General features: G+C 65.7%; 88 protein-coding genes, 1 other RNA gene and 2 pseudogenes. 49 read left to right on the top strand and 42 right to left on the bottom strand.

Annotated features, from left to right (window positions below; genetic code table 11):
* The 8 genes from ACZYVJ_RS25705 to ACZYVJ_RS25670 form a co-directional block, all read left to right on the top strand.
* The coding region (locus ACZYVJ_RS25705; protein WP_463834044.1) for a LuxR C-terminal-related transcriptional regulator at positions 1-2292 on the top strand (2292 nt) is incomplete at its 5' end.
* A 740-nt stretch (positions 2293-3032) separates the two neighbouring features.
* Positions 3033-4133 (top strand): alpha/beta fold hydrolase, encoded by a 1101-nt coding sequence (locus ACZYVJ_RS25700; protein WP_463834043.1) that lies wholly within the window; start codon positions 3033-3035, stop codon positions 4131-4133.
* 1007 nt (positions 4134-5140) lie between these two features.
* Positions 5141-7411: a LuxR C-terminal-related transcriptional regulator gene (locus ACZYVJ_RS25695; RefSeq protein ID WP_463834064.1), complete on the top strand. Its 2271-nt coding sequence runs from the start codon at positions 5141-5143 to the stop codon at positions 7409-7411.
* A 203-nt stretch (positions 7412-7614) separates the two neighbouring features.
* On the top strand, positions 7615-8037 hold the full coding sequence (locus tag ACZYVJ_RS25690; RefSeq protein ID WP_463834041.1) for a tryptophanase: 423 nt from the start codon (positions 7615-7617) through the stop codon (positions 8035-8037).
* A 35-nt stretch (positions 8038-8072) separates the two neighbouring features.
* The gene (locus ACZYVJ_RS25685; RefSeq protein WP_463834040.1) at positions 8073-9311 is read left to right on the top strand and encodes a thiolase family protein; all 1239 of its coding nucleotides are present in this window, start codon (positions 8073-8075) and stop codon (positions 9309-9311) included.
* A 48-nt stretch (positions 9312-9359) separates the two neighbouring features.
* The gene (mtr, locus tag ACZYVJ_RS25680; RefSeq protein WP_463834039.1) at positions 9360-10772 is read left to right on the top strand and encodes a mycothione reductase; all 1413 of its coding nucleotides are present in this window, start codon (positions 9360-9362) and stop codon (positions 10770-10772) included.
* Between the two features lie 484 nt (positions 10773-11256).
* Positions 11257-11775: a YkgB family protein gene (locus ACZYVJ_RS25675; protein WP_463834038.1), complete on the top strand. Its 519-nt coding sequence runs from the start codon at positions 11257-11259 to the stop codon at positions 11773-11775.
* A 16-nt stretch (positions 11776-11791) separates the two neighbouring features.
* Positions 11792-12766: an NAD(P)/FAD-dependent oxidoreductase gene (locus ACZYVJ_RS25670; protein WP_463834037.1), complete on the top strand. Its 975-nt coding sequence runs from the start codon at positions 11792-11794 to the stop codon at positions 12764-12766.
* An 80-nt stretch (positions 12767-12846) separates the two neighbouring features.
* On the opposite strand, the gene ACZYVJ_RS25665 is transcribed toward ACZYVJ_RS25670, so the two are convergent.
* The 10 genes from ACZYVJ_RS25665 to ACZYVJ_RS25620 all read right to left on the bottom strand — a co-directional run bounded on the left by ACZYVJ_RS25665 (position 12847) and on the right by ACZYVJ_RS25620 (position 20339).
* Entirely contained in the window at positions 12847-13338 is a 492-nt protein-coding gene (locus tag ACZYVJ_RS25665) for a DUF421 domain-containing protein (RefSeq protein ID WP_463834036.1), read from the bottom strand.
* Between the two features lie 204 nt (positions 13339-13542).
* Positions 13543-13971: a Rid family hydrolase gene (locus ACZYVJ_RS25660; protein ID WP_463834035.1), complete on the bottom strand. Its 429-nt coding sequence runs from the start codon at positions 13969-13971 to the stop codon at positions 13543-13545.
* A gap of 108 nt (positions 13972-14079) precedes the next feature.
* Positions 14080-14730 carry an RraA family protein gene (locus ACZYVJ_RS25655; protein WP_463834034.1) on the bottom strand — a complete coding sequence of 217 codons (651 nt, stop codon included), beginning with the start codon at positions 14728-14730 and terminating at the stop codon, positions 14080-14082.
* Positions 14730-15005, bottom strand: coding sequence for a DUF6510 family protein (locus ACZYVJ_RS25650; protein WP_463834033.1), 276 nt, complete (start codon positions 15003-15005; stop codon positions 14730-14732). Before ACZYVJ_RS25650 ends, ACZYVJ_RS25655 begins: the two co-directional genes overlap by 1 nt.
* Positions 15006-15020: 15 nt before the next feature.
* Positions 15021-15746 carry a ferredoxin reductase gene (locus ACZYVJ_RS25645; protein WP_463834032.1) on the bottom strand — a complete coding sequence of 242 codons (726 nt, stop codon included), beginning with the start codon at positions 15744-15746 and terminating at the stop codon, positions 15021-15023.
* 19 nt (positions 15747-15765) lie between these two features.
* Positions 15766-16365, bottom strand: a complete 600-nt coding sequence (locus tag ACZYVJ_RS25640) for a sulfite oxidase-like oxidoreductase (RefSeq protein ID WP_463834031.1) — start codon at positions 16363-16365, stop codon at positions 15766-15768.
* Positions 16362-17729, bottom strand: a complete 1368-nt coding sequence (locus ACZYVJ_RS25635) for an NAD(P)/FAD-dependent oxidoreductase (protein WP_463834029.1) — start codon at positions 17727-17729, stop codon at positions 16362-16364. Before ACZYVJ_RS25635 ends, ACZYVJ_RS25640 begins: the two co-directional genes overlap by 4 nt.
* Positions 17730-17953: 224 nt before the next feature.
* Positions 17954-18466 carry a DM13 domain-containing protein gene (locus ACZYVJ_RS25630; RefSeq protein ID WP_463834028.1) on the bottom strand — a complete coding sequence of 171 codons (513 nt, stop codon included), beginning with the start codon at positions 18464-18466 and terminating at the stop codon, positions 17954-17956.
* Between the two features lie 50 nt (positions 18467-18516).
* Positions 18517-19932: an NAD(P)H-quinone dehydrogenase gene (locus ACZYVJ_RS25625; RefSeq protein ID WP_463834027.1), complete on the bottom strand. Its 1416-nt coding sequence runs from the start codon at positions 19930-19932 to the stop codon at positions 18517-18519.
* 17 nt (positions 19933-19949) lie between these two features.
* A complete protein-coding gene (locus tag ACZYVJ_RS25620) occupies positions 19950-20339 on the bottom strand; it encodes a four-helix bundle copper-binding protein (protein WP_463834062.1) in 390 nt (129 codons plus the stop codon).
* Positions 20340-20852: 513 nt separating this feature from the next.
* On the opposite strand from ACZYVJ_RS25620, the gene ACZYVJ_RS25615 reads away from it, so the two are divergent.
* Together ACZYVJ_RS25615 and ACZYVJ_RS25610 are read left to right on the top strand one after the other, a co-directional pair.
* Complete coding sequence (locus tag ACZYVJ_RS25615; RefSeq protein ID WP_463834026.1) at positions 20853-21509, top strand: sigma-70 family RNA polymerase sigma factor; 657 nt, start codon at positions 20853-20855, stop codon at positions 21507-21509.
* The gene (locus ACZYVJ_RS25610; protein WP_463834025.1) at positions 21509-21745 is read left to right on the top strand and encodes a hypothetical protein; all 237 of its coding nucleotides are present in this window, start codon (positions 21509-21511) and stop codon (positions 21743-21745) included. Before ACZYVJ_RS25615 ends, ACZYVJ_RS25610 begins: the two co-directional genes overlap by 1 nt.
* 57 nt (positions 21746-21802) lie before the next feature.
* On the opposite strand, the gene ctaD is transcribed toward ACZYVJ_RS25610, so the two are convergent.
* The 19 genes from ctaD to prfB all read right to left on the bottom strand — a co-directional run bounded on the left by ctaD (position 21803) and on the right by prfB (position 37904).
* Entirely contained in the window at positions 21803-23509 is a 1707-nt protein-coding gene (gene ctaD, locus ACZYVJ_RS25605; protein ID WP_463834024.1) for an aa3-type cytochrome oxidase subunit I, read from the bottom strand.
* Positions 23510-23556: 47 nt separating this feature from the next.
* Entirely contained in the window at positions 23557-24645 is a 1089-nt protein-coding gene (gene tal / locus ACZYVJ_RS25600) for a transaldolase (RefSeq protein WP_463834022.1), read from the bottom strand.
* Positions 24646-24801: 156 nt separating this feature from the next.
* Complete coding sequence (msrA, locus tag ACZYVJ_RS25595) at positions 24802-25359, bottom strand: peptide-methionine (S)-S-oxide reductase MsrA (RefSeq protein WP_463834021.1); 558 nt, start codon at positions 25357-25359, stop codon at positions 24802-24804.
* Positions 25359-25844: a peptide-methionine (R)-S-oxide reductase MsrB gene (gene msrB, locus ACZYVJ_RS25590; RefSeq protein WP_463834020.1), complete on the bottom strand. Its 486-nt coding sequence runs from the start codon at positions 25842-25844 to the stop codon at positions 25359-25361. The genes msrA and msrB overlap by 1 nt, the downstream gene beginning before the upstream one ends.
* A gap of 75 nt (positions 25845-25919) precedes the next feature.
* On the bottom strand, positions 25920-26690 hold the full coding sequence (locus ACZYVJ_RS25585; protein ID WP_463834018.1) for an SDR family NAD(P)-dependent oxidoreductase: 771 nt from the start codon (positions 26688-26690) through the stop codon (positions 25920-25922).
* 346 nt (positions 26691-27036) lie between these two features.
* Positions 27037-27636, bottom strand: a complete 600-nt coding sequence (locus ACZYVJ_RS25580; protein ID WP_463834016.1) for a GNAT family N-acetyltransferase — start codon at positions 27634-27636, stop codon at positions 27037-27039.
* A gap of 206 nt (positions 27637-27842) precedes the next feature.
* Positions 27843-28580 carry a 3-oxoacyl-ACP reductase family protein gene (locus tag ACZYVJ_RS25575; RefSeq protein ID WP_463834015.1) on the bottom strand — a complete coding sequence of 246 codons (738 nt, stop codon included), beginning with the start codon at positions 28578-28580 and terminating at the stop codon, positions 27843-27845.
* Between the two features lie 39 nt (positions 28581-28619).
* Positions 28620-29483, bottom strand: coding sequence for an NmrA/HSCARG family protein (locus tag ACZYVJ_RS25570; RefSeq protein WP_463834014.1), 864 nt, complete (start codon positions 29481-29483; stop codon positions 28620-28622).
* Positions 29484-29696: 213 nt separating this feature from the next.
* Positions 29697-30125, bottom strand: a complete 429-nt coding sequence (locus tag ACZYVJ_RS25565; protein ID WP_463834060.1) for a nitroreductase family deazaflavin-dependent oxidoreductase — start codon at positions 30123-30125, stop codon at positions 29697-29699.
* Positions 30126-30338: 213 nt separating this feature from the next.
* Positions 30339-30638 (bottom strand): hypothetical protein, encoded by a 300-nt coding sequence (locus ACZYVJ_RS25560; RefSeq protein ID WP_463834013.1) that lies wholly within the window; start codon positions 30636-30638, stop codon positions 30339-30341.
* Between the two features lie 385 nt (positions 30639-31023).
* Positions 31024-31391, bottom strand: a transfer-messenger RNA (tmRNA) gene (gene ssrA / locus ACZYVJ_RS25555).
* A gap of 89 nt (positions 31392-31480) precedes the next feature.
* Complete coding sequence (locus ACZYVJ_RS25550; RefSeq protein WP_463834012.1) at positions 31481-32326, bottom strand: maleylpyruvate isomerase family mycothiol-dependent enzyme; 846 nt, start codon at positions 32324-32326, stop codon at positions 31481-31483.
* A 17-nt stretch (positions 32327-32343) separates the two neighbouring features.
* Entirely contained in the window at positions 32344-33090 is a 747-nt protein-coding gene (locus ACZYVJ_RS25545) for an EamA family transporter (RefSeq protein ID WP_463834059.1), read from the bottom strand.
* Between the two features lie 92 nt (positions 33091-33182).
* The gene (smpB, locus tag ACZYVJ_RS25540) at positions 33183-33692 is read right to left on the bottom strand and encodes an SsrA-binding protein SmpB (RefSeq protein ID WP_463834011.1); all 510 of its coding nucleotides are present in this window, start codon (positions 33690-33692) and stop codon (positions 33183-33185) included.
* 2 nt (positions 33693-33694) lie between these two features.
* Positions 33695-34588, bottom strand: coding sequence for a permease-like cell division protein FtsX (ftsX, locus tag ACZYVJ_RS25535; RefSeq protein WP_463834010.1), 894 nt, complete (start codon positions 34586-34588; stop codon positions 33695-33697).
* Positions 34589-35278, bottom strand: a complete 690-nt coding sequence (gene ftsE, locus ACZYVJ_RS25530) for a cell division ATP-binding protein FtsE (protein WP_463834057.1) — start codon at positions 35276-35278, stop codon at positions 34589-34591.
* 43 nt (positions 35279-35321) lie between these two features.
* Entirely contained in the window at positions 35322-35816 is a 495-nt protein-coding gene (locus tag ACZYVJ_RS25525; protein ID WP_463834009.1) for a hypothetical protein, read from the bottom strand.
* Positions 35813-36796, bottom strand: coding sequence for a mechanosensitive ion channel family protein (locus tag ACZYVJ_RS25520; RefSeq protein WP_463834008.1), 984 nt, complete (start codon positions 36794-36796; stop codon positions 35813-35815). The genes ACZYVJ_RS25525 and ACZYVJ_RS25520 overlap by 4 nt, the downstream gene beginning before the upstream one ends.
* Complete coding sequence (gene prfB / locus ACZYVJ_RS25515; protein WP_463834007.1) at positions 36786-37904, bottom strand: peptide chain release factor 2; 1119 nt, start codon at positions 37902-37904, stop codon at positions 36786-36788. The genes ACZYVJ_RS25520 and prfB overlap by 11 nt, the downstream gene beginning before the upstream one ends.
* Before the next feature lie 161 nt (positions 37905-38065).
* Between prfB and ACZYVJ_RS25510 the strand changes: the two genes are divergently transcribed.
* Together ACZYVJ_RS25510 and ACZYVJ_RS25505 are read left to right on the top strand one after the other, a co-directional pair.
* Positions 38066-39427: an FAD-dependent oxidoreductase gene (locus tag ACZYVJ_RS25510; RefSeq protein WP_463834006.1), complete on the top strand. Its 1362-nt coding sequence runs from the start codon at positions 38066-38068 to the stop codon at positions 39425-39427.
* A gap of 62 nt (positions 39428-39489) precedes the next feature.
* Positions 39490-39921, top strand: a complete 432-nt coding sequence (locus ACZYVJ_RS25505; RefSeq protein ID WP_463834005.1) for a pyridoxamine 5'-phosphate oxidase family protein — start codon at positions 39490-39492, stop codon at positions 39919-39921.
* On the opposite strand, the gene ACZYVJ_RS25500 is transcribed toward ACZYVJ_RS25505, so the two are convergent.
* Together ACZYVJ_RS25500 and ACZYVJ_RS25495 are read right to left on the bottom strand one after the other, a co-directional pair.
* Positions 39863-40336, bottom strand: coding sequence for a group III truncated hemoglobin (locus ACZYVJ_RS25500; protein ID WP_463834004.1), 474 nt, complete (start codon positions 40334-40336; stop codon positions 39863-39865). The genes ACZYVJ_RS25505 and ACZYVJ_RS25500 overlap by 59 nt on opposite strands.
* A gap of 175 nt (positions 40337-40511) precedes the next feature.
* Positions 40512-41309, bottom strand: a complete 798-nt coding sequence (locus ACZYVJ_RS25495; RefSeq protein ID WP_463834003.1) for a universal stress protein — start codon at positions 41307-41309, stop codon at positions 40512-40514.
* A gap of 277 nt (positions 41310-41586) precedes the next feature.
* Between ACZYVJ_RS25495 and ACZYVJ_RS25490 the strand changes: the two are divergent.
* The 3 genes and pseudogenes from ACZYVJ_RS25490 to ACZYVJ_RS25480 form a co-directional block, all read left to right on the top strand.
* Positions 41587-41750 (top strand): annotated as a pseudogene (locus ACZYVJ_RS25490) (slipin family protein); the annotation flags it as partial.
* A 485-nt stretch (positions 41751-42235) separates the two neighbouring features.
* Entirely contained in the window at positions 42236-43402 is a 1167-nt protein-coding gene (locus tag ACZYVJ_RS25485) for a PPE family protein (RefSeq protein ID WP_463834002.1), read from the top strand.
* 92 nt (positions 43403-43494) lie between these two features.
* Positions 43495-44601: a PPE family protein gene (locus ACZYVJ_RS25480; protein ID WP_463834001.1), complete on the top strand. Its 1107-nt coding sequence runs from the start codon at positions 43495-43497 to the stop codon at positions 44599-44601.
* A gap of 8 nt (positions 44602-44609) precedes the next feature.
* On the opposite strand, the gene ACZYVJ_RS25475 is transcribed toward ACZYVJ_RS25480, so the two are convergent.
* Entirely contained in the window at positions 44610-44978 is a 369-nt protein-coding gene (locus ACZYVJ_RS25475) for a hypothetical protein (RefSeq protein ID WP_463834000.1), read from the bottom strand.
* Positions 44979-45011: 33 nt separating this feature from the next.
* Here ACZYVJ_RS25475 and hisN point away from each other — a divergent pair, with 33 nt between their 5' ends.
* The 3 genes from hisN (at position 45012) to ACZYVJ_RS25460 (ending at position 48530) form a co-directional block, all read left to right on the top strand.
* Positions 45012-45803 (top strand): histidinol-phosphatase, encoded by a 792-nt coding sequence (hisN, locus tag ACZYVJ_RS25470; RefSeq protein ID WP_463833998.1) that lies wholly within the window; start codon positions 45012-45014, stop codon positions 45801-45803.
* 86 nt (positions 45804-45889) lie between these two features.
* Entirely contained in the window at positions 45890-47293 is a 1404-nt protein-coding gene (locus ACZYVJ_RS25465; protein WP_463833997.1) for an acyl-CoA dehydrogenase family protein, read from the top strand.
* Positions 47294-47324: 31 nt separating this feature from the next.
* Positions 47325-48530 (top strand): acyl-CoA dehydrogenase family protein, encoded by a 1206-nt coding sequence (locus ACZYVJ_RS25460; RefSeq protein WP_463833996.1) that lies wholly within the window; start codon positions 47325-47327, stop codon positions 48528-48530.
* Here the strand turns inward: ACZYVJ_RS25460 and ACZYVJ_RS25455 are convergent.
* A complete protein-coding gene (locus tag ACZYVJ_RS25455; protein WP_463833995.1) occupies positions 48523-49380 on the bottom strand; it encodes an oxidoreductase in 858 nt (285 codons plus the stop codon). The genes ACZYVJ_RS25460 and ACZYVJ_RS25455 overlap by 8 nt on opposite strands.
* A 22-nt stretch (positions 49381-49402) precedes the next feature.
* Here ACZYVJ_RS25455 and ACZYVJ_RS25450 point away from each other — a divergent pair, with 22 nt between their 5' ends.
* From ACZYVJ_RS25450 to nuoN, 28 genes are all read left to right on the top strand, one after another.
* Positions 49403-50401 carry an acrylyl-CoA reductase family protein gene (locus ACZYVJ_RS25450; RefSeq protein WP_463833994.1) on the top strand — a complete coding sequence of 333 codons (999 nt, stop codon included), beginning with the start codon at positions 49403-49405 and terminating at the stop codon, positions 50399-50401.
* 22 nt (positions 50402-50423) lie between these two features.
* Positions 50424-51395 carry an NADPH:quinone oxidoreductase family protein gene (locus ACZYVJ_RS25445; protein WP_463833993.1) on the top strand — a complete coding sequence of 324 codons (972 nt, stop codon included), beginning with the start codon at positions 50424-50426 and terminating at the stop codon, positions 51393-51395.
* Positions 51396-51712: 317 nt separating this feature from the next.
* Positions 51713-52801 carry a homogentisate 1,2-dioxygenase gene (locus ACZYVJ_RS25440; RefSeq protein WP_463833991.1) on the top strand — a complete coding sequence of 363 codons (1089 nt, stop codon included), beginning with the start codon at positions 51713-51715 and terminating at the stop codon, positions 52799-52801.
* Positions 52801-53976 carry an alpha/beta hydrolase family protein gene (locus tag ACZYVJ_RS25435; RefSeq protein ID WP_463833990.1) on the top strand — a complete coding sequence of 392 codons (1176 nt, stop codon included), beginning with the start codon at positions 52801-52803 and terminating at the stop codon, positions 53974-53976. The genes ACZYVJ_RS25440 and ACZYVJ_RS25435 overlap by 1 nt, the downstream gene beginning before the upstream one ends.
* On the top strand, positions 53973-55178 hold the full coding sequence (locus ACZYVJ_RS25430) for a CaiB/BaiF CoA transferase family protein (RefSeq protein WP_463833988.1): 1206 nt from the start codon (positions 53973-53975) through the stop codon (positions 55176-55178). The genes ACZYVJ_RS25435 and ACZYVJ_RS25430 overlap by 4 nt, the downstream gene beginning before the upstream one ends.
* A 49-nt stretch (positions 55179-55227) precedes the next feature.
* Positions 55228-56121: a hydroxymethylglutaryl-CoA lyase gene (locus ACZYVJ_RS25425; protein WP_463833987.1), complete on the top strand. Its 894-nt coding sequence runs from the start codon at positions 55228-55230 to the stop codon at positions 56119-56121.
* Entirely contained in the window at positions 56121-56789 is a 669-nt protein-coding gene (locus ACZYVJ_RS25420) for a TetR/AcrR family transcriptional regulator (RefSeq protein ID WP_463833985.1), read from the top strand. Before ACZYVJ_RS25425 ends, ACZYVJ_RS25420 begins: the two co-directional genes overlap by 1 nt.
* Positions 56790-56797: 8 nt before the next feature.
* Positions 56798-58036, top strand: coding sequence for an acyl-CoA dehydrogenase family protein (locus ACZYVJ_RS25415; RefSeq protein ID WP_463833983.1), 1239 nt, complete (start codon positions 56798-56800; stop codon positions 58034-58036).
* Entirely contained in the window at positions 58036-59082 is a 1047-nt protein-coding gene (locus tag ACZYVJ_RS25410) for a phosphotransferase family protein (RefSeq protein WP_463833982.1), read from the top strand. Before ACZYVJ_RS25415 ends, ACZYVJ_RS25410 begins: the two co-directional genes overlap by 1 nt.
* The gene (locus ACZYVJ_RS25405; protein WP_463833980.1) at positions 59079-59417 is read left to right on the top strand and encodes a DUF6285 domain-containing protein; all 339 of its coding nucleotides are present in this window, start codon (positions 59079-59081) and stop codon (positions 59415-59417) included. Before ACZYVJ_RS25410 ends, ACZYVJ_RS25405 begins: the two co-directional genes overlap by 4 nt.
* Before the next feature lie 26 nt (positions 59418-59443).
* The gene (locus ACZYVJ_RS25400; protein ID WP_463833979.1) at positions 59444-59845 is read left to right on the top strand and encodes a nuclear transport factor 2 family protein; all 402 of its coding nucleotides are present in this window, start codon (positions 59444-59446) and stop codon (positions 59843-59845) included.
* Positions 59846-59878: 33 nt separating this feature from the next.
* The gene (locus tag ACZYVJ_RS25395; protein ID WP_463833978.1) at positions 59879-60415 is read left to right on the top strand and encodes a YceI family protein; all 537 of its coding nucleotides are present in this window, start codon (positions 59879-59881) and stop codon (positions 60413-60415) included.
* Between the two features lie 54 nt (positions 60416-60469).
* The gene (locus tag ACZYVJ_RS25390) at positions 60470-60883 is read left to right on the top strand and encodes an Rv3143 family two-component system response regulator (protein WP_463833977.1); all 414 of its coding nucleotides are present in this window, start codon (positions 60470-60472) and stop codon (positions 60881-60883) included.
* Between the two features lie 39 nt (positions 60884-60922).
* Positions 60923-61084: a hypothetical protein gene (locus ACZYVJ_RS25385; RefSeq protein ID WP_463833976.1), complete on the top strand. Its 162-nt coding sequence runs from the start codon at positions 60923-60925 to the stop codon at positions 61082-61084.
* A 239-nt stretch (positions 61085-61323) separates the two neighbouring features.
* A complete protein-coding gene (locus tag ACZYVJ_RS25380; protein WP_007772880.1) occupies positions 61324-61701 on the top strand; it encodes an NADH-quinone oxidoreductase subunit A in 378 nt (125 codons plus the stop codon).
* Between the two features lie 8 nt (positions 61702-61709).
* Positions 61710-62264, top strand: a complete 555-nt coding sequence (locus ACZYVJ_RS25375) for a NuoB/complex I 20 kDa subunit family protein (protein WP_463833975.1) — start codon at positions 61710-61712, stop codon at positions 62262-62264.
* Entirely contained in the window at positions 62261-62968 is a 708-nt protein-coding gene (locus tag ACZYVJ_RS25370) for an NADH-quinone oxidoreductase subunit C (protein ID WP_463833974.1), read from the top strand. The genes ACZYVJ_RS25375 and ACZYVJ_RS25370 overlap by 4 nt, the downstream gene beginning before the upstream one ends.
* Positions 62968-64293 (top strand): NADH dehydrogenase (quinone) subunit D, encoded by a 1326-nt coding sequence (nuoD, locus tag ACZYVJ_RS25365; RefSeq protein WP_463833972.1) that lies wholly within the window; start codon positions 62968-62970, stop codon positions 64291-64293. The genes ACZYVJ_RS25370 and nuoD overlap by 1 nt, the downstream gene beginning before the upstream one ends.
* Complete coding sequence (gene nuoE, locus ACZYVJ_RS25360; protein WP_463833971.1) at positions 64290-65045, top strand: NADH-quinone oxidoreductase subunit NuoE; 756 nt, start codon at positions 64290-64292, stop codon at positions 65043-65045. The genes nuoD and nuoE overlap by 4 nt, the downstream gene beginning before the upstream one ends.
* Positions 65045-66385, top strand: a complete 1341-nt coding sequence (gene nuoF / locus ACZYVJ_RS25355; protein ID WP_463833969.1) for an NADH-quinone oxidoreductase subunit NuoF — start codon at positions 65045-65047, stop codon at positions 66383-66385. The genes nuoE and nuoF overlap by 1 nt, the downstream gene beginning before the upstream one ends.
* A 7-nt stretch (positions 66386-66392) precedes the next feature.
* Positions 66393-68807 carry an NADH-quinone oxidoreductase subunit G gene (locus ACZYVJ_RS25350; protein WP_463833967.1) on the top strand — a complete coding sequence of 805 codons (2415 nt, stop codon included), beginning with the start codon at positions 66393-66395 and terminating at the stop codon, positions 68805-68807.
* A 5-nt stretch (positions 68808-68812) separates the two neighbouring features.
* Positions 68813-70084, top strand: a complete 1272-nt coding sequence (nuoH, locus tag ACZYVJ_RS25345) for an NADH-quinone oxidoreductase subunit NuoH (protein WP_463834056.1) — start codon at positions 68813-68815, stop codon at positions 70082-70084.
* Complete coding sequence (gene nuoI, locus ACZYVJ_RS25340; RefSeq protein ID WP_463833966.1) at positions 70077-70622, top strand: NADH-quinone oxidoreductase subunit NuoI; 546 nt, start codon at positions 70077-70079, stop codon at positions 70620-70622. The genes nuoH and nuoI overlap by 8 nt, the downstream gene beginning before the upstream one ends.
* A 26-nt stretch (positions 70623-70648) precedes the next feature.
* Positions 70649-71443, top strand: a complete 795-nt coding sequence (locus tag ACZYVJ_RS25335; protein ID WP_463834055.1) for an NADH-quinone oxidoreductase subunit J — start codon at positions 70649-70651, stop codon at positions 71441-71443.
* Complete coding sequence (gene nuoK, locus ACZYVJ_RS25330) at positions 71440-71739, top strand: NADH-quinone oxidoreductase subunit NuoK (RefSeq protein WP_007772892.1); 300 nt, start codon at positions 71440-71442, stop codon at positions 71737-71739. Before ACZYVJ_RS25335 ends, nuoK begins: the two co-directional genes overlap by 4 nt.
* A 10-nt stretch (positions 71740-71749) precedes the next feature.
* A complete protein-coding gene (gene nuoL / locus ACZYVJ_RS25325) occupies positions 71750-73636 on the top strand; it encodes an NADH-quinone oxidoreductase subunit L (RefSeq protein ID WP_463833965.1) in 1887 nt (628 codons plus the stop codon).
* A 33-nt stretch (positions 73637-73669) separates the two neighbouring features.
* Positions 73670-75253: an NADH-quinone oxidoreductase subunit M gene (locus tag ACZYVJ_RS25320; protein WP_463833964.1), complete on the top strand. Its 1584-nt coding sequence runs from the start codon at positions 73670-73672 to the stop codon at positions 75251-75253.
* Positions 75250-76839 (top strand): NADH-quinone oxidoreductase subunit NuoN, encoded by a 1590-nt coding sequence (gene nuoN, locus ACZYVJ_RS25315; RefSeq protein WP_463833963.1) that lies wholly within the window; start codon positions 75250-75252, stop codon positions 76837-76839. Before ACZYVJ_RS25320 ends, nuoN begins: the two co-directional genes overlap by 4 nt.
* A 22-nt stretch (positions 76840-76861) precedes the next feature.
* Here nuoN and ACZYVJ_RS25310 read toward each other — a convergent pair whose 3' ends face one another.
* The 5 genes from ACZYVJ_RS25310 to ACZYVJ_RS25290 form a co-directional block, all read right to left on the bottom strand.
* Complete coding sequence (locus ACZYVJ_RS25310; protein WP_463833962.1) at positions 76862-77326, bottom strand: hypothetical protein; 465 nt, start codon at positions 77324-77326, stop codon at positions 76862-76864.
* Complete coding sequence (locus ACZYVJ_RS25305) at positions 77319-78494, bottom strand: DUF58 domain-containing protein (RefSeq protein ID WP_463834054.1); 1176 nt, start codon at positions 78492-78494, stop codon at positions 77319-77321. The genes ACZYVJ_RS25310 and ACZYVJ_RS25305 overlap by 8 nt, the downstream gene beginning before the upstream one ends.
* Positions 78495-78582: 88 nt before the next feature.
* Positions 78583-79560: an AAA family ATPase gene (locus tag ACZYVJ_RS25300; RefSeq protein ID WP_463833961.1), complete on the bottom strand. Its 978-nt coding sequence runs from the start codon at positions 79558-79560 to the stop codon at positions 78583-78585.
* A gap of 19 nt (positions 79561-79579) precedes the next feature.
* Positions 79580-80062 (bottom strand): hypothetical protein, encoded by a 483-nt coding sequence (locus tag ACZYVJ_RS25295; RefSeq protein ID WP_463833960.1) that lies wholly within the window; start codon positions 80060-80062, stop codon positions 79580-79582.
* Positions 80059-81003, bottom strand: coding sequence for a DUF4129 domain-containing protein (locus ACZYVJ_RS25290; protein ID WP_463833959.1), 945 nt, complete (start codon positions 81001-81003; stop codon positions 80059-80061). The genes ACZYVJ_RS25295 and ACZYVJ_RS25290 overlap by 4 nt, the downstream gene beginning before the upstream one ends.
* A 186-nt stretch (positions 81004-81189) precedes the next feature.
* On the opposite strand from ACZYVJ_RS25290, the pseudogene ACZYVJ_RS25285 reads away from it, so the two are divergent.
* Positions 81190-81546, top strand: a pseudogene (locus ACZYVJ_RS25285) (HNH endonuclease signature motif containing protein); the annotation flags it as partial.
* Here ACZYVJ_RS25285 and ACZYVJ_RS25280 read toward each other — a convergent pair.
* Together ACZYVJ_RS25280 and ACZYVJ_RS25275 are read right to left on the bottom strand one after the other, a co-directional pair.
* A complete protein-coding gene (locus tag ACZYVJ_RS25280) occupies positions 81543-82448 on the bottom strand; it encodes an SDR family NAD(P)-dependent oxidoreductase (protein ID WP_463833958.1) in 906 nt (301 codons plus the stop codon). The pseudogene ACZYVJ_RS25285 and the gene ACZYVJ_RS25280 overlap by 4 nt on opposite strands.
* Complete coding sequence (locus ACZYVJ_RS25275) at positions 82445-83047, bottom strand: TetR/AcrR family transcriptional regulator (protein WP_007772914.1); 603 nt, start codon at positions 83045-83047, stop codon at positions 82445-82447. Before ACZYVJ_RS25275 ends, ACZYVJ_RS25280 begins: the two co-directional genes overlap by 4 nt.
* A 46-nt stretch (positions 83048-83093) precedes the next feature.
* On the opposite strand from ACZYVJ_RS25275, the gene ACZYVJ_RS25270 reads away from it, so the two are divergent.
* Together ACZYVJ_RS25270 and ACZYVJ_RS25265 are read left to right on the top strand one after the other, a co-directional pair.
* Positions 83094-84230: a phosphotransferase family protein gene (locus tag ACZYVJ_RS25270; RefSeq protein ID WP_463833957.1), complete on the top strand. Its 1137-nt coding sequence runs from the start codon at positions 83094-83096 to the stop codon at positions 84228-84230.
* Entirely contained in the window at positions 84230-85345 is a 1116-nt protein-coding gene (locus ACZYVJ_RS25265; RefSeq protein ID WP_463833956.1) for an Rv3169 family protein, read from the top strand. The genes ACZYVJ_RS25270 and ACZYVJ_RS25265 overlap by 1 nt, the downstream gene beginning before the upstream one ends.
* Position 85346: 1 nt before the next feature.
* Here ACZYVJ_RS25265 and ACZYVJ_RS25260 read toward each other — a convergent pair whose 3' ends face one another.
* The gene (locus ACZYVJ_RS25260) at positions 85347-86714 is read right to left on the bottom strand and encodes an LLM class flavin-dependent oxidoreductase (RefSeq protein WP_463833954.1); all 1368 of its coding nucleotides are present in this window, start codon (positions 86712-86714) and stop codon (positions 85347-85349) included.
* Positions 86711-87949, bottom strand: coding sequence for an MFS transporter (locus ACZYVJ_RS25255; protein ID WP_463834052.1), 1239 nt, complete (start codon positions 87947-87949; stop codon positions 86711-86713). The genes ACZYVJ_RS25260 and ACZYVJ_RS25255 overlap by 4 nt, the downstream gene beginning before the upstream one ends.
* Between the last annotated feature and the right edge of the window lie 46 nt (positions 87950-87995).

The following is an 87995-nucleotide window of genomic DNA, read 5'->3' as shown; positions in this document are numbered from 1 at the left end:
GCCCGCACCGGGGCCGGCGGGCCGGCGGTACAGGAAACGTTGTCGGTTCTGCAGCGCGCGAATGCCACATTTTTGCGGTTGGGGGCCATGACACCGGATGCGGTCGCCGCTATGGTCCAAGACGCCGTGCGGGCGAAAGCCGATGTGTCGCTGCTGAATCTGGCTGCCAAAGCGCACGGTAACCCGTTTTTGGTCAGTGAGCTTCTCGGGGGACTGGACGAGGAGGACCGACTGAACGTCAGCGGCGGGCGGGCGGTGGCCACCGGACACGGACTGCCGCGACGTCTGGGCGTCGGTATGCAGCAGCGGCTTGACCTGCTCTCCGATACTGCTTCGGAGGTGGTGCGGGTGGCGGCGGTGCTGCCGGATCGGTTTTCGGCGGAGCTGTTGGCCGCGATGCTGGACCGGCCGCCGACGTCATTGCTGTCGGCGCTCGAGGAGGCGGTGCGCGGGGATCTTTTCGTCGACGACGGTGAGCGGTTGAGGTTTCGGCATGACTTGCTGCGCGAGGCGACCCGCCAGTCGTTGCCGCAGTCGCTGCGGCGCGCGATGGAGCGCCAGTCGGCGTCGGTCATGCTGGGGATGGGCGCGGCGCCGGCCGAGGTGGCCACCCAGCTGGCACGCAGCGCCGAACCGGGAGACCGGGAGGCGATCGATGCGCTGCGCCGAGCCGCACAATCGGTTGGCCGCGGCGATGCGAGCGCGGCCGCTGATTTGAGCAAGCGGGCGCTGGAGCTGTTGCCCGCCAACGACGCCGAGCGCGGATCCCTGGTCGGGGAAACGGTGGGGTGGCTCAACCGGGCCAGTCGTTATCGCGAGGCCAAAGGATTGGCCGACTTGGCGCTCGCGGAGGCGGCGTCGCCCGAGGTAGAGGCCGAGATCCGTCTTCGGCTCCCGGTGCACACCAAGCACACTGACCAGCAGCGGGTGGCGGAGAATCGGCGGGCGCTCAAGTTGAGCGGCATCAGCGACGTCACTCGGGCACGGCATCTGGCGTGGCTGGCGTACAACCTGGTGTTCGACGAAGGTGGGCAACGACGCGCGGCTGCCAACGAGGCTGCCGCGGCCGCGGCGGCCACCGGCGATCTCGAGGCCAAGATCATGGCCGACGTCACCATCGCTCTGCTCGATGCTGGTGAGGGCTACACGGCCCGCGCACTAGACCGCTTCGAAGGGCTCAGCCCACTTGCTCACACGAATGAAACAGCGTTAGCGCATGCCTATGCCGGAATGTACGACGCAAACCTGCTGGCGGTGGTCGGCCGGTTGGACGACGCGACGGCCCGGGTCGCCAGCGGCATCGAGCAAGCCCGCCGGGAAGGCAACGCGATGGCCCTCGCGATGTGGGCCGTCTTCAGCGGGCTTGTCCACCTCGCTGCCGGCCGGCTGGCGGCCGCTCGCGATGCGACGGAGTCCCTTCCGCCCCCGCAGCCGACGGGGGCGACCGAGCATGACGTACTTCGCACGGTGATTCTCGCCGAGGTGGCGGCGCACACCGATGACCGGAGCTTGCTGCAGCAGATGGTCAATGATGCGCGCGATGCCCACTCCGCTGGCTCCGCCGGCATACGTCGAGGGTCGGCGTATGTGCTCGCGCGGGCGGCGTGGCTGCGTGACGACGTTCATGACGCGATGCGCTGGCTCGGCGACGTGATCCTACTGGCGACACCATTTTTCCCGCATGCATTGGTTCGGCTGATCTTGGGTGCACGCGTGGCCTCGGCGGCCGGTGATGCCGGCTTGCGCGCGCGGGTCTTGCAGGCCGCCGAGGTGCTCGAGCGTGAGCGGCCTGCGGTGCCGCTGTTGGCGACGGTGGCCGGGTATGCCCGCGCGATCCTCGAACACGATGCTCAGGCGTTGGTGGCTGTTGCGGAGTCGCTTCGCGCGTCGCCGCGGCCGCTTCTTTACGCAAGCGCTGCCGAGGACGCCGGCGCCGAGCTGAGTCGAGCACAACGCAACGCTGAGGCGCTCGAGCAACTCAATGCGGCGTTCGACACCTACGTCGAGTGCGGGGCGACCGCCGACGCCCGCCGGGTAGGCCGCGCGCTGCGCGGGTTGGGCGTGGAACGGCGCATTTCCACTCACCCGCGGGCAAGAACCGGCTGGGACAGCCTCACCGACTCCGAACTCAAGGTCATCAACCTGATCGCCGAAGGCGCGACCAACCGTTCCGTCGCGCAGCAACTGCGCCTCTCCCCCCACACGGTGAAGACCCACGTACGCAATGCGTTTGCCAAACTTGGCATTACTTCCCGCGCCCAGTTGGCAAAGCTGACGCGCGGCTCCGATTGACTGACGCGTCAAATACGACGCCGCCTAATACTTCATCCATCCGGGCCTAAACATCAACCCTCGGGTGATGGTTTTGTGCCGTCCGCGCGACGACCGTAGTAGTCGGCAACCAATCACGTTCTCACCCAAAGCGACCGCCCAGCTAGGCCACACGTCGCGCCGGTGAGCACACAAAGGGAAAGAGCGAAAAATGTTGAATGCGGCGCTTGGAATGCTGGCCATGGTGCCAGTGGCGTTCGGTGTCGCTGGGTACACGATGGTGTCCCGATGACCACCGGTCACGCAGGCTCGTTCGCCGAAACAGCAAGCCGCACTAACGATACCGTCGCGAAGGTACGACGAGCGAGCAATGGCGAGCTTGCAACCATTATCCAGCGATTGCGTGCCACACGGGTGCAAAAACGCTGTGAGCGCAGGGAATTCAGAGTGTGGCTACAGATAACCGCGAACCCACTTTGGTAGGGAGCGCGCTCAGCTCGGTCGTTCCTCGCATCGGCCTAGTACTAGATCCATCCGGCGCTAAACATCAATCCTCGGGCGATGGCTTTGCACTACCCGCACGACGACCGTTGTAGTCGACAACCAATTACCTTCTCACCCAAAGCGACGGCCCAACTAAGCCACACACCGTGCCGGTGAGCACACAAGGAAAAGAGCGAAAAAATGTTGAACGCGGCGCTTGGAATGCTGGCCATGGTGCCAGTGGCGTTTGGTATCGCTGGGCACACGATGGTGTCCCGATGACCGCCGGTCACGCAAGCTCGCTCGCCGAAACAACAAGCAAAACTGTACATCTCGATATCTGCTGTGCTACCGAAGCGGTGCCGCCACAGGCGCCGCCAACGCGACGCAACCGTCGGCGGACGCCGGGCACACGCCGATCGCTAGCCTGCGATCGCGTAGTTACCACGAGCGATGGCGTCCCGCTGTCCGTCCGTGACTGGGGATCTCACGCCGCAGGCCACACAGTGGTACTGCTTCACGGCTTTTGCTTGAACAAAGAGTCCTGGAACATCCAGATCACGCAGTTGATCCGTCGCTGGGGCAACAACATCCGGATCATCAGTTACGACCACCGCGGTCACGGCGACTCCGGCAATGCTGCCATGCACACGTACCGGATCGACCGACTCGCCGACGACCTCGCCGAATTGCTGGTCGCGCTTGACGTTACGGGCCCGCTGACCCTGGCAGGCCACTCGATGGGCGGCATGGCGGCCTTGGCCTATCTTCGCCGGCCGGCCAGCAAGCGTCCCGTTGAGCCGGCGAGCCTTGTTCTTGTCGCGACCGCCGCGGGAAATGTTGGCTCGCACGGCCTCGGCCGGCTGCTGAGCACGCCCGCGACAGGCATGCTCTACCACCTCGTACACCGCTTGCCTCGCGCAGGTACCGACGAGGTAGTTCAATTCCTTGCCCGGCCGGTGTGCGCGGCGCTGACCAGACATGGCGGCTATGGTGAAGCCGCCCCGAGTTCGTTGGTCGCTTTGTCCGCGGCCGCCGTCAACACCACCCCGTCGACGACCAAAGTCGGCTTCCTGCGTGGTCTTAAAGAGTACAACTGCTCTCAGACACTGAGCTCTATCACGGCGAAGACAACCATCATCAGTGGAGGGGCGGACAAGCTCATGCCGATGTGTCACACCCACGAGCTGGCCGACGGTATCCCAGGGGCGACGCTCATTCACCGGCCCGCCGCAGGGCACACGCTTTTGCATGAAATCCCTGATGTGGTCACCGAAGCCATCAGCTCCGACATCTCCGTCGGCAGCTCGGTTCTCCCGCCTGCGGGACGGGTAAGTCGGTTGGCACAGCCCGATCCGGTTGAGGAGCGGGTGTCATGAGCCGGTTAGGCAGAGCCTCCGCAATACTCGCAGTCCGGCCACCACAGTCGAGCGAGCTATCGCCCCGTCGAAGCCGAGCGTCGTCGGCTGACTGACCGTTCGGCGGGCTGAGGCTGCGGTCAGCGCGTCTCAGCTCGCCGAATACCAGGCAAGGACACGATGACGACCCGGCCGCGGCCCGCCGATCTGATCCGCGCCCTTGATGTTCTCGAACGAGAATCCTTGGCCGGCAATGACTCTGATCATGTCACTTGCCGCGATCTTGTTGACGACGTTGGCCGTCTCCCCTCAATGGGGGAAGCGCAGCTGCCCATGCGCTGCTCGGATTGACCAGTCAGTCAAATTACCAAGGCCACTAGGTATACACCGCTCCGGGCCTAAAGATCACCCGCTGGGCGATGGTGGCGACGGTGCAGCGCTGCCAATGTAGTCATTGAGCTCTTGGATCGCCGCGACCGCCACCGCAAACCAGGACCGGCGCCAGAGCCCGCAGAGGAACTGAGAAAACCATGATGAACGCAGTGTTGGGAATGCTGATGATGATGCCGGTGGTGTTCGGGGTCGGTGGATACGTGTTGGTGAACCGACGACCCTGAGCCGCAAGACGACGCGACCGCGGCCGTATCACTGTGAGATGTTCAGTCGCCTCATGTTGAGACGCTCACCATCCACCAGCCGCGGTGTCATGAGTTGCAGGAGTCATTGCTTCGATGAAAGAGAGAGGAAATGCGGTGAGCGGGCACAGCGTGAGCACGGCTCACGAGAAAATCCTCGCGCCCTTGGCGGGACGTGGGTCCGCGGGCCCAAACGGGCACCGACATCCTGCGGCTGAGATAATCGACGTGGACGGATCTGATTCAATAGGGTCACTGTTGACGGGCAAAACGAGCCCGCCCGACCCTGTAGAGAACAACTGGGATGCCAAGACGCCAACGCCCGCCCAGGGGGCGTCAACGCCGAGTGTTCCCGCGCGACTGCGGGGTTCAACCGATTCGCGCAACTCGGCCATGACCGGCTCAGCTGGACGGGGCGACAGCGGCGGCGGAGAAGCCGCTGCGCGATCGGTTCTGCTCGGCACCAAGCTGCACGTCCCGGCCATCGCGGCCCAACTCGTTCACCGGGGCGCCTTGCTCGACGCACTATCGGCGGGGCGGCGCTGCAAGCTGACCCTACTGAGTGCGCCCGCGGGCTGGGGCAAGACGACAGTACTGGCGCAGTGGGCGCTGGGTGCGGGTGAGGACCAGAGGTTCGGCTGGCTGTCGCTTGATCCGTCGGACAACGACCCGGTGTGGTTTTGGATGTACGTGATCGCTGCGCTGCAAAGGATCAGGCCTGGGGTGGGAGTTCGCGCGGTCGAACTCCTGGCGATGGGCACCGACCCAGTGCAGGTCGTACTGCCTACCCTGCTAAATGATCTCGACACGATCGCCAGCCCAATGGTGCTCATTCTCGATGACTACCACCTGGTGGTAAGCCGAGCGGTCCATGAGCAGCTGGCATTCTTCATCAGCCGCATTCCGGCGAATCTTCACTTGGTGTTGTCCACCCGATCGGATCCAATGTTGCCGTTGGCTCGGCTGAGAGCCAGCGGCGAGCTTGCCGAGATGCGAACCGACGATTTACGTTTCCGGGCTATTGAGGCGGACCATCTGCTAAACGGCGTCCTCGGACTGAACTTGGCCCGAGAAGATATTCAACTGCTGCAGAGACGCACCGAAGGGTGGGCTGCCGGCCTCTACCTTGCCGCGCTCTCGCTTGCCGGGCGTACTGATGCCCCGGCGTTCATCAGAACCTTCGCAGGCGACAACCGTCACATCGTCGACTACTTGATGGCCGAGGTCCTCGACGGTCAGCCACCGGAACTGCGCAGCTTTTTGCTACGTACCTCTGTCTTGGGGCGACTCAGCGGTCCGCTGTGCGACGCAGTGCTGCAAACGTCAGGTTCGGCCTCGGTCCTGGAGCAGATCGAGCGCGAAAACTTGTTTGTGGTGCCGATGGACATGTCACGTCACTGGTACCGCTATCACCAGCTGTTCGGAGAGTTGCTGCGCACCGAGCTGCGTCGCAGCGAGCCGGATCTCGTCGCCGAGCTGCACCGACGAGCCGCGTCCTGGTTCGAGGCCGAGGGCCTCATCGATGACGCGGTGCGTCACCTGATTGCTGGCGGCGACATCGCGCGCAGCGCTGATCTGATCGCCGCAGACTGGGTCGACGAGTTCAACGGGGGCGGCCTGTCGACCGTCTCCGGCTCGCTTGACCTGCTTCCCGAGGAGACCGTTGTCCAGGACGCGCGACTGAGCGTGGCCCGCGCCTGGATCGCGCTAAGCCTTGGTCAACTCGATGAGGCCGCCGAGTGGATCGAGGCAGTCGAGACTCGATCCGCGGCCGCAGACGATGGCGCCATCAGCGCTCAAGTCGTCGTGTTGCGTGCGGTTCACTCGTTCAAGACGGGTGACGTCGCCGCGGCGCTTCAGACGGCTCGGCGGGCGATCACCCTCGATCTCAGCGAAGCGCCGCTGGGCCGATCCATCGCGTACTGCATCTATGGCTCCGCGCTGTACTTTTCGGGTAACACCGACGAGGCGCAAGCCGCCTTCCGACAGGCCGTGGAGCTGGCCGAGAAGGTGGGCGATCGTCGCGCCCGCATCTACGCGCTGGGCCATCTGGCACTGATTTCGGCCGAAGATGGCCGGCTCGCAGACGCCGAAAGTCAGGTTCGCCAGGCTTCCGGCAGCTCCCGGGGCCTGGCGGATGCGGAACACCTCGTGGATGTGATGGTGTCGCTTGCCACGGCCGAAGTCCTCGCCATGCGCGGCGACGCGGCGGCAGCGTCGGCCGCTGCAGACATGGCCGTCATGTCGGCCCGACAAGGCGGAGCGATCCTCGAGGTGGCCAAGGCGCTGTTGGTCAGAGCCGAGATCCTCGAGAATCTCGGCGACCACCAGACCGCGAAGGCCATCCTCGAAGAGGCCGGCACGCTGGTGCGCGGTTGTGCGGACGCTGGCATCGTCTCGACGCTGCTCGCTTCGGCCGAGCGAAGCTCGGGCGTCGCGGTGACTTCGCGCAACGAGGCCTGCATTGTCGGTGAGGAGTTGACCCCCAAGGAGCTTGAGGTTCTCCGCCTGCTCGCCACCCGGCTGTCGCGACGTGAGATCGGTGCGCGGCTATACGTCTCGCTCAACACCGTGAAGTCCCACCAGCGTGCCGTGTACCGCAAGCTCGGCGTTGAGCACCGCAGCGCGGCGGTCAGCCGAGCGCGAGAACTCGGCCTGTTGTAATTCGCCTGCCTGGACCTTGCCGCCCCGGCGCCCCACCAGGTGTGGTCGGTCACGCGCTCGTCGCGCCAGAGAACGCCTCGCGTTAATCACCCGGGCGAACCGGCGGTCGGGGTGATGACGATTCACCCCATGCCGGAACAACCTCATAGAAGAGCGGAGCAATGGCCCAGCCGCCGCCAGGAAGACCGGGAAGGGACCGGGACATGCTTGCAGGCTTCGAGACCAAGAAGGTCACCGAAACGAAACGTGCCATGGCGCGATTGGCTTCGTCGGCGTCGTCGTTGACACTGAACTTCGCGAGTCGTGGAGCGCCGGCGCAATCGCCCTCCACGATTGACCCGTCGATCATCTCCGACGAGGACATGGCGTGGTTACTGGTCGACGCGGTGGAGTCGTGCCTGACCGGCTACGAGCGCACCACTGTCTTCGTCGAATTAGGCTGCGGAGAAAGCAATCTCGCGATCACGCGCATCCTCATCGCCCTCATCTCGACCCGGACGGCGTTACCGGCGGCGATACTCTCAAAGCTGACCGGATGGCTGAATGGCTACGCCGGTAGCCCAGAGGAACCGCAACTGCGCATGATGCTTGACGTCATTCGCCTGCAGCAGTTCGAGGCGGTTTAGGTTGCGCCGGCCGGAGGCCTTCGAAAGGGGTTGCAATGACTGAGGCTTATGTTTTGGGGGGCGTACGAACCCCGTTCACCCGTTACGGCGGCACACTGTCGGGTATTCGGACCGATGACTTGCTGGGTATGACGATGAAGGGCGCCTGCGACCGGCTGGGTGTGCCGCTCGAGGCCGTGGAAGACATCGTGGCGGGTTGCGTGAACCCTGCTCATGAGGGCATGGGCGACGTCGCTCGGTGGGCAGCGTTGGCTGCTGGATTTCCCGATACCGCGGCCGGGTCCACCGTGAACAGATTCTGCGGATCATCACTGAGCGCGGCGGTGACCATCAGCCACGCGATCAAGGCCGGCGACCTAGGCCTGGGTATCGCCTGTGGAGTCGAGTCGATGTCTCGATCGGGCTGGGCGCTGATGAAGGGAGACGCCGCATTCAGTCCCCGAGGCCCGGTTCTCATGCTCGACACGATGTGGAGCGGCGCCGGAGGACCGCCCAACCCGGTTTTGCTGGCCCGCAACGCTTACATCAGCATGATCGAGACCGCGCAAAATGTCGCCGACCGCTACTCACTGAACCGCGAGGAGATCGACGCCTTCGCGCTGCGATCCCAGCAACATGCCAAGGCTGCCCGCGACCGAGGTCGGCTAGCCAAAGAGATTATGCCCGTGACGATCCCGGCGACGAAAAAGACACCTGCACGGCTGGCGGAACGCGATGAGTTCATCCGCGATGACACCACCGCCGAGGCGCTGGCGGCTTTACCGGCCCAGCCCGGCACGACGCAGATGACGGCGGCCAACTCCTCGCCTTTAAGTGATGGTGCCAGTGCCGTAGTCATCGCTTCCGGGGAGCGAGCCAGCGAACTCGGGGTCGAGCCGTTAGCCCGAGTGGTATCGAGCGCGGTCTATGGCATCGACCCTCTCATCATGGGCGTGGCCCCTGCATGGGCGATCCCGGCTGCGATCCGCCGGGCGGGACTTACCCCCGAGCAGATCGACGTATGGGAGGTGCACGAGGCGTTCAGCGCCCAGGCGCTAGGCGTGTTGCGGGAATTGCCAAACCAACTGGACGGTTTCGTAGTGCCCGACGAAAAGCTGACGCCCAATGGTGGTGCGGTCGCGCTCGGACATCCCTTCGGGGCTACGGGAACTCGCTATTTGTTGACGCTGGCGACGGAACTGGCTGAAAGAGGCGCCCGTTACGGGGTGATCGGGATCTGTATCGGCTCGGGGCAGGCAGTAGCAGTGGTATTGGAAAACGTTGGCGCAGAATAGCAAACGTATGCGTGTACGTGGCCCAACCACGCTACTGGGGTCTTGACCATGGACCATTTCGACATCGCCATCATCGGCACCGGTTCTGGCAACACCATCCTCGACGAGCGCTATGCCGACAGACGCATCGCGATCTGCGAGCAGGGTGTGTTCGGCGGCACCTGCATCAACGTCGGCTGCATCCCGACAAAGATGTTCACCTATACCGCCGAAATAGCGCAATCCGCCAGAGAATCACTACGATTCGGTGTCGATGCGCATGTCGATGGCGTCCGCTGGAACGACATCGTCTCGCGAGTATTCAGCCGCATCGACCCACTGGTGATGAGCGGCGAGAAATACCGGCGTTCCTCGCCCCACGTGGAGATGTTCATGAGCCACACCAGGTTCGCCCCGACCATGGAGAACGGGCGCTACAAGCTGCGCACCGATGACGGAGACGAATTCACCGCCGACCAGGTTGTCATCGCTGCAGGCGCCCGTGCCACCGTGCCAGACGCGATTGCCAGGAGCAGGGTGCAGTATCACACCAGCAACACCATCATGCGTATCGAGAAGCCGCCCGAACACCTTGTGATCGTTGGTGGCGGTTTCATCGCAACCGAGTTCGCCCATATATTCTCGGAATTGGGGTCTCAAGTCACGCTGGTCATCCGTGGCGGCACGCTGCTCAGTCAATGCGATGACACCGTGTGTGAACGCTTCACCGATATCGCCGGCAAGAAGTGGAACATCCGGAGCCACCGTAACGTGGTCGGCGGGATCCAAGACAACTCCGGGATCACCCTTCATCTTGACGATGGTTCACGACTTCACGCTGACACCTTGCTGGTATCGACCGGGCGGATCCCCAACGGTGACTTGCTCAACGCCGAATTAGCTGGGGTCGAGGTTGCCGAAGGGCTGGTGCGGGTGGACGAATACCAACGCACTACCGCACGTGGCATATACGCGTTGGGTGATGTGAGTTCGCCATACCAGCTGAAGCACGTCGCCAACCATGAGGCCCGCGTGGTGAAGCACAACCTGCTGGCCAATTGGGACGACACCGATACGCTGATGCGGGCCAATCACCGCTATGTGCCGTCGGCGGTGTTCACCGATCCGCAGATCGCCATGGTCGGCCTAACTGAAAACGAGGCTCGCGCACAAGGTTACAAGGTCAAGTCGAAGGTGCAAGATTACGCAGACGTCGCCTATGGATGGGCGCTGGAAGACACGACTGGCTTCGCCAAAATCATCGTCGACGATCACACCGGGCTGATCCTCGGCGCCCATATCATGGGCCACCAGGCCTCACTACTGATCCAACCCCTGATCCAAGGGATGCGCTTCGGCCTGACCGCCCAAGATATGGCACGCAGTCAATACTGGATCCACCCGGCTCTATCTGAGCTCGTCGAGAACGCGCTGCTGGCGCTGTGCGGCGAGCCGCCTTGGCCGCCGGCCCACCGACACTGACATCGGTCCGTCGGTCGTCCTCACCCCGGGTGAATCGGTCTCGAGGGTGATGACATATCACCCGGTTCGGCAACACGCTCATAGTCGATAAAGCATTGCGACCCTTTCCGCGCAGGCGCCCGTCCTCGGGCAAGCTGCTGTGTCTCGCCGATCGGGTCGCAGCACACGGTGGTCAACCACAACCATGTCCAAAGACCAAGAAGGGGCACTAGCCGGTGAACCCGGGAACAGCACTGCTACTTTCCGATAGAAAGTCCCAGCGCCGTCATCTCACCAGTCGGGTCGCCGTTCACGCCGACGCCTCAACCTATATCCCCAGTCACACAGGCCATGTCGGCGCTGGGGTCGCTCGCAACGTGATGGTCGTCGAGCACTTCGGGCCGGCCTTGGCGAACTGGGACGAATTCCCCGCTTCGGGGTGCCTGTTAACACTTGCTGACCTTGACGTATGGCCGAGTAAACACCATGAAGGGAGACGGATCTGATGGCTGTGGGCGAGACCACTGAGGGCAGTCGGCGGACAAGTGGCGTGTTACGACTGGTCGGAGCCGCGCCGCTCATCGCGCGCTATGGCTTGGTCGTTGTCCTATCCTGGTTCGGGGCAATGAAATTCACCTACTACGAATCCCACGGTGTTTCACCGTTCGTGGCCCACAGCCCGTTTTTGAGCTGGGTTTACCACATCATGTCGATCAGCGCGTTCGGCCGAGTGCTGGGGACGGCCGAGTTAGTGACCGCTGCGTTGCTGGCCTTGAGGCCGTGGTATCCGAAGGCTTCGGTGATCGGCGGTGTGTTGGCGACTGTGTTCCTCCTTGGCACGCTGAGTTTTATGGTCAGCACACCTGGGATTGGTGAACCTACCGCAGGTGGCTTCCCCGTCCTGTCGGCCAATGGCGAATTCCTCATGAAGGACATCGCGTTGGTGGGCTTGGCCCTGTGGCTTTTGGCCGACTCCATCAGCGCCACTCAACAGCGCCAGGCGTCGACCGCCTCGAGGCCCTAGTGGTGCCGCCCGGCTGATGGCCGACGCAGCCCGGATTCATGACGTCATCGTCGTCGGATCAGGCCCAGCCGGATACACCGCGGCGATCTACACGGCTCGGGCCGGGCTGGACACCCTTGTCATCGAAGGCCATCAGCCCGGCGGTGCCCTCGTGGTCGCCGGGCAGGTAGATAACTTCCCCGGGGTCGGCCCGCTCGTCTCCGGTCCTACGCTGGCTGACGCGATGCGACGACAAGCACAGCGCTTCGGCGCCGAGTTACACCCCGGCTACGTAGACACATTCGAACTCGGTGACGAGCCCAAGACGGTCAGCACGAGCGATGCCCAGCACCACAGCCGTGCCCTGATTCTTGCCATGGGCTCTGCCCCCCGGTCACTCAACGTGCCCGGCGAACGCGGGCTCCTCGGCCACGGCGTAAGCACCAGCGCGAAACGCGACGGCGCACAGTTCACCCGACGTGACGTCGCCGTCATCGGCGGCGGAGACGGCGCCGTTGAAGAGGCGCTTCACCTTGCGCCGCTGGCCCGCCACGTCACCCTCATCCACCATCGCCCCCGACTACGGGCATCAGCCATCGCCGTTGCTCGCCTGCGGGAGCATCGCAACGTCGCAATCCTGACATCCACCGAAGTGCTAGCCGTACATGGCAACCAACAAGTCACCGGCGTGCGCATACGCGACACACGCCACGGCGGCCATTCCACCATCGCGGTCGCGGGCGCCTTCGTCGCTGTCGGCCAGACACCGTGCTCAGATCTCTTGAACGGCCTCGTCGACCTCGATGCCAGAGGCCACATTCTGACCAAAGGCGACACCACCCGTACCTCCGTGGCGGGCGTATTCGCCGCCGGCGACCTAATCGACCGCCGCTACCGCCAAGCAATCACCGCCGCGGCCAGCGGCTGCGCGGCCGCACTCGACGCCCAACGCTGGCTGAGCCAACTGCACTGTCCCCTATCAGATTCCATTGCCAGGCAATCAGCGCAGTAAGTGGAATGCGGGCTGCCGACCGGACTTCGACAATCCCGAACATCGGGTAGCTGTCGACCCGAACTCGAAAACCATGCCAATCACCCGCTCCCATCCATTAACAGAATCGAGATCGCGCCTTTGGCTTCGAAGACCGCAAGGTGAATACGATCGGAGCTTTCGTGTCCGTGCTGTCGTAGCACCGCATCGAGATCGCCCATGGTTAGCCCGCATCGACGCAGGTTGCGTCGGTCGACGTGTCCGTTGCGGATCAGCACCTTCAGAGGTGGATCGATGAAACGCCGAATCCCCGGAATGAAGCGCAATCTCGCTAGCACGGCGTGGGTGACGAGAAGGCAAATGAGCGCCGCGGTTGCGTCGAGCCACGAGGTATCGCTGGCGGTAGCAGCTCGACCTACGATGGCTCCGGCGGCGACGGCGGCGATCCAGTCGAACGGCGCGAATTCGGCGAGGGTTCGGCGCTCCATGAAGCGAAACAGAATCGCAGCCGTGAGGAACAGCGCCGAGGTTTTGATGGCGGCATCGATGGCACCGGTCGGGTGACCGACCAGGACATGAAGTATTCGGTCCACGGGTGCCTCCGTTTCGGGGGGGAGTCATCGACTCCAGTTGCGCCTGGCCTCTCGATCGCGGCATGTCTAGACGCCGATGACCATTGTCAATCAACCCAATTCACCGAAGAAGTGCGCGGCGGCGCAGCCTCGTCGAGGCTTATGTCGCGGCAACCCGAGGCGTCGGGACCCAGGGGGCGACGCCTCGCGACCTGGGACCGACGTCTACTTGCTGCCGGACTCGACGATGGCGACGACCTCGATCTCGACGCGCTGGCCGGGCAGTGCGAGCGCCTCGACACCCAGCGCGGTCCACAGCGGCAGGCTTTCGCCGAACCGCTTGCGGAACTGGTCCACCATCGCCGACATGTGTTCATTACCAATGGAATCATCGGCCGTGGGGACGTGGTAGGAGTGTATGTTCACGACATCGCGCCAGCCGGCGCCTGCCTCAGCGAGGGTCTTTTCGACGTTGTCGCATGCCTTGACGATCTCGTCCTCCAGGGATGTGGCCGACAAGGTAAAGTCCGCGTCCCAGCCGCCTTGGCCTGAGATCTCGACGCGATCGCCGATGCGTAGGGCTTGCCTGTAGTAGTTGCGGGTACGGGCGATCTCGCCGTATCCGGGGGTGTCGAAGAATTCGGTCTTGGTCATGCGGGTATTTCCTTTCATCATTGCTTGTCGCAGCCATGTTGCGATTGATGTGCTCCGAGAAGAGCGGTCGTCGAGGGCGCAAAGCTGGGTGCGCTAGGGGCCGGCCCGTCAGTTCTCATTGCCTCCTGGTGTGGTTGGGGTCTCGCCTCTGATGGTGGCAATGGCCGCCGCGTCCTCCGCCACGACTTCGTTGGCGGCGCGTAGTACGGCGCGCACGTCGCCGGCGGGTATAACCGCGGCGCCGGAAGTGTCGGCGAAGACGTAGTCGCCGGGACGGACCGCCACCCCGGCGACCACGACTGGACGGTTCGCCTCGTACGGGGTGACGACGTCGCCGCCCCACCGCGTTGTTTCGCCGCGGCAATAGATGGCGAGATCGTAGAGTTCGAGCTCGGCGAAGTCACGCAGCCGCCCGTCTGCGAGAATGCCGGCGAGCCGATGGTTTCGGACACGCGACAGCTTTGCCCCACCGCCCAATGACGCATCGGTGTAGCCGTTGCTGGCCAGGACCAGCACGCGCCCGTCGGCGCCGCCTTCGATCGCGTCGTAGAACAACCTCTTGAAGTTGTAGCGCTCGGGCGGGAGAGCGGCCCGGCACGCTGGGAAGTACGAGATGGTCACGGCAGGGCCGAAGAGCGGGCGACCGGGTGTCGGGCTCACCAAGTCGAGGAGATGACACCGGTGTTGGTGGCGGCGCCCCATGGCGTCCACGATGTCGGCGGTGCGCACGCGACCGGCGAGGGCGTCGAGGGGCTCCATCAGGAGGCCGGCATCGGGACACGCCAGGAAAGCGCCCCGCCAAAGTCGAGCCACACGTCGGTGGGCGTTTGCACCAGACGGGCCAACACGTCTCCGCAGCCCGGGCACCGCACCACGATGCCGGGCCCGCGGTGATAGACGTGACTCTCGGCGAAGGCCCCGACACGACCACATCCGGCGCAGGTCAGTATCGCGGTGGTGACATCGAATCCGAGCACGTCCCCGAAGGCGCCCCCGACGGCGTTGCCGTCGACGTGCGTTGGTTGGGTCATCATTCCTCGCTTCTGGTGTTATTGGCTCGGTCCGAACCGCTCGGTCCGGATGGCTGCTGGCGGATAACCCTGCTCGACCAGCGTGGTGGCCACCGATTCCACAAATCCCGTTGGGCCGCATACATAAACGCGCGCGGCGGCGGGCATCCGCTTCGTCGGCGCGAGGTCAGCGGCGCGGATCCGGCCGGGCGGCCGGGCGGTCTGCGGCGCGACCTTGCGGGTGTAGACCAGCGCGACCTGCAGCCAGTCACATTCGCGCTCCAGCAGGTCCAGCTCTTGGGCGTAGTACACGTCCGCGGGACTGCGCACCGAGTAGACAAGCCGAAAGTGGGCAGTGCCGGCCGTGGCCCGTTGACGCAGCATCGCCATCAACGGCACGATTCCCGATCCCCCGCCGACCAGCAGAACCCGAGCCGCATTGGCGGGCTGCCACACGAACCAGCCGCCGATGGGTCCGCGCAGTTCGATCTGGTCTCCGGCAACAAGTCCGGTGAGGTAGGGCGAGACTTCTCCGTCGGGAATCTGCTGCACGGTGAGTTCGATGCGCTCACCGTCGGCTGGTCTGCTCAGTGAGTAGCTGCGTTGTGCGCTGTACCCGTCCTCAGCGGTCAGTTTGAGGTCGATGTGCTGGCCGGCCCGGTGACCGCCCCAGCCCGGCACGTTCAGGACGATCGTTTGCGCAGACTCGGTCTCCGGTTCAGAGTGCACCACACTCGCGACCCGCCAGCGCAACAACGCCTTCACATCGACCCCATGCCCGTCGTCAATCCCCGGCGTAACGTTGTTCTCGCCACGGGTCCCCGTAGGTGTGGTAGCCCAACCGCTCCCAGAACCCCGGTGCGTCGCTGTCGCGCAGCTCGATGGATCTCACCCACTTGGCGGACTTCCAGAAATACAGGTGCGGCACCAGCAGCCGAGCCGGCCCGCCGTGTATCGGGCTAAGCGGTGTGCCCTGGTAGCCGTGGGCGATCCACGCCTTCCCGCCGCGAAGGTCGCGCAGCGGAAGGTTGGTGGTGTAGCCGCCGTAGGACCCGATCAGTGCGAATTCAGCGGCAGTCTCGGCCGATTCCAGAAGTGTGTCTAGAGAAACACCTTCCCACTCGGTATCCAGCTTCGACCACGTTGTGACGCAGTGGATGTCCACGGTGAGCCGTTCGCTGGGCAAGAGCTTGAACTCGGCCCAGGTCCACGAGTGTTCGGCGCCGCGCTCGTCGCGAATGGTGAATCGCCAGTCATCAAGGTCGATCCGCGGAGTCGGTCCTGCTTGCAGGACAGGGAAGTCCGCGGTCAGATGTTGCCCGGGCGGCAGCTCACGGACCGACTCGCCGCGGGGTCGGTGAAAGCCTTTGTTGACGATACTCATTCTGCGCCTGCCGCCTTCGGTAGCGGACCGACTTCGCTGGCGCTGAATTGGGCGTCGGTACCGCAAACGAATCCCATTGACAACACGGTGCGGGGGAAGAAGACGTCGGTGAGAAATGCGAGTGCGACCGCCCAGCGGTTAACGAGGCGGGGAAGCGCATAGAGGTGATAGGCGCGGGCGACGAACTTGGCGGGATAGCCCGATAGGTGCACGCCTAGCGGGTTGGCGACGGCGTAGCGCGGGCCCAAGTCGACGACCATGCCCTTGTCGCTGTGACGGTAGTCCTTCCGCTCGCCGTAGCCGAGACTTGCGGCGACGTTGCGGGCCAACGCCTTACCCTGTCGGGTCGCGTGCTGGGCGGTGGGCGGGGCAATCATGCCCGGTCGGGTGAGGTCCGGGACGGCGGCGGCATCGCCCGCGGCAAAAACGTCCGGGTGACCTGGTACCTGCAAATCGGCTTGCACCTTCAGGCGGCCCCGCTCGGTTTCCAATCCCAGCGTGGCGATCAGCGGTGACGGGGCCACGCCAGCCACCCACGCTACCGTGTAGGTGTCGATCCGCGAATCATCAGTGAGCACAACATGATCGGCGTGCACCTCCTTCAGGGTCGTGCCCAAGCGCACATCGATTCCGCGAGAGCGCAGCACACGCATCGCCGCATCGCCGAGCTTCTGCCCCAACTCGGGCATGACGCGATCGGCCAAGTCCAGCAGCACAAACCGCACCGAAGCCCGATCGAAGCCCATCTGCTTCGCCGCCGCGTCGGCGAGCGCGCGCAGTTGCGCCGTCAATTCGGAGCCGGAATACGACGCACCGACAACGACTATCGTGCGCCGCGCGGCCGCGCGCGCCTCATTTTCGTCGACGTGCGCCGATTCCAACTGCTCGATCACATGATCGCGCAGATACAGCGCCTCGGCCGTCGACTTCAGCCCGTGCGCGTGGGTGGCCAAACCGGGCGTATCGAACAGCCGGGTCACCGAGCCTGGTGTCAAGACCAGCCGATCCCACGAGAGCGTCCCTCGGGCGCCCTCCATATCGGTGAACGAGAGCATCCGCCGATCGACGTCAACGCTGTCGACCCAGCCGCGCACCGCCCGCACGCCCTTGAGCGTTCCGGCCAGCGGAACACAGACAAAGCGCGGGTCGACCAACCCGCCGGCGACATCAGCCAGCAGCGGCGAGTACTGCATGTAATCGACGGGCGAGACAATCGTCACCCTCACATCCGAGGCGCGCGCCCTGTCCAACCGTCGGGCCAGTCGGCGCGCGCACTCGAAAGCGGCGAACCCGCTGCCGACGATCACAACCGAGGTGGCCGATTCCGCCGTCCGCGGTTGACGGTGAAGTGGGACCGCGGTCATAACGCTTCTCCTGTTTGGTATTCGGGTAGCCACACGGTTTCGAGGATTGATCGCACGAGGTGGTGGTGCCCCTGGTGGCGACGGCGCCCTGCACTGCTGCGTGCTAGCGACGGCTGTAGAGATCAGCCATCATGGTGCGAGTTGCGACGGTCGACGCTGTCCAGGTTTGTCGATAGTGAGCATCGCCCGACCCCGCACCATCTGTCATCACCCCTCAGCACCATTCACCCGGGTGATAAAGCTGCGCTGCGACCGCTGCATTGGATCACGGGGTGCAGTTGGGCCGCGCCGAAGGACACGCTGAAGCGCTCGCACCACAGGATTACGCTGCTGAGCGTGTCGGTGTCGGCGTCGTTGGGTACGGCGTAACCGGCATTACCCCGGTTGGCCCGTAGGCGGCCTAGGTCGATGTAGGTGCTGCGTGCAAACTTTCGCCACGGGAACCTGACACGGTCGACCGGTGTATCGCTGAGCCATACGCGCAGTCGTGGTCCCAATGTGGTATGCAGATTTTCCAGCCGAAGAATCTGTGCCCCGTCGCCTAGCGTTATGAGGCGCGCAACTCCGCTGGCTCGGTGGATGTGACCGGTAAATTCTCCGCAGCAGATGGTCCGCGCTCCAGACGGCAGCTTTTCATCGGCGGTGGTTCTGATCAACAACTTCCACGGCTGCAGCCACCACAGGGCAACAGGCAGTCCGATGATGGCGATCGCTCGTCGAGCGATGCGATGCGACATCGACCACCACCGGAGCCACTGAGCCCTCGTCGGCGTAGGTGGTTTGTGCATCAGTTCAGATCGTCGCGAGCTATGAGCCGGCGGGCCGCCTCGGTGACCGAACCGGACAGCGACGGATAGATCGCAAGCGTCTGCGCCAAATCGTCAACGGTGAGCCTGTTTTGAACAGCTATCGCGATCGGCAATATCAATTCCGAAGCGATCGGCGCGACCACCACGCCACCGATTACCACGCCGCTGTCCTGCCGGCAGAATAGTTTGACGAAACCGTGAGTCAGCTCCGACATTTTAGCCCGCGCATTGGTTTTCAACGGCAGCATGATGACGCGGGCCTGAACCGAGCCGTTGTCGATTGCGCTCTGCCCGACGCCGACCGCCGCAACCTCGGGGTGGGTGAACACTGTGGCCGCGACGGTGTGCAACTGGAGTGGACTGACGGCTTCACCCAAAGCGTGATACATCGCGACCCGGCCCTGCATCGCAGCAACCGAGGCTAACGGCAACACACCGGTGCAGTCCCCCGCGGCGTAAATGCCCGTTACCGATGTGCGTGAAACACGATCGACGGCGATGTAATCGCCGCGCACCAGGTCGATGCCCATGCGCTGTAGACCCAGCCCGCCGGTGTTAGGCACTGAACCAACCGTCATCAATGCGTGGCTGCCCTCGACGGTGCGGCCGTCGGTCATTGTCACCAGCACCCCGTCGGCGGTGCGCCGGACCGATTGTGCCCGCGCATTTTTGACCAGTTTGACCCCGCGTTCGGCGAAGGACTCCTCCAGCACCCGCGCAGCGTCGGCGTCCTCGTACGGCAACACCCGATCGCGGCTAGCCACCACCGTTACCGCCACACCCAGTTCGGTGTAGGCGTTAGCGAATTCGGCACCAGTCACACCGCTTCCGACCACAACGAGGTGCTCGGGCAGCGAGTTCAGTTCATAGAGCTGGCGCCAGGTCAGGATGCGCTCGCCGTCGGGGCGCGCCGACGGCAAGATCCGGGGGCTGGCCCCAGTGGCGATCAACACCACGTCGGCCTCGCGCATCGTGGTGCTGCCGTCGCGTGCCGTCACCTTGACACAGTGACGCGCCAGACCCGGAGTCGTATCAACCAATTCGCCCCGGCCCGCCATGAGCTCTACGCCTGCGTGGAGCAGCTGTTCGGTGATATCGGCCGACTGCTCGCTAGCCAGCATCTTGACCCGCTGGTGGATTTCCGGAAGACAGATCTTGGTGTCGTCGATGTCGATGTCGAAACCCAGACGGGTTGCCCTTCGCAGTTCGGTACGCAGCCCCGTGGAGGCGATAAACGTCTTCGATGGAACGCAGTCGCACAGCACGGCCGCGCCGCCGACCCCGTCGGAGTCGACGACGGTGACCCGGGCTACGGCGGGAGCGCGTGCAGCTGCAACCAATGCCGCCTCATAACCGGCCGGACCGCCGCCGAGGATCACGATTCGGGTCGTCACGGAACTGCTTGCTTGCCTCAGCCGAGCGCCTCGACAAGGTCACGGCAGGCCCGTTCGCAGCGACGGCAGACGTCGGCGCACACCCGGCAATGCGCGTGTTTCGGCGCATGTTTGTCGCACTCGTCTGCGCTTGTCTTACAGGCGGTGGCGCACGTTTGGAGCACCGTCCTAGTCAAGTTGGCGTCGTAGTCCGTGTGCCGGGACAAGACGCGGCCGGTCGTCGCGCAGACATCCGAGCAGTCAAGGCATGTGCGTATACATTTGGTTAAGTGATAGACGTCGTCTTCACTCAGGCAGGCGTCTGCACATGCTGTGCAGGCTTGGTCGCATTCGATACAGGCGTCGATACATGCGACCAGCTTGGCTCTATCGATCCGACCTAGATCTCGTGGATAGGTCTCCAACATTTCCTTGGCGGCGCTCACTGCAGTAGTCCTCGTTCAGGGCGATGGCTGTCTCTTCTGTCCTAGCATTCTCTCCACGCAAGGTAACGCTCGGGTCCGTGAATCTGTGCTTCTTGCACAACAGAACACGGCTGCGCGGGTGTAGACATTAAGAGCATCGCGCAAAAGGGGATGGACTGTCGTCGCCCACCCGCATCATTCACCCGGGTGATAGTTGAACACGAGCAGTGGTGCGCGGGCGACTGCCACAGCCCGAGCGGCCAACTTGAAGCACTGGTGGCGTCCGCCATCACCCGGATGAATTGCCTCGGCGGGTGATGACCACTCACCCCGCGGCGGTGGATGCTGGCCGAAGAATGGCAAGCGGAGGTTCTGTGAAGCAAGCAAATACCTCACCTATGGTATCGCTGCGTCAGGTGGCGACCCCCCTGGAAGGAATGCACGTGAACGGGCAATCACTACTTTTCACGATGACAGGAACATAGCGTGGGTCGCGTGCGCGGGGAATGTACAAAGGTGCCAGACAACCTGTTGAGCGCTCAATTTGAAAGCGGCGTCATCCCGCTCCTTGAGCCTCTCTATCGGCAAGCTCTTCGGATGACCTCCAATCGAACGGATGCGGAGGATCTGGTGCAAGAAACCTTGCTCAACGCTTATGCCGGTCTCCGGGCATTCGAACCAGGAACGAATCTCAATGCATGGCTGCGGCGGATCATGACCAACACCTACATCAACACCTATCGGAGGCAAAAGCGCCGTCCCACGCAACATCCGACTGGTGAGATCACTGATCGACAGCTGGTCGCCGGTGCCCCACGCGAGCCCGGGGGCCTGCGGTCGGCTGAAGATCAGGCGCTCGAAATGCTGCCAAATCCCAACCTCAAGGCGGCGATGATGGGCCTGCCTGAGCAGTTTCGCATGGCCGTCTATTTTGCCGAGATCGCGGGATACTCCTACAAGGAGATCGCCGCCATGACGGGCACCCAGCAAGGAACCGTCAGTTCGAGGATCAACCGCGGACGAAAACAGTTGCGCGATTTACTATTCGACCCGTCGGATAACCATGCCGCCCCCAGTCCGAGTCGCCAATCGTGCAACGCACCGACCTACGTCGGGGAAGGTGCGGGCGCGAGGCATCGAGTTCATCCGGCCCGGTCGGTAGGTCAGGCCTGATGAACGACGCGAGCGTCCAGCGCACGCATTCGGTTTCGCCGCCGTCACCCTGGAATGTCAGCCTGACGCTACCGGCGCCAGAACATCTGGCGTTCTATGCCGGCATCGGTGCAATGGCCGTACTAGGGATGATGGAATGGCCCGTCGTCGCAGCGTTGGTGGTGGGTCACACGCTCGTCAAAGCGCAGCACAACAAACTTCTTCAATCACTTGGCGAGGCATTGGAAGAAGCCTAGCGGCAACGGATTACGGCTGGTACTGTGCTGGCGACCACTCCAGTTGCGGCTTGGCAGTTATCGCGTGTTCGCTCGTGCCAGCGTGACGTGGGCTTCGCTGCGCATCCGTTCAATCATGTGCGGATAGTGCAGTTCGAAGGCCGGCCGCTCAGAACGGATGCGTGGCAATTCGGTGAAGTTGTGCCGTGGCGGTGGGCTGCTGGTGGCCCACTCTAGAGAGTTGCCATGGCCCCACGGATCGTCGACGGTAACTGGTTCGCCGTAGCGCCAGCTTTTGAACACATTCCAGACGAATGGCACCATCGATGCTCCCAGGATGAACGCCCCGGCCGTGGAGACAACGTTAAGTGTGGTGAAGCCGTCGGTGGGGAGGTAGTCGGCGTAGCGTCGTGGCATCCCCTGATTGCCTAGCCAGTGTTGCACCAGAAACGTGGTGTGGAAACCGATTAGCGTCAACCAGAAATGCAATTTGCCCCACCGTTCATCGAGCAGGCGGCCGGTCATCTTGGGGAACCAGAAGTACACGCCGGCGTAGGTTGCGAAAACGATGGTGCCAAACAGCACGTAGTGGAAGTGGGCGACCACGAAATAGGTGTCGGTGACATGGAAGTCGATCGGTGGACTGGCCAGCATTACACCCGACAATCCGCCGATGAGGAAGGTAACTAAAAAGCCCACCGCGAACAGCATCGGGGTTTCAAAAGTCAGTTGGCCCTTCCACATGGTGCCGATCCAGTTGACGAATTTGATTCCCGTGGGGACAGCGATCAGGTAGGTAGCGAAGGAAAAGAACGGCAGCAGTACGGCGCCGGTGGCAAACAAATGATGCGCCCACACCGCGATCGAGAGCGCCCCGATGCTGATCGTGGCGTAGACCATGGTGGAGTAGCCGAACAGCGGCTTGCGGGAGAACACGGGGATGACTTCCGTGATGATGCCGAAGAACGGCAGGGCGATGATGTAGACCTCGGGGTGGCCGAAGAACCAGAACAGGTGTTGCCACAGCAGGGCTCCGCCGTTGGCGGCGTCAAACACGTGCGCTTCGAGGCGGCGGTCGGCGGCCAGCCCGAACAACGCGGCCGTCAACAACGGAAACGCAACTAGCACCATGATGCTGGTTACCAGGATGTTCCAGCTGAAAACTGGCATCCGAAACATGGTCATGCCGGGTGCCCGCAGGCACACCACGGTCGTGATCATGTTGACCCCACCCAAGATGGTGCCCAATCCGCCCACGATCAGACCCAGGATCCACAAGTCGCCTCCTGGGCCCGGGGAGTGGACAGCGTCGGACAGTGGCGTGTACGCGGTCCACCCGAAAGCGGCCGGCCCACCGGGCGCGATGAAGCCTCCCAGTGCGATCATCGCACCGAATATAAAGAGCCAGAACGATAACGCGTTGAGGCGCGGGAAGGCTACGTCGGGGGCGCCGATCTGCAGGGGCACCACTAGATTGGCGAACCCGAATACCACCGGGGTCGCGTAAAACAACAGCATGACCGTGCCGTGCATGGTGAAGAGCTGGTTGTATTGCTCGTTGGACAAGAACTGAAGCCCGGGCGCGGCCAGCTCGGTGCGCATCAGTAGCGCCATCAGCCCACCGATAAAGAAGAACGTAAAGCACGCGACCACATACATGATTCCGATCAGTTTGTGATCGGTCGTGGTGATGAGCCGGTAGATCAGGCTACCCGTGGGGCCTATGCGCTCCGGGAATGGCCGACGGGCTGGCAGCTCTTCTAATTCGGGCACCGAGGTGGACAATTAAATCAGTCTCCTGAATAGGTGAATGATGCAGCGCCGCAGGGTATTTAGCGTCGAACGGACTGTAGCCAGGACGCCGCGAACTTTCCCACCCCGTCATGTTCGAGCACGGCGAATACGTTGGGTAGATCGATACCGATCGCGCTCAGCCGGTCCAACACTTCCTCGGCCTGTGCCGCCTTGCCAGTGATGGTGTCACCCTTGATGACGCCGTGGTCGGCCACCGCCTCCAATGTCGCCGCAGGTATGGTGCTGACAGTGTTCGGCGCAACGAGTTCGGTGACGTACATCGTGTCGGGATACGCGGCGTTCTTCACTCCGGTGGAGGCCCACAGCGGGCGCTGCACGCGAGCGCCCGCGGCGCGCAGTGCCATGTAGCGTGGCTCGGCTTCAAAGACCTGCTGGTAGGCCGCGTAGGCCAACCGCGCGTTGGCGACGCCCGCCTGCCCCCGCAGTGCGAGTGCCTCGGCAGTGCCGATTTGCTCGAGCCGCCTGTCGACCTCGGTGTCCACCCTGGAAACGAAAAGCGATGCCACCGAGTGGATCTGGGATAAATCGGCTCCTGCGCATTGGGCGGCTTCCATGCCGGCCAGATAGGCGTCCATCACGGCCCGATGCCGTTGCGCGGAAAAAATCAGCGTCACGTTGACCGAGATACCTTTAGCCAGTGCTGCTGTGATTGCAGGCAGCCCCGCGTCCGTGGCCGGAATCTTGATAAACACGTTGGGCCGGTCGACGGTTTTGGCCAACTGGATGGCCTCCATAAGTGTTCGATCCGTGTTGTCCGCATCCAGCGGATTCACTTCGACGGATACTCTTCCGTCGACACCATCGGAGGCCTCCCACTGCGGGCGCAGCACATCGCACGCCGCACGGACGTCATCAGTGATCACCGTGCGGATCGCCGCGTCGATCGCGATGCCACGCGCAGTCAACTCGGCGATCTGCTCGCGGTAGAGGCGGCTGTGGGTCAGTGCTCGCTCAAATGTCGACGGGTTGGTCGTGACACCGACGACACTTCTGGTATCAACGAGGCGCTGCAAGTTGCCTGATTCCAGCCAGTCGCGCGACAAGTCATCCAGCCAGACCGACACGCCCGCTGCCGACAGCGCCGCCAGGTTTTGGTTCTGAGTCATCGGGTCACCGCCGCTCTCCGATCTTCGTACCGGGGCAGCACCCATGCTGCAACACGTGCGGCCCCATAACCGATGACCGGCGCGTACGCGCTGAACAGCACCTGCCAATCACTCGCACTTGTCCACGCTTTGGCTATCGTTGCCGAACCCATATCGCTATTGAGCGGGCTCTGCATGTTCTGCCGTCACCGCCCGCGCGCCGGCACTGCGAGTGTGGTTGGGCAGCGTCCACTCTGGGCGGATGTAGTGGCAGGTATACCCGGATGGATACTCCTGTAAGTAATTCTGGTGTTCAGGTTCGGCTTCCCAAAACTCAGCGGCAGGAGTGACTTCAGTGACGATCCTGCCGGGCCATCTTCCTGAGGCCTCGACGTCGGCGATGGTGGCCAACGCGACTTGCTTCTGCTGGTCGCCGAGGTAGAAAATCGCCGACCGGTAACTGCTGCCGACATCATTGCCTTGACGGTTCGTGGTGGTCGGGTCGTGGATCTGGAAAAAGAATTCCAGCAATGCCCGGTAATCGGTCGCCGCTGGGTCGTAGGTGATCTCGAGTGCTTCGGCGTGGCCGGGATGGTTGCGGTAGGTGGGATGCGCGTTGCGGCCGCCGGTGTATCCCACACGGGTGGACACCACGCCCGGCAGCTTGCGAAACAGCTCCTCCATGCCCCAAAAGCACCCACCGGCGAGGACGGCGATCTCGTTGGAGTTGGTCATTACTGCTGCCCGCCTACGCTTTGGTGTTGCGCCGGTTCACCCTTCGTGAAAAGACCGAGGTATTCCCCATAACCCTGGGCTTCAAGGTCGTCGCGATGGATGAACCGCAGCGAGGCAGAGTTGATGCAGTAGCGCAACCCGCCGGCTTCCCTTGGCCCGTCTGTGAATACGTGGCCCAGATGGCTATCGCCGTGTGCTGACCGCACCTCGACCCGTTCCATGAAGTGGCTGCGGTCACGCTTTTCAACGATATTGTCCGCGTCGATGGGCTGGGTGAAGCTGGGCCAGCCAGTTCCACTATCGAACTTATTCACCGAGGCGAAAAGCGGCTCACCAGAAACGATGTCAACGTAAATGCCCGGCTCGTGGTTATCGCAGTATTCGCCGGTGAACGGAAGCTCGGTACCGGCCTCCTGGGTGATGTGGTACTGCTCAGAGGTTAACGCGTCTACCGCGTCAGGGCTCTTGCTGTATTGGCGTGGCATTCGATCTCCTTCGTTTATGCGCCGCTGATGTGATGAGGCGCTGAGTGTTTCAGTAGGTTTCGCCGCGTCGTCGGGTTAATTGCGGCCGGCCATGATGCCGCCGTCGACATTGAGAATCGCGCCGGTGACCCAACTGGCCTCATCAGAGAGCAGATATGTCACGGCGTTGGCCACGTCGGCCGGCGTGCCCACTCGTCCCAGCGGATGAAGCGGCGCGAATGTGTCAAGCGTGGCGTCGATCTCGTCTTTGGGGATGAAGCCCTCGTAGAGCGGGGTCTTGACGACGGCCGGCGCCACCGCGTTGACCCGGATCTTGTGCCCGGCAAGCTCGATGGCCAAGTTATGGGTCAGGGCATGCAAGCCGGCCTTTTGCATCGAGTACGCCGACGACGGGGTAGCACCGATCGCCTGATGTGCCCACATGCTGCCGATGTTGACGATTGCCCCGCCCTCACCGCGGGCGATCATGCCCTCAACGACGGTCTGCGTCAGGAAGAACAAGGCATAGTTGAGGTCCATATACGAGTCATAGAACTGGGCGTCGTACTCGAGAAACGGCTTGGGGATGAAGAATCCGGCCGCATTGACCAACAATGTCGCATCGCCGTGCTCCTCAGAAAGCGCACGCTGTACATCGGCGACCGCGCTGCGATCGGTCAACTCGGCTGTGATTCCCCAGGCTTGCCCAGCCCCGCTGGTCAATTCGGTCACGGTGTCGTCAACACGGTCTTTCGACCGGCCGACGATCACCGCACTGCCGCCGTGGCTCACGACATCAATGGCGACCTGCCGGCCCATACCGGCGCTGCCTCCGACGACGATGACCTTCTTGGAATCGAAGTGCATGGTGAGACCCTTCTTCTGATCTTCGCGGCGACTGCCGCGCCGTTATCGGTTTGCCGGGAGAGGAAGGTTTGCGGCCTGGCGACGACGCCCGGCGCCCCGTATCTCGGCGGTGAACTGGCTTCAGTCTGCTGCCCGGCGGGGTGAGCCGTCATCACCCCAGCGTTGTTTCACCCGGGTGAGTTCTGGCGGGGTGCCGCGACCGAGTGGCCTATTGGTGTCCGTTGTCGATCACGTTTTCGGCCCGCACCCGCTAGCCGACGTTCGGCACCGGGATGACACATCCCGTCATGCCCAAGTCGACCGACCGCGCCGCACCGCGAATCCCGATGTGGCAACTGCAGTTTGGCTAGTGCGGTGGCGGTGCACAGGCCGGCTCTGGCAGATCCAGATCGGCCTTGCTCAGGCGGTAGATCTCAAGGGTCAGGTTGTAGTACTTGTCGGTCTCACCGACCCATTCCATGCCCACTCGCCGCGCCGTAGCCACCCCGCGATGATTGCCCGGCCGCACGACGGCGAAGACCTCACTGACACCGACATTTGTGAATGCTTGATGGGCCACCGCATGGCCAGCCTCCGCGCCGTAACCGTGACCCCACAGCTTCGGTGCAACCTGCCATCCGATCTCGAGATCGGTGCGACCGGGTGGAAGTGGTAGCAGAGCCACTCCCCCGATCAGGTCGCCAGAGGCTCTATCGGTAATCGCCCAGCGGCCCAGGGGCAGGCCGGTCGCGTCGCTTTCGGCGACCCACGCGCCCAAGAGTTGGCGCATGTGCGCAGCGTCGGTGATCGACGGCAGCGCCGGACACAGCCAACGCGAAACCTCCGGCGCCCCGTATATCCCGTAGGCGGCGACGTCGTCGTCGAGTTGCCACGGGCGCAATAGCAGCCGGCTGGTCGCGATTCGTCGCGTGTCAGGGTCCCATTCGACGTGGCGATGCTCAACCATGTCGCCTCCTGGCTTCGTTTGATCCACAGACTGGGACAAGTCACCCAAATCCTAGACCACCTGGTAAATGCGAATACATACGGCCGGCCTTCACGGTATCGGCAAAATATGCCCACAATGGAAGCAGGCCAGCGGGAAACACCGCCCACGCCGGGACTTTTCACAGTTCTGGAGGTGAGTGACCCCCAAGCGCCGACGTCACGGTTTCAGGCGGCAAAGCCGCCGTCGACATTCCAACTGATTCCGGTGATGAAACCGGCTTCCGGACGTGCCAAATAGGCCACGGCGCTAGCGATGTCCTCCGGGCGCCCGTAGTGATCCACCGCAGTGCGTTCCCGCATGGCATCGGCAAATTCACCGCTGTCCGGATTCGCGTCCGTTGTCGTTGGCCCTGGCTGAATGACATTGACAGTTATCCCACGCGGCCCTAGTTCGCGGGCCAGCCCACGGGTCAATCCGGCGACGGCGGCCTTGGTCATCGCGTACACGGCGCTGCCGGGCAGCGGTGTGTGGTCGGCAAAAATGCTGCCGGTGGTGATAATGCGGCCCCCGGTTCCGAGATGGGGTATCGCATGCCGGATCGCGACAAAGGCGGCCCGAACATTGACCGCCAGCATCCGATCGAACTCCTCCAGCGGAAAGGACTCGACGTTGCCTGAGTGGGTCACCCCGGCGTTGTTCACCAGGATGTCCAGGCCGCCCAGCTGCGACACCGCCTCATCGACCGCTGCCGACACCTGTTGTGCGTCAGCGCTATCGGCATGGATCGGCACCGCCGTGCCGCCCTGTCCTGATATTTCCGACACCAGCTCTTCGGCGGGGACCCGCGAAGCAGCATAGGTAAACGCCACCTGGGCCCCGTCGGCGGCCAACCGCCGCACGATTGCTGCACCGATCCCCCGCGAACCGCCCGTTACCAAGGCACGTCGTTCAGACAGGACCATATCGTCGCCCCTTAATGAACCCGTCACGCCAATAACCGCTCAACGCCCGGCCGGTTCGCCGGGCTGGAAGGTGTGCTGTGCCCAGTTGGCGAACGATGTCCACGCGATGTCAGGGTTCGCTCGATGCAGTGCTTGGATGTCGACACGATAGCCAGGGCCGTTGAGGAACCGCCACATCGCGTACATGTCCGGACTGCGAATCGACTCAAGCGGGGTTTGTTCAAGCCGCACCCGCCGGCCCACCGCCGGGCTGAGTGCCGCGGCCATTTGCTCCGGCGTGACGGCGTCGCTGGCCAACTCGACCCGTTGCCCGACGTAGGGCCCGGGGGAGCACAGCACCTTCGCGACAAATGCACCGAGGTTGGGCCGCGCCAACTGCTGCAGCGGGCGATCCGGCGGTAGTGGCAGATCAAGGATCCCGACCTGAATACGGTCGCTGCCGCCGAGCGCGTTGTCGAAGAAATAAGTGGGAGCGACGATCGTGTAGGGCAAACCGCTCGCCGCCAGCTCATCTTCGATGATGGCCTTGCTGTCGAAATGCGGTACACCGCTGTGCTGATTGGCCCCTGCGACCGAGCTAAACACCAGGTGCGGAATTTGCGCGTCGGCAGCGGCCGCCACAATGGCGCGCCCCTGGGCGATCTCGGCGTCCACTCCAGTCTCGAATGGAGTTGTCAGCGCAAACGCTGCGTCGACACCGCGCATGGCCGCGCCCAGTGCGGTGCGGTCGTCTAGCGAACCGGTAAGAACCTCGACGCCGCGCTCAGCGAGGTGCGAAGCCCTCGGTTCGCCGGGGCGGCGCACCATCACACGCACGCGCGCTCCTCGTGCGAGCAGAGCGTCGGCAACAGCGCCGCCCTGTCCACCGGTGGCGCCCAACACCAGAATCGGTAATCCGGCCATCTCTCATCACGATTGCGTCGCTCTAGTCGCGGCCGCAACCGCGTTGGCACGTAGTGTATTCGCTCTTACGGTGGTTCCGCGATCTGCCGATTACGGTCGAAGTCTTGCTGCTGTGGCGGACAATCCTGACGAGCACCACTTGATCTCGGACCTATGCTCCGGCGATCCGCTTGTCGAGACTCCGCAGCTTGTCGATGTCGGGCCGTTGGCCGTTCATCCCTGGTGCCGCTGCAACTCGAACAATGGGATGACGCGATCCGTCCTGGATTGGTACTCGCCGAAGACCGGCGCCGTGGCGACGACCTGAGCCCACAGAGGTTCGCGCTCCGCGTCCGGCAACTCGCGCGCCGTCGCGTCGAAAGAGTCTGTGCCGACCTCGACATGCACCGAAGGATTTGCCCTTACATTGCGCACCCATGACGGGTGCGATAGGGCGCCCCAAGACGATCCGATGATGATCAGCTTGCCGTCGAACCGGAAGTATGCCAGCGGGGTAACGCGAGGCTGTCCGGTTTTTGCCCCGGTCGTCGTCAACAGCAAAAGGTTCGCTCCTTTGTACTTGCCGCCGACCTTGCCGCCGTTGGTGCGAAAGTCTTCGATGAGCCCACTGTTGAAGGATTTGATGTTTTCTACCTCGGGCATCTGTTCGGCCACGCCTCATCAACCTTTCTCGCTCCGAAATCAGGAGCGTTGCAGACCGATCCGGCAACGCCATGAGCAGAAACCAGATCACTCAGCGCGTGAACATGACTTGTCGTCCTGACCAGGATATTTCCTATGGAGCTGCCGGGCATCGAATTGCCCCTCTACCAGGGCTTTTGCCTTGTAACTGCCGGTTGGTAGATGCACAGGCGCCTAGGCTCGGCACCGCAGCGCTTGGTCTTCGCAACACCACTGCCGGTCAGCTACAACCGCATTGATCCCGAGCGCGAGGTGTAGCCAGGTGGACCAGCTCATGCACAACGTCGTCAGCGTGCATTGCGCGGAGCCGCCGGGCTGCTGGGACTCGTTGTGGTCGCAGGAGTCGTCGGCCGCACGGGGCTCGTAGGACTTGTTGGACTCGTAGGACTCGTTGGAGCTGCCGGGCTCGTAGGACTCGTAGGACTCGTAGGACTCGTAGGGGTGGTACTCGCAAGGCCTGGGCCTTCGCCACACCAGTCCGCCACATCTTTCGGGTACTGCTCGAGGGGTGGAGGACAACGCTGCCCCGGCGGAAAATTGGCGCCGGCGTTGAGCAGATCGCAGGGCACGTACACCTGCTTGCCCTTGGGAGTGTTGGTGAGACACTTCGTCGGCGGCTCGCCGTGGGCCTCGACGGGAATGATGGCGGCCGCCACCACCGCGCCGAGCGCCCAAGCAAGACGGCGATAGGTCATGAGAGCTCCTGATCCACGTTCTCGTGATGCGGCCTCGGGCGTGCACAACATGACATCGCCGTCGTATGACGATTAAAGCCGCTCACCTCGGGCAAAATCCAACCCATAGGTCTGGGACGTGATTGCGGCGTGTACCCAATTTATCGCTCTGACCAGCTAATACTCAGTGGAGCTGCCGGGAATCGAACCCGGGTCCTACGGCATTCCCTCAAGACTTCTCCGTGCGCAGTTCGCTATGCCTCTACTCGGATCTCCTGATCACGCGAACAAGTCAGGATGACGATCCCAGTCGCTGTTTATGTCCCGATAAGTCCCGCGACCGAACTCACCGGTGGATCCCTCTAGCTGACGCCAGGCTCCGGGTCGAGGGCTTTCCCGGTCTGACGGACTAGCTGTCGCTTAGGCAGCGAGAGCGTAGTCGCGCTGATGTGAATCGGCGCTTATCTGTTTGCAACGACGCTTACGGTGGTCAGTTGCCTGCACCGGCACGCTTCCCTTGATTCGATGCGCGAAGTCGAAACCTTTCAGCCCCTCGCACCCCGCCGACTTTCGGCAGGTATATCAATGGTACCTGGCTCTCAACCAGCGGCAACGCAATTGTCTTCCCCGGTGGGGCTGCGATCAGATCACGAAGTTGAGGTGCTCGACGACCTGGGCGGCCACGTCGTTGTCCCCGCCGAGTTCGACCTCCTGGGCGCGGGCGGGGCACATCGGCCGGCCGCCGGCGAGCCGGGTGAACTGCAGCCCGTCCAGCCGGATGGTCGAAGTCGGGTCCTGGCCGGCGAAGTCGTCGACCACCGCGGCGCGCAAGTCGACGCTGACCCGGATGGTGCGGGCCAGCGGTCCGGTGAGGTCGAACTGGACGCGCGAACCCTCGGGCGCCTTGGCGAGCTTGCCCACCACGTAACCCATCGTCGCGGCGATCTCGTCGACGGCAAGCGACGCCGCGGGGCCGCCGAGTGCTTCATCGGACGGCGGTCGTTGCAAAGCCACGCGAATGTCTTGTTCGTGCATCCAGCAATCGAACACCCGGATCCGCATGAACCGGCCGTAGGAATCCGGGCCGGTGGGCGTCATCGTCACCGCGTCCCATTCCTCGCCGGACATGTTCGTCAGCGCCTCGCGCCGATCGGTGGTGATCGCCCGGAAGCTTTTCAGCACGTCTGCGTCGACGTGCTCGCTCAGATGGCGAACCCAGCACTCGTTCATCACGCCGACGTCGTTGCGCACATGCTCCAGCGTCGAGACGTCGATATCGGGCTGGGGTGCGGCGATGCCGGCGAGGAACGACTCGGTGCCGATCATGTGCGCCACCAAGGCTTTGACATCCCAACCCGGCAGCGGGCTGGCCGCGCGCCATTGCGCTTCGGACAGCCCGGCAAGCAGCGCGTCGATGTCGTCCCACACCGCGAAGAGACCGGAGAGCACGGTGGACTTGTCGAGTTTGGTGACGGGGCGATCGGCCATGGTCGGATCGTAGGCCGTCAGGCCGAGGCGATCATCGCCACGGAGCCCATGGCGAGCACCATGCCGATCCCCTGCAAGCGGGTCACCCGTTCGCGCAGCACCACCATCGCCAGCACGACCGTCGCGGCCGGATACAGCGAGATCAGGATGCTGGCCAGCGACAGCAGCCAGGTGTGCAGCGCCGCCAGCATGGTGATGTTGGCGAAGATATCGAGCACGGCGACGGCCACAGCCAATTTGAGCGGTCGTCCGCGCGGCATCTCGAGGTTCTGGCTGGTTTTGGCCATGGCGAACACGACCAGGCTGGCCGCCACCCGGGCGAAGAGCAGGGGCCACAGCTTGCACACGTGCGGCGCCTGGTGCAGGAACACCAGGTTCAATCCCATCGCCGAACCCGCAACGACTGTGAGCCAAGCCACTTTTGGAGTGAAACGATACGGCGTCCCCTCGACGGGGGCCTCACGGCTGACGAGCATCACCGCGCCCAGCGCCAGAACGACGCCCACCAGGGCCGCCTGCCCGGGCCGCTCCCCCAGCGCCATACCCACGGCGACGGGCACCGCGGCGTTGAGCACGGCCGCCAACGGTGAGACAACCGAAATCGGCCCGGACCCAAGGGCCGCGAAGAACGCCCACATACCGAACGCCATGCCGATGCCGTAGAGGCATCCCCACAGAACGGCGCCGACATGAATGGGGCCGCCGACGAAAACGGCCATCACGCCTAGTAACAGCGTTTCGATCGGGTAGGCGACAAGCATCACGCGCAGCGCGGCCACCCGCCGAGCTGCGACACCGCCCACGAAATCGCTGACTCCGTACGTAACGGCAGACAGCTGGGCGTAGGCCGCCCCGATCAGGTCATGCCCTTAGCTCGACGTCCCATCTCACGAACCACCTCGCGCTGTGCATCGCGCTGCGCCATGTCCTGGCGCTTGTCGTAAGCCCTTTTACCGCGCGCAAGGGCAAGCTCGACCTTGACCTTGCCCTCGGAGAAATACAGAGACAACGGCATCAAGGCGAGGTTACCATCTCGTATCTTGCCGACCAGCCTGTCAATTTGTTGCCTATGTAACAACAACTTTCGGTTGCGCCGCGGCTCATGATTGGTCCAGCTACCGTGCTGATACTCCGGAATGTACAAGTTACGCAACCAAACTTCGCCGTCGTCGATTGTTGCGAACGCGTCAGCTAACGATGCTTGGCCCTGGCGAAGGCTTTTCACCTCGGTGCCCTGCAAAGACACTCCGGCCTCGAACAACTCGATGATCGAATAGTTATGCCGCGCTTTGCGATTGGTGGCGATGACTTGTTTGCTGTCGCTTTTGCCGCCCGCCGCCTTGGCCCGGCCGGAACCCTTGGCCACAGCTACCGCCGTATATAGAGGCGCAAGGTCGCGTACCCCGTCACCGCCGCCATCGACACGCCGAGCAGGAACAGCCACGGCGCGATGTAGAGGATGTCGGCGTAGTCGACCTTCGCGATCAGATGTGCTTGATAGAACTGGCTGAGCGCGTTGTCCAGGAACAATGCCCGAACCAGCATGAGTCCGACGACCGCGATCGCCACACCGATCGCCGCCGCCAGCATGGCCTCCACCAGGAACGGCAACTGGGTGTACCACCGGCTGGCCCCCACCAGCCGCATGATCCCGATCTCGGTGCGCCGCGTGTAGGCGGCGACCTGCACCATGTTGGCAATCAACAGGATTGCCCCGACGGCCTGCACCAGGGCGACGGCGAACGCGGCGTCGCGGAGGCCGTCCAGCACGGCGAACAGCCGGTCGATGAGGTCCTTCTCGTTGAGAATGCTGCGCACCCCGGGCTGGCCCTGCATCGCGGCATCGAACTCCGCGTGCTGTTCGGGATTGTTCAGTTTGACGATGAACGACGCGGGAAACGAGTCCTTTCCCGCCACGTCCTTGAACTCCGGGAACTTCTTGATGGCGTCGTTGTAAGCGTCCTGCCGGTTGACGAACCGCACCGATTTCACGTCTTGGCGCGCATCGATCTTGTCGCGCAGCCCCTTACAGGGCGCCGACGCACACGTGGTGTCGTTGGCCGATATGTCGTCGGTCAGGAACACCTGCGTCTCGACGCGGTCGAGGTAGATCTCGCGGGAGTTGTCGGCCAGCCGGACCACCAGCAGACCGCCGCCGAACAGTCCGATGGAGATCGCGGTCGTCAGGATCATCGCGGCCGTCATCGTGACGTTGCGACGAAACCCGGTCAGGACCTCGTTGAGTAGGAAACCGAAGCGCACTTAGCGGTCCATCCCGTAGATGCCGCGCTGCTCGTCGCGAACCAGCCTGCCCAGCGACAACTCCACCACGCGCTGGCGCATCGAGTCGACGATGTGGTGATCGTGCGTCGCCATCAGCACCGTCGTCCCCGTGCGGTTGATCCGCTCCAACAAATCCATGATGTCCTTACTGGTATCTGGGTCGAGGTTGCCCGTCGGCTCGTCCGCCAGCAGGACCAGCGGCCGGTTGACGAACGCGCGGGCGATCGCCACCCGCTGCTGCTCACCACCGGATAACTCGTGCGGCAACCGATTGGCTTTGCCGGACAGGCCGACGGTTTCCAACACCTCCGGCACCACCCGGTTGATCGCGTCGGTTCGTTTGCCGATCACTTCCAGCGCGAACGCGACGTTCTCGTAGACCGTCTTTTGCTGCAGCAGGCGGAAGTCCTGGAAAACGCAGCCGATCACCTGGCGCAGCTTCGGGACGTGCCGCCCGCGCAGCTTGTTCACGTGGAACTTCGACACCCGGACGTCACCGGTGGTCGGGTTCTCCGCGCCGAGCAGCAGCCGCATGAAGGTGGACTTGCCCGACCCCGACGGGCCGATCAGGAAGACGAATTCACCCTTGTCGATCTTGACGTTGACGTCTTCCAGCGCCGGGCGGGCCGACGCTTTGTACTTCTTACTGACATGGTCCAGGGTGATCATCACGGCACGCCAGTGTAGCGGTGAATTTCGCTGGCAGGCGAAGTCAACTGGCCGGTGGCGGCGAAGTCGGCACCGGGCCGGGGCCCGGCTGGGGTTGCTGCGGCGGCGGTGTGGCGGGGCTTGAGCTGGGCGGGCAGAAAGGCGCCGGCAGGATGCATGGCAACTGCGGGAGCTGGAACGGCGGTGTGGTGGTTGTGGTCGTCGTCACCGGTGGTGGCGGCGGTGGCGGTGGTGGCGGCGGCGTGCTCGTAGGGGTCGGCGTGTAGGTGACAGTCGCCGGCGGCGCCTGTACGCGGCTGCGCGGCACCCAGGTGTAGTTGGGGTCAGGCACGAAGCCGGGCGGCACCACTTGCTGGGCCGGCGGCTTGGGCGCCGGTTCCGGGCGGTAGGTGTCGTAGACCCACCACACCACGAAGAAAGCGACCACCAATACGAACGTCGACGTGCGCATCCGCCCGCCGAACATGTGCTTCGGCCAGCGATGCTCGGCATCCGAGCCGTCGCCGCGCTTCTCGAGGATGTTCAGGGTGAACTTCAACGCTTCTGCACCGCACCTTGGACTTCATCGTTTTGCTGTTCGGCGGCCTGGGCGACCGGAACCGAGGGGTCTTCCACCAGGCCCACCTTCGCGTCCGCCGCGGTCACGATCCCGACGCGGGCCAGCGCCCGGATGACCAGCACACGTAGCTGCCGGCCGACCTCGAACTGCTTGCCGGGCAGCGTCCGCGCCACCAGGCGCAGTGTCACGGTGTCGACCGCGATGCTTTCCACGCCCATCACGGTGGGGGCATCCAAGAGCAGCTCCCCGAGCAGGGGGTTGTCCATTGCTCGGTCGCATTCTTGATGCAAGACCTCGTTGACCCGGTTGAGGTCGGCGCTGGTCGACACCGGGATGTCCACCACCGCGCGGGCCCAATCCTTCGACAGGTTGACCACCTTGACGATCTGCCCGTTCGGAATGGTCAACACTTCGCCATCCGCTGACCGCAGACGGGTCACCCGCAAGGTCACGTTCTCGACCGTGCCGCTGGCGTCCGTCGCGGAAACCACGGTGATGGTGACCAGATCTCCGAAGCCGTACTGGCGCTCCACCAGAATGAAGAAGCCGGCCAACAGATCTCGCACCAACTGTTGTGCGCCGAAACCCAGGGCGGCACCCACCACGGTGGCCGGCGCGACCAGTCCGCCCACCGAGAACTGCAGCACAGCCGAGATCTGCATGATGACCCAGATGCCGATGATGACGACCGACACCCAGGAGATCACCGACGCCAGGGCCTGCCGGTGCTTGGACGCTTCCGAGCGCACCAGCGCATCGCTTTCGGCGAAGCCCAGGTTGAGCTGATGCGTCACCTGCTGGGCCACCCAGTTGACGAACCGGGCCGCCAGCATCGCGGCGATCAGGATCATGACGATCCGCAGACCCCTGGTGATGATCCACTCACCGAGTTCGCCCCGCCAGAAGTCGTGCCAGCGGTGCGTCATCGATGCGGCGAGAAAACTTGTGTTATTCGTCATCTTTTCGGTTGCGCCAACGGATTCCCGCTTCCAGGAATCCGTCGATGTCTCCATCCAGGACGGCCGCAGGGTTGCCGACCTCGTACTCGGTCCGCAAATCCTTGACCATCTGATACGGCTGCAGAACATAGGAGCGCATCTGGTTGCCCCACGAACTGCCACCTTCGCCTTTTAATGCGTCTAGCTCAGCGCGCTCTTCGGAACGCTTGCGCTCCAACAACTTTGCCTGAAGCACTCGCATCGCCGAGATCTTGTTCTGCAACTGCGATTTTTCGTTCTGGCAAGTCACGACGATACCCGTCGGGATATGAGTTAAACGTACCGCAGAGTCGGTGGTGTTCACCGACTGGCCTCCCGGACCACTCGAGCGGTAAACATCAACGCGCACATCGCCTTCCGGAATGTCGATGTGGTCAGTGGTCTCCACCACCGGAAGCACCTCGACTTCAGCGAACGATGTCTGACGGCGGCTCTGGTTGTCAAACGGGCTGATTCGCACCAGCCGGTGGGTGCCCTGCTCCACGGACAGCGTGCCGTACGCGAACGGGGCGTGCACGGCGAACGTCGCGCTTTTGATGCCCGCCTCTTCGGCGTAGGAGGTGTCGAACACCTCGACGGGATACTTGTGTTGCTCGGCCCACCGGATGTACATCCGCATCAGCATCTCGGCCCAGTCGGCGGCGTCCACTCCCCCCGCGCCGGAACGAATGGTGACCAGCGCCTCACGTTCGTCGTAGTCGCCCGACAGCAGGGTGCGCACCTCGGTGGCTTCGATGTCCGCGCGCAGCGCCTTCAGCTCGGCGTCGGCCTCTGCCAGCGCTTCTATTTTGCCGGCGTCTGCGCCCTCCTCGGCCGCCAGCTCGTAGAGCACCGGCAGATCGTCCAGGCGCCCCCGCAACTCTTCGACCCGGCGCAGCTCGCCCTGAGCGTGCGACAACTCGCTGGTCACCCGCTGGGCGCGCGCTTGGTCATCCCACAGTTGGGGATCGGATGCCTCGTGTTCGAGCTTCTCGATGCGCGCGCGCAGACCGTCCACATCGAGCACTCGCTCCACCGTGGTCAGGGTGGCGTCGAGGGCGGCGATATCGGCTTGACGGTCGGGTTCCACAGCCGACAACGTTACCGGGGCCCTCCGGGCAGCTTCCGCTCGCAGCGAGTGTCAGGTCACGACCAGCGGTCATGCGTTTAGCATCGAGTCACGATCATGTGCGCCCCGCTTTGCGCGCGACAGCCCCTTGCGCGCATTCGGGCACGAATAGAAGGTCGAGAATGCGCCCTTACCACGTTGCAATCGTTGGCTCCGGACCGTCGGGCTTCTTCGCCGCGTCCTCCTTGCTGAAGGCGGTCGACGGGTCCGACGACATCGATATCGCCGTCGACATGCTGGAGATGCTGCCCACCCCGTGGGGGTTGGTGCGCTCCGGCGTCGCGCCCGATCACCCGAAGATCAAGTCGATCAGCAAGCAATTCGAGAAGACGTCTCAGGATCCCCGCTTCCGCTTCTTCGGCAACATCTCGGTCGGCGAACACGTGCAGGCCGACGAACTCGCGGAGCGCTACGACGCCGTCGTCTACGCGGTCGGAGCGCAATCCGACCGTGCGCTGAACATCCCCGGCGAGGACCTGCCGGGCAGCATCGCCGCAGTGGACTTCGTGGGCTGGTACAACGCGCACCCGAACTTCGAGGAGGCCACGCCCGATCTCTCGGGGTCGCGGGCCGTCGTCGTGGGTAACGGCAACGTCGCGCTCGACGTCGCGCGCATTCTTGTCACCGATCCCGAAGTGCTGGGACAGACCGACATCGCCGACCACGCGCTGGAGTCGCTGCGCCCGTGCGGCGTCGACGAGGTGGTGGTCATCGGTCGCCGCGGGCCGCTGCAGACCGCGTTCACCACGCTGGAGCTCCGTGAGCTGGGAGACCTGGACAACGTCGACGTGATCGTCGACCCCGCCCAGCTGGAGGGCGTGACCGACGAGGACGCCGCCGCGGCCGGCAAGACGGCCAAGCAGAACATCAACGTGCTGCGCGATTACGCGAAGCGCGACCCGCGCCCCGGACACCGCCGCATCGTGCTGCGCTTCATGACCTCCCCGATCGAGATCAAGGGCGGCGACAGGGTCGAAGGGATCGTCCTCGGCCGTAACGAGCTGGTCACCGACGACAACGGGCGGGTGTCCGCCCGTGACACCGGCGAGCGCGAGGAGCTACCGGTTCAGCTGGTGGTGCGCTCGGTCGGCTACCGCGGTATGCCAACCCCGGGGCTGCCGTTCGACGAGAAGAGCGCGACGATCCCCAACAGCGGCGGCCGGGTCGAGGGCAGCCGCAACGAATACGTGGTCGGATGGATCAAGCGCGGGCCGACCGGTGTCATCGGCACCAATAAGAAGGACTCCCAGGACACCGTGGACACGCTGCTCGCCGATTTGTCCGGCGCCGACGGTCTGGCGGATTTCCCCGGCGACCACGCCGAAAAGCTGGCCGACTGGCTGGCGTCACGCCAGCCCAAGCTGGTCACCTCGGCCCACTGGGACCTCATCGACGCCCACGAGCGCGCGGCAGGCGAACCGCACGGACGTCCCCGTGTCAAGCTGCCGAGTTTGGCGAAGCTGCTTCGGGTCAGCCACGGCTGAGCCCGCCCCGAGAGTACGAAGGGCTCTACTCAACGAGGTCGATCCTCCGTAGCGTTGGGAGCGTGGGTAGCGACCAACCGGTAACCGTGCTTTCCGAGGACGAGAACTGGAAACTGTTGGGCAGTGTCTCGCTGGGCCGCCTAGTCACCAACTTCGCCGGTGAGCCCGAGATCTTTCCCGTCAACTTCGTCGCGCAAGACCGCACCGTCCTGTTCCGCACCGCCGAGGGCACCAAACTGTTCTCGGCCGTGGCGAATCATGCGGTGGTCTTCGAGGTCGACGACCACAACCTCATCGAAGGATGGAGCGTGATCGTGCGCGGTCGCGCGCGACTGCTGAAGGCCGACGCGGACATTCAACGAGCCGAACGCGCGCAGTTGTTGCCGTGGACGGCAACGCTCAAACCGCACTATGTGCGCATAACGCCGACCGAAGTCACCGGTCGCAATTTCCGGTTCGGTCCGGAGCCTGACCGGCACGAGCCGGTTGCGTGACGAGCAACTCGGGTGCATCCGCGCCGGTCAGTCGCCGGTGCATGGCCCACGCGATCCGGCCGGCCTGAACTTTCGCTCGATCGGCCGCCGGTCCGCGGTACATCTCGTCAACGGTGTTGTGCCACAAGGTGAGCCACCGCCGGAAGTGACGATCTGACAGTGGGGCACGCCGGTGGATTTCGCGGTGCGCCTGCAATGCACTACCGCGATAGAGCCCCGCGCGGAACAGCACCGTCTCCCAGAAGTCGCACATCGTCGGAACGTGGGCCTCCAACCCGGTGGCCCGCAACCCGGCGAACGGTTCGGCCAGGACCTCGTCGTCCAACGCCCGCCCGTAGAAGCGGCGCAGCAACGCTTCCACGTCGGCGCGGTCGACGAGATCGGCACCCGCCTCGGCCGTCGTCAGCCGGCTCATGGTCGGCAACCCTTTCGATATACCTGCAACTCAGAGTAACAACATCTTGCCCTACGGTGCGGCCTCGCAAAAGGGCCATTGGTCCCTTGACACCGCTGGAAGAACCGGCGCATACGCGAGATGAACGCTGTTGCAGGGCAGTATGTTTCAGATCACAATTCCTGTGCTGCCCGGGTTACAGGTTGCCGCAACGTATCGCAAGCACGGAATGACCCTCGTAACACAGGACCTCGGCCCGATAGGAGTCGGTGACCAGCAGCTGGCCGGCATCGTGATGGGCGCGCAGGTACCGGTCCACGCCGCCCGCCACGATCGCCGGCTCGGCCTGCACGTCGGGATACAACCGCATCCACCGCGCCAACCTGCGATCCAATTGGCCTTGCGCTGAGGCCTTTCCAGGGGTTCCGTCGCGCACGTCCGCGGCTTTCGATACCGATACCGCCCGCAGCGTCGCCCGGCGCAGCCTCGCTTCGTCGAATGCGTGCCGCAGCACCGTGCCGTTGTCCACTTCGGCCACCACGCCGCTGACCTGGGGCGCCGTCGGACGGCTCGCCACCTGTTGGATCACGGCGACCGGGCACACCGCCGACCGGACCACAGAGGCCGCGACCGCGGGTCCGCCGTGGCAGGCATGGTTGAGCCCGATCTGGCCGATGCAGAGCATGATCGCAGACCTGGACGCCTCAATCAGCTTGCAAACCGTTCTGCCCCAGAGGATTTCGGTTTCGACCTTGACCGGTTCGCCCACCGCGTCGACGGCCCGATGGGCGTCGGTCAACGCGGCACGTGCGACGGCAAGCTGGATGTCACCGTCGCGCGCGCCCGATGAGTCGTGTGGATCGACGACATACACCAATCGCAGTGGAATGTCGCGGCTGACCGCCTCGTCGATCGCCCACACGGCCGCATGTATTGCCGCCCTGGATCCGTCGACGCCTACCAGAATGGCGGGAGCTGAATACTCGTTGCTCATCGCGACTTCCTTCATTGCGCGGTAGAAAAGTGTTCATTACACCGTTCAGCCAAGACTCTACGACCCGTAAACCCCACTCCCCCAGAGGCATTGGTCCTGAATTAGGTGCCATTGGACCCTATGGTGCGCCCATATAACCGAATTGACTGTTGCCATCGCGACGCCAGGGACCGGAAATCAGGTGCGGACGAACCTGGCGTGGCTGACATGCGAAACAGCAGGCACCACCACCCAGGATCGCTTTGAGCGGTCCATCACCTGAAACATCACCACGGCGCTGACCCGGGCGGACCTGGACACGCCGCTGGCACACCGCGAGGATCTCAACCGCGACCTGCGCACGTCATCGAGAAGCAGACCGAGCCCCGGGGTGTGCAGGTGCGCGTCGTGGAGATCAACGTCGAAATTCCCGAGTCGATGCGGCCGACGATGGCCCGCGAGGACCGGAAGCGCTGCAGGGTGTGGTCGATAACTTGAACCATCGGCGGTGACGAATGTCGTCGCCGCTTCCAGATGCCAAGCACGTCAAATACTTTCGTTGTTGAACAGACGTAAACTTACGGCGGAGCATGGTTAACAGAAGATGAACACCAAGCGAACACAAGCTGAATTCTGCCTGGTCCCCGCCGTGAAATAAGCAAAACCCCGCACGCGTCGGCCGCACCTGCGACTTTTAAAGGGCCCAAAACCCGAAGGTCTTTTGCAATGCCCTGCGCGCACGCTCCCCCACCCCGCTAAACACCACGCCGCCGCCCAAACGCCGCGGCGTGAGCGCGCCGGGCCGCCCTCTCACCTGACGCGGGGCGAGCTTCGCCGACCGGCCAAGCGCATCCGGGAGGGCCCACATATCCGAGAACACGCCGATGCGGCGAGCGCCGGCGCCAGTGGCGTTTGTCCGAAAACCGCACTTTGAGGGGATGTATCACATGGATTGGGCTTTTTTTCCACCCGAAATCAATTCGGCCCGGATGCATACGGGCCCCGGTTTGGCCTCGCTGTTGGCCGCCGCCGGAGGTTGGGACGCGCTGTCGGCCGAGCTGGCCTCCACCGCCGAGTCCTACGAGTCGGTGCTCGCGGGCCTGGACCTGCAATGGCGCGGCGCCGCCGCCGAGTCGATGGCGTATTCGGCCGCCCGTTACATGGGCTGGCTGCAAGCGACCGCCGAGCAGACGAAGCAGACGGCCATGCAGGCGCGGACGGCCGCGGCGGCCTACGAGCAGGCGTATGCGATGACGGTGCCCCCACCGGTGATCGCCGCCAACCGCACGCTGCTGGCATCGCTGGTGGCGTCGAACATCGTGGGGCAGAACACCGCGGCCATCGCCGACACCGAGGCGCAGTACTCCGACTTTTGGGCTCAGGACGCCGCCGCCATGGCCGGCTATTCGGCGTCGTCGACGGCGGCGACGATGCAGTTGCCCCGGTTCGCCACCGCGAACAAATCCACCACCGAATCCGGCGTGAGCGCCCAGAACGCCGCCGTGGCCACGGCCAACACCAACGCCGGCGCGACCAAGGTTGCCGCGCAGACGTTTTCACCGCTACAGCAAACGCAACCGGTAACCAACACGGGCGACGTCTATTACCTCGACGCATCGACGGCGAACTCGGGCACCAACGCCTTCCGGGTCCTCGACGCGATCCAGGGGACGGGCCTCGGCTTTAGCGCTCCCTACAACATGGAGCAGTTCGTGTCCGGCATCATCGGTGCGGAAAACAATTTGGGCATCCTGGCCAAGCCCGGGGCGGCCGCGGCCAATCTCGCTCCCGCGATCGCGGCGCCCGCACTCCGCGGCGCCACGGCGGGCCTCGGCGGTGGCCTGGGCAACGTCACCGCGACCCTCTCGCACGCCGGCACGATCGGGCCGATGTCGGTCCCTGCAAGTTGGGCCGCCCCCACGAGCACCCATATCTCGCCGCTGGAACCCGCGGGCTTCACCACGATCCCGGGGACCGAGGAGCCGGTGGCGTCCGGATATCCCGGGTACCCCGGCATGCCGGGCGGCGGTGCCGCGCGATCGGCCGGCGCGGGGGCCCCGCCACGCTACGGCGTGCGGCTCACCGTGATGCCACGCCCGCCGGCCGCCGGGTGACGTGCCACCACTGAGCCAACTGCTGTCGGTCATAGGACGAACCGTTCGCCGCAAGCAGTTTCGCCTCACGCAGCTTTTAGAGCTGTAAGACAATGGAATTCGGCTTTCTTCCACCAGAGGTGAACTCTGGCCGGATGTACTCGGGCCCCGGGTCGGGCTCGCTGCTGGCTGCCGCGGGAGGCTGGGACGCGCTGTCTGCCGAGTTGAGCATCACGGCCGCGGTGTATGAATCGGTGCTGTCCGGCCTGACCGGCTTGTACTGGCACGGGCCCGCAGCCCAGGCGATGGTGGCCGGCGCCGCGCCCTATGTGGCGTGGCTGTATTCGACCGCCGACCGTGCACAGCAGACGGCCATCCAGGCCCGGGCGGCCGCCGCCGCCTACGAGCTGGCGCATGCCATGACCGTGCCCCCGCCCGCGGTCGCGGCCAACCGCACCCAATTGGCCACGCTGGTGGCAACCAACTTCTTCGGCCAGAACACCGGGGCCATCGCGGCCACCGAGGCCCAGTACGCCGAATACTGGGCTCAGGACGCCGCAGCGATGTACGGTTATTCCGCCAGTTCCACTGCGGCGGTGCAATTCTCGCCGTTTGCCTCCCCGCGACAGACCACCACCAACGACGGGGTGACGGCACAGCAGGACGCCGTCGCACGAGCTGCCGCGAACGCTTCGAAATCGGGCGCGGACTCGGGATCGCAGGCGGTGAATTCCGCTACACCCGGTTCGTCGTCGGAAACTCCGCTCGATTTCCGAGTCCTTGACACCATCCAGGGCGCCCAGACCGTCTTCAGGTCAATTTTCACCTCGGAAGGGACCCCTTCGGGAATCATCCAGGCCGACAAGAACTTAGGCATTTTGCCGAACCTCGGGGCCGTTCCGGCCGCGCTGCCGAAAGCTCCCACGCTCAGCGGTTCCGGGTCAGGCCTGGGCAACGTCGGCGCGGTGCTCGCGCGTGCCGAACGGATCGGCCCGATGTCGGTGCCCGCCGGCTGGGCCAGCGCGACCGGCAACCAAGTCGCGGCATTACCGGGCGGCGGCTTGTCCGACCTGACGGCGAACGACGCCGTCGCCCGGACCGGGTCCGGGACGACCGGCATCCCCGGGATCCCGGGCGGGACGGTCAGGCGGACGGCGCTCGTGGTCCCGCGCTACGGCAGACGGATCACGGTGATGACGCGTCCGCCCGCAGCGGGCTGACGGAAAACTCAGCCCGCGGGGGGCTGCGGCGCCTCGGGTGGCGCGGGCGGCCCAGGCGGAGATACCGGCGGGGCGAACCTCCAGTTGTCCGGATTCTTCGGCGAATAGACCACCGGGAACAGCTGGCCGATGGTCGGCCATTGATTCACGTCCACGGCCATGCGCTGATACACCGCGTGCTCGTTGACGGTGGGCCCGTTCATCACGCCGGCGATGGTCACGAACTGCTCGCCCGTGGCGTCGGGTCGGGGGCTTATCCCCGTCACCAACAGCGTGCCGCTCAGCAGCTCACCGCGGGGTCCACGCGGGACGAACCGCTGGACGAGAAACACGCCCAAGATCGCCACCAGCAGGAGCAGCAGTCCGAATTCCCACACGAGGCCATGGTAGGTCCGTGATAAGACTGCGTCATGAATCGCACCGGCGATCTGGCGCTGGCCCTGGCGCTCGCCGACCGCGCAGACACGTTGACGTCCGCCCGCTTCGGCGCGCTGGACCTGCGCATCGACACCAAACCCGACCTGACGCCGGTGACCGACGCCGATCGCGCGGTGGAAACCGACCTGCGCGAGGTGCTCGGACGTGAACGGCCGGACGACAGCATCGTCGGCGAAGAGTTCGGCGGCGACACTACGTTCACCGGACGTCAATGGATCATCGACCCGATCGACGGCACCAAGAACTTTGTTCGCGGGGTGCCGGTGTGGGCCACGCTGATCGCACTGCTGCACGACGGTGTTCCCGTCGTCGGTGTCGTCAGCGCCCCGGCATTGCAGCGCCGGTGGTGGGCCGCGCACACCCAGGGCGCCTTCGTCGCGGTCAACGGTGCGCCCGCGCGTCGTCTCTCGGTTTCCTCTGTGGCACAACTGAATTCGGCCAGCCTGTCTTTCTCCAGCCTGTCCGGGTGGGCGCAACTCGGCGTGCGGGACCGATTCATCGCGCTGACCGACGCGGTGTGGCGGGTGCGCGCCTTCGGCGACTTTCTGTCCTATTGCCTGCTCGCCGAAGGCGCGGTCGATATCGCCGCCGAACCGGAGGTGTCAGTGTGGGATCTCGCGGCTCTCGACGTCCTGGTGCGCGAAGCGGGCGGGGCACTGACCGCGTTGGACGGCACCGCGGGACCGCATCACGGCAGCGCCGTGGCAACCAACGGCCTGCTGCAACAGCAGGTGCTCGGCAGGCTCTCGGGCCCGCAGGTGTGAATTAGTTAACAAGTGTTCTCTCCGATCTTACTCCGGAGTAAGATCGGAGCTATCCGCATTGCCCATCGACCTGAGGCTGCTGAAAAATGACCGGTTCCGGTTCAAAAGAGACTTCAAAATCCGCCCGCTCCCGCGTCAAACGGCGCGACCACAAGTCCGCGGTCGGGCTGCAACCACACAAGCGCACCGGCGTCGACATCGCGATCGCGCTGATCACCCCGCTCGTCGGGCAGGAGTTCCTGGACAAGTACAAGCTGCGCGACCCGCTCAACCGCGCCCTGCGCTATGGCACGAAGACGGTTTTCTCCACGGTCGCCAATTCGTCTCGGGAGTTCAAGCGGATCCAGAACCTGCGCGGCGGGCCGACCCGGCTCAAGTCCAGCGGCAAGGACTACTTCGACCTGACGCCCGACGATGAGCAGAAGATGATCGTCGAGACTCTGGACGAGTTCGCCGCCGAAGTGCTGCGCCCCGCCGCGCACGACGCCGACGAGGCGGCGACCTACCCGCACGAACTGATCAGCAAGGCCGCCGAGCTTGGCATCACCGCGATCAACATCCCCGAGGATTTCGACGGCATCGCCGCGCACCGGTCCAGCGTGACCAACGTGCTCGTCGCCGAGGCGCTGGCCTACGGCGACATGGGCCTGGCGTTGCCGCTGCTGGCACCGGGCGGCGTGGCCTCCGCGCTGACCCATTGGGGCAGCGCCGACCAGCAGGCCACCTACCTGCCCGAGTTCGCCGGCGAGAACGTGCCCCAGGCGTGCGTGGCCATCGCCGAGCCGCAACCGCTCTTCGACCCCACCCGGCTGAAGACCACCGCCGTGCGCACTCCGAGCGGTTACCGCCTCGACGGGGTGAAGTCGTTGGTCCCGGCCGCCGCCGACGCGGAGCTGTTCATCATCGGCGCGCAGCTGGACGGCAAGCCGGCCTTGTTCATCGTCGAGTCTTCGTCGAAAGGCCTTACCGTCAAAGCGGATCCGAGCATGGGGATTCGCGCGGCGGCCCTGGGCCACCTCGAGCTGTCCGGCGTGACCGTGCCGCCGAGCGCCCGGCTCGGTGAGGACGAGGCGACCGACGAGGACTACTCCGAGGCGATCGCACTGGCCCGGCTGGGCTGGGCGGCGCTGACCGTCGGCACCTCCCACGCGGTGCTCGACTACGTCGTCCCGTACGTGAAGGAACGCGAGGCCTTCGGTGAGCCGATCGCGCACCGCCAGGCCGTGGCCTTCATGTGCGCCAACATCGCCATCGAATTGGACGGGCTGCGGCTGATCACCTGGCGCGGCGCGGCGCGCGCCGAGCAGGGCCTGCCGTTCGTCCGGGAGGCGGCGCTGGCCAAGCGGCTCGGCGCCGACAAGGGCATGCAGATCGGCCTGGACGGCGTTCAGCTGCTCGGCGGCCACGGCTACACGAAGGAGCACCCGGTCGAACGCTGGTACCGCGACCTGCGGGCCATCGGCGTCGCCGAGGGCGTCGTCGTCATCTAAGTCGTATCCAACTCGAACTGAAAGTTCAATCATGGCAATCAATCTGGAACTTCCCCGCAAGATGCAGGCGGTGACGACGAAGACGCATCAGGGCGCCGCCGAGTTGATGCGACCGATCGCTCGCAAGTACGACCTCAAGGAGCACGCGTACCCGGTCGAGCTGGACACGCTGTTCAGCCTCTTCGAAGGTGCCTCGGAGTCAATCGAATTCGCGGGAGCGAACGCGCTGGGCGGCGAGGACGAAGAACGGGACAAGAACCACAACGGTGCCAACATGGCCGCGCTGCTGCAGACGCTGGAAGCCAGCTGGGGCGATCTCGCGATGATGCTGTCGGTCCCCTATCAGGGGCTGGGTAACGCGGCCATCTCCGCTGTCGCCAACGAGGAGCAGCTGCAACGCCTGGGCAAGGTGTGGGCGGCGATGGCCATCACGGAACCGGGCTTCGGGTCGGACTCGGCCGCGGTGTCGACGACCGCCACCCTGGACGGCGACGAGTACGTGATCAACGGCGAGAAGATCTTCGTCACCGCCGGATCCCGCGCCACCCACATCGTGGTGTGGGCGACGCTCGACAAGGCACAGGGCCGCGCGGCGATCAAGTCATTCGTCGTGCCGCGCGAACATCCCGGTGTCACGGTCGAACGGCTCGAGCACAAGCTCGGCATCAAGGGTTCCGACACCGCGGTCATCCGGTTCGACAATGCCCGCATCCCGAAGGAAAACCTGCTCGGCAACCCCGAAATCGAGGTGGGCAAGGGCTTTTCCGGAGTGATGGAGACCTTCGACAACACCCGACCCATCGTCGCCGCAATGGCGGTCGGTGTCGGCCGCGCCGCGCTGGAGGAGATTCGCAAGATCCTCACCGAGGCCGGCGTGGAGATCTCCTACGACCGGCCCTCGCACGTCCAAAGCGCGGCGGCATCGGAATTCTTGCGGATGGAAGCCGACTGGGAGGCCGCCTATTTGCTGTCGCTGCGCGCGGCATGGCAGGCCGACAACAAGATCCCCAATTCCAAAGAAGCGTCGATGAGTAAGGCCAAGGCCGGCCGGATGGCCACCGACGTCACGCTCAAGACCGTCGAATTGGCAGGTACCGCGGGATATTCCGAGCAGTTGCTGCTGGAGAAATGGGCGCGCGACTCGAAAATTCTGGACATCTTCGAAGGCACGCAACAGATTCAGCAGTTGGTGGTCGCCCGCCGCCTGCTGGGCCTGTCCTCGTCCGAGCTCAAGTAGCGACCGCGTTCAGCCGCCCGCGGGCTTCGTCGTCCAGTTCGACGGACGCGACCTCCATGTTCTCCTCCAGGTGGCTGCGCGACGAGGTGCCGGGGATCAGCAGCACGTTGGGCGCAACGCCGAGCGTCCACGCCAACGCGACCTGAGCCGGTGTGCGACCCAGACGCTGCGCGGTCTCCTGAACCACCGGGTGGCTGAGCACCGGGTTGGGCCGCGCGAACGCCGCACCGAGCGGAAAGAACGGGACGAAGGCAATCCCCCGAGCCTCGCATTCCTCCAGCACCGGGGCCGACTCCCGGTGCACCAGATTGAATGCGTTTTGCACACAAGCGATCTCGGTGCGCTCAAGGGCGTGCAGCAGGTGCTCGCGGTTGACGTTGCTCAGCCCGACTCCGCCGATCAATCCCCGGTCGCTGGCCTCGATCATGACCGAGAGCTGGTCGTCGAACGCCCGGTCCGGGCCGTCGCTGTCGAACACTCGCAGGTTGACCACGGCCAGTCGCTCGACGCCGAGGCTGCGCAGGTTCGTTTCGATGTCGCCGCGCAACTCGGCCGGCGCGCCGGCGGGCAGCCAGGCGCCCTTGCTGTCGCGGCGCCCGCCGACTTTGCTGACCAGCGCCAGGTTCGGCGGATAGGGATGCAGCGCAGCACGAATCAGTTCGTTGGCGACGTCGGGACCGTAAAACTGCGAGGTGTCGATGTGGTCGACACCGAGTTCGACCGCGCGGCGCAGCACGGCGAGCGCCTCGTCGCGGTCGCGCGGCGGACCGAACGCATTGGGCCCGGGCAACTGCATGGCACCGAAGCCGATGCGATTGACCGAAAACCCTCCGAGTGGAAAGGGATCCATACGGTGAGGTTAGCGTCGAAGCATGGACACCTTTCACGCGCTCGTCGCGCGCCAAGATGGCGACCGGATAACCGCGTCGGTCGAGACTCTGAACCACTCCGACCTGCCCCCCGGCGACGTGACCATCCGGGTTCTGTATTCCAGCGTCAACTATAAAGACGCGCTGGCACTGACGCCGGGTGGCGGCGTGGTGCGCGACTATCCGGTGGTCCCGGGCATCGATTTGACCGGCGAGGTCGTGGAGTCGACGTCCGCCGACTTCGCCGTCGGCGACCAGGTACTGGCCCACGGGTATGCCATCGGCACCGGGCACCACGGCGGCTACGCCGAATACGCACGCTTGCCGGCCGACCAGGTGGTGCCGCTCGGCGCGTTGAGCCCGCACGAGGGCGCCGCGATCGGAACGGCGGGCTTCACCGCCGCGATGAGCGTGCAGGCGCTGATCGGCTGGGGCATCACGCCCGACGCCGGCCCCATCGTCGTCACCGGAGCCACCGGCGGCGTCGGCTCGGTCAGCGTCGACCTGCTGGCGGGCGCGGGCTATCAGGTCGTCGCCTCGAGCGGTAAAGCCGAGGCCGCCGAGCGGCTCAAAGCCCTCGGCGCCGCGGAGCTTATCGGCCGGCTGCCCGCCGACCCCGACGCCAAGCCACGGCCGCTCGGCAAGGCGCGCTGGGCGGGCGGCGTGGACTGTGTCGGCGGCGCGACCCTGGCCGACGTGCTCAGCACCGTCGATTACGGCGGCGCGGTGGCGGCCAGCGGCCTCACCGGCGGCCCGGCCCTGCACACCACGGTGCTGCCCTTCATCCTGCGCGGCGTCGCGTTGCTCGGAATGGACTCGGTGCTGATGCCGATCGGACCGCGCCGCGAATTGTGGGCCCGGCTCGGCGATTCGCTGCGGCCACGCCATCTGGACTCGCTGGTCAGCGATGTCGACGTGAAAGACGTCGTCGGCGTGATCGACCAGGTGCGCGCCGGCAAATTCTCCGGCCGGGCCGTGGTGCGGGTCGCGGGCGGATTCTGAACGGCCAGTAGGCTCTGGTGGCATGCGCGCGGTACAGGTGACTCGGCTCGATGGTCCAGACGCGGTCGAGCTGACCGACATCGACGAACCGTCGGGCGACGGGGTCGTCGTCGACGTACACGCCGCCGGGGTGGCCTTCCCGGACGCCCTACTCACCCGGGGCCTCTACCAATACCGCCCGGAGTTGCCGTTCGTGCTCGGCGCCGAGATCGCCGGCGTGGTCCGATCCGCACCCGAGGGCGCGCACGTCGGCCCCGGTGACCGGGTCGTCGGCCTCACCATGCTGTCCGGCGGCATGGCCGAGGTCGCGGTGCTGGCCCCGGACCGGGTGTTCAAGCTGCCCGACACCGTGAGCTTCGAGGCGGGCGCCGGCCTGCTGTTCAACGACCTGACGGTGTACTTCGCGCTGACCGTCCGGGGCCGGCTGCAGCGCGGCGAGACGGTTCTGGTGCAGGGCGCGGCCGGAGGCATCGGCACCTCGGCGCTGCGCCTGGCGCCGGCGTTGGGCGCCTCCCGCACCATCGCCGTGGTCAGCACGCAGGACAAGGCCGACATCGCCACCGCGGCCGGCGCGACCGATGTGGTGCTGGCCGACGGTTTCAAGGACGCGGTGAAGGAGTTGACCCACGGCCGTGGCGTCGACATCGTCGTCGACCCGGTCGGCGGCGACCGGTTCACCGACTCCCTGCGTTCACTGGCTCCCGGCGGGCGACTGCTTGTCGTCGGGTTCACCGGCGGTGAGATTCCTACCGTCAAGGTAAACCGGTTGCTGCTCAACAACGTTGACGTGGTCGGCGTGGGCTGGGGCGCCTGGGCGGGGACGCATCCGGGCGCGCTGGACGAGCAGTGGGCGGGACTCGAGCGATTGCTCACCGCCGGGGAGCTGGCCCCGCCCGAGCCGGTGGCCTACCCGCTGGAGCAAGCCGCGACCGCCGTCGCCTCCCTGGAGAACCGCAGCGCCAAGGGAAAGGTCGTGCTGCGCGTCCGCGGTTAGCCGCCGCGCTTGGCCCAGCTGCCACAGTGGTTTCGGCGCGGGGCAGTTGACTGTTTGCCCGCCTCATAGCGGCAACCGTCGGCCGGCTTCGCGCGAATGGGGCTTGTCGCCGCGAGGTGGGCACAAGACAGGCCTTGCCCCGGCGGAGACGCCTGTGGCGCACGTGACGAATGCGCGACGGTCACGAGGACAGCTCGCGCCGACCCGGATGCGACCGCTCGCGGCGGCCCTTGTGCGGTCCAAAAAGAGAAAGTAATGTCACTTTCAGTTTTGTAAACCCTGATCGCCACCAGCTGGCCCCATCGGAGGAGCCGTCCATGGAATCCTTTGTGCACCTGCGAAAAGGCCGAACACCGCGCCGCCTGCACGCCGACCTCGAAGGCCTCAAGGACGACGAGTTGGGCCGGGGCGGCTTCACCGGCCGGACGGCCAACCTGTACCGGAGCCACGACCCCACCGCCTACCGATCGGTCGGCCCGCTGCGGCCCATCGACGTGCTGTCCAGCGAGCTCAAACCCAGCGACACCACCGAAGCGGACGGCGGACCGCTGCTGATGTTCAGCAACGACGACTGCCGAATCCTGTTGAGCCGTCGTCACGAGCCGATGCCGTTCTTCGTCCGTCACGTCGACGGCGACCTGCTGTGCTTCGTCCACCAGGGCAGCGGCCTGGCCGAAACCGAATTCGGGCCGCTGCGCTACCGGGAGGGCGACTGGCTGTACATCCCGAAGGCATGCACCTGGCGCCAGCTGCCCGACAGCGCGACGACGATGCTGATGATCGAGGCCACCGACGAGTTTCGGGTGCCGCCACCCGGTGCGCTGGGCCGTCACTTCCCCTTCGACCCGTCGCAGGTCGTCATTCCCGAGCCGGTGCCGGCCGACGAGGCCGACGGTGAATTCGAGGTTCGGCTCGTCCACGAGGGCGGCCCGACAACGCTGTTCTACCAACATAATCCGCTCGACGTCGAGGGCTGGCGCGGCGATAACTTCGCGTTCACGTTCAACATCGCCGACTACAACGTGGTCACCTCCGACAGCGTCCACCTGCCGCCGACGGTGCACCTGTTCATGCAGGCCACCGGCGTCTATGTGATGAACTTCCTGCCCAAGCCCGCCGAGGGGATTCCGGGCACCGAACGCACACCGTGGTATCACCGCAACGTCGACTACGACGAGATCGCCTTCTTCCACGGCGGCTCGCTGTACGGCATCCCGATGCCACCCGGTTTGATATCCCATGCGCCGCAAGGGGTTCACCACGGCGCACCGGAGAAGGCACGCGAACGGGCGCGCCGCAAATTCGACGACTACTCCCGCGTCGACTGGCAGGTAATCGCCATCGACACACGCCGGCGGCTCACCCCGTCGGCAGAGGTACTGGCCCACGACCTAGGACAACATTGATGAAACACGAGTATGACCGGATCCCGTATCTCGTAGCCTTCCAGAACAATTCCGGGGTACGGGACGTCTACGGCGGCCTGGCCGAAATCACCGTGCTGGAGAGCTACCTGCTCAAGCCGAAGGACAAGCCGTCGGACACCGTGCTGGTGTTCATGCATCCCATCGGCGGGGGCGCCTACCTGCCGATGATCAACGCGCTGGCGCGGGCCGGCCATCACGTCATCTACTGCAACAGCCGCTTCCGCGGCACCGACTCGGCGCTGCTGATGGAGAAGGTCGTCGAGGATCTCGGCGAGTGCATCAAGGACGCCAAGAAGCGGCTCGGCTATCAGAAGGTGGTGCTGGCCGGATGGAGCGGCGGCGGTTCGCTGTCGGTGTTCTACCAGCAGCAGGCGCAGAATCCCACCATCACGTCCAGCCCGACCGGTGACGGCCCCGACCTGACCAAACTCGACCTGCCCGCGGCCGACGGCATCATGCTGCTGGCCGCGCACATCAGCCGGCACGGCACGCTGACCGAGTGGCTGGACGCGTCGATCCTCGACGAATCCGACCCGACCAAGCGCGATCCCGAGCTGGACCTGTACAACCCCGACAACCCCAATCAGCCGCCCTACAGCCAAGAGTTCCTGGACCGCTACCGGCAGGCGCAGATCGACCGCAACCGGCGCATCACCGCATGGGTGAGGGACAAGCTGGGCGAGTTGGCGGCCGCCGGCCGGCCCGATGACGAGTTCGGTTTCGTCGTGCACGGCACCATGGCCGACCCGCGCTGGCTGGACCCGGCCGTCGATCTCAACGAACGCGTCCCCGGCACCTGCTACCTGGGGGATCCTCAGGTGGTGAACATGAGCCCGGTCGGGCTGGCCCGGTTCTCCACCCTGCGCGGCTGGCTTTCGCAGTGGAGCTACGACGACGCCCGCGGCGACGCGGTGGCCTGCGGACCCGACCTCGCGATCCCCGCGCTGGTGATCGGTAACCTGGCGGATGACGCCTGCACGCCCAGCCACACCCGGCGGCTGTTCCAGGCGATCGGACACGAGGACAAGGAGATGCACGAAATCCCCGGCGCCACACACTATTACGCGGGCCCCGACCAGCGCGACGCGCTGCGGGCCGCCGTCACCATTGTCACCGACTGGCTGGTGCGGCACGATTTCGCGAGCGCCGTATGACGGTGAGCGGTCCGCTGGACGGCGTTCGGGTGCTCGAACTGGGCACCCTGATCGCCGGGCCCTTCGCGGGCCGGCTGCTCGGCGACATGGGCGCCGACGTCATCAAGGTGGAACTGCCCACGGCCCCGGACCCGCTGCGCACCTGGGGTCAGGCCGAGCTCGACGGGCAGCACGTCTTCTGGACGGTGCACGCGCGCAACAAGAAGGCGATCACCCTGGACCTGCGTCACCCCCGTGGGCGTGAACTGTTCTGCGAGCTCGTCGAGAAGTCCGACATCGTGGTGGAGAACTTCCGTCCGGGCACCCTGGAAAAGTGGAACCTGGGTTACGACGTGCTCAGCGAACGCAATCCGGGCATCATCCTGGTCCGGGTGTCCGGCTACGGGCAGACCGGACCGGACGCCACCAAGGCCGGCTACGCGTCGGTCGCCGAAGCGGCCAGCGGGCTGCGTCACCTCAACGGTTTTCCGGGCGGTCCGCCGCCCCGGCTGGCGCTCTCGCTCGGCGACAGCCTGGCCGGCATGTTCGGTGCCCAGGGCGCGCTGGCCGCGCTGTACCGGCGCAGCGTCACCGGGCGCGGCCAGGTGGTCGACGTCGCGCTGACCGAATCATGCTTGGCCGTACAGGAATCCACCATTCCCGACTATGACGTCGGCGGCGTGGTGCGCGGGCCGTCGGGCACCCGGCTCGAGGGCATCGCCCCGTCCAACATCTACCGCAGCGCCGACGGCTCGTGGGTGGTGATCGCCGCCAACCAGGACACCGTCTTCGCCCGGCTGTGCAAGGCGATGGGCCGCCCGGAGCTGGCCACCGACGACCGGTTCGCCACGCACGTCGCGCGGGGCCGCAATCAAGACGAACTCGACAACATCATCGGCGCCTGGGCCGCGGAACGCCAGCCGGGCGAGATCATCGAAACTCTTTCCGCCGCAGGCGTGATCGCGGGGCCGATCAATACGGTCGCCGAGGTGGTCAACGACCCGCAGCTGCGGGCGCGCGGCATGCTGGTCGAGCACTACGACGAACGCGTGCAGCGCAACGTGTTGGGCCCCGGCATCGTGCCGATGCTCTCAGAATCGCCAGGGCAGGTCCGCAACGCCGGCCCCGCACGCCCGGGCCAGCACAACGACGACGTCTTCATCGGGCTGCTGGGCAAGACGGCCGAGGAGCTCGATGAGCTGCGCGCCGAGAAGGTGCTATGACACGCGCCGGCGACGATGCAGAGCCCAGCGATGAGCAGGAGGGGCGCCAATGACACATGTTGAGATTCGAGAAGTGGCCCTGCGCGACGGTCTGCAGATCGAAACGCCAATTCCGTTGTCGGCCAAGCTCGAACTGCTGGCCGCGGTGGCGGCCACCGGCGTTCGCGAGGTAGAGGTCACCGCGTTCGTCTCCCCGACGAAGGTGCCGTCGATGGCCGACGCCGCCGAGCTGGCCGCCCATCTGCACGACTACCCCGACATCGAATTCTCGGCCCTGGTGGCCAGCCCCAACGGCGCCAAGCGCGCCGTCGCCGCCGGGCTGCGCTCCATCGAGTACGTGGTGGCCGCCGACGACACCTTCAGCGAGGCCAACGTCGGGCGCACCAGTACCGAGGCCGCCGACCAGATCGACGAGATCGTCGCGATCGCGCACGACAGCGATGTCACCGTCGAAGTCGTCATCGCCACCGCCTGGGACTCACCGTTCGAAGGCCCCACCCCGCCCCAGCGGGTGCTCGAGATCGCCGCGGCCGCCCGCGACCGCGGCGCCGACCGCCTGTCGATCGCCGACACCATCGGCACCACCACCCCCGGCCGGGTGAGTTCACTGATCGCACAACTGCGTCCGGTGATCGGCGACCTGCCGCTGGGCGGGCATTTCCACAACACCCGCGGCTCCGGCCTGGCCAGCGCCTACGCCGCGGTCAGCTCGGGGGTGACCCGGCTGGACGCCTCGGTCGGCGGCCTGGGGGGTTGCCCCTTCGCTCCCGGCGCCACCGGCAACATCGCCACCGAGGATCTCGTATACCTGCTGCGCGACAGCGGCATCGACGTGGACGTCGACCTGCAGGCCGCCATCGCCGCGGCCGGCGTGGCAAAGGCGGTGGTGGGACACGACCTGCCTAGCGCCCTGTTGCGCGCCGGTGACCGGATGCGGAACTGATGTCCGCCCCTGAGGCGAACCGCGAGCTGACCGCCAAGGGCCGCCAGACCAGGCAGGCCATCGAGCAGGCCGCCCGGAAGCTGTTCGCCGAACGGGGCTTTCACGGCACCACCCTGGCCGACATCACCTCGGCCGCGGGAAAATCACCGGCGGTGTTCTACCGATACTTCACCGACAAGGAAGACCTGCTGGCCGCGCTCGCGCAATCGTTCCTGCACGAGGTGGTGACGCCGTCGGGACTCAGCGTCCACCTGCCGGACTCTCCCCCGCAAGTCGGAGGTGCCCCCACCGACGACGACGACTTTTTTACTGCGGTGGTCACCGGCTACTGGAACATGTTCAAGCAGAACATCGGCATCATGATCGCCGTGGCCCAGCTGGCCGCCACCCAGCGGCGCTTCGCGGCCGTGCAGAACGAATTCCGCCGGTTCGGAATGGACCTCGTGGCGGCATCGGTGCGCCGGGCCCAGGATCAGGGCTACGGCGCCGAGCTGCACCCCCAGCACATCGCGGCGGCCATCGCGTTGCTGTTCGAGAACTTCACTACCGTGTTCGTCGGACCGTCCGGGCCCGCGGGCCTCGGTCTGAACATCAGCGATGAAGACGCCATCGCGACCTTGTCGACGGTCTGGAAGAAAACCCTGTACGGCGGCCTCACGAGATCTTAGGAGAAGACGTGGATTTCACTCTGCCAGAGCACCTTCCGGGCGTGCTCGCCGAGATGGACGAGTTCATCGAGGGCGAGATCAAGCCGCTGGAACGCGAGAACATGCAGTACTTCGACCAGCGTCGCGAGCATGCGCGCACCGATTGGGACAACGACGGGATCCCGACACGCGAATGGGAGGATCTGCTCGCCGAGATGCGCCGGCGAGCCGATAAGGCCGGCTGGCTGCGCTACGGACTGCCGGCCGCGCTGGGCGGGCGCGATGGCACCAACGTCGACATGGCGGTTATCCGGGAACACTTGGCGCACAAAGGCCTTGGCCTGCATAACGATCTGCAGAACGAGTCGTCGATCGTCGGCAACTTCCCGCAGGTGATCATGATGGAACGGTTCGGCACCGACGAACAACGCAAGGAGTGGTCGGAGGCGCTGATCACCGGCGAGCGGTCCATGGCGTTCGGCCTGACCGAGCCGCAACACGGATCGGATGCCACCTGGCTGGAGACGCACGCCGAACGCGACGGCGACAGCTGGGTGATCAACGGCTCCAAGCGGTTCAACACGGGCGTGCACCGCGCGACCCACGACCTGGTCTTCGCGCGCACCTCCGGTGAACCCGGAGCCGCCCGGGGCATCACCGCGTTCCTGGTGCCCACCGATTCGCCCGGCTTCAACGTCCCCTACTACTGGTGGACCTTCAACATGCCCACCGACCACGGCGAAGTCGAGTTGACCGATGTTCGAATTCCCGCCGACGCGGTGCTCGGCGAGGTGGACCGCGGCCTGGAAGTCGCCCAAACCTTCCTGCACGAGAACCGGATTCGGCAGGCAGCGAGCAGTCTGGGCGCGGCGCAATACTGTATCGACCGTGCGGCCGAATACGCGGCCGGCCGAAAGGTATTCGGTAAGCCGCTGTCGGTGAACCAGGCCGTGCAGTGGCCGCTGGCCGAGCTGGCGACCGAGGCGCAGATGGTGCGGCTGCTGGTGCAATACGCCGCCTGGCACCTGGACCGCGACCATCACATGGAGGTCTCCGACAAGGTGTCGATGGCGAACTACCGCGCCAATCGGCTGGTCTGCGACGCCGCCGACCGCGCCATGCAGGTTTACGGCGGCCTCGGCTACAGCCGGCACGAGCAGTTCGAACACATCTACCGCCATCACCGTCGCTACCGGATCACCGAGGGCGCAGAGGAGATCCAGATTCGCCGGGTGGCGCAGCGGCTGTTCAAATTCGGCGCGAAGTGATGGATCGCGACGAGTCGGCGGAACTGGCCTCCAAACTGGCGAGGGTGCTCACGGCGGCCGTCGGCGCCGACACCGCGGTCGAGAACCTGCGCGCGCTGACCGGTGGCGCCAGCAGGACCACCTGGGCGTTCGAGGCCGTCATCAACGCGCAGCGTCGTGCGCTGATCTTGCGCACCGGCCCGCCCGACGATGTGCATGCCGGCATGGAGCTGGAAGCCAGGACGCAAGCGGCCGCGGCGGCCGCCGGCGCGCCGGTCCCCCACGTGCTGATCGCCGACAATTCCCCTGCCGCACTGGGCAATCCGTATCTGATCTGCGACGAGATCAAGGGCGAGACCATCGTGCGGCGCATCCAGCGTCAGCTCGACGGCGCCGACGGGCACACCTCACGCACCCGATTGCTGCAGCAGTGCGCGCAGGCGGTGGCCGCCATTCACCGCGCCGACACGGACATTCCGGACCTGACCCACGAGGACCAACTCGCCGAATGGCGCCAGCGCCTCGACGACATGGGCGACACCACCGCAACATTCGAATGGGGGTTCCGCTGGCTGGCCGCCCACCGACCCCCGCCGTCGCCGGCGGTGTTGGTGCACGGCGACTTTCGGATGGGCAACCTCATCGTCGACGGATCCAACCTTGCCGCGGTGCTGGATTGGGAGCTGGTGCACGTCGGGCAGGCCTACGAAGACCTGGCGTGGTTCTGCATCCGGGCCTGGCGATTCGGCGCCCCGGCCAGTCTCGGCGCGGGCGGCCTGGGCAGCATCGAAAGCTTTCTGCGCGCCTACGAGCAGGCCAGCGGGACTACCGTCGACCGGGTGGCGTTTCACTGGTGGCTGGTGCTGGCCACCTTGCGCTGGGGTGTCATCTGCCGCTTCCAGGCCGAACGGCACCTGAGCGGACAACACCGCTCGGTCGAATTGGCCACCATCGGACGTCGCGTCTGCGAGACCGAGTGGGACCTGCTCAACCTGCTCGATACGCCCGGGGACGAGGCGCCCCGCGCGGCGGGGCGAGGAAGCGGGCGATCGGGGCTGAGCCCATGATCGGCGCATACGGCCGCCCGCTGGCCGCCGAACTCGTGGCCGCGGTCGCCGAATTCCTGGAAAGCGACGTGCGCGGTGCGACCGAAGGCCAGGTCAATTTCCACGCTCGGGTCGCCGCCAACGCGCTGCGCATCGTCGAGCGCGAACTGCTCGACGAGAGCGAGGCGGAATCCCGCACCGCACTCGTCGGCCTGGGCTTCACCGACGAGGAACAGCTGGCCGCGGCGATACGGGCCGGCGATCTGGACGGGCAAGCCGACCAGCTCACCGCCTGCCTGCGCACCCTGGTACGACGCCGATTGGCCATCGCCCACCCGGGATACGACAGCGAATAGCCCGGCGAGTCAGATAGGAGCCAGACATGCCCGCTTCCAGCACCGAGACGGTCATCGATGCGGCCAACCGCCTGTTCACGGCGATCGAGCGAAGCGACGTCGCCGCGGTTGACGCGATGTGGAGCAACGACATCGCGGTGTGGCGTGTCGGCTCGCGGCGCGACGACGACAAGGCCCGCGCGATGCGGGTCATCGATTGGTTCATCGGCGCGACCACGCAGCGTCACTACGAGATTCTGGACCGGCAGCTCTTCGATGACGGATCCGCCCGGGGCTTCGTTCAGCAGCACATCCTGCACGCCACCGGGCATGCCGGGCAATCAATCTCGCTGCGGGTCTGCATCGTGATCCGGGTGGGCACGGACGGCCTGATCAAGCGGATCGACGAATATTTCGACCCCGCCGGAATCGCGCCGCTGATGAACTAGCGCTAGATTCGCCACGACACATTGGGGGTGACGATGACGACTTTGGAGACACTGCTTCACGATCCCGACATGGCCGGCGTGTGGAACCTGGCCCGGGATCGCTCGGCCATCACTTTCAAGATCAGAAACATGTGGGGCCTGGTGAACGTCAAGGGCCGCTTCACCGACTTCGCCGGCGACGGCCAACTGACCGACAAGGGAGGGGTTTTCGGCCGCGTGGACATCCGGACCGCCTCGCTGGACACCGGCATCGGCCGTCGCGACAAACACCTTCGCTCGGCCGACTTCTTCGACGTCGACCGCTTCGCGGAGATCAGCGTCGTCGTCACGGCGGTGCAGCCGACCAAGGGCAAGGCCGCCGACCTGCGGACCACATTCACCATCAAGGGCGTCACCGCCGAGGTGCAGCTACCCGTCACGATCTCCGAGCTCGACGACGGCTCGATCCGAATCACCGGTGAAACCAAGCTCGATCGGGACCGGTTCGACCTGGGTTGGAACCGGCTCGGCATGGTGAGCTCGACGGCAACGGTCGCGGCTGACGCCATCTTCGTGCGGGTATCGCAATAAGGATTTCCGCGGGCACCCCGCTGAACCCGGTGCGACACCAGTAGCATCTGCACCGTGCCCGACTCCACCCCCCAATCCAGCGTGGCCCTGCGGATCCTCGTCTACAGCAGCAACGCCCAAACCCGCGAACGGGTGATGCGGGCGCTGGGCACGCAGCTGCATCCCGATCTGCCCGAACTGAGCTACGTCGAGGTGGCGACCGGGCCCATGGTGGTGGCGACGATGGACAAGGGCGGCATCGATCTGGCCATCCTGGACGGCGAGGCCACCCCGACCGGCGGCATGGGAATCGCAAAGCAGCTCAAAGACGAACTCGAGACCTGCCCACCTCTGGTCGTGCTGACCGGACGGCCCGACGATGCGTGGTTAGCCTCCTGGTCGCGCGCCGAGGGCGCGGTGCCGCATCCCATCGACCCCATCCTGCTGGGCCGCACGGTGCTCAGCCTGCTGCGAGCCCCGGTTCGCTGATTCATTCCACGGCGCGCCTTCGCCGCGGCCGTTGACTCTTTGCCGCCGAATGCGGCAGTCCTGACCAATTCGGCCGCCGCCGCCACGGCGACCGTCGCCAGTCGCGACGTTGCTGACGACGAGCCATCCGCCCTGCCGACGTCGCTGATCTTTGGCGCCGCAGCGATCGGCGCGGCCGCGCCTTTGCTGGTGCTGATCTAGCGACCGGCGGGGCGGATCCCGTCCGTCGGTGAGCGTTGGTTGCACCGGCTATCGAGTTTGCGCAGCACAGCGCGACATGGCACCGCCGATACTGCAAAACGCCCACCCCGGGCAAGCGCGCCGCACGCCGCGACGCTATGTTGTAAATCACTGTGGCGGGCTTGCGACCCAGTTCGTCACAGCAGCCCGGTTACCGCCTGGCCGCTGCAGGCGGCTCGTACGACGGATCATGGAGCGAGTTGAACGTCTACATACCCATCCTGGTGCTAGGCGCCATCGCCACCGCCTTTGCCGTGGGCTCGGTGGCGATCGCGAGCCTGGCCGGCCCGTCACGTTTCAACAAGTCGAAGATGTCGGCCTACGAGTGCGGAATCGAACCCACCGAGACATCGGTGAGCGGCCCGCATGCGACAGCCGGGCAGCGCTTTCCGGTGAAGTACTACCTCACCGCGATGCTGTTCATCGTCTTCGACATCGAAATCGTGTTCCTGTACCCGTGGGCGGTCAGCTATGACGCGCTGGGCACGTTCGCACTGGTCGAAATGGTGATTTTCATGCTGACGGTTTTCGTGGCCTACGCCTATGTGTGGCGCCGCGGCGGCCTGACGTGGGATTGAGGTAAGACGTGGGTCTTGAGGAACAGCTGCCCGGTGGAATCCTGCTGTCCACAGTCGAGAAGGTCGCGGGCTACGTCCGCAAGAACTCACTGTGGCCGGCGACCTTCGGGTTGGCCTGCTGCGCCATCGAGATGATGGCAACGGCCGGGCCAAGATTCGACATCGCGCGGTTCGGGATGGAGCGATTCTCCGCCACCCCCCGGCAGGCCGATCTGATGATCGTCGCCGGGCGGGTCAGCCAGAAGATGGCCCCCGTGCTGCGACAGATCTACGACCAGATGGCCGAGCCGAAATGGGTGCTGGCCATGGGCGTGTGCGCGTCATCCGGCGGGATGTTCAACAACTACGCGGTCGTGCAGGGCGTCGATCACGTGGTCCCGGTGGACATCTACCTTCCCGGCTGCCCGCCGCGACCGGAGATGCTGTTGTACGCAATCCTGAAGCTGCACGAGAAGATTCAGGAGATGCCGCTGGGCGTCAACCGGGACACCGCCATCGCCGAAGCCGAGCAGGCGGCGCTGTCGGCCCGGCCCACGATCGAGATGCGCGGACTGCTGCGATGAGCTCACCGGATCAAGATCCCAAAGAAGCAATCAGCAGCGCCGACGAAGAAGTCATCGACGTGCGCCGTGGCATGTTCGGCGCCAAGGGCACGGGTGACACGTCCGGTTATGGACGGCTGGTGCGCGAGGTCCTGCTGCCGGGCAGCAGCCCGCGGCCCTACGGCGGCTATTTCGACGAGGTGGTCGACGGACTGGCCGCGGCGTTGAGCCAGGCGAACGTCGAATTCACCGACGCCATCGAAAAAGTCGTGGTGTACCGCGACGAACTGACATTGCACGTCCGGCGTGACGCGCTGGAACAGGTGGCTCACCGACTGCGTGACGACCCGCAGCTGCGCTTCGAAATGTGCCTGGGCGTCAGCGGGGTGCACTACCCGCACGAGACGGGACGCGAACTGCACGCGGTGTATCCGTTGCAGTCGATCACGCACAATCGCCGCGTCCGCCTGGAAGTGTCTGCGCCCGACGGTGATCCGCACATCCCCTCGCTGTTCCGGATCTATCCGACCACCGACTGGCACGAGCGGGAGACCTACGACTTCTTCGGGATCATCTTCGACGGGCACCCGTCGCTGACCCGCATCGAAATGCCCGACGACTGGCACGGGCATCCCCAGCGCAAGGACTACCCCCTCGGCGGGATTCCGGTCGAATACAAAGGCGCACAGATACCCCCGCCCGACGAGCGGAGAGCGTACAACTGATGAGCACCACCACTGAATCGACGCACGACGGCGCCGGCGAGACCTTCGTGGTCGCCGGCGGCCAGGACTGGGACAAGGTCGTCGAGGCCGCCCGCTTGGTCGATCCCGGCGAACGCATCGTCGTCAACATGGGGCCACAGCATCCGTCCACGCACGGGGTGTTGCGGCTGATCCTGGAGATCGAGGGCGAGACGGTCACCGACGTTCGGTGCGGCATCGGGTATCTACACACCGGCATCGAGAAGAACCTGGAATACCGCTACTGGACCCAGGGTGTCACATTCGTGACCCGGATGGATTACCTCGCACCGTTTTTCAACGAGACGGCCTACTGCCTGGGTGTGGAGAAGCTGCTCGGCATCACCGATCAGATTCCGGAGCGGGTCAACGTCATCCGGGTGATGATGATGGAGCTCAACCGGATCTCGTCGCATCTGGTGGCACTGGCGACCGGCGGCATGGAACTGGGCGCCATGACCCCGATGTTCGTCGGATTCCGGGGACGCGAGATCGTGCTGACCCTGTTCGAATCGATCACCGGCCTGCGGATGAACAGCGCCTACGTCCGGCCCGGCGGCGTGGCGCAGGACCTGCCGCCCAACGCGGAGGCCGAAATAGTCGAGGGCCTCAAGGGACTCAAACAGGTGCTGCGCGAAATGGGCGGCCTGCTCAACGAGAACGCCATCTGGAAGGCCCGCACCCAAGACGTCGGATACCTGGATCTGACCGGCTGCATGGCGCTGGGCATCACCGGCCCCATCCTGCGCGCCACCGGGTTGCCCCACGATCTGCGCAAGAGCGAACCGTACTGCGGATACCAAAACTACGAATTCGACGTAATCACCGAAGACACGTGTGATGCTTACGGGCGCTACATGATTCGTGTCAACGAGATGTGGGAGTCGATCAAGATCGTCGAGCAGTGTCTGGACAAGCTGAAGCCGGGCCCCACCATGGTCGAGGACCGCAAGATCGCCTGGCCGGCCGACTTGAAGGTGGGCCCCGACGGCATGGGCAACTCACCGGAGCACATCGCCAAGATCATGGGCGGCTCGATGGAGGCGTTGATCCACCACTTCAAACTGGTCACCGAGGGCATCAGGGTTCCCGCCGGCCAGGTCTACACGGCGGTCGAATCGCCGCGCGGTGAGCTGGGTGTGCACATGGTCAGCGACGGCGGCACCCGGCCCTACCGGGTGCACTACCGAGACCCCTCGTTCACGAATCTGCAGTCGGTGGCGGCGATGTGCGAAGGCGGCATGGTCGCCGACCTGATCACCGCGGTCGCCAGCATCGACCCGGTCATGGGCGGGGTGGACCGGTGACCGGGCCGCAGGGCCAACCGGTCTTCATCCGGCTCGGCCCGCCCCCCGAAGAGCCCAACGCGTTCGTCGTCGAGGGCGCGCCCAAGACGTATCCGCCCGAGGTGCGGGCCCGGCTGGAGGTCGACGCCAAGGAGATCATCGGCCGCTACCCCAGCAAACGTTCGGCGCTGTTGCCGTTGCTGCACCTGGTGCAATCCGAGGACTCCTACCTGACGCCGGCCGGCCTGGAGTTCTGCGGTGAGCAGCTGGGACTCACGGGGGCCGAGGTGTCCGCGGTGGCGAGCTTCTACACCATGTACCGCCGCGGCCCGACCGGCGATTACCTGGTGGGCGTCTGCACAAACACGTTGTGCGCCATCATGGGTGGCGACGCGATCTTCGACTCCCTCAAAGAACACCTGGGCGTCGGCAACGACGAGACCACCGCCGACGGCTCGGTCACTCTGCAGCACATCGAGTGCAACGCCGCCTGCGATTACGCACCGGTGGTGATGGTGAACTGGGAGTTCTACGACAACCAGACGCCGGAGTCCGCGCGCGAACTCGTCGACTCGCTGCGTTCGGGCGAACCCCAGCCGCCCACTCGCGGCGCCCCCCTGTGCGCCTTCCGCGAGACGTCGCGCATCCTGGCCGGCCTGCCCGACGAACGCCCCGACCAGGGGCAGGGTGGCGCCGGCGCGGCGACCCTGGCCGGCCTGAAGGTGGCCAAGGAACACGGCATGCAGGCGCCCGACGGGCCGGAAGGCCAGTAATGACAACGACTTCTGACACCTCACAGGCGACGCCGCTGACTCCGGTCATCAGTCGCTTCTGGGATGACCCCGAGTCGTGGACCCTCGAGACCTACCACCGCCACGGCGGCTACGAGGCGATGAAGAAGGCGCTGGCGATGGAGCCCGACGCGGTGATCGGGGTGGTGAAGGACTCCGGGCTGCGCGGGCGCGGCGGCGCGGGATTCTCGACCGGCACCAAGTGGTCGTTCATCCCGCAAGGCGACACCGGCGCGGCCGCCAAACCGCATTACCTGGTGGTCAACGCCGACGAGTCGGAACCCGGTACGTGCAAAGACATTCCGCTGATGCTGGCCACACCGCACATCCTGGTCGAGGGCGTCATCATCGCCGCGTACGCAATCCGCGCCAGCCACGCGTTCATCTACGTGCGCGGGGAGGTGCTGCCGGTGTTGCGCCGCCTGCAGAACGCGGTGGCCGAGGCCTACGCCGCCGGCTACCTGGGCCGCGACATCAACGGCTCGGGCTTCGACCTCGAGCTGGTGGTGCACGCCGGTGCCGGCGCCTACATCTGCGGTGAGGAAACCGCGCTGCTGGACTCGTTGGAAGGCCGGCGCGGCCAGCCGCGGCTGCGCCCGCCCTTCCCCGCCGTGGCCGGGCTGTACGGCTGCCCCACGGTAATCAACAACGTCGAGACCATCGCGAGCGTGCCGTCGATCATCGGTAATGGCGTGGACTGGTTCCGCTCGATGGGCAGCGAGAAATCCCCTGGCTTCACGTTGTATTCCCTGTCCGGCCACGTCGCCCGGCCCGGCCAGTACGAGGCGCCGCTGGGAATCACGTTGCGGGAGTTGCTCGCCTACGCCGGCGGTGTGCGGGCCGGACATCGGCTCAAGTTCTGGACACCCGGCGGCTCGTCGACCCCACTGCTGACCGACGAGCACCTCGACGTGCCGCTGGACTACGAGGGCGTCGGCGGCGTCGGCTCGATGCTGGGCACCAAGGCGCTGGAGATCTTCGACGAGACCACCTGCGTGGTGCGTGCCGTGCGGCGCTGGACCTACTTCTACAAGCACGAGTCGTGCGGAAAGTGCACGCCGTGCCGCGAGGGCACCTTCTGGCTCGACCAGATCTACGAGCGGCTGGAAACCGGCAAGGGCACCGACGAGGACATCCAGAAGCTGCTGGACATCTCCGACACCATTCTCGGAAAGTCGTTCTGCGCGTTGGGCGATGGCGCGGCCAGCCCGGTGATGTCGTCGATCAAGTTCTTCCGCGACGAATACGTCGCGCACGTCGAGGGCGGCGGATGCCCCTTCGATCCACGAGACTCCATGCTGACGGCTAACGGGAAGGCTTGACGCCCTCATGACTAGTGCGGCCAAGACCCAGACGGGCGACGAGGTAACGCCGCCGGACATGGTGACGCTGACCATCGACGGCAACGAAATCAGCGTTCCCAAGGGAACTCTGGTGATCCGGGCCGCCGAATTGATGGGCATCCAGATCCCCCGGTTCTGCGATCACCCGCTGCTGGAACCGGTCGGCGCGTGCCGGCAGTGCCTGGTCGAGGTCGAAGGCCAGCGCAAGCCGATGGCCTCGTGCACCACGGTGGCCACCGATGACATGGTGGTGCGCACCCAGCTCACCTCGGAGGCCGCCGACAAGGCCCAGCACGGCGTGATGGAATTGCTGCTCATCAACCACCCGCTGGACTGCCCGATGTGCGACAAGGGCGGCGAATGCCCGCTGCAGAACCAGGCGATGTCCAACGGCCGCAGCGATTCTCGCTTCACCGACGTCAAGCGCACCTTTGCCAAGCCGATCAACATCTCCTCGCAGGTGCTGCTGGACAGGGAGCGCTGCATCCTCTGCGCGCGCTGCACCCGCTTCTCCGAGCAGATCGCCGGCGACATCTTCATCGACATGCAGGAACGGGGCGCCCTGCAGCAGGTCGGCATCTACGCCGACGAACCGTTCGACTCCTACTTCTCGGGCAACACCGTGCAAATCTGCCCGGTGGGCGCGCTGACCGGGTCCTCGTACCGGTTCCGGGCCCGCCCGTTCGACTTGGTCTCCAGCCCGAGCGTCTGCGAGCACTGCGCTTCCGGGTGCGCGCAGCGCACCGACCACCGGCGCGGCAAGGTGCTGCGGCGACTGGCCGGCGACGACCCCGAAGTCAACGAGGAGTGGAACTGCGACAAGGGTCGGTGGGCGTTCACCTACGCAACCCAGGCCGATGTGCTCACCACTCCCCTGATCCGCGACGCCGACGGCTCGCTGCAACCGGCTTCGTGGTCGCACGCGATCGCCGTCGCGACGACGGGCCTCGAAGCGGCGCGTGGCCGCGCGGGTGTGCTGGTCGGCGGCCGGGCGACCTTGGAGGACGCCTACGCCTATTCCAAGTTTGCGCGAATCGTGCTGGACAGCAACGATATTGACTTCCGCGCCCGGCCGAGCTCGGCCGAGGAGGCCGACTTCCTCGCCGCCCGTATCGCCGGCAAGCCGATCACCGTCAGCTACGCCGACCTGGAATCGGCGCCGGTCGTCGTGCTGGTCGGATTCGAGCCGGAGGACGAGTCGCCCATCGTCTTCCTGCGGTTACGCAAGGCGGCCCGCAAGCACGGGTTGCCGGTCTACGCCATCGCGCCGTTCGCCACCCGCGCGCTGACCAAGATGTCCGGCCGGCTGATCAAAACCATTCCGGGCGCTGAGCCTTCGGCGCTCGACGGGTTGGCCACCGGCGAAGTGGGCGATCTGCTCTCCACCGCGGGCGCGGTCATCATGGTCGGCGAACGTCTGGCCACGGTGCCGGGCGGATTGTCGGCGGCGGCCCGGCTCGCCGACACCACCGGCGCCCGTCTGGCCTGGGTGCCGCGCCGGGCCGGTGAGCGCGGCGCGCTGGAGGCCGGTGCGCTGCCGGGGCTGCTGCCCGGTGGCCGTCCGGTCGACGACGAGACCGCCCGAGCGCAGGTTGCTCAGGCGTGGAACGTGTCCGAATTGCCTTCCGGCAGAGGACGCGACGCCGACGCAATGCTGGCCGCCGCCACCGACGGCACGCTGGGCGCGCTGCTGGTGGGCGGTGTCGAGCCCGATGATTTCACCGACCCGCAAGCGGTGCTGGCGGCACTGGACGGCGTCGACTTCGTGGTCAGCCTGGAGCCGCGGCACAGCGCCGTCACCGAACGTGCCGACGTCGTCTTCCCGGTCGCGCCGACGACGCAGAAGGCCGGCGCATTCGTCAACTGGGAGGGCCGCTTCCGGCCGTTCGAAGCCGCGCTGCGCAACACCCAGCAGGCCAGCCAATCCGACCATCAGGTGCTCGACACGCTGGCCGACGAGCTGGGCGTATATCTGGGCATGTCCACCGTCGGCACGGCCCGCGAAGAACTGGCCGCGCTGCGGCACTGGGACGGCAAGCGCGCGGCGAACCCGGACGTCGCGGCCCCCGACCCCGCCGAACCTGCCGCGGGAGAGGCGGTATTGGCCGGCTGGCGGATGTTGCTGGACAACGGCCGGATGCAGGACGGCGAGCCGCATCTGGCGGGCACCGCCCGCAAACCCGTCGCCCGGCTGTCCGCCGATACGGCCGCCGAGATCGGCGCCGCCGACGGCGACGAGGTCACGGTCAGCACCTCACACGGATCCGTCAGCCTGCCGCTGGTGATCACCGACATGCCCGACCGGGTCGTGTGGCTTCCGGTGAACTCGCCCGGCTCGGCGGTGCATCGCCAACTCGGCGTATCGGCTGGGAGCACAGTCAAGATCGGAGTTGGGAAATGACCGGGCTGACCGCATTCGGGCACGACACCTGGTGGCTGGTGCTAGGCAAGGCGCTGGCGATCTTCGTGTTCCTCATGCTGAACGTGCTGGTGGCGATTCTGCTCGAACGCAAGATCCTCGGCTGGATGCAGCTGCGGCCCGGGCCCAACCGGGCGGGGCCGTGGGGTGTGCTGCAGAGCCTGGCCGACGGAATCAAGTTGGCGCTCAAGGAAACCATCACCCCGGGTGGGGTCGACAAGTTCGTCTACTTCGCGGCGCCGGTCATCTCCACGATTCCGGCGTTCACCGCCTTCGCGTTCATCCCGTTCGGTCCGGTGGTGTCGGTGTTCGGCCACCGCACGCCGCTACAGCTGACCGACCTGCCGGTCGCGGTGCTGTTCATCCTCGGGCTGTCGGCGATCGGCGTGTACGGAATCGTGCTGGGCGGTTGGGCTTCCGGGTCCACCTACCCGCTGCTGGGCGGGGTGCGCTCCACCGCCCAGGTCATCTCCTACGAGGTCGCGATGGGGTTGTCGTTCGCCGCGGTCTTCCTCTACGCCGGCTCCATGTCGACATCGCAGATCGTCGCCGCGCAGGACCGGGTCTGGTACGTGTTCCTGCTGCTGCCGTCGTTCGTCATCTACCTCATCTCGATGGTCGGTGAAACCAACCGGGCGCCTTTCGATTTGCCCGAGGCCGAGGGTGAGCTGGTCGCCGGATTCCACACCGAGTACTCGTCGCTGAAGTTCGCGATGTTCATGCTGGCCGAGTACGTCAACATGATGACGGTTTCGTCGCTGGCCACCGCCTTGTTCTTCGGCGGCTGGCATGCGCCGTGGCCGCTGAACATGTGGGCCGGCGCCAACACCGGCTGGTGGCCGGTGCTCTGGTTCACCGCGAAGATGTGGACCTTCCTGTTCGTCTACTTCTGGCTGCGGGCTTCGCTGCCGCGGCTGCGTTACGACCAGTTCATGGGGCTGGGCTGGAAACTGCTGATCCCCGCCTCGCTGGTCTGGGTGCTGATCGCCGCCGTCATCCGCACGCTGCAGAACCAGGGCTATCAGCACTGGACCCCGATCCTGGTGGTCAGCAGCGTCGTGTTCGCCACCGCGCTCGTGCTGTTGCTGCGAAAGCCGTTCAGCGCGCCGGGTATTCGCGCGCTGGAGAAACAGCTGCGCCGCGACGCGAAGAAGCTGCCGGCCGCACTCGACTCCACACCCGTATTCCCGACACCGCCGCTGCCATCGACGGCCCAGAAATCCCTGGCGGCGGCGAGCAAGGAGAAAGCACGTGGCTAAATTCTTGGACGCCGTGGCCGGATTCGGCGTGACCTTCGGGTCGATGTTCAAAAGGAATGTCACCGAGGAGTACCCGGAAAAGCCGGGCCCCGTCATGCCGCGCTACCACGGCCGTCACCAGCTGAACCGCTACCCGGATGGTCTGGAGAAGTGCATCGGCTGCGAATTGTGCGCCTGGGCATGCCCGGCCGACGCGATCTACGTCGAGGGCGCGGACAACACCGAGGAACTCAGGTATTCGCCCGGGGAACGCTACGGGCGGGTCTACCAGATCAACTATCTGCGGTGCATCGGTTGCGGACTGTGCATCGAGGCGTGCCCCACCCGGGCGCTGACGATGACCAATGACTACGAGATGGCCGACGACAACCGCGCGGACCTGATCTACGAGAAGGACCGGTTGCTGGCGCCGCTGCTGCAGGACATGCTGGCGCCGCCGCACCCCAGGACCGAAGGCGCCACCGACAAGGACTATTACCAAGGCAATGTGACCGCACACGGGTTGCGGCCGACCGAGCAGGCCGGAGACTCCCGGTGACCGGATTGGCCGGCCACGCCGTCGCCGTGGCGTCGAGTTTTGCGCAGGACACCATCGTGCGCACCTCCACCGGCGAAGCGGTCGCCTTCTGGGTGCTGGGCGTGCTGGCCGTGATCGGCGCGATCGGGGTGGTCACCGCCGTCAACGCCGTCTACTCGGCGATGTTCCTGGCGATGACCATGATCATCCTGGCGGTCTTCTACATGATCCAGGACGCGCTGTTTCTGGGTGTGGTTCAAGTCGTGGTCTACACCGGCGCGGTGATGATGCTGTTCTTGTTCGTGCTGATGCTCATCGGTGTGGACTCCGCGGAATCGCTCAAGGAGACGCTGCGCGGTCAGCGCATCGCCGGGGTGGCCGCCGGCATCGGGTTCGGCATCCTGCTGATCGCCGCCATCGGCAACGTGACCACCGGCGGCTTCGCCGGCCTGACCACCGCCAACGCCAACGGCAACGTGGAAGGACTGGCGGCGCTGATCTTTTCGCGATACCTGTGGGCGTTCGAGCTCACCAGCGCGCTGCTGATCACCGCGGCCGTCGGCGCGATGGTGCTGGCGCACCGCGAGCGATTCGAGCGCCGCAAGACGCAGCGCGAGCTCTCGCAGGAACGGTTCCGGTCGGGCGGGCACCCCACCCCGATGCCGAGCCCCGGTGTGTACGCACGCCACAATGCCGTCGACGTGGCCGCGATGCTGCCGGACGGCTCGTACTCGAAGCTCTCAGTCTCGCCGATGCTGCAAAGCCGCGGCGCCGACGGCAAGAAGACGCCGTCGCACTCCCCGGAGCCGAGCCCGACTCTCTCCCAAGGCGGTACGTCGTGAATCCGGCCAATTACCTGTACCTTTCGGCGCTGCTGTTCACCATCGGGGCCTCCGGTGTGTTGTTGCGCCGCAACGCCATCGTGATGTTCATGTGCGTGGAGCTGATGCTCAACGCGGTCAATCTCGCGTTCGTCACGTTCGCGCGGATGCACGGCCACCTGGACGGGCAGATGATCGCGTTCTTCACGATGGTGGTCGCCGCCTGCGAGGTGGTCATCGGACTGGCCATCATCATGACCATCTTCCGTACCCGCAAATCGGCGTCCGTCGACGACGCGAACCTACTCAAAGGCTGAAGACGCCAACATGACTCAATACACCTGGCTGCTGGTCGCGCTGCCACTGGCGGGCGCCGCAATCCTGCTGTTCGGCGGGCGACGCACGGACCGGTGGGGGCATTGGCTGGGCTGCGCCACCGCCCTCGCGGCGTTCGGGGTGGGCCTGAGCCTGCTCTCGGAGCTGCTCGGCCGCGCGGCCGACGACCGCGTCATCCACCAGAAGGTGTTCAGCTGGATTCCGGTCGGCCAGCTCCAGGTCGACCTCGGGCTGCAAATCGACCAGCTGTCGGTGTGTTTCGTACTGCTGATCTCCGGAGTCGGGTCACTGATCCACATCTATTCGGTTGCGTACATGGCCGAAGACTTGGACCGCCGAAGGTTTTTCGGCTACCTCAACCTGTTCCTGGCGTCGATGCTGCTGCTGGTCGTCGCCGACAACTACGTGGTGCTCTATGTCGGCTGGGAGGGCGTCGGCCTGGCGTCCTACCTGCTGATCGGGTTCTGGTACCACAAGCCGACGGCGGCCACGGCTGCCAAGAAGGCCTTCGTGATGAACCGGGTCGGCGACGCCGGGCTGGCCCTGGGAATGTTCTTGATGTTCAGCACTTTCGGCACTCTGTCGTACGCCGGGGTGTTCGCCGGCGCGCCCGCCGCCGGTCACGGTGCGCTGACCGCCATGGGACTGCTGTTGCTGCTGGGCGCCTGCGCCAAGTCCGCCCAGGTCCCGCTGCAGGCCTGGCTGGGTGACGCGATGGAGGGCCCCACCCCGGTGTCCGCGCTGATCCACGCCGCCACCATGGTGACGGCCGGCGTGTATCTGATCGTGCGGTCGAATCCGCTGTACAACCTGTCCAGCGACGCACGGCTGGCCGTGGTCATCGTGGGTGCGGTCACGCTGCTGCTCGGGGCGTTCATCGGCTGCGCCAAGGACGACATCAAGCGGGCGCTGGCGGCGTCGACGATGAGCCAGATCGGCTACATGGTGCTGGCGGCGGGCCTCGGGCCGGCGGGCTACGCGTTCGCGATCATGCACCTGCTCACCCACGGTTTCTTCAAGGCCGGTTTGTTCCTCGGCTCCGGCGCGGTGATCCACGCGATGCACGAAGAGCAGGACATGCGCCGCTACGGCGGTTTGCGTGCGGCGCTGCCCATTACGTTCGTCACCTTCGGCCTGGGTTACCTGGCGATCATCGGCGTGCCGCCCTTCGCGGGCTACTTCTCCAAGGACGCCATCATCGAGGCGGCGCTGGCCTCGGGCGGCATCCAGGGTTACCTGCTGGGTGGCGCCGCGCTGCTGGGCGCCGGCGTCACCGCGTTCTACATGACGCGCGTGATGCTGATGACCTTCTTCGGCAAGAAGCGCTGGGGTCCCGGCGCCCACCCGCACGAGGCGCCCAGCCTGATGACGTGGCCGATGATTCTGCTCGCCGTCGGCTCGGTGTTCTCCGGTGGCCTGCTGGCGGTGGGCGGCACCCTGCAGCGCTGGCTCGAGCCGGTCGTCGGAAAGCACGAGGAAGTCACCCACGCGTTCCCGGTCTGGGTCAACTCCGCGCTGGCGCTGGGTGTCGTGGCCATCGGCATCGCGGTGGCCTACCGGTTGTATGCGAGGACCCCGATCCCCCGGGTGGCACCGGTCGCCGTCTCGGCGCTGACGACGGCGGTGCGCAAAGACTTCTACAGCGACGCGTTCAACGAGGAGGTCTTCATGCGCCCGGGCGCGCAGCTGACCCACGCGCTCGTCGACGTCGACAACGCGGGTGTCGACGGCTCGGTCAACGCGCTGGCGGCGCTGGTGAGTTCGACGTCAAATCGGCTGCGGGGACTGCAAACCGGCTTCGCCCGCAACTATGCATTGTCGATGCTGACGGGCGCGGTCCTGGTGATCGCGCTGATCCTGGCGGTGCGGCTGTGGTGATTCGCGACCGAGAGATGAAAAGGAGCGGCGCTGGTGAATAGCGTTCCATGGCTGAGCGTGCTGTGGCTGGTGCCGCTGGCCGGCTCCGTGCTGATCATTCTCACGCCGCCCGGACTGCGACAGCTCGCCAAGTGGACCGGTCTGGCCTTCGGCGTAGCGACCCTGGCGGTCGCGATCGTGGTCACCCTGGGGTTCAAGACCGGTGGCGCGCCCTATCAATTCGTCGAGAGCCACCAGTGGATCCCGGCATTCGGCGCCGGCTACACTCTGGGCGTCGACGGCATCGCGGTGGTGCTGGTGCTGCTGACCGCGGTGCTGATTCCGGTGCTGCAGGTGGCCGGCTGGAACGACGGCGGTGAGCGCAGCCGCGGGGTGCAGGCCTACATCGCCCTGACGCTGGCCATCGAGTCGATGGTGCTGATCTCGGTCGTCGCCCTGGACGTGTTGCTGTTCTACGTCTTCTTCGAGGCCATGCTCGTCCCGATGTACTTCCTGATCGGGGGCTTCGGCGGCGGGTCCGGCAGATCGCGCGCGGCCGTGAAGTTCTTGCTGTACAACCTGTTCGGTGGGCTGATCATGCTGGCCGCGGTAATCGGGCTGTACGTGGTGACCTCGCAGCACGGCTCGGGCACCTTCGACTTCCGCGAGATCGTGGCCGGCGTCGCGTCGGGCCGGTACGGCGCGGACTCGGCCGTGTTCAAGGCGCTGTTCTTGGGCTTCATGTTCGCGTTCGCGATCAAGGCCCCGCTGTGGCCGTTCCACCGCTGGCTGCCCGACGCCGCCGTCGAAGCCACCCCTGCGACCGCGGTGCTGATGATGGCGGTGATGGACAAGGTCGGCACCTTCGGCATGTTGCGCTATTGCCTGCAGCTGTTCCCCGGCGCCTCAACGTATTTCCGCCCGCTGATCGTCGTGCTCGCGGTCATCGGGGTGATCTACGGCGCGATCGTGGCCATCGGCCAGACCGACATCATGCGGCTGATCGCCTACACCTCGATCTCGCACTTCGGGTTCATCATCCTGGGCATCTTCGTGATGACCAGCCAGGGGCAGAGCGGGTCGACGCTGTACATGCTCAACCACGGCCTGTCCACGGCCGCGGTGTTCCTGATCGCCGGATTCCTGATATCGCGGCACGGCAGTCGGGCGATCGCCGACTACGGCGGCGTGCAGAAGGTGGCGCCGATACTGGCCGGCACCTTCCTGGTCTCGGCGATGGCCACCCTGTCGCTGCCTGGCCTGGCCCCGTTCATCAGCGAATTCCTGGTCCTGCTGGGCACTTTCAACCGGTACTGGCTGGCCGCCGCATTCGGGGTCACCGCGTTGGTGCTCTCGGCGGTCTACATGTTGTGGCTGTACCAACGCGTGATGACCGGGCCGGTGCTCAGCGGCAACGAGAAGATCGGCGATCTGCGTGCACGTGAATTGATTGTCGTCGCACCGCTAATCGCGCTGTTGCTGGTGCTCGGCATCTATCCCAAACCCGTGCTCGACATCATCAATCCCGCCGTCGAGAACACCATGACCACCATCGGCCAGCATGACCCCAAGCCGACCGTCCCGGTGGGAACACCCAGACCGGCCGACCTACACCGGACCGCCGAAGGACCGCGATGACCCTTCCCACCCCGAGCATTCAGTATTTCCTGCTGTGCCCCACGCTCATCGTGTTCGGCGTCGCCGTGCTGGGTGTCCTCGCAGAGGCATTCCTGCCCAGGCGTATTCGCTACACCGCGCAGGTGACGCTCTCGCTCGGCGGTCTGATCGCGGCGTTCGTCGCGGTCATCGCCGTGAGCCGCTCGATCCAAAGCTCGGGCCGCGTCGCGGTGTTGGGCGCCATGGCCATCGACCGCCCGACGCTGTATCTGCAGGGCACCGTGCTGCTGGTCGCGGTGATGGCGGTCATCTTCATCGCCGAACGCACGCAGGCCAAGGCGGACAGCAAGGTGTCCGTGGGAGTCGGCACGGCCGGCTCGGGTGGCCTTGACTCGTTCACGCCACAGGCATCGGCGGTGCCCGACGGCGACGCCGAGCGCGAGGCCGAGCGGGCCGGGGCCGCCCAGACCGAGCTGTTCCCGCTGGCGCTGCTGTCGGTAGGCGGCATGATGGTCTTTCCCGCGTCGAATGACCTGTTGACCATGTTCGTTGCGCTGGAAGTGTTGTCGCTGCCGCTGTACCTGATGTGCGGCCTGGCCCGTCACCGCCGCCTGCTCTCGCAGGAAGCGGCGATGAAGTACTTTCTGCTGGGCGCGTTTTCGTCGGCGTTCTTCCTGTACGGTGTCGCGCTGCTCTACGGCGCGACCGGCACGCTGCTGCTGACCGGCATCCGCGATGCGCTTGCCGCGCGCGGCGACACCTCGATGGCGCTGGTCGGCGTCGCGCTTCTGTCGGTCGGCCTGCTGTTCAAGGTCGGCGCCGTTCCGTTCCACTCGTGGATTCCGGACGTGTACCAGGGCGCACCTACCCCCGTCACCGGGTTCATGGCCGCGGCCACCAAGGTCGCGGCTTTCGGTGCGCTGCTTCGGGTTATCTACGTGGCGTTGCCGCCGCTGCACGATCAGTGGCGCCCGGTGCTGTGGACCATCTCCATCCTGACCATGGCGGTGGGCACCATCACCGCGGTGAACCAGACCGACGTCAAACGCATGCTGGCCTACTCGTCGGTCGCCCACGTCGGGTTCATCCTCACCGGCGTCATCGCCGACAACCACACCGGCCTGTCCGCCACGCTGTTCTATCTGCTTGCCTACAGCTTCAGCACCGTCGGCGCGTTCGCCATCGTCGGCCTGATCCGTGACGCCGACGGGGTCGAGGACGCCACACTCTCACACTGGGCGGGGCTGGGTCAGCGCTCACCCATTGTGGGCGTGATGTTTTCGATGTTCTTGTTGGCGTTCGCCGGCATCCCCCTGACCAGTGGCTTCGTCAGCAAGCTCGCCGTCTTCAAGGCCGCCGCCCAGGGCGGCGCCGCGCCGCTGGTGATCGTCGGTGTGGTTGCCAGCGGGGTCGCCGCCTACTTCTACGTGCGGGTGATCGTGTCGATGTTCTTCACCGAGGCGACCGAGGACACCCCGCACGTGGTGGTGCCGGGCATCTTGAGCAAGGCCGCCATCGCGGTGTGCGCCGCGGTCACCGTCGGGCTCGGCATTTTCCCGCAGCCGCTGCTCGATCTCGCCGACCAGGCCGCCCAGCTGCTGCACTGAGGCGGCGTCCGGCCGTCACGGGTCAGCTCATGAACGGCCGGATGGCCAGCAGGTAGATCACCAATGCGCCCAGCGGGGCCACCAACGGCAACCACGGCAACTGCAAGGGAAACGACGTCGCGACCAGCCCGGCGAATGTAAACCCTACGGCGCCAACGGCCGTCGGCCAGCTGTCCAGCACCACCGGGGCGGCCGCGCCGGCCGCGTGGCGGCATACCAGGTAGGCGGCGGCGCACAATCCGGACAGCGCGACGAAGATCAGCGGCGGGTCGGTCAGCATCACGGTGATCGCCGCCAGCAGCACGGCAACCGTTGCGGCGCGCCGGAATACCGTGCCCACCGCGACCGCGATCAGCGCCGCCACCCAGGCGACCACCGCGGGGCCCTGCCAGCCGTCGGCCGCCAGGCCCACCATCAGCAGGCCGAAACCCGTCGCGAACGCGGGCGCGCCCACCCGCGCCAGCGCCCCCGCACCGGCATTAGCCACGAAGCCTCCCCCGCACCCGCCGGCGGCGATCCGGCAACACACCCATCGACTGCTCCAGGCCGCTGTCGCCGCGCCACGACACGATGTCCACGCCGATAGTGGCCATGTCGCGGTACATCGCGGAGCGCTGCAGCGCCCACATCCGATCCACCAGGGGATCCTGTTCGTCTTGGAACGGCGAACTGTCCAGGATGTCGACGGCCAGCACGACATGGCCACGCTTGCGCAAATTGATCAGGGCCAAGGCGAATTCGGTGTCGAGCAGGGTGGAGAACGCGATGACGATCGCGCCGGCGGGAACCGCCGCGCGCGGCGCCAGCGTGCCCGTGGTGTGTTCGAATCGGTCGCCGGCGTTCAGGACGGTGTCGAGCACCCGGTAGAACTGGCGCTGCCCGATGTCGGCACCCAGCCAGCGCGGGTGGTTGCCCCCGAGAGCGACGATGCCGGCCCGGTCACCGTGCCGCAACGCGGTTTGCACCACTTGTGCTGCCCCGCGCACGACGCGCTCGGTGGCCTCGGTCGCCGGACCCGCGGGCTGGCGATACCCATCGATCAGGACGACGACGTCGGCGGCGCGGTCGGTCAGCCGCTGGGTCACATGTAGTTGGCCGCGGCGCGCGCTCACCGGCCAATTCACTGCGCGCAGTTGGTCGCCGGGAACGTAGAGACGAATGTCGGCGTATTCCACGCCCGGACCGATGTGGCGGGTCAGGTGGGCGCCCAGCCGGTCGAGCAGCTCGGTTTGCGGGATGGGCGTCGGCTGCGGGGGTGTCAAGGGAAACACGATGACCTCGGCGGCCCCGACGGTGGCCGTGCCGGTGAGCAGCCCACCGCGGGCAACGACGTCGATGCGAGCACCGATGGAATACCGGCCCCAGCGCCGCGCGGTGGCCGTGACGGTCTTCCCCTGGACCGCAACGGATTCGGCGATCTCGAGCTCCATGCCTGCGATGTCCGGGATCGTGACCTGGGCGGCCGCCGTGCCTTTTTGTGTCACCCACACCCTGACGTGTGCCTGCTCGCTTTCGAAGCAACGCTGGGCGTCGGGCTCGCCGTGCACGTGAATCGTCGGGACGGGCCGCTGCCAGCTGATCGAGCACAGCACGCCGAGCAGTGGCGCGGCGAAGGCGATCAGCTGCCACCGGGCGCCGATCACGGCGGCAGCCATCGCGAACCCGGCGCAGGTGGCGACCGCTCGCGTCAATTCCGATGCACGCCAGCGGAACTCGGCCGCAACGCTGGACGTCACGCCGGGCTCATCCGGTGTCTCCGGCGGTGCCGCCGGTTCGCGGCACCGGCAGGCGGTGCAACAACTCCCCGATCACATCGGCGCCCTGGATCTTTCGCACCCACATTTCGGGGCGCAAAGTGATCCGGTGCGAGATCGCCGCGATAGCGAGCGCCTTCACATCCTCGGGGATGACGTAGTCGCGGCCGAGCAGCAACGCGCGGGCACGCGCGAGTTGCACCAGGTCGAGTTCGGCGCGCGGGCTGGCGCCCACCGCAACCTGGGGATGGTGTCGCGTCGCATTGGCCAGCGACACCACGTAGTGCAGGACGTCTTCGTGCACGGTCACCTGCTCGACCGATTCGCGCATGGCCAGCAGGTCGTGCGCGTCCACCACCTGATTGACCGTCGGTTCGGCCGAGCCGCGTTCGAGTCGGCGGCGCAGCATCGAGGTCTCGTCCTGCTCACTGAGATACCGCAATTCCAGCCGGATCGCGAATCGATCGAGCTGCGCCTCGGGCAGCGGGTAAGTGCCCTCGTACTCGATCGGGTTATCGGTGGCCAGCACAATGAAAGGCTTTGGCAGCTGGTGTGTTTCGCCGTCGATGCTGACCTGGCCTTCGGCCATCGCCTCCAGCAGCGCCGCCTGGGTTTTCGGCGGCGTGCGATTGATCTCGTCGGCCAGCAGCAAGTTGGTGAAGATGGGGCCCGGGCGGAACGCGAAGCGGCCGGACTGCATGTCGTAGATGGTCGAACCGAGCAGATCCGCCGGCAACAGATCGGGCGTGAACTGCACCCGGGTGAATTGCAGCCCCAGCGCGGCGGCAAAGGATCTCGCGATCAGCGTCTTGCCCAGGCCGGGCAGGTCTTCGATGAGGATGTGGCCGCGCGCGAGCACCGTGGTGAGGATGAGCCGCAGTGCGGAGCGCTTTCCTACCACCACGCGCTCTATCTCGTCGAGAATCGCTTCGCAGTGTGCGGTCGTGGTTGCGGCCGGCAGCGTCATGTTGGGATCGCGCCTCCTGTCATACCTGCTCCAGCTTGAGCAGAATCTCTTCCAGCGCCGCACGACCCGGACCGGGTTCGCGGTCACCGCTGCGCCTGACGTTGTTGGGATTGACCCATTCCCACAGTTCCGCACCGAAAAGCATGCGCCCGGTCACGTGGAAGGCCGCGGGGTCTTTGGATTGCCTTTGGCCAGTTGTCATCTCGTAACGACGCGCGAGCATCGGGCGCAGATGGCGGTCCCAGTCGGCCCGGGTGGCCTCCGACCACCGGATCGTCGTCTCGGTGGTGGAAAGCCAGCGGCGCAACGAATCCCCGAGATCGTCGGCGCCCGCCTCCGCGTTTGCATCGAACCCGTGCGCCAGAGCTCGACGAAGGCTGAGCAACACAACGGCCAGCCCGACACCGGGGGCCGCCAACACCCATCGTCGATCGTGCTGCGTCAGTGCCAGCAGTTCTATGCCGATGATGAGAAGAACGCCAAGGGAAATAGTCTTTTTCATGCGACGCTCCGCGAACCCAGCTCGTCGAGGACCAGTCGAAGCACGCCCACCGCGATGTCGCGGTGGGCCTCGTTCATCACGTGGGGGCTGAACCGCGCCTCGGTGAACAGGTTCACCAATTGGACGGCGTTGTCGGCGTGCAGGGCGCGGTGTTCGACCGCGCGGGCCAGCACCTCGGTCGGGGTGTCGAATTCCTGGGGAACGGCGCCGGGAACCTGTGCGAGTTCGCGTTCCATCGCGGCGTAACAGGCGATGATCGCCTCTCGCGGTTCGCGGCTCAGGTCTGTCATCTCGGCCAGGCCGCGTTCGGCGGCTCGCGCCAGCGACTCCGAACGCGGCGCGGGCGCCGAGGATTCCGCCGGCTCGTCGGCGTTGGCGGAAGCCGCCGGACGCCAGCGCCGCCGCGCCGACGCGACCGTCCCGGCGACGAACATCACCAACATGGCGACTGTGCAGACGAGCAGGATCCCCAGCAGGTCCTGCGACCCGTCACGTGCACGGTGCGGATGCCGCTGCGACGGCGGCTGCGCGGGCGGGTGCGTCGACGCTGCGGCGCCGCTGTCGGGCGCCTGCGGGGAGGGGGCGATACCGTGGGCCAAATACCGGGCCAGCAGCATCACGATCAGCAGCCAGGCCGCGATCACGGCGGCTCCGATCACCAACACGCGCCAGCTCGGTCGTCCCTTACCGGTGCCCAGCATGTCGGACAGGCCACCCGCAGTCGGCGCGGGAGCGCGGGGGTCCCGCAACCGCGCGACCACGGCGACCGCGATCAGCGCGAGCGTCACGGCGAGAATCGCCACCACGAACGTCAGCGCCGCCTGGCCGCCCGACTCGCTGCGCATCGCATCGTGGCGAGCGGGGAGGTAACCGCGCAGCGCGGCAGCGACCACGAGCAGCAGAACGATCAGGGCAACGACTCGCCCTGTCGGCTTGTCCATACCAGGCATTGGCACACCACTCGATTGGTTGCCTGCCGCCGTCGCGGCACTGACTTTCCTCATACTTGCACGTCAGGCGGACCAGGGCCAGGACCGGCGTTTCCGCTTGTCCACAGTCGGCAGTTCATCCACGTCTTGGCTTTGGTCGCTTGAAGTCGAACATATGTTCTATAGCGCGGATTGGGTGGCCGGCCATTGTATTTGGGGCGCCAAAAGCGCATCGCCACCGCGGATCAGCGCCTCATCTACTACGCCCGGGACCGCGGATGTACCCACCCCAATTGCCTCGAGCCGGGCTATCACTGCGAGGTTCACCATGCTCACCAATGGGCAGACGGCGGCGGGACAGACGCGGACAACCTGTTCTTCGCCTGCGGCTCCGACCACGGCGCGGTGGGCAGGGGCCAATGGCACACTTCCGTCGCCGGCAACGGGCGACTCGGGTGGACCGACGGCAGCGGACCGCCCGCCGTCAACCACGTCCACCATCCCGACGAGCTGCTGCGCGGCGATCCCGACCAGCCCGACGGCGCGTCTGCCTAATCCACCGCGAAGGGCCGGAAGCTGCCGTCGAGCACCTGAAGGTGGCCGATGGTGCGCCCGGTAACCTTGGCCGGATCGACTAGGACTAATTCGACTGCAGCACGGGCGAATTCGTCCTCCGATGCGGTGTCATCGAAGTTGCGGGCATAGTACGAGAGCCCGGGCGTGAGAATCGCCTTCGACGGCGACAGCGCGTTCACCGCGATGTTGTGGTCGGTGAGATCGTATGCCGCGCATTGGGTCAGGTGCTCGAGGGCGGCCTTGGATCCGCCGTAGCCGGGCAGCACCCCGCCGCTGCGATCGGCGTACGGGCCGTCGCCGGGCAGTCGCGACGCGACCGAGGTGATGTTGATGATCGAGCCGCCACCGGCCTCGATCATGTCGGGACACACCATCTGCATCAGCTCGTAAGCCGCGAACACCGCGATGTCGAAATGCCGGCGATACGCGTGCAACGGCGTGCTCACGAACCCCGGCCAGCCCGGTTTGGCTGCCGCGCCCGCCGGCTTGACGGCGGCACCCACCGGTTTAGCGGCACCCTTGGCGGCGTTGCCACCCGGTTGCCCACCGGGCGCCGGCGGCCGCCCCGGCGCGGTGAAGGCCGCATTGTTGATCAGAATTCCGATGGGGCCCAACGCCTCTCGCGCCGACTCCACCAGCCGCGCGATCTGATCGCGGTCGGTCAGATCGGCGCGGACCGCGACGGCACGCCCGCCCGCCGCCTCGATGTCGGCGACAGTCTCGCCGATGGTTCCCGGTAACCGGTCGTCCCATACTTCTTCGGTGCGCCCGGCAACCGCCACCGCGGCACCCTCGGCCGCCAACGCCAGCGCGATTGCCCGGCCCAGGCCGCGGCTGGCACCGGTGACGATCGCGGCCCGGCCCGCAAGCCGCCCCGTCATCGCCGCACCCCGTGCACGACGATGGCCGTGGTCTGTTCCACCCACGCGTCGTCGAGCTCTTCCTCCGGACGCAGCAGCATCCGCAGCATCGTCGCTCCCCCAATCAACTCGATCAATCGGTCCGGGTCCACGTCGGGATGGGCCTCGCCCCGGTCAACCGCCTCGCGCAGCCGCACCCGCACCGCGGTGAACAAGTCCACGAACCGCGCCATCACCCGCGCATTGAGCGCCGGGTCGGCCGTCATGTCGGCAACCAGACCGGGCAGCGCGGCGCGCACCACCGGGGTGGTGAACACATCGCGGGTGGCCTCGATCATCATCCGCATGTCGGCGGCGATATCCCCGGCCGGCGACTCCAGCGCGGTCGGGGCGGTCGGGAAGGCTGCCTCGTGCACCAGTTCGGCCTTGCTCGACCACCGCCGGTACAACGCGGATTTCGTGGTGCCGGCGCGCTCGGCGACCGCGGCCAGACTGATGTTGGAATAGCCAGTTTGGACAAGCAGTTCCGCGGTCGCCGATAGGATCGCGGAGTCGATACGCGGATCGCGTGGGCGGCCGGCGCCGGAGGCCTTGTCAAGGCCGGACGGGTCTGCTTTCATAACGCTACCTACCGTATCGTAATTGCCTCAACGAAGGAGGCACCTTATGGCAACAGAACCCGCGGTCGACAACGTCGACAGGCTGCAGCGCTCCAGCCGTGACGTCACGACGTTGCCGACGGTGATGTCACGCTGGCTCTCCACCGTACTGCCGGACGCCGCAAAACCCGAGGTGACGGTGGAAAGCGGCGTGGATTCGACAGGCATGTCGTCGGAAACCATCATCCTGACCGCCCGCTGGCAGCAGGACGGTGAGCCGATCGAGCAGAAGCTCGTGACCCGAGTCGCGCCCGCCGCCGAGGATGTGCAGGTCTTTCCGACCTACCGGCTCGACCACCAATTCGACGTCATCCGGAAAGTCGGCGAGTTGACCGACGTGCCAGTGCCCCGGGTGCGCTGGCTGGAGAACACCGGCGATGTCCTCGGCACACCGTTCTTCGTGATGGACTACGTCGCCGGTGAGGTGCCGCCCGACGTCATGCCGTACACGTTCGGCGGCAACTGGTTCGCCGACGCGCCCGCCGAGCGGCAACGCGAACTGCAGGACGCCACCGTCGGCGTGTTGGCCACGCTGCACTCGATTCCGGACGCGCAGAGCACGTTTGGCTTCCTCACCGCGGGCCAGGCCGGGGACACCGCGCTGCGCAAGCACTTCAACTGGGTGCGGTCCTGGTATGACTTCGCGGTGCCAGACATCGGGCGATCACCGCTGCTGGAGCGGACGTTCGACTGGCTGGAAGCCAACTGGCCGGCCGAGGCGGCCGCCGCCGAGCCGGTGCTGTTGTGGGGCGATGCCCGGGTGGGCAACGTGCTGTACAACGACTTCCGCCCGGTGGCGGTGCTCGACTGGGAGATGGTCACGTTGGGGCCGCGCGAGCTCGACGTGGCATGGATGATCTTCGCGCACATGGTCTTTCAGGAACTCGCTAGCCTGGCGACCCTGCCGGGGCTGCCCGGGGTGATGCGCGAGGAGGACGTGCGGGGCACCTACGCGCGGCTGGCCGGCGTCGAGGTCGGCGACCTGCACTGGTTTTACGTGTACTCGGGCGTGATGTGGGCGTGTGTGTTCATGCGCACCGGCGCCCGTCGGGTGCACTTCGGCGAAACCGAGAAGCCCGACGATGTCGAATCGCTGTTCTACCACGCCGGATTGATGAGACGTTTAATAGGAGAGGACCAGTAATGCTCGGACCGCTCGACGAATTCCCGGTACACCAGATTCCCCAACCGATCGCGTGGCCGGGCTCCTCGGACCGCAACTTCTACGACCGCTCCTATTTCAACGCCCACGACCGCACCGGGAACATCTTCGTGATCAGCGGCATCGGGTACTACCCCAACCTCGGGGTCAAGGATGCGTTCCTGCTCGTGAGGCGCGGGGACACCCAGACAGCGGTGCACGTTTCGGACGCCATCGACCAGGACCGGCTGCACCAGCACGTCAACGGCTACCGTGTCGAGGTCATCGAACCGCTGCACAAGCTGCGGATCGTCCTCGACGAAACCGAAGGCATCGCAGCCGATCTCACCTGGCAAGGACTGTTCGACGTCGTCCAGGAACAGCCGCACATCCTGCGGGCGGGCAACCGGGTGACGCTGGACGCGCAGCGTTTTGCGCAGCTGGGCAGCTGGACCGGACACATCGTCATCGACGGCGAGGAGATCACCGTCCACCCCGACACCTGGTTGGGCAGCCGCGACCGGTCCTGGGGCATCCGTCCGATCGGCGAGGCCGAGCCCGCGGGACGGCCCGCCGACCCGCCCTTCGAGGGCATGTGGTGGCTGTATGTACCCATGGCCTTCGATGATTTCGCGATCGTGCTGATCATCCAGGAGGAGCCCGACGGGTTCCGCTCGCTCAACGACTGCACCCGGATCTGGCGCGACGGCCGCGTCGAGCAGCTGGGCTGGCCGCGCGTGAAGATCCACTACCGCTCCGGGACCCGCATCCCGACCGGCGCGACGATCGACGCCACCGCCCCCGACGGCACCCCGGTGCACTTCGACGTCGAGTCCAAGCTGCCGGTGCCCATTCACGTCGGTGGCGGCTACGGCGGCGACTCCGATTGGATCCACGGCATGTGGAAGGGCGAGAAGTTCGCGGAGCGCCTGACCTACGACATGACCGACCCGGCCATCATCGGCCGGGCGGGATTCGGCGTGATCGATCACGTCGGCCGCGCGGTCTGCCGCGACGGCGACGGTGAGCCGGTCGAGGGCTGGGGCCTCTACGAGCACGGCGCGCTGGGCCGGCACGACCCGTCCGGCTTCAAGGACTGGTTGACGGTCGCGCCGTAGTTCAGCGGCGGTACTTCGCACCGGGGTGATCGTCGGGCAGCAGCGGCCCGGCGCCGCCCAGCCGTTGGCGCAGGGTGCAGCTCGGCGACTCCTCGGGCATACGTCCCCGTCGACGCAGCTCGGGGACAACGAAATTCGCGAAATCGACGAAGGTGCCCGGAGTCGTCACGTAAGCGAGATTGAACCCATCGAGGTCGGCCTCGTCGACCCACCGCTCGAGTTCGTCGGCCACCTCGGTCGGTGAGCCCACCAGCACCGGGCCGCGGCCGCCGATGCCGATCTCGTCGGCCAGCTCCCGCACCGTCCAGGCCCGCTCCGGCGCCGCGGTCGTGAAAGACGCCAGCGCCGAGCGGTTGGCGTCAGTCTCGACGTACGTCAGCGGTTCGTCAGGGTCGAGCTCGGCCAGATCGACCCCGGTCCAGCCGCCGAACAGGGCGAGCGCGCCGGCGGGGCTGACGAATCGGCGGTATTCATGCAGCTTGGCGACGGCCTCCTCGCGTGTCTCGCCGACCACCGGGGTCACCATGGTGAACACCTTGATGGAAAGGGGGTCCCGGCCAAGCTCGGCCGCGGCCGCGCGCAGCGCCCGCACCGGGCCGGACACGATCTGCGGCGTCGGCCCCGACACGAAGACCGCCTCGGCGTGTGCCGCCGCGAACCTGACACCCCGCGGTGACGCCCCGGCCTGAAACAGCACCGGAGTGCGCTGCGGCGACGGCTCGCACAGGAACGGGCCGGGCACCGAGAAATAGCGGCCCCTGTGCTCGATGTCGTGCACCTTGGCCGGGTCGGTGAACACGCCCCGCTCCGCGTCGCGCACCACGGCGTCGGCCTCCCAAGAGCCCTCCCAGAGCTTGTAACAGACCTCGAGGTACTCGTCGGCGATCTCGTAACGCTGGTCGTGCGGAATCTGGGCATCTAAGCCCAAATTCCTTGCGGCACTGTCTAAATAGGACGTGACGATGTTCCACGCCACCCGGCCGCCGGTCAGGTGGTCAAGCGTCGAGAGCCTGCGCGTCAGCGCGTACGGCTGCTCGTAGGTCAACGACAATGTGATCCCGAAGCCGAGGCCCTCGGTCACGGCCGCCATCGCCGAGACCGCGGCCGTCGGGTCGTTGACCGGGAACTGGGCGGCGTCGGCCACCGCCGCGTCGCGCGACCCCCCGTACACGTCGTAGACGCCGAGCACGTCGGCGAGGAACAGCGCGTCGAACCCGCCGGCCTCCAGGATGCGGGCCAACTCGGTCCAGTAGCCCAGTTCCCGGTAGCGATGACCCTGGTCGTCGGGGTGGCGCCACAGCCCCGCGGACTGATGCCCGACGCAGGCCATGTCGAAGGCGTTGAGGAAGATCCTGCGGGGTGCACTCATCCCAGGTAAGCCTCATGCGTCTCGCCGGCCGCGTACGCGGCGGCGGCCGTGATCGACGCCAGCACCGCGAAGTACCCCACGATCAACCACGGCCGGCCGCCGCCGACCACCAATAACGACGCGGCGATCAACGGGGCGAAGCCGCCGGAGAGCACCGCGCCGATCTGATAGCCCAACGAGGCGCCGCTGTAACGCACCCGCGTGTCGAAGAGTTCGGCGAACCAGGCCGCCTGGGGCCCGTACATGGCGTCGTGAACGACGTTGATGCCGAACACGATTGACAGCACCACCCACAGCGCCGAGCCGCTGCCGGCGGCCACGAAGAACAACACCAGGGCAACGACTCCGGCCACCGCGCCGAACAGATACGGTGGCCGCCGCCCCACCCGATCCGACAGCAGCGCCCAGCCCGGTGTGCTCAGCAACCCCAGGGCCGACGAGACCAGTACCGCGATCAGGCCCACGGAGCTCCCCTTGCCGAACGAATCCTGCAGATAGGTAAGAGAATACGTCGTCAGTAGCACGAAAAGCCCGATCTGCGACAGCCGCAACCCGGTGGTGATGGCGACGTTGCGTGAATCGGTGCGCAGCACCTCCACTATCGGCATCCGGGCCAGCTCGTCACGCGCCTTGACCCGGTCGAAGATCTCGGCGTCGGTCAGCCTGAGCCGAACGAACAGGCCTATTCCGACCAGAAAGACGCTGAGCAGGAACGGGATTCGCCATCCGTAACTCAGGAAGGCGGTGGTCCCGGTGGCGTTCCGGGCGAGAAAGAACACCGAGGTCGCCAGCAGCATGCCGGCCGGTGAGCCCAGCTGTGTGAAGCTGCCGAACAATCCGCGACGGTCGGGCGGTGCATGCTCCACCGAGAGCACCGCGGCGCCACCCCATTCGGCGCCCACGGCGAGCCCCTGCAGCACACGCAGCGACGCCAGCATCCCCGGCGCCAGCAGCCCTGCCTCGGCATAGGTCGGCAACACTCCGATCGCGGTGGTGACCAAACCCATCACCACCAACGCGCCCACCAGAACCGCTTTGCGGCCCAGCCGGTCGCCGAAGTGCCCGGACAGCACCGCGCCCAGGGGTCGAGCCCCGAATCCGGCGGCGTAGGTGGCGAACGCGGCCAACGTCCCTGCGGTCGGCGAGATGTTCGGGAAGAAAAGCGGTTTGAAGACCAGGGCCGATGCGGTCGCGTACAGGTAGAAGTCATACCACTCGATGGTGGTGCCGATCATGCTGCCCAGAGCCACGGTTCGCAGGTCGGGCCTGGTCCCGGCGACC

Source organism: Mycobacterium sp. IDUB_3, assembly GCF_055419585.1.
This window is presented reverse-complemented; position numbering and strand designations above follow the sequence as displayed.

What these genes read in the sequence shown, in the direction of transcription:
- ACZYVJ_RS25700 (WP_463834043.1), top strand. Translation starts at nt 3,033, where the DNA reads ATGACCGCCGGTCACGCAAGCTCGCTCGCCGAAACAACAAGCAAAACT.
- ACZYVJ_RS25695 (WP_463834064.1), top strand. Translation starts at nt 5,141, where the DNA reads ATGACCGGCTCAGCTGGACGGGGCGACAGCGGCGGCGGAGAAGCCGCT.
- ACZYVJ_RS25690 (WP_463834041.1), top strand. Translation starts at nt 7,615, where the DNA reads ATGCTTGCAGGCTTCGAGACCAAGAAGGTCACCGAAACGAAACGTGCC.
- ACZYVJ_RS25685 (WP_463834040.1), top strand. Translation starts at nt 8,073, where the DNA reads ATGACTGAGGCTTATGTTTTGGGGGGCGTACGAACCCCGTTCACCCGT.
- mtr (WP_463834039.1), top strand. Translation starts at nt 9,360, where the DNA reads ATGGACCATTTCGACATCGCCATCATCGGCACCGGTTCTGGCAACACC.
- ACZYVJ_RS25675 (WP_463834038.1), top strand. Translation starts at nt 11,257, where the DNA reads ATGGCTGTGGGCGAGACCACTGAGGGCAGTCGGCGGACAAGTGGCGTG.
- ACZYVJ_RS25670 (WP_463834037.1), top strand. Translation starts at nt 11,792, where the DNA reads ATGGCCGACGCAGCCCGGATTCATGACGTCATCGTCGTCGGATCAGGC.
- ACZYVJ_RS25660 (WP_463834035.1), bottom strand. Translation starts at nt 13,971, where the DNA reads ATGACCAAGACCGAATTCTTCGACACCCCCGGATACGGCGAGATCGCC.
- ACZYVJ_RS25655 (WP_463834034.1), bottom strand. Translation starts at nt 14,730, where the DNA reads ATGGAGCCCCTCGACGCCCTCGCCGGTCGCGTGCGCACCGCCGACATC.
- ACZYVJ_RS25650 (WP_463834033.1), bottom strand. Translation starts at nt 15,005, where the DNA reads ATGATGACCCAACCAACGCACGTCGACGGCAACGCCGTCGGGGGCGCC.
- ACZYVJ_RS25640 (WP_463834031.1), bottom strand. Translation starts at nt 16,365, where the DNA reads ATGAGTATCGTCAACAAAGGCTTTCACCGACCCCGCGGCGAGTCGGTC.
- ACZYVJ_RS25635 (WP_463834029.1), bottom strand. Translation starts at nt 17,729, where the DNA reads ATGACCGCGGTCCCACTTCACCGTCAACCGCGGACGGCGGAATCGGCC.
- ACZYVJ_RS25630 (WP_463834028.1), bottom strand. Translation starts at nt 18,466, where the DNA reads ATGTCGCATCGCATCGCTCGACGAGCGATCGCCATCATCGGACTGCCT.
- ACZYVJ_RS25620 (WP_463834062.1), bottom strand. Translation starts at nt 20,339, where the DNA reads ATGTTGGAGACCTATCCACGAGATCTAGGTCGGATCGATAGAGCCAAG.
- ACZYVJ_RS25610 (WP_463834025.1), top strand. Translation starts at nt 21,509, where the DNA reads ATGAACGACGCGAGCGTCCAGCGCACGCATTCGGTTTCGCCGCCGTCA.
- tal (WP_463834022.1), bottom strand. Translation starts at nt 24,645, where the DNA reads ATGACTCAGAACCAAAACCTGGCGGCGCTGTCGGCAGCGGGCGTGTCG.
- msrA (WP_463834021.1), bottom strand. Translation starts at nt 25,359, where the DNA reads ATGACCAACTCCAACGAGATCGCCGTCCTCGCCGGTGGGTGCTTTTGG.
- msrB (WP_463834020.1), bottom strand. Translation starts at nt 25,844, where the DNA reads ATGCCACGCCAATACAGCAAGAGCCCTGACGCGGTAGACGCGTTAACC.
- ACZYVJ_RS25585 (WP_463834018.1), bottom strand. Translation starts at nt 26,690, where the DNA reads ATGCACTTCGATTCCAAGAAGGTCATCGTCGTCGGAGGCAGCGCCGGT.
- ACZYVJ_RS25580 (WP_463834016.1), bottom strand. Translation starts at nt 27,636, where the DNA reads ATGGTTGAGCATCGCCACGTCGAATGGGACCCTGACACGCGACGAATC.
- ACZYVJ_RS25575 (WP_463834015.1), bottom strand. Translation starts at nt 28,580, where the DNA reads ATGGTCCTGTCTGAACGACGTGCCTTGGTAACGGGCGGTTCGCGGGGG.
- ACZYVJ_RS25570 (WP_463834014.1), bottom strand. Translation starts at nt 29,483, where the DNA reads ATGGCCGGATTACCGATTCTGGTGTTGGGCGCCACCGGTGGACAGGGC.
- ACZYVJ_RS25565 (WP_463834060.1), bottom strand. Translation starts at nt 30,125, where the DNA reads ATGCCCGAGGTAGAAAACATCAAATCCTTCAACAGTGGGCTCATCGAA.
- ACZYVJ_RS25550 (WP_463834012.1), bottom strand. Translation starts at nt 32,326, where the DNA reads ATGGCCGATCGCCCCGTCACCAAACTCGACAAGTCCACCGTGCTCTCC.
- ftsE (WP_463834057.1), bottom strand. Translation starts at nt 35,278, where the DNA reads ATGATCACCCTGGACCATGTCAGTAAGAAGTACAAAGCGTCGGCCCGC.
- ACZYVJ_RS25520 (WP_463834008.1), bottom strand. Translation starts at nt 36,796, where the DNA reads ATGACGAATAACACAAGTTTTCTCGCCGCATCGATGACGCACCGCTGG.
- ACZYVJ_RS25510 (WP_463834006.1), top strand. Translation starts at nt 38,066, where the DNA reads ATGCGCCCTTACCACGTTGCAATCGTTGGCTCCGGACCGTCGGGCTTC.
- ACZYVJ_RS25500 (WP_463834004.1), bottom strand. Translation starts at nt 40,336, where the DNA reads ATGAGCCGGCTGACGACGGCCGAGGCGGGTGCCGATCTCGTCGACCGC.
- ACZYVJ_RS25495 (WP_463834003.1), bottom strand. Translation starts at nt 41,309, where the DNA reads ATGAGCAACGAGTATTCAGCTCCCGCCATTCTGGTAGGCGTCGACGGA.
- ACZYVJ_RS25485 (WP_463834002.1), top strand. Translation starts at nt 42,236, where the DNA reads ATGGATTGGGCTTTTTTTCCACCCGAAATCAATTCGGCCCGGATGCAT.
- ACZYVJ_RS25480 (WP_463834001.1), top strand. Translation starts at nt 43,495, where the DNA reads ATGGAATTCGGCTTTCTTCCACCAGAGGTGAACTCTGGCCGGATGTAC.
- hisN (WP_463833998.1), top strand. Translation starts at nt 45,012, where the DNA reads ATGAATCGCACCGGCGATCTGGCGCTGGCCCTGGCGCTCGCCGACCGC.
- ACZYVJ_RS25465 (WP_463833997.1), top strand. Translation starts at nt 45,890, where the DNA reads ATGACCGGTTCCGGTTCAAAAGAGACTTCAAAATCCGCCCGCTCCCGC.
- ACZYVJ_RS25460 (WP_463833996.1), top strand. Translation starts at nt 47,325, where the DNA reads ATGGCAATCAATCTGGAACTTCCCCGCAAGATGCAGGCGGTGACGACG.
- ACZYVJ_RS25455 (WP_463833995.1), bottom strand. Translation starts at nt 49,380, where the DNA reads ATGGATCCCTTTCCACTCGGAGGGTTTTCGGTCAATCGCATCGGCTTC.
- ACZYVJ_RS25450 (WP_463833994.1), top strand. Translation starts at nt 49,403, where the DNA reads ATGGACACCTTTCACGCGCTCGTCGCGCGCCAAGATGGCGACCGGATA.
- ACZYVJ_RS25445 (WP_463833993.1), top strand. Translation starts at nt 50,424, where the DNA reads ATGCGCGCGGTACAGGTGACTCGGCTCGATGGTCCAGACGCGGTCGAG.
- ACZYVJ_RS25440 (WP_463833991.1), top strand. Translation starts at nt 51,713, where the DNA reads ATGGAATCCTTTGTGCACCTGCGAAAAGGCCGAACACCGCGCCGCCTG.
- ACZYVJ_RS25435 (WP_463833990.1), top strand. Translation starts at nt 52,801, where the DNA reads ATGAAACACGAGTATGACCGGATCCCGTATCTCGTAGCCTTCCAGAAC.
- ACZYVJ_RS25430 (WP_463833988.1), top strand. Translation starts at nt 53,973, where the DNA reads ATGACGGTGAGCGGTCCGCTGGACGGCGTTCGGGTGCTCGAACTGGGC.
- ACZYVJ_RS25425 (WP_463833987.1), top strand. Translation starts at nt 55,228, where the DNA reads ATGACACATGTTGAGATTCGAGAAGTGGCCCTGCGCGACGGTCTGCAG.
- ACZYVJ_RS25420 (WP_463833985.1), top strand. Translation starts at nt 56,121, where the DNA reads ATGTCCGCCCCTGAGGCGAACCGCGAGCTGACCGCCAAGGGCCGCCAG.
- ACZYVJ_RS25410 (WP_463833982.1), top strand. Translation starts at nt 58,036, where the DNA reads ATGGATCGCGACGAGTCGGCGGAACTGGCCTCCAAACTGGCGAGGGTG.
- ACZYVJ_RS25405 (WP_463833980.1), top strand. Translation starts at nt 59,079, where the DNA reads ATGATCGGCGCATACGGCCGCCCGCTGGCCGCCGAACTCGTGGCCGCG.
- ACZYVJ_RS25400 (WP_463833979.1), top strand. Translation starts at nt 59,444, where the DNA reads ATGCCCGCTTCCAGCACCGAGACGGTCATCGATGCGGCCAACCGCCTG.
- ACZYVJ_RS25395 (WP_463833978.1), top strand. Translation starts at nt 59,879, where the DNA reads ATGACGACTTTGGAGACACTGCTTCACGATCCCGACATGGCCGGCGTG.
- ACZYVJ_RS25370 (WP_463833974.1), top strand. Translation starts at nt 62,261, where the DNA reads ATGAGCTCACCGGATCAAGATCCCAAAGAAGCAATCAGCAGCGCCGAC.
- nuoD (WP_463833972.1), top strand. Translation starts at nt 62,968, where the DNA reads ATGAGCACCACCACTGAATCGACGCACGACGGCGCCGGCGAGACCTTC.
- nuoF (WP_463833969.1), top strand. Translation starts at nt 65,045, where the DNA reads ATGACAACGACTTCTGACACCTCACAGGCGACGCCGCTGACTCCGGTC.
- ACZYVJ_RS25350 (WP_463833967.1), top strand. Translation starts at nt 66,393, where the DNA reads ATGACTAGTGCGGCCAAGACCCAGACGGGCGACGAGGTAACGCCGCCG.
- nuoL (WP_463833965.1), top strand. Translation starts at nt 71,750, where the DNA reads ATGACTCAATACACCTGGCTGCTGGTCGCGCTGCCACTGGCGGGCGCC.
- nuoN (WP_463833963.1), top strand. Translation starts at nt 75,250, where the DNA reads ATGACCCTTCCCACCCCGAGCATTCAGTATTTCCTGCTGTGCCCCACG.
- ACZYVJ_RS25305 (WP_463834054.1), bottom strand. Translation starts at nt 78,494, where the DNA reads ATGGCTGCCGCCGTGATCGGCGCCCGGTGGCAGCTGATCGCCTTCGCC.
- ACZYVJ_RS25300 (WP_463833961.1), bottom strand. Translation starts at nt 79,560, where the DNA reads ATGACGCTGCCGGCCGCAACCACGACCGCACACTGCGAAGCGATTCTC.
- ACZYVJ_RS25295 (WP_463833960.1), bottom strand. Translation starts at nt 80,062, where the DNA reads ATGAAAAAGACTATTTCCCTTGGCGTTCTTCTCATCATCGGCATAGAA.
- ACZYVJ_RS25290 (WP_463833959.1), bottom strand. Translation starts at nt 81,003, where the DNA reads ATGGACAAGCCGACAGGGCGAGTCGTTGCCCTGATCGTTCTGCTGCTC.
- ACZYVJ_RS25280 (WP_463833958.1), bottom strand. Translation starts at nt 82,448, where the DNA reads ATGACGGGGCGGCTTGCGGGCCGGGCCGCGATCGTCACCGGTGCCAGC.
- ACZYVJ_RS25275 (WP_007772914.1), bottom strand. Translation starts at nt 83,047, where the DNA reads ATGAAAGCAGACCCGTCCGGCCTTGACAAGGCCTCCGGCGCCGGCCGC.
- ACZYVJ_RS25270 (WP_463833957.1), top strand. Translation starts at nt 83,094, where the DNA reads ATGGCAACAGAACCCGCGGTCGACAACGTCGACAGGCTGCAGCGCTCC.
- ACZYVJ_RS25265 (WP_463833956.1), top strand. Translation starts at nt 84,230, where the DNA reads ATGCTCGGACCGCTCGACGAATTCCCGGTACACCAGATTCCCCAACCG.
- ACZYVJ_RS25260 (WP_463833954.1), bottom strand. Translation starts at nt 86,714, where the DNA reads ATGAGTGCACCCCGCAGGATCTTCCTCAACGCCTTCGACATGGCCTGC.
- ACZYVJ_RS25255 (WP_463834052.1), bottom strand. Translation starts at nt 87,949, where the DNA reads ATGATCGGCACCACCATCGAGTGGTATGACTTCTACCTGTACGCGACC.